This window comes from Actinomadura kijaniata (genome assembly GCF_014138665.1).
Taxonomy (GTDB): domain Bacteria; phylum Actinomycetota; class Actinomycetes; order Streptosporangiales; family Streptosporangiaceae; genus Spirillospora; species Spirillospora kijaniata.
This window is the reverse complement of sequence record NZ_JACJIA010000017.1, coordinates 57391-156885: the sequence shown is the minus strand read 5'-3', so window position 1 is coordinate 156885 and position 99495 is coordinate 57391. Positions and strand designations below refer to the sequence as shown.

Below are 99495 nucleotides of genomic sequence, written 5' to 3'. Positions count from 1 at the left end.
TGCATGGGAGACTGTGTGGGAGAGTAGGACGCCGCCGGACTCATATTAGGAAAGGCCCCGCCGTTACCGGCGGGGCCTTTTCTCATTTCTGGGGTTGCTCGGTGGCCGCTGACATTGGGATCTCACCGAGATTCCATGGTCATCGGGAGGGAGATCAGGAGTCGCCCGGGATCACCAGGCCGGACTGGTAGGCCAGGACGACGAGCTGGGCGCGGTCGCGGGCGTGGAGTTTGGTCATGGCCCGGTGGATGTGGGTCTTCGCGGTCAGCGGGCTGATCACCATGCGGTCGGCGATCTGTTCGTTGGACAGGCCCTGGGCGACCAGGGCGACGGCCTCGCGTTCGCGGTTGGTCAGTTCCTTCAGCGCCGTGTCGGCGCCGGGGTGGGGTGTCCGGGTGATGTACCGATCGATCAGCTTGCGGGTGATGGACGGCGCGAGCAGGGCGTCGCCGCGTGCGGCGACGCGCACGGAGTGCAGGAAGTCCTCCGGCTCGATGTCCTTGACGAGGAATCCGGCCGCGCCGGCGCGCAACGCGTTGAAGACGTGTTCGTCGAAGCCGTAGTTGGTCAGGATGACGACGTGCGTCCGGGCGAGGGTCGGGTCGGCGGCGATGCGGCGGGTCGTCTCGATGCCGTCCATGACCGGCATCTGCACGTCGATGAGCGCGATGTCGGGCAGGTGTTCCCTGGCCAGCGCCAGACCCTCGTGGCCGTCGGCGGCCTCGGCCACCACCTCGATGTCGTCCTCCAGGTCGAGGAGCGCGCGGAACCCGCGGCGGATCAGTGGCTGGTCGTCGACCAGCAGGACGCGGATCATGATGTTCCGTTCACGGGGAGTTCGGCCTGGACGGTGAAGCCGCCCTCGCTGCGCGGTTCGGCGAGCAGGCGGCCGCCGAGGGCGGTGACGCGTTCGCGCATTCCCAGGAGCCCGACGCCGGGTGTCGGGGCGGCGTCGGGGGTGGCTTCGCCGTCGTCGTCGATGCGGACGGTGAGGGTGTCCGGGAGGTAGTCGATCCGGATCGACGCGGCGGTGGCGGCCGCGTGGCGGGCCACGTTGGTCAGGGACTCCTGGATGATCCGGTAGGCGGTCCGCTCCACCGCGGCGGGCACGTCGTGCCGCTGTCCCTCGACCGTCAACGTCGCGTCCAGGCCGATCGAACGGGCCTGTTCCACCAGCTCCGGCACGTGGTCGAGCCCGCGTGGCGGGGTGGTGTGGTCGTCGCGCAGTGTCTCCAGGGTCGCGCGGAGCTCGCGGGTCGCCTCCCGGGCGGCCTCCTGAATCGCCAGCATCGTCTCCGGGACCTGCTCGCCGCGTCTGCGGGCCGTGTGGACGGCGACGCCGGCCTGCACCTTGATGATCGAGATCTGGTGGGTGAGGGAGTCGTGCAGTTCCCGCGCGATGTGCAGCCGTACCTCGCTGGCCCGGCGCCGCGCGGTCTCCTCCCGGGTGCGTTCGGCCTCGTCGGCCCGGCGCTCGGCCTGCCGCAGCGCCTCGCCCGCGGCGGCGGCGGCGACCAGCCAGCCCAGTTCCAGGGCGCCCTGGCTGTGCGCGAACGCCTCGCTCGCGGGCCAGTCGTGCGGGGAGAGCAGCGTCGCCAGTGGAAGGGCCGCCAGCACCATCACGCTGGCCGCCAGCGTGATGGCCCGGTGTCCCTCCCGTACGGCCGCGTACACCGCGAACAGGAACGCGACGGCGGGCACGTCCAGACCGGCCGCCTGGTAGCCCACGGCGCACAGGCCGGTGGCGAACAGGACGGGGGCCGGGGCCCGGCGGCGCGCGACCAGCGCCAGACCGCCGGCCGCCAGCAGCGCGTAGCCGAGCGGGTCGAGACCCGTGGCGGGGTTGCCCTCGGACAACCCGACGACCAGCAGCATCGCCGTCACACCGGCGGCGATCACGCAGTCCCTGACACCGGCCCGCATACCGGACCATCCCGTACCCATGTCGCGAACCCTAACGGGGTGCCGCGGCGGACGACTCCTGCCCGCGATCGAGTGGCGGTCTACTACGCACGCGGTAGGAGTGCGGTGGTCGTGGCAGTGGCGGCGACCGGATGCTCCGGCCGTGGCAGTACGGATTGCCTGCGCCTGTGGAACGACCGGGGGCGGGGTCGGCGGCCATCATCGAGTGACGTTCAGCCGTAGCGAAGGAGCACGTCGTGTCCGTCCGTCATCTGGTCATCGCCGTCACAGCCGCTCTGGTCGGCGGGGTCGGTCTCGCCGCACCGGCGGCCGCGCGGGTCTCGGCCCAGCCGGTCGCCGCCGGTGTCTACGACATGAGCGCCGGGCGGGTGGGAGCCATCGTCGCCGCGCTGGCGGGGTTGCTCGGTCTGGTCATCGGTGTGCGGGCCCTGGTCCGTTCCGCCCGGCGCACCGGTTCCGGGCGGAACGGGGCCGCCGTGGCCGTGGCGGCGGGGGTGTTCGGCATGGCCCTCGGAGGGCTGGTCGCGGCGACCGCCGACGGCGGTCTCGGCACCGGCAACGGGCTGGGCGGGGCCTATGTGGCCCTGCTGGTGGGGCTGGCCGGAACGGTTCTGGGCGGGCTGGCCCTGGCCCGTTCCCGCCGGGTCGGATGAGCCGTGCGGGGCGCGAAAACCCGTCGCCCCTCCGGCCGGGCGCCCGCACAATGAACCATGGTCGAAGACTCGGGACGCGCCGGTCACGGTGACCGCATCGGCGCGCTCGTCGAGCGGGTGGTCGGCGAACGCGGGAAGATGATGGCCCTGGAGGTGTCCGGGCCCGAGGTGGACGAGTTCATCCAGCGGCTCGACCTCGCGCTGGACGTCGCGTTCGGGGGCACCGTCTCCTACGTCGGGGCGCGGATGGTGCTGGGCTCGGCCTGCACGACCGTCGCCAAGGCCGTCGACCAGATCGTCGCCGCGCTGCAACTGCCGTATCCGGCGGCGCGGGGCTGGGGCGATTTCCTGGACGCCCTGGGCGACCGGCCGGTCTCGCGGCGGGAGTGCGTCGTCGTCGCCGACGCCTCCCAGCTGCTCAAGCACGAGGACCACGACTGGTGGCGGGAACTGGTCGGCGCTCTGCACGGCGGGCCCTACTGCCTCGGCGGCGGCTGGAGCACGCTGGTGCTGGCCGACCACGGGTTCGCGTGGCGGAACTGGGCGTTCCGGTCCGTGGTGGAGGTCCCCGGTCTCGGGTCCTGACCTTCACCTGATGGGGCCGTTGGGGAACGGGCCGAACCGTCGTGCAGGGCCTGGTGGAGCTTGCGGCCCACCGGGTCGACCAGGTACATCACCACGTGGAAGCGCGGCACCGAACGGTCCGGGTACCGCTTCACCTGCTGCGTCTCAAGGCGCGCGTGGGTGCTGTCGAAGACCGGGTGGGCCTCCTTGGCCTTCTTCGGGGGCGGTTCAGCAGGCCGCATCCGGTGGCGAGCAGGACCGCGACGAGCGTGGCCGTGCCACGCGTCCCTGGTGGAACGCGCATCTGGACTCCCCGGCTGGTGCGGCCGGGCAGGGGGCGGGTCTCATCGCACACACGAACGCATGCCGGTGCGCTTGCAAATATGCTGTTTGCAAGCGGGACGGACCGTCCGTGGGAGGGAGGTCAGATGGGTTCGGCGGCGACGTGGGCCCAGGACTGGGTGAACCACAGCTCGCCCCCGATGATCCTCGGCTTGGCCCCGGTCTTGGGACCGCCGTCCACCTCGTCCAGGAGCTCGGCGCGGATCTGCTCGGCGGCCAGTTCGTCGCGGATGCCCGCCAGCCAGGGTTCGATCGGGCGCTCCACCGTGAAGACGTCCAGGCGGCGGACGCTCGCGCCGCAGGAGGTGATCAGGTCGGTGAGGGCCGCGATGGACAGCAGACCGGGGTGGTCGGGGTCGCGCAGGCGTTCCAGGCGGTCGCGGTCGGGACCGGTGAGGTTGCCGCGGACCAGGTCGGCGATGATCAGACGGCCGCCGGGGCGGGTCACCCGCAGCAGCTCGCGCAGGACGCGGCGCTGGTCGCCCAGGCTGTAGAGCGAGAAGCGGGTGGTCACCAGCGAGAAGGAGTCGTCGAGGTACGGCAGGCGGGTCGCCTCGGCGCGGACCGTGGCGGCGTCGGGGGTCCCGCGGCGCACGGGGCGGACCGAGTCCGGGTGCGAGACGTACGGGCGGGGATCGATGTCGCCGGAGATGCGGACCGGGCCGGTGCCGAACGTCACCGTCGGCGTGCGGCCGGGATCGCGGCGGAGCTCCGGGGGCGGCAGGGCGTCGACGGAGGCGACCCGGCGGACCTGGGGGGCCAGGGCGGCGGGCATCGGGCCGGTGCCGCGGGCCACGTCCAGGCAGACGTCCTCGGCGGTCGGCTCGACGAAGTCCAGCAGCCGTCGCAGATGAGGGGCGATGGCGCCGCCGGTCCCGGGGGTGGTGGTAGCCGGATGCGGCACTGCTGCTCTCCCTCGGCTCGTCGGCTCCTCGGTGCGGGGAAACACTCGTCGGCGCGCCGTCGGGCCCGTCTGGCCGGGGCGGGACGTCGAGCGGGGGTAAGGGAGCCGGTTTCCTTGGTTATGACTCGCTCGCGGAAGAGAAAGTTCGCGATGGTGCCCGAAAAATCCCTTGGTCTCACATGCTCTGCCCCCACCAGGCGAGCACGACCAGTGTGAAGACGATGATGACGGCCATGCGGGTCGGGGCGGGCAGCCGCAGACGGGTGGCGGCCCAGCGGACGCAGAACGCCGCCAGCAGCGCGACGACGACGAGCAGGATGATGCCTTCCATGGGTCACCTTCGTTCGGGGGGAGGGTGCCGCCTCAACGCCAGGGTAGGCGCCCCGGGTGATCTTCCGCGGACGAGCGGGTAGATCTCCCCTGCGTCGGACGCGCGGGGGGAGCGTGGGATGAGCGTGGAGAGCGTGCCGAAGGCACCGCGGATGCCCAAGGGGAGAGAGCTGGCCGTCGTTCTCGGCGCGCTCATGCTGACGATGCTGCTGGCGGCGCTGGACCAGACGATCGTGTCGACGGCGCTGCCGACGATCGTCAGCGACCTCGGGGGGCTCAACCACCTGTCGTGGGTCGTCACCGCGTACCTGCTGTCCTCCACGGCCTCCACACCGCTGTGGGGGAAGCTGGGGGACCAGTACGGGCGCAAGCCGCTGTTCCAGCTCTCGATCGTGATCTTCCTGGTGGGGTCGGCGCTGTGCGGGCTCGCCGGGGACATGACGCAGCTCATCGCGTTCCGCGCGATCCAGGGGCTGGGCGGCGGCGGGCTGATGGTGCTGGTCGTCGCGATCGTGGGGGACGTCGTCCCGCCCCGGGACCGGGGCCGCTACCAGGGGCTGTTCGGCGCGGTGTTCGGGGTGTCGAGCGTGTGCGGGCCGCTGCTGGGCGGATGGTTCGTCGACAACCTGTCCTGGCACTGGGTCTTCTACATCAACCTGCCGCTGGGCGTGCTGGCGCTGGTGGTGGTCGCGATCGTGCTGCGCGCGCCGTCGGAACGGCACCGCCACTCGATCGACTGGGCGGGCGCGCTGCTGGTGGTCGGCTGGTCGGTGGCGCTGGTGCTGATGACGACCTGGGGCGGCACCGAGTACGCGTGGCTGTCGCCGCAGATCCTCGGGCTGGGGGCGCTGGCGGTCGTGCTGATCGTGGCGTGGGTGGCGGCGGAGGCCCGCGCGGCCGAGCCGATCATGCCGTTGCGGCTGTTCCGCGACCAGGTGTTCGCGCTGTCGTCGTCGATCGGGTTCGTGATCGGCTTCGCGATGTTCGGGGCGATGACGTTCCTGCCGCTGTTCCTCCAGGTCGTGCACGGGGTGACGCCGACGATGTCGGGGGTGCACCTGCTGCCGATGATGGTCGGGATGCTGGTCGCCTCGATCGGGTCGGGGCAGCTGATCAGCCGGACCGGGCGGTACCGGATCTTCCCGATCGTGGGCACGCCGATCGTGGCGGCCGCGCTGTACCTGCTGTCGCGGATGGACGAGCGGTCCACCACGCTGGCGATGAGCCTGAAGTTCGCGCTGCTGGGCTTCGGGATCGGCCTGGTCATGCAGGTGCTGGTGATCGCGGTGCAGAACCGGGCGCGCTACGAGGACCTGGGCGCGGCGACGTCGGGGGTGACGTTCTTCCGGCAGATCGGCGGGTCGTTCGGGGTGGCGGTGTTCGGGTCGGTGTTCGCCAACCGGCTCGCCGAGAACATGACCGACCTGGTCCGCAGGGGCGGGGTCCCGGCGAACTTCGACGCCTCGGCGGTGCAGGCGAACCCCGCGCTGATGGAACGGCTCCCGGCGCGGGCCCGCGCCGACATCCTGCACGCCTACTCGGAGGCCATCCACACGGTGTTCCTGTGGGCGGTGCCGGTCGCGATCGTCGCGGCGGTGCTGACGTGGTTCCTGCGGGAGACGCCGCTGCGGGGCGCGGCGAAGGCCCCCGACCTCGGCGAGGGGATCGGCGGACCCGGCTACCGTTCCTCGCGGCACGAGGTGGAACGCGCGTTGAGCGCGCTGATGCGCAGGGACGCCAAGGCCATGGAGCTGTACTCGCGGCTCGGCGCGCTGGCGGGCGTGAACCTGCCGACCGGCAGCACGTGGGCGCTGTGCCGGATCGCGCGGGACGGGCGCGTGAGCGGGACCGAGCTGGCCGAACGCGCCGGGGTGACGGTCGCGCAGGGCCGCCCCTACGTCGACCGGCTGGTGAACGCCGGGTTCGTGCGGCGGGACGGCGGGGACCTGGTCGTCACCGAGACCGGGGAGGCCACCGCCGAGCTGCTGTTCGAGGCGCGGGCGCGGGCGCTGGCCGAGCACCTGGAGGGGTGGTCGCCCGACGAGCATCCGGAGCTGGCCTCGCTGCTGGCCAGGCTCGCGCACGAGACGCTCGGCGACGACGCCGACGGCCGCGAGGTGCACGCGGCCCCTGTCCCCGACGGGGGCTCGGACCGGGGGGTCGGCGGCGGGCGGCACGCCAAGCACTGAACCCGAGCACTGAACTCGCGCACTGAACTCGCGCACTGAACAGGCGTTTTCGCTGGTGGGGGATGGGCCGCTAGCCTGGCGGGCGATCGAGACCAGGGTCACATGAGGCGTTGCGCCCGGCGCGATGTAATCTCATACTGACTGACCGAATCTCACTCGGTTTCGGGACGGAACCCCTAACCCCTGCTTTTGGAGGCGTAGTGGCCGAGGCGTACATCGTCGGCGCGGTCCGTACCCCCGTCGGTACCAAGAAGGGCGGCCTGAAGGACGTCCACCCCGCCGACCTCGGGGCCCACGTGCTCAAGGAGCTCGTCAACCGCACCGGCGTGGACCCGGCGGCGGTCGAGGACGTCATCATGGGCTGCGTCATGCAGGTCGGCCCGCAGTCGCTGGACATCGCGCGCACCGCGTGGCTGTCGGCGGGGCTGCCCGAGAGCGTGCCCGGCGTGACCATCGACCGCCAGTGCGGCTCCTCCCAGCAGGCGATCCACTTCGCCGCGCAGGCCGTCCTGTCGGGCACCCAGGACCTGGTGGTGGCCGCCGGCGTCGAGCAGATGGCCAAGGTCCCGATGGGCGCCAGCATCGTGCAGGGGCTCGACTTCCCCTACGGCGAGGGCTGGGCCGAGCGGTACGGCACCCAGGAGATCTCCCAGTTCCGCGGCGCCGAGCTGATGGCGCAGAAGTGGGGCTACACCCGCGAGGACCTGGAGAGGTTCGCGCTGGAGAGCCACCGGCGCGCCGCCAAGGCGATCGAGGCCGGGTACTTCGACCGCGAGATCGCCCCCATCGCCGGGGTGTCCAAGGACGAGGGCGCCCGCCCCGACACCACCCTGGAGAAGATGGCCGGGCTCAACGCGCTGCGCCCGGACGGCGTGATCACCGCCGCGGTGGCCTCGCAGATCTCCATCGGCTCCTCCGCGCTGCTGATCGCCTCCGAGGAGGCCGTCAAGCGGCACAACCTCACCCCGCGCGCCCGCGTCCACACCCTGGCGGTGTGCGGCTCGGACCCGGTGTACATGCTGACCGGCCCGATTCCGGCGACCGAGAAGGCGCTGGCCAAGAGCGGCCTGAAGGTCGACGACATCGACGTGTTCGAGGTCAACGAGGCGTTCGCGCCGGTCCCGATGGCGTGGGCGCACGACACCGGCGCCTCGCTGGAGAAGACCAACCCCAACGGCGGCGCGATCGCCCTGGGCCACCCGCTGGGCGCCACCGGCGGCATCCTGATGACCAAGCTGCTGCACGAGCTGGAGCGCACCGGCGCCCGGTACGGGCTGCAGACGATGTGCGAGGGCGGCGGCCAGGCCAACGCCACCATCATCGAGCGCGTCTGACGCCCGACCGGACGGCGTCACCGGCCGGACGGCGTCACCGACCGGCATCATCGGACGGGCGGGCCCCTCGGGGGCCCGCCCGTTCCCTGTTGTGGAGGATCGATGTACGAGGCGATCGTTTACGAGGTGGCCGACCGGGTCGCGCGGGTGACCCTGAACCGGCCCGAGGCGCGCAACTCGCTGAACGACCGGATGGTCGACGAGCTGCTGGACGCGTTCGGGCGGGCCCGCGACGACGACGAGGTGCGCGTCGTCGTGCTGACCGGGGCCGGGGACCGGGCGTTCTGCGCCGGGGCCGACCTCGGCGGGCTGGGGGCACGGCAGTCGGCCGGGGACCCGGTCGCCGACCGCGACGCCATCCGGCAGAACGCCCCGTTCCGGCTGTTCACCGCGTTCCCGTCGCTCGGCAAACCGGTGATCGCGCGGCTGGCGGGGCACGCGGTGGCCGGAGGGCTCGGGCTGGCCGCCGCCTGCGACCTGGTGATCGCGGCCGACGACGTGAAGCTGGCGACGCCCGAGGTGAACGTCGGGCTCTGGCCCATGATGATCATGGCGATCATCAACCGGAACGTCGCGCCCAAGCACGCCTTCAAGCTCTACTACACCGGCGAGCGGATCTCGGCGGCCGAGGGCCGCGAGATCGGGCTGGTCACCGAGGTGGTGCCCCGGGACCGGCTGGACGAGCGGGTCGACGAGCTCGCGCGGACCATCGCGGGCAAGAGCCCGGTGGGGCTGCGGCGGGGCCGCGAGGCGTTCTTCGCGATCGAGGGGCGGCCGCTGGAGGAGCAGGTCGAGCACCTGCTCGGGGAGCTGGTCGCGCTCGCCGCCACCGAGGACGCCAGGGAGGGGATCACCGCGTTCCTGGAGCGGCGCGAACCCGACTTCAAGGGGCGGTGAGGTAAGGAATTGCTACCTTGTAGGGAAGTTACTTGCTGGTTTAGTACGAGGAAATGTATAAGTGTAGTTGGAGGTTCCCTCCGGCTGAACTAGTGGGCATCGGTGGAACGGAGATCGGAAACCGGAGACCTGAGTCCGGAGACCCACGGAGGTGGCGAGGATGCCGCTGACGAGCATCGACCCGTTCGTGCAGGAGTTCGAGCGGCAGTTCGACCGGCTGAGCCGGCAGGCGTGGGGCCGGACCAGCGGTGGCGGCGTCATGCCGATGGACGGGATCCGGCGCAAGGACGACGTGGTGCTGCGGTTCGACCTCCCCGGCATCGACCCCGACAGCATCGAGGTCACCGTGGACCGCGGCGCCCTCGGCGTCAGCGCCCAGCGCGAGGAGGAACGCGGCGGGGACGACCGGCTGTTCGTCCGGGAACGTCCCATGGGCACCTTCACCCGCCGCGTCCACCTGTCGGAGCACCTGGACGCCGAAGCGATCGAGGCCGCCTACAACAACGGCGTGCTGGCCGTCCGCATCCCGGTGCTCGAACGGGCCCGTCCCCGCAAGGTGGAGATCCACCACCAGCCGGAGCAGGCCAAGGCGATCAAGGGATGACCGGCCGGCGGACGGCCGGCCCCTTCCCCGGCGGAAAGGCGCACCGGGGAGGCGGGGTTGACGGAAACGACGCGGCGGGCGTGTACGGCCCGCCGCGTCGCGTTTGTCGGGGCGTGGTTCCGGGGTGCCGTTGGTCGGGACGCGCGGCGGGAACGTGGGAGGGATGGGAGGGGAGGTGAGCGGTATGGGCCGACGGCTGCCCGTCGACGATGAGCACGCGCCGCTCTACACGGTCGGGCAGGTCGCGACGATGCTGGAACTCCAGCAGGCGTTCCTGCGGCGTCTCGACGAGCACCAGGTCGTGCGACCACGGCGCACCCCGGGCGGACAGCGGCGGTACTCCCGCCACGAGATCACCCGGGTGCGGTACGTGGTGGAGCTGGTCGAGGAGGGCATGACGCTGGCGGCGATCCGGCGCGTGCTGCAACTGGAGCGCAAGGTGCGCGAACTGGAGGAGCAGCGCGAACGCGACCGCCGTCGGATCCGCGAGCTGGAAGCCGCGCTTGCCGCGGATCCTGCTCGGGGGGATGGGGGCGCTGTTGGGCGGTCGGCTGGGGGGTGAGGTTGGTGGGTCTGTGTAGACCCCCGATATTGCTAGTGGTCTGTGCGGTTCTGCGGCGAAAGCGGCTGTGTTGGCCTTGGGGGGACCGTCCCCCCAAACCCCCACATCGGGCCCGCGCACGCCGGGAAGACTCCGCCAGGGCTCCGCTTCCCGTCGTGCTGCGAACCCTGGCAAAGGGGCCAGCCCCCTTGGACCCCCGGCAGGGCTCCGCCCCCACACCCCCGGCAGGGCTCCGCCCCACACCCCGGCAGGGGCTCCGCCCCTACAACCCCGACGCCGACGCTGCCCCGGCAACCCCGGCAAGGCTCCGCTCCACACCCCCGGCAGGGGACTCCGTCCCCTACAACCCCTCGTGGGGCTCCGTCCCCTACAACCCCCGGCAGGGGCTTTGCCCCTTGCCTCCTGCTCGGTCGGCTAGGAGATCGTCAGGCTCAGGGTGCGTTGGATGCGTTGGGCGGTCTCCTTCATGCGGTGCACCGAGCTCTCGATCTTGGGGAGTTTGCCCGCTCGGCAGGAGATCGCCAGTGCGCCGATCACGGTGCCGGTCGCGTCGGTCACCGGGACGGCCGCGCAGCCGGTGCCGATCGCGTACTCCTCGTGGTCCAGGGACAGGCCGGACGGGGCGGCCAGGGCACTCATCAGGCGGCGGGGCTCGGTGATGGTGTTCGGTGTGAGGTCGACCAGCGGGTGCCGGGACAGGTAGTCGTGGCGGCGTTCCTCGTCGAGCTGGGCGAGCATGCACTTGCCGATCGCGGTGGCGTGCGCGGCGTCGTCGAACCCGACCCACAGGTCCACGCGCGGGGTGCGCGGGCCGTCGGCGAGGTCGATGATGCGGATCTCGTCGTCCACGAGCATGCCGAAGTAGGACGCCGCGCCCAGCTCGTCGCGCAGCGCGGTGAGGGTCGGGCGGATACGGGCCAGTAGCTGCTGGGTGCGGCTCTGCCCGTGCAGCGACTGGATCCGGTCGCCCAGCACCCACACGCCGTCGGACAGCCGGGACGCGTAGCCCTCGTGGGCGAGGGTGCGTAGCAGATGGTAGGTGGTCGCCAGAGGGAGGCGGGCCTCGCGGGCGAGCTGCTTGGCAGGGGCCCCATTGGGATGCGACGCCACGACCTCCATGAGTCGTAGCGCGCGCTGCACCGAGGCGATGAGGGTCGGTCTCCGTGTCTCACCCATCACGCACAGCGAACCCCTCTGGCCCCGTTGGGTCAAGGCCTTCGGCTACACATGCGACCATTGGATCACTTCTGGGTGGTCCGGGTGGGCGTTTTCCTGAACTCGGAGGGTGACGAGGAGCTGGTGGAACGGTCCTTTTTCCACCGATGGGCCTACTCATAAGTACGACCCGGGAGTAACTTCGCGGAAGAGGCGGAGGCTATCACCGAGGAGGCCGCCATGGGCGAGCCGAACCGTACCAGCGCCGGGACCACCGGGGGAACCCACCGGGACGGCCCGCCGGAGGGCCACGTCGACGAGCGGACCGCCCGCCAGGTCGCCGAGGAGGCCCGCGAGAGCGAGTGGCGGCAGCCCAGCTTCGGCCGGCAGCTGTTCCTGGGCGACCTCCGCCTGGACCTGATCCACCCCCACCCCCGGCCCGACGCCGAGGCCCGCCGCAAGGGGGAGGAGTTCCTGGCGCGGCTGCGCGAGTTCTGCGCGACCAAGGTGGACCCGGCCGTGATCGAACGCCAGGCCCGCATCCCCGACGAGGTGCTCAAGGGGCTGCGGTCGCTCGGCGCGTTCGGCATGAAGATCCCCGAACGGTACGGCGGCCTCGGGCTGAGCCAGCTGTACTACGGCCGCGCCCTGATGGTCGTCGGGTCGGTGAACCCCGCGCTCGGCGCGCTGCTGTCGGCGCACCAGTCGATCGGCGTCCCCCAGCCGGTGAAGCTGTTCGGGACCCACGAGCAGAAGGACACCTGGCTGCCGCGCTGCGCCAACGAGATCAGCGCGTTCCTGCTCACCGAGCCCGACGTCGGTTCCGACCCGGCCCGGCTGCGCGCCACCGCCGTCCCCGACGGCGACCACTACGTCCTCAACGGCGTCAAGCTGTGGACCACCAACGGCGTCGTCGCCGACCTGGTCGTGGTGATGGCGCGGGTGCCGGAGTCCGAGGGCCACCGGGGCGGGATCTCGGCGTTCGTCGTGGACATGGCCAGTGAGGGGATCACGGTCGAGAACCGCAACGCGTTCATGGGCCTGCGCGGCATCGAGAACGGCGTCACCCGCTTCCACGACGTGCGCGTCCCGGCCGCCAACCTGATCGGCCGGGAGGGGCAGGGGCTGAGGGTCGCGCTGACCACCCTCAACACCGGCCGCCTGTCGCTGCCCGCGATCTGCGCCGCCTCCGCCAAGTGGGCCGCCGGGATCGCCCGCGAGTGGTCGCGGGAGCGCGTCCAGTGGGGCCGCCCGGTCGGCCGCCACCAGGCGATCGCCAAGAAGGTCGCGTTCGTCACCGCCACCGCCTACGCGCTGGAGGCCATGCTCGACCTGTCCTCGCAGCTGGCCGACGACGAGCGCAACGACATCCGCATCGAGGCGGCGCTGGCGAAGCTGTGGGCCTCGGAGATGGCCTGCCGCGTCGCCGACGAGCTGGTGCAGCTGCGCGGCGGGCGCGGGTTCGAGACCGCCGAGTCCCTGGCGGCGCGCGGCGAGCGCGGCGTGCCCGCCGAGCAGGTCCTGCGCGACCTGCGCATCAACCGGATCTTCGAGGGCTCCACCGAGATCATGCACCTGCTGATCGCCCGCGAGGCGGTGGACGCGCACCTGTCGGTCGCCGGGGACATCATCGACCCCGAGGCCACGCGCGGCGACAAGGCCCGCGCCGTGGCCCGCGCGGGCGGCTTCTACGCGCGCTGGCTGCCCACCCTGGTCACCGGTCCCGGGCAGCGGCCCGGCGCGTACGGGGAGTTCGGGCCGCTGGCCGGGCACCTGCGCTACGTCGAACGCGCCTCCCGCAAGCTCGCCCGCTCCACCTTCTACGCGGCGGGCCGCTGGCAGGGCGGGCTGGAGTACCGGCAGGGGTTCCTGGGGCGGATGGTCGACATCGGGGCCGAGCTGTACGCGATGAGCGCGGTGTGCGTCCGCGCGGTGGCGGACGCCGAGGAGACCGACGCCGCACCGCTGGCGGGGGACGGCGCCACGCGACCCGGCAGGACGGCGCCGCTGCTGGCCGACGCGTTCTGCAGGCAGTCGCGCGTGCGGGTGGAGGAACTGTTCGACGCGCTGTGGCGCAACACCGACGAGATGGACTCCAGGCTGGCCGAACGCGTTCTGGAGGGCGACTTCGCCTGGGTGGAGGAGGGCGTGCTCGACCCTTCCGTCCCCGGACCGTGGATCGCGCCGTCCACGCCCGGTCCCAGCGAACGCGACGACGTTCACCGCACCGTCTGGTGACGGAGTGTCAGTATTTGAAAACCCTCCGCCTGTGATTTGCGGCCCGCGTCGATAAGTTGCAGATACGTTGCGAACACCCGGTGGAGTACCGGGTCCGCCGAAGGCGGGCAGCGGCGACGACGGGCGGGGGTGCGCATGCTGAGCGTGGTCATGGACGACTCGCGCGATCCGGCGTGGAACCTCGCGCTGGACGAGGCGCTGCTGCGGTCCTGGACCCCGACGGCCCGGTCGCGCGGGACCGAGCCGTCGTGGCCGCGTCAGCCCGCGCCGCCGGCCGGAGCGGGCTGGAGCCGGCCGCGCCGGGGGCCGGGCGGGGTCCCTCCCTGCTCGCCCCCGGTGCTGCGGGTCTGGCAGAACGCGCTCAGCGTCGTGGTGGGCCGCTTCCAGGAGGTCTCCGACGCCGTCGACCTGACCGCCTGCTCCCGTGACAGGGTGCGGCTGGTGCGCCGGGCCAGCGGCGGCGGCGCGGTCTGCCTCGACTCCGGCGCGCTGGTGTTCACGCTGGTGCGGGGCGCGCCGCGCGGACCGGTCCGGGACGCGGCCGCCCGTCGCACCGGGCCCCACGGGGTCCCGGCCGCCCGTTGCGGGGCGTCCGACGCGCGTTCCGGGGCGCGGCCCGGCCTCGACGTGCTCGTGGCCACCGCCGTCCAGGGACTCGGCCTCCCGGCCGCCGCGCTCGGGAACGGCACCATCCGCGCCGCCCGGCTGCGCACCCGCTGGGCCGAGCTGACCCATGTGGCCGTGCACGTCACGCAGGTGCGGCCGTTCGGCCGCTGCTACCTGGCGCCGGGCACGCCGGACGCGGCCCCGCCCACCCTGGCCGAGCTGGGCCTGGAGGTGTCGCTGGACGCGGTGCGCGCCGCCGTGCTCACCACGATCGTGGACGTGTACGGGATCGCCGCCGCCCGCCGCCCCGACCGCCGCGAGCGGGAGACCGCCGGTCACCTGCACGCCGTCCGCTACGGCGACGTCACCTGGAACCTCACCGGCCGAGGACCGCGGCACCGGTCCGAACGCGTCGAGGCCGCGTCGGCCCGGGTCCCGACCGCACGCTGGAGGTAGGCTGGCCGCCGGGTGAACGTCCGAGTGATGCCGGTGGAGCGCTCCGTGGACTTCTTTCGGCACTTTTGCCCTGTTCAGATGCCGTTCGGCTGTGAAAGGCGTAGCAACGGACGCCGTGAGCGGTCACGGCGGCTACACTGATCTGAACTTTCGCGCCTGAGATCGGCCGTGTCACTCGCGGTGACACCGATCCGGCGGACGACGAGCTGAACGCCAGCTTGCGAACACGCACCAGCGAGCGGGAAGTATGCATTCACCAGGTCAGAAGAGAAGCGTTGCCGGCACCCTGCTGAAACTGCTGGGCAGCAGGCCCCAAGCACGTCCGGCCGTCCCCACCGCGGGGGACGGCGAGGTGGTCCAGCCCGCGGCCGGTGAGGGCGCCCTGGAGAACCACCTGGGCGGCGACGAGGCCCGCAACTACCGCAAGTACGAATACGACATGGTCGCCCCGCACGTCGGCCGCGCGCTCCTGGAGATCGGGTCGGGTCTCGGCCACTTCTCCGAGCAGTTCGCCGGGCGCCTCGACTACCTGGTGGTCAGCGACAACGACCCCTACTGCGTGGGCGAGCTGCGCAAGCGCTACGAGGGCAACGACGCCGTCGAGGTCATCGACCTGGAGCTGCCCGCCGAGATCCAGATCCGCCAGAAGGTGGACACGATCGTCATGATGAACGTCCTGGAGCACATCAAGGACGACGTCCAGGCGCTCCGGGACCTGGCCTCGGTGACCCTGCCCGGCGGCCGCATCGTCATCTGGGTGCCCGGCTACATGCAGCTGTACGGGGACTTCGACCGCAAGGTCGGGCACGTCACCCGGTACACGCCCGCCACCCTGGAGAAGTCGGTCCGCGAGGCCGGGCTGGTCCCCGAGGTGCTCAAGCCGATCAACCTGCTGGGCGGCGTCGCCTGGTGGTTCGCGGTCCGCCGGGGCGGCGCGGGCTACCCCGACCCCCGCCTGGTCAAGATCTACGACCGGACCGTCATCCCGGTGACCCGGGCGATCGAGCGGCTCGTGCGGCCGCCGTTCGGGCAGACGGTCTTCTGCGTGGCGCGCGTCCCCGAGGACGCCAAGGACGGCGCGGAGTAGAACGCGCCCCCACGAACGCGAGGGACCCCCGCCGGCGCGCGCCGACGGGGGTCCCGTCGTTTCCGGGCCCCGGTGCATACTGTGACCAGGCGTTCTTCCCGATGCCCCCGGACGCGCGGCGCACGCCGGCCGGGCCCCGGCCCCTAGGTATCCGGGGGTATGCCCATGCGCCGTCCCCGGCGCCCCGGACCCCTCTATCGGTAAGCCGGTTCGGCATGTCTCCGGATGCCCTTCGCGGCCGCGGTCCCGGAGACTGGAGACGCCGATCGGGACACGGCCCCGCCTCTCGGAGCGGAGAAGTACCGCGTACTTCCACGGGACCGTGTCCGGAGAGGCAGCCACCGAAGTTCCCGTGTGGTCCGACGATCCGGTGACGAGGGCCAGGGAGGGGAGGCCCTCGTCACCGGGTCCGGACCGGGCCCGCGGGCCGGCTCAGCTCACCGGCTCCCGGAACAGCCCGAGGCGGTGCGCGGTGGCGGCGGCCTCGCCCCGGGAGGTGACGCCGAGCTTGCCCAGGATGTTGGACACGTGGACGCTGGCGGTCTTGGCGGAGATGAACAGCGCCTTGGCGATGTCGCGGTTGCTCTGCCCGTCGGCGACCAGCCGCAGCACCTCCAGCTCGCGCGGGGTGAGACCGAGCGACGCGCCGTTGGCGTCCCCGGGCCGGGCCGGGCCGCCCAGCCGGGCGCGGCGCGTCAGGTCCGCCACGCGTTCCAGCAGCAGCCGCGCGCCCAGCTCGCGGGCCAGGTCGTCGGCCTCCCGCAGCCGGACCCCGGCGGCGTCCCGGTCGCCGTCGTGGATCGCGGCCAGCGCCGCCCACAGCAGCGCCACCGCGAGGTTGTACCGCTGCCCGATGTCCCGCCACGCGGCGCCCGCCAGGTCCCAGGCGGAACGCTCCAGCACGCCGTCGGCGGCGGTCGCCGCGGCCGAGTACGTCAGCCGCCACGCCTCCTGCAACGGGCCCTGCACCGACAGCGCGGCGACGCGTTCGGCCAGCAGCGGCAGCGCCGGCCGGTCGTCGAGCACGGCGGGCGCGGGCGGGGCCGTCCCGCGCAGCCCGGTGCCGCGCAGCTCGGCGCAGGCCATCGTGGCGAGGGTGAGCACCGGCCAGGCGTACCGGGCGTCGTCGGGCAGCTCCGGGCATTCCAGGACCAGCCCCGCCGCCGCGACCGCGTCGGCGAACCGGCCCTGCTCGATCCGCAGCGCCGCCTCCAGCCGCAGCGCCGCGAACAGGTCCTGGGTCTTGCGCCAGGTCACCTCCCGGGCCGACCGCAGCCACGACTCGGCCTCGGCCAGGTCGCCGTGGCCCACCGCGACCTCGCCGCTCAGCACGAACAGCGAGGTGCGGATGCTCATCGGCGGCGCCTGCTCCATCGCCTTGCTCAGCACGGCGCGCGCCTCGTCCCAGCGGCCCAGCGACACCAGCGGCTCGGCCTGGTTGGAGGCCAGGATCGACCCGCGGGTGCGGCCCACGCCGTTCTCGAACGCCTGCTCCAGGCCCGCGCGCGCCACCGCGATGGCCAGCTCGTGCTGCCCGGCCCCCTCGTAGAAGTGCGAGCGGGTGACGGCGACCTGGAGCTGGAGCTCCTGGTTGCCGGACTCCTCGGCGATGTCGCGGGTCCGCCCCAGCCACACGCCGCCCTCGCCGGCCATGCCGCCGGTGGAGTAGTCGAAGGAGTAGTTGAAGTCCACGCAGGCCAGCGCGTGCAGGGCGTGCGCCTCGACGATCCGGTCGTCCAGCGCGCGGGAGATCCGCAGCGACTCGCGCGCCGCCTCGCGGGCCTCCTCGGTGCCGTGGATGAGCCGCCCGAACCGGGCCAGCGTGATCAGCGCGTCGGCGCGGGCCCGGGTCGGCGGCTCGGCGGGCAGCAGCGCCACCGCCGTGCGCAGGTCCTCGATGAAGCCGGGCCGGGCCAGGTCGAAGGACATGCGGCCGCGGTGCGCCAGCAGGTCGGCGCGGACCGCCGCGTTCTCCGGGCCGGTGCCGACCTCGCGCAGCGCGGCGGTGACCAGCTTGATGCCCTGCTCGAACTCCCCGGACAGCTCGGCGGTGCGCACCGCCTCGCGCAGCACCTCGACATGGTCGGCGCCGATGCGCTCGGCGGCGTCCGGCACCCGGTCCCAGAGCTGGAGGACGCGCTGCTTCATCGCCAGGCTCTCGGCGTGCGCGGCGGCCTTCCTGGTGTCGGCGGCGGCCTTCCAGGCGCTCACCAGCGCCCAGGTCGCGTCGTGGGCGGCGTTCCAGTGGTGGCTGAGCTCGATCCACAGGCGGCCGGGCGGGACCAGGCCGGCGTCGTTCTCCAGGGCCTGCGCGTAGCGGGTGTGCAGGCGGGTGTGCTCGCCGGGCAGCAGGTCGTCGTGGAGCGCCTCGCGGATCAGCGCGTGCCGGAACGCGTATCCGTCACCGTCCACGACCAGCACGTTCGCGGCGACGGCGGGCCGCAGCACGCGGGTGAGGGTCGCGTCGTCCAGGCCGGTGACCGCCGACAGCAGCCGGTGCTCGATGCGGGTGCCGCCGCCGGACGCGTCGCGCAGCGCGTCCTGGGTCTCCTCCGGCAGCCGCTGCACCCCGGCCAGCAGCAGGTCGCGCAGCGACTCGGGAAGCTCGCAGGCGAGGGTGCCGTCGGAGTCCAGCAGCGCCTCCACGAACAGCGGGTTGCCCTCGCTGCGGGCGTAGACGCGGTCGAGCAGGTCGTGGTCGGGCTCGTGGCCGAGGATGCCCGCGCACAGCGCGGCGACGTCGTGCCGGGCCAGCCGGGAGACGTCCATGCGCCGGACGCGTTCCACCCGGCCCAGCTCGGCCAGCATCGGGCGCAGCGGGTGGGAGCGGTGCAGCTCGTCGGCGCGGTACGTCACGACGATCAGCAGCGGGGCCGTGCCGACGTTGCGGATCAGGAACGACAGCAGGTCGCGGGTGGAGCGGTCCGCCCAGTGCGCGTCCTCGATCACCAGCGCCATCGGGCCGGACTCGGCGAGCCGCTCCAGCAGCGTCAGCACCAGCTCGAACATGCGGGCGCGCTCCTCGGCGGAGGCCGCCTGCGTGTCCGGGTCGCCGAACTCCGGAAGCAGCCGCGCCAGCCCGCCGGTGTCGCCGCGCGGCAGCAGCGCCGCGACCCCGTCCAGGCCGATGTCGCGGACCAGCCCGCGCAGCACGGTCGTGAACGGCGCGAACGGCAGACCGTCCGAGCCCAGCTCCAGGCATCCGCCGACCAGCATCCGCCCGTTCCGGTCGCACTCGACGACCGACCGGAACTCCCGGATCAGCCGGGTCTTGCCCAACCCGGCCTCCCCGCCGACGAGCACGGCCCCCGGCGCGGCGTCGAGCGCCCGCGTCAGCTCCGCCAGCTCGATCGCCCGCCCCACCAGAACAGGACCCATCCCATGCGCGCTCACGCCTCTCAGGATGCCAGGCGAACCGGACGAATCACTCGATATTCCAATCCGTGGACAGCCAGCCCTGCCCTCGGTGCTCATCCAGCTCTGCCGTGGTCTTCGGCGGCGACGCCACGACCGGGCGGACCCCGTCGCGATCCCGGGCGAACGGGACGACGCGGACGACGTCGCCGACGGTCCGGGTGGGGGAGGTGACGCCGCGTTCGCGGAAATGAGGGTGGGCCAGCATCTCCGCGCGGGTCAGGACGGGGGCCACCGGCGCCCCGGCGGCGGTCAGGCGCTCCAGCGCCTCGTCCCGGGTGAGGCGGGCGACCGCCGCGGCGACGGCCTTGTCCAGCTCGGCGACGCGGGCCAGGCGTTCGGGGAACGGCACGTCGGCGTGCTCGGCCAGGCCGAGGGCTTGGCAGGTCGCGGACCAGAGGCGCTGCTCCGACACCACGCCGAGGGTGACGCGTTCGCCGTCGGCGGTCGCGTAGACGCCGTAGCCGGGGACCGGGCCCGTGCCGTCGGCGGGACGGGAGGACTCCGGGACGGTGGCGACCCAGTGGGCCACCACGTCGGCCATGGCCAGGTCCAGACGGCTGCCGACCCCGGTCGCGCGGGCCCGCAGCACCCCCGCGGTGATCGCGAACGCCGCCATCGTCGCCGCCGCCATGTCCGCCACCGGCAGCTCGTCGGCGGTGGGCGGGGGAGCGTCGGGCCCGAGGGCGGCGGCGTAGGCGCGGTAGTTGACGTCGTGCCCGGGAACGTCCCGGAGCGGCCCGTCGGCCCCGTAGCCCGACAGGGAGCAGTAGACGATCGCGGGGTTGAGCGCCCGGACGGCGTCGGGGCCCACCCCGAGCCGGTCGGCGACACCGGGCCGGAAGCCCTCCACGAACACCTCCGCCCCGGCGGCCAGCCCCAGGCAGCGTTCCCGCCCGGCGGCGGACTTCAGATCGAGCGCGACGCTGCGTTTGCCCTGGTTGAGCAGGTCGAAATGGGAACGGAACACCCGCATGGGCTCCCCGCCGGGCGGCTCCACCTTGACCACGTCCGCCCCCTGTTGCGCCAGCAACTGGGTGGCGTACGGCCCCGGCCGCCACATCGTGAGATCCAGAACCCGCAACCCGTCCAGCAGCCCCATCACATCTCCTCCCGCACCCGCCCAAGGTGCCGCCTCCGCAAAGCATCAGTCAAGCGAGCGATTGGTTGGTCCGCGCGAGGGCAAGGGTCGCCCGGAACGGGGCTAGCCGCTGAGCAGGCCGCCGATCCATATCGTGATCGCGATCGCGCCGACCACGACGAAGACGGTCATGAACGGCAGACCGGTGACGCCGGAGATCACCAGCGCGACCCCGGCGACGATGATCACCGGGACCAGGACGGCGATCGCGAGGGCGAAGGCGCCGATCACGCCGAGAACGATCAGGATGACTTCCAGGATCTCCATCGGCGGCGCCTCCGTCGTGGTCCGGGGCCGACGCGTTGACCCCATGGTGGGCCGAGAACGGCGGACCGGGAAGCCGTCGCCCCTCGTGCGCGCGACCGCGGGCGGCCGGTGGGGTCGTTGACGGGGTGTCCAATGCGGGGGACGCTGGCGGGGGCGGGTGGTCGATGGTCCGGAGGGGGTCCGCGATGCGGTTTTCCATCTTCTACGAGCACCAGTTGCCCCGGCCCTGGGACGAGGGGGCGGAGGCGCGGCTCTACCGGGACGCCCTGGAGCAGGTCGAGCTGGCCGACCGGCTCGGGTTCGACCACGTGTGGGAGGTCGAGCACCACTTCCTGGAGGAGTACTCGCACTCCTCGGCCCCGGAGGTGTTCCTGGCCGCGGCGTCGCAGCGGACGCGGCGGATCCGGCTGGGGCACGGCATCGTGCAGCTCCCGCCGAACGTCAACCACCCCGCCCGGGTCGCCGAGCGCGTCGCCACGCTCGACCTGGTGTCGGGCGGGCGCGTCGACTTCGGGACCGGGGAGTCCAGCTCCAGCGCCGAGCTCGGCGGGTTCGGGGTGCGGCGGGCCGACAAGCGCGAGCAGTGGACGGACGCGATCGACGCGATCACCCGCATGTTCGTGGAGGAGCCGTTCGCCGGGTGGCGGTCGCGGTGGCTCCGGATGCCGCCGCGCAACGTCGTCCCGAAGCCCGTGCAGAAGCCGCACCCGCCGCTGTGGGTGGCGTGCTCGCGGCGGGAGACGATCGAGTTCGCGGCGCGCAACGGGATCGGGGCGCTGTCGTTCTCGTTCGTCGAGCCCGAGGACGCGGGCCGCTGGGTGGACGCCTACTACCGGATCATCGAGTCGGAGGAGTGCGTCCCGGCCGGGTTCGCGGTGAACCCCAATGTCGCCGTCGTGCTGCCGATGATGCTCCACGAGGACGAGGCCACCGCCATCGAGCGGGGCATCGACGGCGCGCACTTCTTCGGGTTCGCGCTGGCCCACTACTACGGCACCACGCCGCATGACCCGGGGCGCACCGACATCTGGGACGCGTTCCAGCGGCGGCGCGCCGCCCAGGGGTTCGACCGCGACCAGATCATCGCCAACGCCGAGGCGCTGCGGGTGAACGTCGGCTCGCTGCGCGGCGCGGTCGGCACCCCCGACCAGGTCGCCGACCTGATCCGCCGGTACCAGGCGGTGGGGGTGGACCAGGTCTCGTTCGTGCTCCAGTCCGGGCCGAACCGGCACGAGCACATCATGGAGGCCCTGGAGCTGTTCGGGAAGCAGGTGCTGCCGCGCTTCACCGAGGGGCGGGAGGAGCGGGAGGCGGCCAAGGCGGAACGGCTCGCGCCCGCGATCGAACGCGCCCTGGCCCGCCGCGACCCGCCCCGCACCCTGCCGCCCGGCTACCGCATCGACGAGGAGGCCGAGATCCTGCGGGCGCGGCGGGCCGCGCGGCGGCCCGCCGACCTGCGCTCGACGCTGTCGGCGGCGCGGTCCGGCGGGCGGCGGCGCGTCCAGCGGGGGTTCTACCGGCTGGTCCACGGAGCGCCGGACGAGCGGATCGAGCGGCGGTTCGGCACGCGGGCGCAGCGCGTCTTCTTCGCCGGGATGGCGCGGGCCTTCGACCCGGCGATGGCGGGCGGGTTCCAGGGGGAGCTGATGTTCCGGCTGACCCGCCGGGACGGCACGGCGACGGAGTGGACGATCCGGGTGGCCGGCGGGAGGGCGCGGTCCCGGCCGGGCCCGGCGCGGGAGCCCGCGCTCACGGTGACCGCCGCGACCGCCGACTTCCTGCGGGTCCTGGCGGGCGACGCGAACCCGGCGACGCTGCTGATGGACGGCCGCCTGAAGCTGCGGGGCGACGTCGAGCTGGCCCCGCGCCTCAGCGAGATGTTCGGCGGGCCGTCACCGTACTGAGGAGGGGGCGCCCGCCTTCACCCCCGAGGAACGCGGGCGCCCGTTCTGTGTGACGACGCGTTCCGGGCTCTGGTTCGAAGGATCTTCGGAGCGATACGGTTCGCGGCGATGTTCACCCCTACCGAACCCCCGGTCTTCACCCGCCTCAAGGCGGCCGAACGCGTCCTCATCGCGGGCGCGGGCGGCGGCTTCGACGTGTACGCGGGCCTCCCCCTGGCACTGGCGCTGTGGGCGCAGGGCAGGACGGCCCACCTGGCGAACTTCTCGTTCGGCTTCATCGAGTCCCTGCCGTCGAGGACATGGCGAGCCTGGCGGCGGTGCACGGCCTGGACGTTCCCGAGAAGCTGGTGCTCAGCCTGGGCTTCGGCGTGGACTCCTACCACGGGATCAGCCACGTCCACGTGCTGGAGAACCTGGCGGCGCTGGACCGGGAGGGGGCGTACCTGGGGGCGTTCTCGATCCCCCGCGACAGCCGGGAGGCGGCGCTGTACCAGGACGCCGTGGCCTACGCCGCCGAGGCGACCCCGGACCGCCCGAGCATCGTGCACGGCTCGATCGCCGCGGCGCTGCGCGGCGAGTTCGGCGACGTCCGCCTCACCGACCGCACCCGCGGCGGCGAGCTGTTCGTCAACCCGCTGATGGCGATGTACTTCGCGGTGGACCTGGACGCCCTGGCGAACCGCCTGCTGTACCGCGACGCGATCGAGGAGACCTACCTGACCCGGCAGATCGCCTCGATCATCGAGGACTACCGCGCGTCCCACCCGAAGACCCGGCCGCCCCGCCAGTACCCGCACTGACCGGCCGGGCCCGGGGCTCATCGCTCGTGGGCGAGGTTCCGCAGGGTCTCCACCAGGCCGTTCCAGCCCTCCTCCATGTCCGGGGAGCGGACGTGCGGCGAGCGGAACCAGTCGGTGTACACGCACGTCTCCTCCAGGTCCCAGCGGAGGCGGTACAGGCACAGCGCGGCCGGGTCCGGGGCCCGCCCGGAGATCTCGGCGTAGCGGGCCAGGTCGTCGGGGCCCCGCACGACCGACCACAGGTCGCGTTCGGGCGGGGCCAGCCCGGCGGTGTCCCAGTCGACCAGCGCGTAGCCGCCGTCGTGGGAGAGCAGGTTGCCCGGGTGGGGCTCGCCGTGGGTGACGACGGGCGCGCCGTCCAGCTCGGTGACCAGGGCGTCGAACTCGGCGAGGCGCTGCCGCAGCACGGGCGCGTACTCGCGCAGCAGGTTCCGCGCGGGGTCGGAGAACGGCCCCTCCGCCCATTGCAGGCTCCCGGCCAGGGCCTTCTCCAGCAGGCCGCGCAGCCCCAGCTCCGGGCGCAGGACCGGGGCGGCGGCCGGGGGCCGCTGCCGGTGCAGCACCGCCAGCAGGTCGAGGACGTCGGCGCGCTCCCGCGGCGTCCACTCCCGGCCGAACTCCCCGCAGACGCCGTCCAGGAACGGGAACACGCTCACCGCGTACCGCGGCCCCAGCGGCCGGACGGTCTGCCCGGCGGGGGTCGGCAGCGGCGCGACCACGAAGTCGAGGCCGTCGCGTTCCCGCAGCTCGTAGGCGGTGTCCATGGCGGCGCGCAGGCCGTCCAGCGTGTCGCCCTTGGTCACCAGGTCCGCGACGGTCACGAACCACCTCCGGTCGGCCTCGGCGACCCAGTGGTGGTCGCCGAACCCGACCGCGGCGTACGTCAACGAGACGTCGCCGAGCCCCCACTCGCCCAGCGTCCGCAGCAGTTCTTCCTCGCGCAGGTCCTCGGGTCGCTCCAGCATGTCTCCACGTTAGGCGAGCATGATCAATGGGTGTCGGAGACCCGCGCGCCCGATCCGGCATCCACGACGCCAGGGAGGACATCCATGCCGTTCCCCGCCGCCGCGCTCGGCTGCGCGCTGCTGACCGCCGTCCCGCCGGGCCCGGCGTCGCTCGGGCCGCTGGTCGGGCTGTCCGCCGAACGCCTCGCCGTCGCCGACCGGGTGGCCGCCGCCAAGTTCGGCACCGGCCGGCCGATCGACGACCCGGTCCGGGAGCGGCAGATCCTCGACGAGGTCGCCGGGCGCTCGGCGCGGGCGGGCGTCGATCCGGTACGGGCCGTCGCGATCTTCCGCGACCAGATCGAGGCGGGCAAGCTCGTCCAGCGCGCCCTGTTCCGCCGCTGGACCGCGCACCCGGACCGGGCCCCGAAGACCCGTCCCGACCTCGACACCGAGGTCCGCCCCGCGCTGGACCGCCTCACCGTCGAGATCCTCGACGCCGTCAGGACGTCCGGGAAGGCCAGCGCGGGCCCGTCCTGCCGGCCCCGCCTGGCGGCGGAGGTCACGCGCGCCGGACGCGCCCTGGACGCCCCGCACCGCGCCGCCCTGGTCCGCGCGGTCGCGTCGGTCTGCGTGCCGCGGTAGCGGCCGGGCTACCCCCTGCGGCCGTTCAGCAGGTCCTCAAGGACCAGGCCCGCGCCGATGCCGAGCATCCACACGTCCTTGGCGACGGGCAGGCCCTGCTCGGTCGGGCGCAGGCCGCCCTCCTCGCGCATCCCCGGGATGCGCAGGTACATGCCGACCAGGCCGCCGGAGAACGCCGCCAGCGCCGCGCCCGCCACGAACGACGGGACCACCGGCAGCAGCAGCGCCGCCCCGACGGCGATCTCGGCCCGCGACAGCGTCCGGACGAACTCCTCCGGGTCGCGCGACCCCAGGAACGGGTACGCGGTCGAGGCCATCCCGTGCAGCGCGGCGGCGGTGTCCTTGTCGGCGTTCCGCTTGCTGAGGCCCGAGTTCAGGATGAACGCCCCGGTGGCGAGGCGCGGTGGAAGCTGGTGGAGACGTGGACGGAATCTCATGATCACCTCGTGGTGGGAACCTGCCGTGCCCTCCCTTCCTTCCGCACCCGCGCCGCGACTATGCCTCCGCCGGAAGGCCGCTCGCGGTTGGCGCCCCACGGATGGGTAAAGACCCGGCATGGCCTGCCGAATCAGCGAGATCGTCCTTGACTGCGCGGACCCGGAGCGGCTGGCGGCGTTCTGGTGCGAGGTCCTGGGCTACGCGGTGCTCCGACGCGACGGCGACGACATCGAGATCGGACCGCCGGAGGGCTCCGGCGGGCTCCGGCCGGTGCTGGTGCTCAACCGTTCCGACGACCCCCGCCCCGGCAAGCCGCGCCTGCACTTCGACGTCAACGCCACCGACCGCGACCAGGAGGCCGAGCTCGACCGGCTGCTGGGTATCGGGGCGCGGCCCGCCGACGTCGGCCAGACCGGCGAGGAGGACTGGCACGTCCTCGCCGATCCGGAGGGCAACGAGTTCTGCCTGCTCCGCCGCCGCGTCAGCGAGGTCCGATGACCGCCATGCGCGGCTTGAAGTCCTTGGGCACGTCCGACCCGTCGAGCACCTGGACGCGCGTCGCGTCCAGCCGCAGCGGGGTGAACGCCGGGTCCCGCGGCCCCGACAGCCCGAACCCGGCCAGGTCGTACCCGAGCGGCGGCGGCGCGGTCGTGATCAGGTCCCACACGTGCTGCCTGGCCCCCTGGTCCTCCACCCACGACGCCACGGCCTCGCCGAGCACGGTGTCGTGCGAGGGCGTCCAGTAGGAGAACGCCACGTGCGGGTTCGCCGCCAGGTGCCGGGTCTTGACCGGCGTCCGCCCCGTGAAGACCCAGCCGACCGGCCGCCCGTCGACGACCTCCCAGACCGGGTGCAGGATCCGGGACCGGGGCCGCCCCTCGGGGGAGACCGTCGTCACCGTGCACCACACGATCTCCCGGGTGAAGCGCAGGAACGGTTCCTCCAGGTCGGCGAAGCGCTCCGCCATGCCACCTCCTCAGGGCCCGCCTCCACCCTCGCCGACGGGCCCGCCGGGGACAAGCGGCACCGGCGCGGCGCGCGGCCGGACGGGGTCAGAACGCGCCCAGGAAGCCCGGGTCGCGTTCCCCCAGCGTCGCGCAGCAGTGCCCGCTGAGGCTCAGGAGCTCGCGCATCGGGACCGGGCGGCGGGTCGTCTTCGGAAGGTTCTGTTGGGCCTCAGCCGACCAGAGAAACGGATAGACCGTAATCCCCTCCGTCGGGGGCAGCGCGGCGATCTCCTCGCGCCAGTCCGGCCATCGGAGCGTTCCGTAGAAGTCGTCCAGCGGGCCCTCCAGCAGCCACGCCAGCCAGTCGCCGTGCCCCACGTCCAGGGGCTCCCAGCGCAGCGCGTCCGGCGCGAAGTAGATCACCTCGCCGGGCTGTCCGGGGCGGCCCGCCGCGGCCGGGTCGATGCCGTTCAACGCGAACACCCCGCCCAGCACGTCGTGCGCGACGACCAGGCCCTCCGCCGGGTCGCGGCCCTCGTCGAACGCGTTGACCCGGCCCAGGCCCGGAAGCCCCGGCCCGCCGCCGCCGTAGACCCGCACCCAGCCGTCGTCCAGCAGCAGGCCGCCGCAGTTGAGGATCAGCGCCCCCAGCCACGACCGGGCCGTGACCTGGAGCTGGAGCAGGCAGGTGCGCGCGCCCTCCGGGTCGGGCTCCAGGACCCGGAGCGGAACGGCGGCCGCGGCGAGGCGGTCCGACAGCGCGGGCCAGGCCGGATCGGGGACGTCGGTCAGTTCGGGGAGAGGGCGCATTGACTGAGAATTTCACGAACCGGTGCGACGACGTTGATATCCCACACGGGGTTGTGACCGAAACGGGATTGGGCCGGTTTTGTTCCCAGCCGATCGTGGGTGATGCTGGGGACGTGTCAACGGAGACTCTCACCAGCGCGCCCGCCAGCGGGGCCGAGCTGCGCGCTTTCCTGCACGGGTTGCCTGGTGTCGACCAGGTCGGGGCGGACGAGCGCGCCGCCCGGCTGGCGACCCGTTCCATCAAGAACGACGCCAAGGCCCAGGCGATCGACATGGCCATCACCATGGTGGACCTCACCACCCTGGAGGGGGCCGACACGCCGGGCAAGGTCCGGGCGCTGTGCGCCAAGGCCGCCCGGCCGGACCCGTCCGACCCCGACGTCCCGCGGGTCGCGGCCGTCTGCGTGTACCCCGACATGGTGGAGCACGCGGTCGGCGCCCTGGAGGGGACCGGCATCGGCGTCGCGAGCGTGGCCACGGCGTTCCCGTCCGGACGGGCGCCGCTGGAGGCCAAGCTGGTCGACACCCGCGCCGCCGTCGCGGCCGGGGCCACCGAGATCGACATGGTGATCGACCGGGGCGCGTTCCTGGCCGGCGACTACCTCAAGGTGCACGAGGAGATCGTCGCGACCAAACAGGCCTGCGGCGACGCCCATCTGAAGGTCATCTTCGAGACCGGCGAGCTGGTCACCTACGACAACGTGCGCCGCGCGTCCTGGCTGGCCATGCGCGCCGGGGCCGACTTCATCAAGACCTCCACCGGCAAGGTCTCGCCCGCCGCGACGCTGCCCGTCACCATGATCATGCTGGAGGCGGTGCGCGACTTCCGCGCCGCGACCGGACGCATGGTCGGCGTCAAGCCCGCCGGCGGCATCCGCACCACCAAGGACGCCATCAAGTACCTGGTGCTGGTGAACGAGACCGCCGGTCCCGACTGGCTGACCCCGAAGTGGTTCCGCCTGGGCGCGTCCAGCCTGCTCAACGACCTGCTGATGCAGCGCCGCAAGCTGACCACCGGCGTCTACTCCGGTCCCGACTACTTCACGCTGGACTGACCATGAACTTCGAGTACGCGCCGGCGCCCGAGTCGCGGGACGTCGTCGACATCAGGCCGTCGTACGGGCTGTTCGTCGACGGTGAGTTCACCGACGGCCACGGCGAGCCGTTCAAGAGCATCAACCCGGCGAACGAGGACGTCCTCGCCGAGATCGCGAGCGCCGACCAGGCCGACGTGGACCGCGCCGTCAAGGCCGCCCGCCGGGCCTACGACAAGGTGTGGGGCCCGATGCCGGGCCGGGAACGCGCCAAGTACCTGTTCCGCATCGCCCGCCTGGTCCAGGAGCGGTCGCGCGAGCTGGCCGTCCTGGAGTCGATCGACAACGGCAAGCCCATCCGCGAGTCCCGCGACGTGGACCTGCCGCTGGTCGCCGCCCACTTCTTCTACTACGCCGGCTGGGCCGACAAGCTCGGCCACGCGGGCCTCGGCGCCGACCCCCGGCCGCTGGGCGTCGCGGGCCAGGTCATCCCCTGGAACTTCCCGCTGCTCATGCTCGCCTGGAAGATCGCCCCGGCGCTGGCGTGCGGCAACACCGTCGTGCTCAAGCCCGCCGAGACGACGCCGCTGACCGCGCTGGCGTTCGCGGAGATCTGCCGGCAGGCGGACCTGCCGCCGGGCGTCGTCAACATCATCACCGGCGCGGGCGACACCGGCCGGGCGCTGGTCGAGCACGCCGGGATCGACAAGGTCGCCTTCACCGGCTCCACCGAGGTCGGCAAGCAGATCGCGCGCTCGGTCGCGGGCACCCGCAGGAGGCTGACGCTGGAGCTGGGCGGCAAGGCCGCCAACGTCATCTTCGACGACGCCCCCCTCGACCAGGCCGTCGAGGGCATCGTCAACGGCATCTTCTTCAACCAGGGCCACGTGTGCTGCGCCGGGTCCCGCCTGCTGGTGCAGGAGTCGGTGGCCGACGAGCTGCTGGAGCGCCTCAAGCTCCGCATGCGGACGCTGCGCGTGGGCGACCCGCTCGACAAGAACACCGACGTCGGCGCCATCAACTCCGCCGCCCAGCTGGAGAAGATCCGCGAGCTGGCCGGCGCCGGGGAGCGGGAGGGCGCGACCCGGTGGGCCCCGGACTGCGCGCTGCCGCAGCGCGGGTTCTGGTTCGCGCCGACGGTGTTCACGGGCGTCGCCCAGTCGCACCGCATCGCCCGCGAGGAGATCTTCGGGCCGGTGCTGTCGGTGCTGACGTTCCGCACGCCCGCCGAGGCCGTCGAGAAGGCCAACAACACCCCCTACGGCCTGTCCGCCGGGGTCTGGACGGAGAAGGGCTCGCGCATCCTGTGGATGGCCGAACGCCTCCGCGCCGGGGTGGTGTGGGCCAACACGTTCAACAAGTTCGATCCGGCGTCGCCGTTCGGCGGCTACAAGGAGTCCGGCTTCGGCCGCGAGGGCGGACGGCACGGGCTGGAGGCGTACCTCAATGCTTGAGCGTGCCCGCGAGGGCTGGACTGAGGAGTGCAGGGAGCTTGCGACCGGAACGACGAGGGAAGCCCTCGCGTATGAGGGCGCGCGAAGCGCCGAGCGGAGGCGAGGCAGGTGAGCACTGATCGTCTCGCGGTGCGCAAGACCTACAAGCTGTTCATCGGGGGAGCGTTCCCCCGCTCGGAGTCCGGCAGGTCGTACGTGGTGAACGACGCCAGGGGCAGGTTCCTCGCCAACGCCTCGCGGGCCTCCCGCAAGGACGTGCGCGACGCGGTCGGCGCGGCGCGCAAGGCGTTCGGCGGATGGTCGTCGCGCACCCCCTACAACCGGGGGCAGATCCTCTACCGGATCGCCGAGATGCTGGAGGGCCGCCGCGCGCAGTTCACCGACGAGCTGCGCGCCGCCGGGCTCGCCAAGAACGCGGCGACGGCCGAGGTGGACGCGGCGGTCGACCGCTGGGTCTGGTACGCGGGCTGGGCCGACAAGCTCGGCGCGGTCGCGGGCTCAGCCAACCCGGTCGCCGGGCCGTTCTTCAACTTCTCCACCCCGGAGCCGACCGGCGTCGTCGGGATCGTCGCGCCGGACTCGCCGCTGCTCGGCCTGGTGTCGGTCGTCGCGCCCGCGATCGTGTCGGGCAACACCGCGGTCGTCGTCGCGTCCGAGCCGTCGCCGCTGCCCGCCATCACGTTCGCGGAGGTGCTGGCGACGTCCGACCTGCCCGGCGGTGTCGTGAACCTGCTCACGGGCCGCCGCGCGGAGCTCGCGCCGTGGCTCGCCTCGCACATGGACGTCAACGCCATCGACCTCGCCGGAGCCGAGGAATCGCAGGTCAAGGCGCTTGAGGAGGCCGCGGCCGACAACCTCAAGCGGGTGCTTCGGCCGGTGCCGGGCGACTGGTCGGACGAGCCCGGAACGGAGCGGATGACCGCGTTCCTGGAGACGAAGACGGTGTGGCATCCGGTGGGCGTCTAGTGCCGCAAACGGTGAAGTGTGTGTAGAGCTGCGACAAGTGTGGAATAGATCTCCCCGTAACTGATCATCACGGGGGGTAGATCAGTGCCTACCACTACGACACCGCGCGCTACCAACAGCCGTACCTCGGCGAGCCGCGCGAAGAGCAGCACCGGGAAGACCACGACGGCGGCGAAGAAGCCCGCCGCCAAGCGGACCAGCGCCGCCGCCAGGACGACGGCGGCGCGGTCCGGGGTCACCGCCAGCGCGACCGGACGGACGTCCGCCAAGAAGGCGACCACGTCCCGGTCGGGTGCGGCGGGAACGAAGACGGCCGCCGCGAAGAGGACCTCCGCGGCCAAGTCCACCGCGGCGAAGGGCGGCTCCACCGCCTCCGCCGCGAAGAAGACCACGACCGGAGCCCGCGGCTCGGCGGGCGCGGCCACCAAGGTGACCGCCGCGGCCAAGCAGGCCAAGACCGCCGCGACGCAGATGAAGTCGGTGGCGAACAAGGCCGGCACCGCGGTCAAGGGCATGACGGCCATGACCAAGGCGATGACCACCGCCACCAAGGCGATGGCCGACGCGGCGAAGGCGATGGACGCCGCCGCGAAGGTCATCAGCAAGAACGCCGAGACCGCCAAGAAGTCGACCTCCACCGCGAAGAAGACCACCGCCGGGAAGACCTCGGCGGCCAGGTCCACCACGGGGAGGACGACGGCCAAGGCGAGCACGGGCAAGGCGAGCACCGCCAAGGCGGGCACGTCCAAGGCGGGCGCGTCCAAGAAGAGCGGCACCACCGGGTCGTCGACCACGCGGAAGACCACCGCGCGGAAGACGACGACGGCCCGCAAGCCCGCCGCGAAGAAGGCCTCGGCGGCGGCGAGCGGGGGCCGTTCCACGGTGACCGCCCGCACCGGCGCCCGGAAGGCCGGCACGGCCAGGAAGGGGAGCACGGGCCGGACGGCCGCCGGGAAGACGACGGCCGCCCGGAAGACGACGTCCGCGAAGGGCACGACGGCGCGCAGGTCCGCCGCCAGGTCCAAGGCCGCGCCGAGCGGCTCGGACAGCGGGATGATCAACCACTCGTCGACCGGTGACGGCGGCTTCCTGAACGGCGTCACCGGGAGCCGGACCTGACCGAGGACCGCGACGACGCGAGGCTCCTCGGTCGGATGCCCGTCGCGGGGGTCCGGGGGAACGTCCCTCCGGATGCGACACTGACCGACGACCCAACCGGCGTCGGAGCCCCCAGCCGCGAGCGGGGACGGGGCTCCGGCCGGACACGAGGAGCGGAGGACCCATGGAGGACAAGGAGATCCTGGCCAGGATCGGCGACCTGGTGGAGGAGGAGCAGCGGTTGCGCGACCGCCTCCAGCAGGGGGAGCTGTCGGCCGAGGAGGAGCAGCAGCGACTCCGGACCGTGGAGGTCGCCCTCGACCAGTGCTGGGACCTGCTGCGGCAGCGCCGGGCCCGCCGCGAGAGCGGCCAGGACCCCGACGACGCCCAGGTGCGGCCCGGCGGAGAGGTCGAGGGGTACCTGCAGTGAGCGTTCTCCGGTCGGCGTGACCGCGCCTTCGCCGGCGTCGACGAGGTCAGTCCCCAGCGGCTCCGGGGACTGGCCTCGCCGACGTTCCGCCGTCTCCGGCTACATGCGCTCGGGGACGGGCACGCCCAGCAGGTCCAGGCCGGTGCTCAGCGTGCGCAGCGTCACCGCGCACAGCGCCAGCCGGGACGCCCTGGTCGCCTCGTCCGGAGCCTTCAGCACCGGGCAGCTCTCGAAGAACGTGGTGAACGCGTCGGCGACCGAGTACACGTAGCCGGCCAGCTTGTGCGGCTCGGCGGCGTCCCCGGCCTGCTGGAGGGCCGCGCCGAAGCCCAGCAGCCGCAGCGCCAGCGCCCGTTCGGCCGCGTGGCCGATCACGATCGGGCCGGTGGCGTCCTGCGGCTCGACCCCGCCCCTGCGGAAGATCGAGCGGATCCGGGCCGCCGCGTACTGGAGGTAGGGGCCGGTGTTGCCCTTGAACGCGATCATCCGGTCGAAGTCGAAGATGTACTCGCTGTCCAGCGCCACCGACAGGTCGGCGTACTTGACCGCGCCGATCCCGACCTTCTCCACGATGTCGGCGCGCTCGGCGGCGGGCAGCGGCTCGTCGCGTTCGATCTTGTCGAACTCGGTCCCGGCGCGCTCGACGGCCTCGTCCAGCAGCTCGGCGAGCTTGACGGTGCCGCCCGCGCGGGTCCGCAGGAGTTTGCCGTCGGTGCCCAGCACGTTGCCGATCTGGGCGTGCTCCAGCCTCATGTCGCCGGTCCACCCGGCCATCCCGGCCACCGCGAACACCATCTGGAAGTGCAGCGCCTGCGCCGCGCCCACCACGTAGACCACGCGGTCGGCGTGCTCGGCGTCGTGCCGGAACCGGATGGTCGCCAGGTCGGTGGTGGAGTAGTTGTAGCCGCCGTCGCTCTTGCGGATGATCACCGGCAGGGGCTCGCCCTCGCGTCCCTTGAAGCCGGGCGGGAACACCACCAGGGCGCCCTCGCTGACCTGGGCGATGCCCTTGTCCTCAAGCTCCTTGACGGTCGGGGCGAGCAGGTCGTTGTAGAAGCTCTCGCCCTTGATGTCGTCGTCGGTGAGGGTGACGCCGAGCTTGCCGTAGACGACGTTGAAGTACCGCCTGGACACGTCGACCAGGACGTTCCACAGCCGCAGGGTCTCGGGGTCGCCCGCCTGGAGCAGCACGACCCGCTTGCGGGACCGCTCGGCGAACTCCTCGTCGCCGTCGAACTTGACCCGCGCCGCCTGGTAGAAGGCGGTCAGGTCCGACACCGAGGAGTCGTTGGAGGCGGCCTTGTCCTCGCCCAGGTCGAGCAGGTGCTCGATGAGCATGCCGAACGGGGTGCCCCAGTCGCCGACGTGGTTGTCGCGGACGACGTCGTGGCCCAGGAACTCCAGGATCCGGGCGATGGCGTCGCCGACGATCGTGGTCCGCAGGTGGCCGACGTGCATCTCCTTGGCCACGTTGGGCGAGGAGTACTCGACGATGACCTTCTGCGGCCGCTCGGCGCGGGGCACGTCCAGGTGCTCGTCGGCCAGCGCCCGCTGGGCCTGCGCGGCGATCCACTCGTCGGAGAAGGTGAAGTTGAGGAAGCCCGGTCCGCTGACCTGGACGTCGCTCACCAGGTCGGAGACGTCGAGCCGGTCCAGGATCTCCTGGGCGACGGCCCGCGGGTTCTGCTTCCCGCCTCGCTCCCCCTCCAGTCGCTTGGCCAGCGGCAGGGCCACGTTGGACTGGAGGTCGGCGAACTGCGACGGCCGGATGACCGGGTCGGCGTCCGCGTACGAGGGGCCGAAGGCGGCGCTGAGCGCGGCCTGGACCCGTGCGGCGAGAACGAGCTGCGGATCGGACATGCTCCAAGGTTATCGGCGCGGGGGCGCTGAACCGGTAATGATTTGCCCCTCCCCACGCGTCCCGGAGGCACCGCCCGCCGCAGGGCGCGCTCACCGGACGCTGAGCGGCCGGGACGGCTCCTGGCCGCGTTCCGCGCCGGGGACGGGCGCGTCCGTCCGGACCAGCGCGGTCGCCAGCAGGGCCGTCACGTACAGGACGGCGGAGGCGGCGCCGAGGGCCGATGCGCCCGCGCCCGCGACCACCAGGCCGCCCAGCGCGCCGCCCGCCGACATCCCCAGGTAGATCGCCGAGCTGTTGAGGCTGAGCAGCAGCGTGCCCGCCTCCGGCGCGGCGCGCATCAGCCGGTGCTGCTGCGCCGGGGCGACCGTCGCCCCGGCGACGCCGAGGACGAACACCAGCGCGGCGGCCGGGACCGCCGCCCCGGCCACCGGCAGCAGCAGCGCCCCGGCCGTCAGCGCCGTGAGCGCCGCCGCCAGCACGGCGCGCCCGCCGCGCGCGTCGACGGCGCGGCCCGCGACCGCGACGCCGACCACGCTCGCCAGCCCCGACACCGCCATCACGACCGTCAGCCCGCGCCCGGTCACGTCCGCGGCCTCGGCCAGCAGCGGCGCGATGTAGGTGATCGTCGTGAACGCCCCGGCCATCGCCAGCGCGGTGGTGGCCAGCAGCGCGGCGAGGCGGGGCCGGGCCGCCAGCGCGAGCCGTTCCCGCAGCGTCAGCGTCGCCGGGATCCGGACGGGCGGCAGCAGCACCGCCACGCCCGCCGCCGCGGCCAGCCCCACGCCGGTGACCAGCCAGAACACCCCGCTCGCTCCGACGGCCTGCGCCAGCAGTGTCCCGACCGGGACGCCGACCAGCCCGGCGGCGCTGAGCCCGCCCATGACCAGCGCCAGCGCCCGGCCCATCCGGTCGGGTGGGCTGAGGGTGACGGCCGTCGCGGAGGCGGTCGGCAGGAACAGGGCCGCGCCCAGCGCGGCCACCACGCGGGAGGCCATCATCAGCGGGTAGTCCGCCGCGATCGCCGACAGGGCGTTCCCGGCGCTGAAGACCACCAGCGTCCCGGCCAGCACGACCCGGCGGTCCCAGCGCGCGGTCGCCGTCGCCAGCACGGGCGCGGCCAGCGCGTAGACCAGCGTGAACACGGTGACGAGCTGCCCGGCGGCGGCGAGCGGGACGTCCAGGCGCGCCGCCAGCTCCGGCAGGATCGGCGCGATCACGAACCCGTCGACGCCGATGGCGAACGCGCCCGCGGCGAGCACGAGCAGTCGGGGGGAGGGCATGCGGAGACTCCTTCGAAATTTCGAGAAGTTTGGAAATAAGAGTCCAGCACACCGCTCGCCGTATTTCAACGATTCTCGAAACACGGGTAGGTTGGGGCCATGCGCGAGCTGCACCATCCCGCCGCCGACGAGATCGACCTGAGCGCCGTGCTGTTCGCCCTGGCCGACCCCGTCCGCCGCGGGCTGGTCGCCGGGCTCGCCGACGGCGCCGAGGCCGGGACGGGCGACTGCGCCGGGGACCTGCCCCCCTCCACCGCCTCCCACCACTTCAAGACCCTGCGGGAGGCCGGGGTCACCCGCACCCGCGTCGCGGGCACCCGCCGCCTGGTCTCCCTGCGCCGCGACGACCTGGAGGCCCGCTTCCCCGGCCTGCTCGACGCGATCCTGCGCGCCGACCGTGAGCCCCAGGTCAGGCGCGGATGAGCCGCGACAGGAACCCCGTCCGCCCACCGCCCTCGACGACCCGGCGCCTCCGGTGCCGCTTCATGGCTTCCAGGGGCGCCGCGCGGGTCCTGGGCGTTCATTGAGCGGAGCCAGGAGAGCCCGTCCGGCCGCCCCCTGCCATCGGCGTTTGCGACCCCGGGGACGGGCAGCACCCCGGCATGGGGACGGGACGGAACGCGTCGGGACGGCGTGTGATCGCGATGTGCGTGCTCGTGGCGGCGACGTAGGGCACTGAAGGGGGAATGTCCGGTTCTGTGGGTATGAAAGTGAACAGAACGGGAACCGGATCCGGGTGTTCACGATGAAACAGCAACCACTGCGTGTGCCGCCGATCAGCCGTGCCACGGCGCGGCGGGCGGGATGGGCGGCCGCGGTGCTCGGCCTCGGCACGGTCGTCATGCTCGTGCTGCTGGTCGGGGGGACGCTCGGCTGGATCGAGGGCGCGAACGGGTTCGTGCACGCCCTGCTGGCGATCGCGATCGTGCCGGGGGCGCTGCTGACATTCTTCGGCGCGTGGGTGGCGACGCACGCCCGCCATCGCCACCCCGCGCGCCGGGACCGCCCCTTCAGCGGCCCGTGATGTGCTTTCTGACCCCGTAGGGATCCATCCGGGCGGGGTCGCTCTTCTCCGGGTCGCCGGGGCTTTCCTTGACGAGGATGACGACGGCGTCGGAGCTGTAGGGCCACACGCGCATGACGGGCCGGTTGCCGGACGGCTTCCACGCCAGGGACGGCAACCGCATCGACTCCCCGCCGCCGGGCCTCCTCTCGCCGATCGCGTAGTGGGCCTTCAGCCCCTTGCCGTGCACGAGCCGCAGGACCGACCGCAGATCACGGCCCTCCAGCGGCTGCATCCAGGGAACGATGTAGCGGCTCGACTGGGAGAAGGTGGTGTCGGCGTACGGCTCACCGGGCCGGGCCCGGCGGCCGAGCTGGATGAGCAGGCGGTCGCCGGGAAGGGCGTTGCTGATGCGCACCCGCATCGGGCAGGCGTTCCCGCCCTTCGGGCACGGGGTGACGGAGATGTCGATCTGCCGGTCCGCGGGAGCGTTCGGGGCCCCGCCACCGCCCTTCGCGAAGACGCGGCGCTCGCTGCCCGGCGAGACCGGCGTGATGAACAGCCGCACGTCCAGCTTGAACTTCGCGAACGCCTCCCGGAATCTCCGCTGGTCGGCGAACGCGTCCTTGACGCTGACCTCGTAGACGCCGTCCTGTCGCTCGATGGCGACGGCCGCGTTGGCGTAGCTGCGCACGGTGTCGTCGCCGACCACGTTCAGCGCGACGGGTCCGATCACCACCGCCGCCGTCGCCAGGGCGGCCCCCAGCACCAGCCGGAAGCGCGGCCTGCGGCGGGGAGCGTCCGCCGCGGACTCCTCCGCCAGGATCGCGCGCAGCAGCTCCCGGTCGCCCTTCACCGTGACCTGCTCGTCGCGCACGGGTGCGAGCCCGGCCACCACGTCGTCGACGCTCACGTCAAAGCCCCTTTCTCCGCGACGAGCCGGGCGGCCCGCGCGTCCTCCACCCCGGCGGCCCGCAGCGCGCGGGCGAACCGCTTGCGGGCCCGGTGCAGCCGGATGCTCACCGCGTTCCGCGAGCACCCGAGCACCCTGGCGATCTCCGGGACCGCCAGCCCCTCCCACGCGACCAGCGACAGCAGCTCCCGGTCGGCCTCGGGCAGCCCGCGGAACACCTCCCCGACCACCGGCACGTCCGGCTCGTTCACCGGCACGGCGGCGAGCTCGGCCCGCAGCGCGGCGGTCCGCAGCGCGTGCCGCTGCTCTCCGCGCCGGTGGTTGGCCAGCGTCCGGCGCGCCGCCCCGTACAGCCACAGCCGCGCGTCGTCGCCCTCCGGCAGCTCGTCGGCCCGCCGCCACGCGACGGCGAACGTCTCGGCGACGACGTCGGCCGCGTCGTCCGCCGACGCGCAGCGCCGCAGCGCGTACCCGAGCAGCGGCCGGAAGTTCCGCTCGTACAGCTCGGCGAACTCGTCCTCATCCACATCGGCACCCCACGTCGTGGATCCTCTCGAACGGTGTCATGTCACCCGTCCATGTCCACGACGCCGAAGATCTTTCACTCCCGCCGGCGGGAGAGGGACCAGCGGTCCAGGCGCAGCGCCGCCACCAGCAGCAGGCCCGCCAGGACCGCGATGCCCAGCGCCACCAGGGCGTTGTGCGGGTTGTCGGGGTACAGGGCGAAGAACTCGCGCAGCCCCGGCACCGCCAGCACGACCAGGAACACCGCGCCCATCGCGACGACCAGGCCGAGCCGCCACCAGTTCCACGGGCGGGCGATCAGCAGCAGCACCCACAGCGCCAGCGGGAACAGCGACAGCGCCGCCGTCGAGGAGTCCTCGGCGAACCGGGTCCGCGGGTTCTCCGTCGCCAGCAGGTAGCCCGCGAACGTCGCCACCCCGCACGCCAGGCCCGCCGGGACCGCGAAGCGCAGCACGCGCGGCACGAAGCCGGGCCGGGCGCGTTCCAGGTTCGGGGCCAGCGCCAGGAAGAACGCCGGGACGCCGATGGTCAGCGTGCTGATCAGCGTCAGGTGCCGGGGCAGGAACGGGAACCGCACGTGCACCAGCCCGACCAGCACCGCCAGGATGATCGAGTAGACGGTCTTGGTGAGGAACAGGTTGGCGACGCGCTCGATGTTGCCGAGCACGCGGCGGCCCTCGCCGACCACGTGGGGGAGCGTGGCGAAGCTGTTGTCCAGCAGCACGATCTGCGCGACGGCGCGGGTCGCGCCGCTGCCCGAGCCCATCGCCACGCCCAGGTCGGCGTCCTTGAGGGCGAGGACGTCGTTGACGCCGTCGCCGGTCATCGCGACCGTGTGCCCCCTGCCCTGCAACGCCCTGACCATCTGCCGCTTCTGCCGCGGGCTGACCCGCCCGAACACCGAGTTGCCCTCCAGCGCCCTCCCCATCTCGCGCGGGCCGGACGGCAGGGTGCGGGCGTCCACCGGGTGGTCGGCCCCGGGCAGGTCCAGCGCCCGGGCGATCGCGCCGACCGAGGCGGGGTCGTCGCCGGAGATGACCTTGACGGCGACGCCCTGCTCGGCGAAGTACGCCAGGGTCGCCGGGGCCTCGGCCCGCAGCCGCTGCCGCAGCGCCACCAGCGCGGCGGGCTCGGCGCCCGCGGTCGCCCCCGGCGCGTCCGGCTCCGCGAGCGCCCCCGCCGGGACCCGCGCCAGCGCCAGCACCCGCAGCCCGTTCGCGCCCAGCTCCCTGGCCCGCTCCCGGAACGGGTCGCCGGGCCCCAGCAGCACGTCCGCCGCCCCGAGCACCCACGCGCCCTCGCCCGCGAACTCCATCCCGCTCCACTTGCGCGCCGACGAGAACGGCGCCGTGCCCACGACCTTCCAGCCGGGGTCGGGCGCGTCCAGGCCCTGCCGGACGGCCAGCATCGTCGCGTTCGGGTCCGGGTCCCCGGCGGCCAGCGCGGCGAGCGCCTCGCGGGCGGGCAGCGCGTCGTCCAGCACCACGACCCGGTCGAGGTCCATGCCGGGCTCGGTGAGCGTGCCGGTCTTGTCCACGCACAACACGTCCACCCGCGCCAGGCCCTCGATGGCGGGCAGCTCGTTGACCAGGGCCCCGCGCCGCCCCAGCCGCACGACGCCCACGGCGAACGCGATGCTGGTCATCAGCACCAGCCCCTCGGGGACCATCGTGACGACCCCGGCGACCGCGCCGACCACCGCGTCCGACACGTCCCGGGCCGCCGTGAACTGGCTGACGAACAGCAGGACCGAGGTCGGGACGATCAGCCAGGTGACGTACTTGAGGAACCGGTCGATGCCCTCCATCAGCTCCGACCGCGACAGCGTGAACCGGCTGGCCTCCTCCACCAGCCGAGCGGCGTACGCCTCGCGCCCCACCCTCTCGGCCGTGAACGTCCCGCCGCCCGCCACCACGAAGCTGCCCGACCGCAGCGGGTCGCCGGGGCCCTTGTGCACCGGGTCGGCCTCGCCGGTCAGCAGCGACTCGTCCACCTCCAGGCCCCGGGAGTCCGCCACCGGCCCGTCCACCGGGATCCTGTCACCGGTGCCGAGGACGATCAGGTCGCCGAGCACGACCGCCCGCCGGGAAATCTCTTGGACCGTTCCACTGCGCCGTACGCGCACCGGGGTCTCGCCGACCACCGCGAGCCGGTCCAGGGTGCGCTTGGCGCGCAGCTCCTGGACCACGCCGATCGCCGAGTTGGCGACGATGATCCCGCCGAACAGGCCGTCCGGCCACTCCCCGAAGATCATTACCAGCACGAACAGCGTGCCGATGAGCGCGTTGAAGCGGGTGAGGATGTTCGCCCGCAGGATCTCGCCCACCGAACGGCTGGACCGCCGTGGCACGTCGTTGGTACGGCCCGCCGCCACCCGCGCGCGGACCTGCGCCGCGGTCAGACCGCGCGCCCCCGTTGCGTCGTCTGTCTGCGTCACGTTGCCCCCGAACGTCGATCTTCCCCGGGGACGGAGGGGGCAATCCCTGCTCAGCCCGGCGGGGGCTCCACGGGCTCGGGTTCGGCGGGCCTCTCCTCGGCGACGGGTTCGGCGGGCTTCTCGACGGCCTTCACCGGAGCCTTCTCCAGAGCCTTCACCGGGGCCCTCTCCGCGACCTTCTCCGGGGCCTCGCCCTCCGGGCCCTCGACCGGCCTCTCGGCCCGCTTGTCGTTCGGCCTGTCGTTCTGCCGGTCCTTGTCGTCGCCGCCGTGCGTCCACCGCCCGAACCGGGACGTCCGCGTCGCCGCGATCTGCTCCCTGATCCGCTCCACGATCCGCCCGGCGGCCAGCTCGTGGGCCAGCACGCACGCCGACGTGATCGCCCGTGCCCGCGCCGCGCCGTGCGCGATGACGACGGTGCCGTTCAGCCCCAGCAGGACGCCGCCGCCGTAGGTGTCGGAGTCCAGCCGCTCGCGCAGCTCCACCAGGCGGCGGCGTTGCAGGAACGCCCCCACCTTGGCGGTCCGGCTCCCGGTCACCGCCTGCTTCATCTCGTGGAAGGCCGTCCGCACGGTGCCCTCCATGGTCTTGAGCGCCACGTTCCCGGTGAACCCGTCGGTGACGATCACGTCCACGATGCCGCGCAGCAGGTCGTGGCCCTCCACGTTCCCGGCGAACTCCACCGCGTGGTTCCCCGAGGCCAGCAGCTCGTGGGCGCGTTTGGCCAGCTTGTTGCCCTTGCTGCTCTCGGCGCCGATGTTCAGCAGCCCCACCGACGGCCGCTCCAGCCCCAGCCGGATCTGCGCGTACGCGGTGCCGAGCGCCGCGAACTGCACCAGCGTCTCGGGCTTGACGTCGGCCGTCGCGCCCGCGTCCAGCAGCACCGTCGGCCGGGGGACGGTCGGCAGCGTCACCGCGATCGCCGGGCGCATCACGCCCTGCTGGCCCCGCAGCCGCAGCCGCGCGGTCGCCACCACCCCGGCGGTACTGCCCGCCGACACCAGCGCCGACGCCCGCCCCTGCTTGATCAGGTGGCAGGCGATCGCGATCGACGACTTGGGCTTGCGCCACGAGGCCAGCGCGCCCTCGCCCATGTCCAGGGCCTCGTCGGCGTGCACGATCGGGATCTCGCCCGCCACGCCGAGCCCGTCCAGCGCGCGGCGGATCCGGGGGGCCTGCCCGACCAGCACCAGCGGCACGCCGTGCTCCCGCACCGCCGTCACCGCCCCCGCGATGATCTCCTCGGGGGCGTGGTCGCCGCCCATGGTGTCCACCGCGATCGGCGCGGGGCTCATGGCGACTCCAACTGGGGTGGTGAGGGCGGGGCGCGGCACAGGACGGCTGCTCACCGCATGGTAGGACCTCCCCGGCCATGCCCTGGCAACGGGCGGCCAACCACCCCCGGGGCCGCTACTCCTTCACCTTGCAGTCGGGGCCGAGACAGGAGGCGTTCTCCACGACGGGACGGCCGTCCACGAGGATCGTGTAGTAGTGGTCCCGCGTGGCCTCCTCGCCGGTGGCGATGACCTGCACGCGCTTGTTCCCGGCGGCCTTGCCGGTGCAGGCGACGCGCATCTTCTCCTTGGTCCAGCCCGGCATGTCCTGGCACGTCAGGCCGGTGTTCAGGGCGACGCCCCGGGCCTGTAGCTCGGCGGTGGCGGCCTTCGGGACCGCGCCGCGCAGCTTCGCCTGCGTGGGGTGGCGCAGCTCCTTCACGTCGATGAGGGTGACGTAGACGACGGCGGCGCCCACACCGACCACCGCCAGCGCGAGCAGGCCGAAGAGCACGGGCTTCCGAGGGACGGACTTCAGAGGGATGGACTTCACGACGGTAGCGTTGCCGCCGCGCGGTGCCGCCACGCCCGGACGGGAGGGTGTTTTCCGTTGCCCGGACGGGTTCCTTGCGAGATCAAGAACGTTGGCCGCAGCCCAGCCCGAGACAGTCCTGCCGCAGCACCTCGCGACCCCCCACGGTGACCGTGTACCGCTCGCGCGGCCGGTCGCTCTCGGCGTCCTCGACGACCCCCTCGACCCGCACCGGCTCCCCGGAACGCGTCGTGGCCGTGCAGGAGATCCGCACCGTCCCCGGCGGCCCCTCGCGCAGCCACGCGCAGCCGGGACGGCCGGTCAGCGCGATGCCGCGCTCGCCCATCTCGTTGACCACGCCGTCGGTGACGGCGTTGCGGTAGGCCCCCTCGGAGATCCGGGCCATGAGGTCGCACCCGCTCACCAGCACGACCAGCGCCGCCATCAACACCCCGAGCCGGACCATGCCCTGCCTCCCGCCCACCTCCGGCGCGCTCACGCCGCCTCCTGGAGCACGCGGGCCACCGCGTCGGCGACCGCGTCGGGGCGGTCGAGCTGCACCATGTGCAGCGTGTCCGGCAGGATCACATGCTCGCCCCGCGGGCTCATCGCCGCCAGCCGGGCGTGGTCCTCGACCCACTTCTGCGCGTCCTCGGGGTCGGAGGCGTCGCCGAGCGCGGTCAGCACGACCAGCGGGATCGGCGGGAACGGCAGCCGTCCGCGCAGCGCCTCCAGGTCGGCGGCCATCTCCCGGTAGGCGAGCTCCTCGGCCAGGACCGTGCCGAGGACCGTGCCGCGCCCGTACACCGACCGCACGACCTCGCCGTCCACCGGCTCGTCGCGGCGGCTGGTGAAGCGCATGACGATCCGGCGGCCCAGCGGCCCGAGCAGCCGCGCGGCCCGGGTGACGTTCAGAAGGTGGCCCGCCGCGCGCGTCGCGCCCGTCGCCGCCGCCGCGATGCGGAACGACGGGCACGCCAGCCGCCGTTCGTAGCTGGGATCGACCAGCACCATCCCGGCGACCAGCTCCGGATGGACGCGGGCCAGCGCCTCGACGTGGAACCCGGCCATCGAGTGCGCCAGCAGCACCACCGGCGGGCCCGCCCACCGCGCCAGGTCGGCCAGCAGGCGGATCTCGCGGCGCAGGCTCGGCGGGGCCTTCCCGGCGGGGCTCAGCCCGAGGCCCGGCCGGTCGAAAGCGATCACGCGGTGGCCGGCGTTCAGCAGCTCCACCGACGGCTGCCAGTCGAACCAGGCGCTGCCCAGCCCCGAGGTCAGCAGCAGCGGCGGCGCGGCGTCGGGCCGCCCCGTCTCCACCACGTGCACCTGCTCGTCCCCGGCGTCCACGATCGTCACGACGCCTCCCGGGCGGTCCGCGGCGGACGCGACCGGGCCTCCCGGCGGCGCCGGTCGGCCCACAGCGCCCACGCGACCGTCACCAGCCCCAGCACCAGCACGCTGATCTGCACCCGCTGGATGATGCCGAGCCACCGGCCCAGCAGCATCGCCAGCACCGTGCTCAGCGCGAACACCGTCTCGGCCAGCGCCAGCCTCCACCCCCAGCGCGCCAGCGGCGGCCACCAGCCGTACCGGCGCGCGGCGATCGACAGCGTCAGCAGCGCCGCCACCCCGCACGCGATCACCAGGCTGCTGGTCACCGCGTGGAACTGGTGCGAGAACGACACCTCGCCGCTGCGCTCGCGCAGCGCGCACCAGGTCTGGAGGCTCGGCGCGCAGTCCAGCGGGAAGATCGCGTCGCCGATCGCGCACAGCCCGAACAGCGCCAGGAACACCCAGCCGGTCACCGCCCAGCGCCGCCGCCGCAGCGTCAGCAGCGCGGTCACCGCCACGGTGATCGACAGCAGGCCGGTGACGAAGTCGCCGCCGCTGTAGACCAGGTGGGACGGCTGGTTCTCGGCCGACAGTTCGGACACGTAGCCGTTGATGACGTCCAGGTCGGGGCTGAGGAGATGCTCCAGCAGGAAGGTGCTGTAGCTGACCGCGGCCACCACCGCGGCGGCCACGGCGACCAGCGGCGCCCGTCCCGGTCCCGAGTCCTCCTCGACCGAACCCACGGAGCCCCCTCTCGCCGCCCGTCGCCCGCCTTTAACGCCTGCTCTACGCCCGTTCCTCTACCTGTCCGACGAGTCGGGCCGCGTTTGCGTCCCGTGACCCTCCACACAGTCTCGCACTGCGATCAGTATCGGCGTACCAGCATAAGGACCGGGTGAGGCCCGCGACCTTCACGACCTGTAATCGTTCTACAAGGGGCGAGCCGCCCGATCCGGAGCTGTAGGGATATGCCCTTACTATCGCTTACCTGCTTCTTTGTAGCCTGTAGAGGGTAACTATTCGGTATTTACCGTCTCCAACCGCTTCAATGGGGGTGGCCCGGGCCAGATTGATCACAGTCCGTGACGGCGCGTCCCCTGGCGCGTCCCCCGCTGACCTTCAAGGAGTACCAACACGTGACACTGGTGAACGACGCGGCTCCCGAAGTGCGATCCACCGGTCGCAAGTTCCGCGCCTTCACGGCGAAGCACCTGGACGAGCTCACCGCTCGCGCCGGTCTCTCGCCCGAGGAGCAGTTGGCCACCCGGGCGGTGGCGACCGTGCTGCCCTTCCGGACCAACGCCTACGTCCTTGAGGAACTCATCGACTGGACCGCGGCGCCCGACGACCCGATCTACCGCCTGGTCTTCCCGCAGCCGGACATGCTGCCGGCCGAGGACGTCGCCGTGCTGTCGGACCTGCTGCGCCGCGAGGCCCCCAAGGCCGAGGTCGAGGCGGCCGCGAACCGGGTGCGGATGAAGCTCAACCCCCACCCCGCCGGCCAGATGGAGCTCAACATCCCGAGCTTCGGCGACGGCAAGGTCCCCGGCCTGCAGCACAAGTACGACGAGACCGTCCTGTACTTCCCCAAGCAGGGGCAGACCTGTCACGCGTACTGCACCTACTGCTTCCGCTGGGCGCAGTTCATCGGCGAACCGGACCTGAAGATGGCCGGCGACGACTCCCACCAGTTGCGCGACTACGTCGCCGCCCACCCGGAGGTCACCTCCGTCCTGATCACCGGCGGCGACGCCATGATCATGGGTGAGTCGGTGCTGCGCCGCTACCTGGAGCCGCTGCTGGAGCTGGAGCAGCTGGAGTCGATCCGCATCGGCACCAAGTCGCTGGCCTACTGGCCGCAGAAGTTCGTGACCGACCCGGACGCCGACGACATGCTGCGCCTGTTCGAGCAGATCGTGGAGTCGGGCAAGAACCTGGCGTTCATGGCCCACTTCTCGCATCCGCGCGAGCTGGAGCCGCTGGTGCTCACCGAGGCGGTCCGCCGCATCCGCGACACCGGCGCGGTCATCCGCACCCAGGCCCCGCTGATCCGGTCGATCAACGACGACCCGAAGATCTGGGAGACCATGTGGCGGACCCAGACCCGCATGGGCATGGTTCCGTACTACATGTTCGTGGAGCGTGACACAGGCCCGCAGGACTACTTCGCGGTCCCGCTGGCCGAGGCCTACGAGATCTTCCGGAACGCCTACAAGAACGTCTCCGGCCTGTCCCGCACGGTCCGCGGCCCGTCCATGTCGGCCACCCCCGGCAAGGTCTGCGTCGACGGCGTGCTGGACCTGTTCGGGGAGAGGGTGTTCCAGCTCCACTTCATCCAGTGCCGCGACGCCGAGCTGGTCAACAAGCCGTTCTTCGCCAAGTACGACCCCGCGGCGATCTGGCTGGACGACCTGAAGCCGGCGTTCGCCGACAGGTTCCCCTGGCAGTAGCGGCCCTCCGGCCCGGGCCGACGGGCGGCGGGGCGGTCATCCGCTCCGCCGCACCAGACACAGCGCCGCCACCACCGACGCCGCCCCGCAGGCCGCCATCACCAGGCCGGGGTCCAGCACGTCGGCCAGCCCGCCCGCCGCGGCCATCGCCGCCCCCTGCCCGCTCATGACCCCGATGGCCGCCAGTCCGAGCGCCTGCCCGCGCACCTCCTCGGGCACCCGGTCGACGAACGGCCGCTGCAACGCCAGCTCGTAGCTCAGCCCGAACGTCGCGACCGCCCCCAGCGCGCACGCCGCCACCAGCCCCGGCCGCAGCGCGAACGCCAGCAGCGGCACTCCCAGCAGCAACGCCAGCGGCAGCGCCAGCCGCTCCCGCCACGCGGGCGCGACGAACCGCCCGACCACCAGGTGCCCGGCGAACATGCCCCCGGACATCGCCGCCATGACCGCCCCCGCCGCGTCCGGCCGCCCGAGCCCGGCCGCGTACGGGACCAGCACGCCCTCAGCGCCGACGGCCAGCGAGATCGGCAGCCACTGGGCCAGCAGCAGGCGCCGCGTCCCGCGGTCGGCCAGCAGCATCCGGTTGGTCCGCAGCGTCTCCCGCACGGCGCCCGTCCCGGCACGCCGCGCCGGACGGTCGGCCATGCCGAACCACGCGAGCGCGGCCGCCGCCAGCGCGCTCCCCGCCACCAGCCACAAAGCGCCCTGCGGACGCATGACGGCCAGCAGCAGACCGCTCACGCCGTTGCCCGCGATCTGCGCGACGGCCGAGGTCATGAGGAACAGCGACCGGCCCAGCACGTACGCGTCGCCGGGCAGCAGACCGGGCAGCAGCGCGTTCGCCGACGCCGTCGCCACCGGCGCGAACAGCCCGATCCCGAACAGCAGCACGATCACCAGGGGGACCGGCGGGTCCACGGCCGCCAGCACCCCGGTCACCCCGGACCGCAGCAGGTGGAACCCGGTCATCAGCGTCCGCGCCGGCACCCGGTCGGCGAGCGCCAGCAGCAGCGTCCCGCCCGCCACATAGGGCAGGAACCCGGCCCCGAACGTCACCGCCGTCGCGAACGCCGACCCGGTCCGTTCGAACACCAGCACCGACAGCGCCAGGATCCGCATGGTGTCGCCCACCACGAGCAACGTCTGAAGGGTGAACAGCACGCGGAACCCGCCCACGCCGAAGACGTCGGCGTACCGGACCCGCGAGGGGACATCGGTGACCATGCGCACGACCCTGGGAGAAGCGCCGCCGTCCCGCTAACGTTTCGTCATGACACGAAAGGTCCAGGAGGTCAGGGTCGGCCCGCACGACATCGCGGCGAGCCGGTTCGCGATCGCGCCGCTCCACGAGCTGGTCGCCCTGCTCGGCCTGCTCGCCAACCCCGCCCTGGCCGGGCCGATGACCCCGTGGATCACCCGCGTCACCCCCGCCTACCGGCGGATCGCCCGCGACCCGGCCGTCCGCGCCGTGGCCGGCATCTGGCGGCGCGGCGCCTACAACGCCGACTTCCACACTCCGCCGCCCACCCGCCCGAACATCACGGTCGCCGAGCAACTGGCGGCGGTCCGCGCGACCCCGCCGGACCTGGCCCGCCGCGAGCTGGCCCGCAGCCTGGACGGTCGCACGCTCCCGGATCCCGAGGCCCGGGCCGTCCTGGAGTCCCCCGACGTGGTCGCGCACTTCGCCACGGCCCTCGACCTGGCCTGGCGCACCCTCCTGGAACCCGACTGGCCGGTCCTGCGCGCGATCCTCGACCAGGACCTGCTGTACCGCGCGGGCCGCCTGGCGGCCTACGGCTGGGCCGAGGCCCTGGACGACCTGTCGCCCCGCGTCCGCTGGCGCGCCGCCGACTCGGTGATCGAGGTCCACGGCTTCGCGGACGGCCGCGTCGACCTGGACGGCCGGGGCCTGCTGTTCGTGCCGACGGCGTTCTTCGACCTGGCGGCCCAGCTCGAACCGGCCTGGCCGCGGTCGCTCTTCTACCGGGCCCGGGGCGTCGCCACCCTCTGGGAGAGCAGGCCCGGCCCGCCCCCCGAGGCCCTGGCGAACCTGCTGGGACGCTCCCGCGCCGCGATCCTCGCGGCCCTGACCGACCCGGCGACGACGACCTGGCTGTCAGCCCGCCTCGACATGACCCTGGGAGCGGCGGGCGACCACCTGCGGACCCTGCGCGAAGCGGGCCTGGTCACCCGCTCCCGCACCGGCCGCTCGGTCCTCTACACCCGCACGGCCCTCGGCCACGCCCTCACCACCCACCACGACCCCTCTCACGACGGCGGAACGTAGCCGTACCGCTCCTGGTCCGAGGGGCGTGGGGACTCGGGTCCGTCGCCCCGTCAAGGTCTCGTCATGACACGAAAGGTCCAGGAGAGCCGCTCCGGCCCGCGCGACATCGCGCGGGCCGGAGCGTCATGATCAGGCGAAGAGCTCGTCCTCGGTGGTCGCGGTGATGGCGCGGGTGCTCCAGGCGAGAAGCTGCTCGTTGTCGGTGCAGGAGAGAACGCGCTGCCGCCCCACGTCGGAGAGCGGCACTCCGCGCGTCTCCAGGATGTGCAGGATCACCTCGGCCTTGCCCTCCGCCTTGCCCTCCGCCTTGCCCTGGGCCTTCCAGTCGGCGAAGACGCCGTACGCCTCGAAGTCGTAGTTCTGCGCTTCCATCAGGTCGCTCCACTTCTCCTTGGCCTTGGGGTGGACGAGTCCGGCGGTGATCATCGCTGCGTGTCCGGCGGCGACGGCGGGATCGATCTCGCTCAGAGCCCTCTCCAGCGTTTCCAGTATGTCAGCCACATGGAGTGACCGACCGTGCACGATGGTGGAGAAGGTCGAGAAGTCCAGATTGGTTTTCATCTGCTGTAGATCTCTGGTCAGGGGAACGTTGTCAGGCCCCAGGACGACGAGGTTGGTGCGCACCTCGGAGGGGAGTCCGGGGACCTTGATGACGAAGGTCCGGCGGGCCCACTCGGCGACGCGCACCCGGTTGGTGACCACCAGCACGGCGGCCGGGCGACGGTACTTCGCGTGCAGGTAGGTGATCTGGTAGGGCCAGTCCTCCTCCTTGTCCGGATCGATCTCGCTCTGTGCCTCGACGGCCAGGGTGCACCTGATCCCGTCGATCACGGCCTCGAGTGTGGAGTCGATGCGGCTTTCCAGCGGGAGGGACGTGGCGTCGTTGGATGTCTCCTTGAGGAGGGTGACCTCTTGGACGGCGACTCCGACCACGCAGCGCAGGGCGGCGGTGGTCAGGGACCGGTCGTCGCGGAAGATCTGGTGGAGGATCTCATGGGGGGCTTTCACCATGAGAGGGAGATTACTTTTGGTGCTGACTTGATCGCGCTGCGTTTGTGAAAGTTTGTTCGAGTGGGTTCATGTGGGGGGAACGTAGCCGTACCGCTCCTGGTCCGAGGGGCGTGGGGGTTCCGGGCCGTCGGTGCTCAGGCGCAGCATTCGCGATACCCGCACCGTGCGGAAGTGGCGCCCCGCCACCGGGAAGTCCGGGCCCGGCATCTCCCGTACGTGGTCCGCCGCCCGCCGCCAGGACGCCTGCTCCTCCTCCGTCCCGGGGGAGCCCTGGAACTCGCGCAGCCTCGGCAGCAGCTCGCTGAAGTAGGCCGCCAGCCAGTCGCGCGCGTGGAGCGGGCCGTGGCCGCCGCCGAACGGTTCCCACGAACGCCCGCCGTCCCTGATCTCCACGATCGTGTACTCCGGCGGCAGCAGCACCACCGCCGGGTGCGACCGGACCGCGTGCCGGGCCTCCAGCGCGATCTGCGGCGGGACGCCGCCCGCCGGCGGCAGGTAGGTGACCAGGTTCAGGCGGAGCTGGGCCTCCCACTGGCCCGTCGGGGCCAACGGGTCGATCAGGTGGCCCTCCAGCAGGTGCCGCTCCTTGGGCGGCTCCACGTCGCTGGCGCGCGGCGGCTCCATCCCCGACTTGTTGATCAGGGTGAACCTCTCGATGCGGATCACCCGGTACCGCCGGTCGCCGATCTCCCACTCGTCCTTGGGGACCTGCTCGCCGTCCTGGGGGTCCAGCCGGTCGGCGACCCGGAGCATCGCGCGGACCAGGGCCGGATCGTGCTCCCGGTCGGAGCCGCGGCGCAGGTGGGCGGCCAGGCCGTAGCGGGCGCTGGCCGGCTCGCACGCCCCGGTGTGGATGATGCGCCACTCGGCGCCGCGCTGCACGGCCAGCGCGAAGTCGGGCGATCCGGCGGGGCAGATCTTGCCGTACTCGCGGATGCGTTCGCCGAGCTCCCGGTCGCGGACGACGGCGTCGGGATCGAGGTCGTCGTAGGCGACCACGTTGATCGCGTCGTAGAAGGGCATCAGGGGGAACGCCATGACGCCATCCTCGCCGAGGCCCCGCGCCCCCGCCGGGCGTTCCGGTCGGCTCGCGAGTACGAGCCGACCGGAAACGGCCCTGATCAGGAGCCGTAAACCGGGACGAGGGTCGCGCGGGCCAGGGTGTGCGCGGTGATGTTGAAGCCCACCACGGCGGGCATCGTGTCGGAGTCCAGCCCGAGCGACTCCACGTCCAGCGCGTGCACGGCGAACACGTAGCGGTGCGGGTCGCCGGGTGGCGGGGCCGCGCCGCCGAACGCCTTGATCCCGTAGTCCGACCGCGCGTGGACGCCGATCTTGGCGTCCTCGGCGCCGGCGCCGGTCGGCAGCTCGGTGACGTCGGCCGGGACGTCGAACAGCACCCAGTGCCAGAACCCGCTGCCGGTCGGGGCGTCCGGGTCGTAGCAGGTCACCGCGAAGCTCCGGGTCTCGGCCGGGAACCCGGACCAGGCCAGGTGCGGGGAGAGGTTCCCGCCGCTGAAGCCCCAGTCGTCGAACACGTGCCGCTCCGGCAGGCGCTCGCCGTCGGCGACGTCGTCGCTGGTCAGCGTGAACGACGGCACCTCGGGCAGGTACTCGTACGGGATCGGCGGCTTGCCGGGCATGACGGCCTCCTCGTCGAACGTTCGGTGTCACACCCATACCTATCAGGGGGTCAGGTCTTCACCGCCCCCATGGTGAACCCCGTCACGAAGCGGTCCAGGAAAAGGTTGAACAGGAACGCGATCGGCATCGCCGTGACGACGGCGGCGGCCTGGAGGGACTGCCAGAAGAACACGTCGCCCCGGATCAGCTGGGTCGGCACGCCCGTGCTGACGACCATCTTCGGGCTCGACGACACGAACGCCAGCGCGTACACGAACTCGCTGGCGGTGAGGGTGAAGGTGAACACCACCACCGCGACGATCCCCGGGAAGACCAGCGGCAGGACGGCGCGGGCGAACGCCCCCAGCCGGCTGTGGCCGTCCACCATCGCCTGCTCCTCGACGTCCTTGGGGACCGCCTTCAGGAAGCCGATCAGGAGCCACACCGAGACCGGAACGGTGATCGTCGGATAGACCACGATCATCGACCAGAGGGTGTCCTCCAGGCCCAGGGACACCACCACGCGGGTCAGGGACAGGAACAGCAGCGACGGCGGCACCAGGTACACCAGGAAGATCGCGATGCCCATCGGGGTGCCCCACGGCCGGTTCAGGCGCGCCAGGGAGTAGGCGGCGGGCAGCGACATCAGCAGGGTGAGCGCCACGACGGCCGCGCCGACCAGCAGGGTGTTGGCCACGAACGTCAGGAACGGCGTGTCGGTGAGCAGGAACCGCACGTGGTCGGGCGTCGCGGGCTCGTTGAACGCGAACGGGTTGCTCTCGGGGTTGTACAGGTCGCGGTTCTGCTTGAACGCGCTGACCAGGCTCCACAGGAACGGCAGCGCGCAGACCAGGGCCGCGAGGACCGCCGCCCCGTACACCCCGACGCGCGCCGCGACGTGCCGCCGCGCGTACCGCCGCCGCAGCGCCTCGGTCTCGCTCATTGCGCCTCCAACCGCCGGACGGCGCGGAGGATCGCGATCGCCCCGGCCAGCAGGATCGGGAACAGGAACAGCGCGATCGCCGCGCCCTGGCCCACGTCGCCGCCCTCGATCCCCCGGAAGTAGGCCCAGGAGGCGAGCACGTCGGTGGCGTGGGTGGGGCCGCCGCGGGTCAGCACGTAGGACACGGTCATGTCGGTGAACGTCATGATCGCCCCGAACAGCGCCGCCACCGCGATCACCGGCAGGGTCAGCGGGATCGTCACCTCCAGCATCCGCCGCCAGAACCCGGCCCCGTCGATCCGCGCCGCCTCGTCCAGGTCGCGGGGGATCGCCACCAGCCCGGCCATGACGATCACGGCGGCGAGCGGGGTGAGCCGCCAGGTCTGGACCAGGACGACCGACAGCATCGCGGTGCCGGGGTCGCCGAGCCACACCACGTTGCCCTCGATGAGGCCGAGGCGGCGCAGCACCCAGTCGACGGGGGAGTAGATCGAGTCCAGGAACCACAGCCAGGAGATCGTGGACAGCGCGACCGGGGTCGTCCAGGGCAGCAGCACGAGGAAGCGCACCAGCCACTTGCCCCGGAAGTCGGCGACCAGGATGTTGGCCAGGATCTTGCCGAAGACCACGATGAGGACCATGGAGGCGACGGTGAACAGGAGGGTGTTGCCGAGCGAGCGCCAGAACACCCCGTCGTCGAAGATCGCCGTGAAGTTGCGCAGGCCCACGAAGTCGTAGGACGGGTCGCCGGTCGTCACGTCCGAGAACGCGAACGCCACCGCCAGCAGGAACGGCACCCCCACCAGCGCGACGATGTAGACCACCGACGGCAGCAGCATCGCCCACGCCAGGAAGCCCTCGCGGTCGGCGAGGCCCGCGCGGGGCGCCCCCTCGCGCCGCCGCGCCGTCATGGCTTCCCGATCGGGACGGCCGGGGCCCGCGTCCCCGCCTCGGCGTCGAAGAACCGCAGCCGGTCGGCCGCGACCGCGAACCCGTGCGCCTCCCCGGCCCGGATCGGCGTGGTGATCGTGGCGGGCAGCCGCGCGATGACCCGGGTGTCCTCGCCGAGGCCGGTGACGGTCCCGTACACGTGCCGGTCGCCCGACAGGTACTCCATCCGCTCCACGCGCAGGTCCATGGTGACGCGCACGTCGTGGGGGACGTTCTCGACCGGCAGCAGGTGCTCGGGCCGGAACCCGACCAGCCGGTCGTCCCGCCGGACCAGGTTCATCGGCGGCGACCCGATGAACGTCGCCACGAACGTGTCGGCCGGGTCGTCGTACACCTCCACCGGCGTGCCGACCTGCCGCACCCGGCCCTTCTCCAGCACGGCGATCCGGTCGCCGAGCCCCATGGCCTCGGCCTGGTCGTGCGTCACGTAGATCGTGGTGGTGCCGACCTGCTCCTGGAAGCGTTTCAGCTCGTCGCGCGCGGTCGCGCGCATCTTGGCGTCCAGGTTCGACAGCGGCTCGTCCAGCAGGAACACCGCCGGGTCCCGCACCAGCGCCCGCGCGAGCGCCACCCGCTGGCGCTCCCCGCCCGAGAGCTGCCGGGGCTTGCGGTCCAGCAGCGGCCCGATCCCCAGCAGCTCGGCCGCCCATCGGGTCTTGCTCTCCCGCGTCTCCCTGGGGACCTTCTCCGCCCGCAGCGGGAACACGATGTTGTCCCGGACGGTCTTGTTCGGGTACAGCGCGTAGGACTGGAACACCATCGCGATCTGCCGGACGCGCGGCGGCAGCCCGTTGACGACCTGCCCGTCGATCAGCACCTCGCCCTCGGTGGGGTGCTCCAGCCCCGCGATCGTGCGCAGCAGCGTCGTCTTCCCGCAGCCCGACGGGCCGAGCAGCACCAGGTACTCGCCGGGCTCGGCGGCCAGGTTCACCCCGTCCAGCGCGCGCACGACGTCGCCGCCGCCCCGGCGGGTCCGCCGCAGGTGCCCGTCGAACGTCTTCACCAGCTTCCTGACCTCGACGGTCTTCATGGCCTCAGCCCCCGACCAGCTTGCGGTCCCGCCAGTTCTTGAAGATCGCGTTCATCTGCCGCTCGGCGTCGGCGACCGCCTGCCTGGCGCTGACCTGGCCGCGCGCCGCCCGCCCGAACATCGTCGGCAGCACGTTCGTCGAGAAGATCTCCCCGATGGCCGGGTTCGACGGGCCCGGGTACCCGATGTTGGCGCTCCACGACGCGGCGTTCTTCAGCAGCGCCAGCTTGTTCGGCGGTTTCGCGCCGAACGGGTCGTTGTCCAGCCACCCGTTGAGCTGGGGGACCAGCGACGGCCACCCCGGGAGGTCGTACAGCTCCGACTGGTAGGTCACCGACGGGAAGTTCGCCGTGTAGTGCAGCAGGAACTCCTTGGCGGCGTCCGGGTTGGCCGCGTGCTTCGGCACGATCCACTGCTGGATGACGTGCTGGGCCGCCAGCGCCGCCTTCGGGCCGCGCAGCGCCGGGACGAAGAAGACGTCGTCGCCGATCTTCGGGTTGGTGCCCATCGCGGTGCGCCACGCCGAGATCGAGTTGAGGATGTAGGAGGACTTCCCGGCGATGAGCGCCTGGTTGTTGGAGGCCGGGACCCAGGAGAACACCTCGCTGGTCTCGGCCTGCTTCCACAGCCGGGTCATGTACTCCACGGCCGCGACCGCCTCCGGCGAGTTGATCACGACCTTCTCGGCGGCGTCCTGCTCGGAGGCCCCGAACGACCACAGCAGCGCCCGCGCCGCCATGTTGGAGTCGGTCTCGGGCGACAGGCCGATCCCGCACGGCACCCCGGTCCGCCGCTTGATCTCCGTCGCGCCGGTCAGCAGTTCCTCCCACGAGCTCGGCCCGTTGGGCAGCCCCGCCTGCTGCCACATCGACCGGCGGTAGTTGCCGGGGTCGGGCGACCAGCCGGGGCAGAAGCAGTAGAACCGCCGGGTGTTGGGGTTGTAGCTGGACCTGCGGCACAGCTCGATCTGCTGGCCCCAGCGCCGCGACGCCTCCTGGACGACGTCGTTCATGTCCAGCACGGCGGGCTCGTACTGCGAGAACGGCGCGATGTGCTGGATCAGGTCGTGCCCCTGCCGGGCCTGGATCTCCGAGGCGGCGCGGCGCGGCACGTCCACGGTGTTGATGTGGTCGACGCGGACGTTCACCCCGACCCGTTTGCCCCAGTCGGCGGCGAACCTGTCGAACCACTTGTCGTGCCGGGGCACGAAGTGGCTCCACATCAGGATCGTCAGCGAGCCGCCCAGCTTCCGCGACGGGGCGGTGAAGACCTCCTTGGGCGCGTCGCCCTGCCCGCGGGCCTGCGGCCCGCTGGTCTCGCTCGCGCAGCCCGCCAGTCCCGCGGTTCCCAGCGCGACCGCCGTGGAGGCCAGGAAGCCGCGTCTGCTCAGCCGGTCCGTCATCAGGGTCGCCCCCTCACCGCCGAAGGATCTGTTTCGACGGTAGGTCGGCGAGCGCGCCACATCCAGAGGCGAACGGGTGACTCTCTGTCACTATGGCCCCTTGTGCCGCAGGGGCGCCAGGAGTCACCCGATGGCCGTGACTTGCCAGAAGGCGCCGTGTCCCGAGCGGGAGACGGCGCCCTGCGTTCTCACCGGACGGTGACCGCCCGGTGCCTCGACGTCACTTTCCGGTGGCGTCGGTGTAGGCCTTGAGGACCTCGGTGGGGTCCCCGTCCATCTTGATCCGGCCGTCGTCCAGCCAGATGACCCGGTTGCAGGTCTCCTCGATGACGTCGAGGTTGTGCGCGACCAGGAACACCGCGCCCGCGTCCTTGCGCAGCTCGTTGATCTTGGCGCGGCTGCGCCGCTTGAACTTGGCGTCGCCGGTGGCCAGCGCCTCGTCGATCAGCAGCACGTCGTGGGTGCGGGCCGCCGCGATCGCGAACCGCAGCCGCGCGCCCATGCCGGACGAGTAGGTGCTCATCGGGTAGTCGATGAACCCCGGCTTCAGGTCCGCGAACTTCACGATCTCTTCGTACTTGGCCTTGGTCTCCTCCGGCGACAGGCCCATCGCCAGGCAGCCGAGGATGATGTTGCGCGAGCCGGTCAGGTCCCGCATCAGCGCCGCGTTGACGCCCAGCAGCGACGGTTGACCGTCGGTGTAGACCGCGCCCTTGGCGGCCGGCAGCAGCCCCGCGATCGCCTTCAGCAGGGTCGACTTGCCCGAGCCGTTGGTGCCGATCACGCCGATGGCGTCGCCCCGGTAGGCGACGAAGGACACGCCCTTGACGGCGTGCACCTCCTTCATCTGCGGCCGGTTCTGCCGCTTGACGATGCGCATCAGCGCCGACACGGCGTTGCCCTTGTTCCCGCCGCCGCTGTAGACGCGGTAGACGATGTGCAGGCCGTCCACGACCACGATCGGCTCGCGGTCGGGGTCGATGACCACCTCGGGCTGCGCGGTCGCCAACGGGACCTTCTCCTTGAGCGCCTTAGCCACGGCCATACCTCTCCTCGGCGCGGTAGAAGTACCAGAAGCCGCCGACGAACGCGACCAGCGCCCACACCACCGCGTAGACCCACAGCATCGTCGGCTGGGCGGCGCCCGCCTTGGCCAGGGTGGCGCGGTAGCTCTCGTGCATGATCGAGTCACGGACCAGCTCGATGAACACGGCCCCGGGGTTGGCCTCCAGGATGTGTCCCAGCCAGCCGTGGCCGCGCTCCTCCAGCGCCTTCACCTTGTCGGCGACCAGGAAGAACACGCCCGACACGTAGAGCCAGGTCCGGGTGATGAACGGCAGCAGCTGCTGGATGTCGCGCGTGAACGCCCCCACCCGCGCGATCGCCAGGCTGATGCCGACGTTGAACAGCAGTTGCAGCGCCAGCGCGGGGAACAGCAGCAGCCAGTGCCAGGTCGGCATCTCCCCGGTCGCCACGACCACCACGGCCAGCACGATCATGGAGATCAGCAGCTGCTGCAACTCCATGATCACGTAGGCGAAGGGCAGCGCGGCGCGCGGGAAGTGCAGCGCCCTGATCAGCGACAGGTTGTTGGAGACCGACTTCGCCCCCGCCGTCAGCGACCGCTGGGAGAAGGTGAAGACGAACACCCCGGTGATCAGGAACGCCGTGTAGTTCTCGATCCCCTTGCTCTGGCTCAGCAGCAGACCGAAGATCAGGAAGTAGACACCCGCGTTGAGCAGCGGGGTCAGGACCTGCCAGACCTGACCCAGGCGCGACCCGCTGTAGGTCGCCGCGGTCTTCGCCGAGGCGAAGTTCCAGATGAACGTCCTGCGCTGCCACAGCTCCTGGACGTACGCGCGCAGCCGGGGGCGTGCCGCGCTCCTCGTCAGCCCATGACGCGCGGCGAACTCGGCCAGCGACACACTGCCCATCCCGTTGCTGCGAGGAGGCTCCGTGATCGTGCCGGCCGGGTCGCCACCCGCGGAGCTGAGCCGTTCCGGGTGACTCATGCCGGGAAGCCTATTGCAGTCCGCCTGATGTGAGGGACGTTCGCCCGCATGTGACCCCTGATTCGAGATCATCGGAATCATGTCCTTGTCCCTGGGGATACCCCCGACATGCATGCCAACCACCGTCGGCGGCCGCTGCCCGCGCGTGTCGTGGCCGACGCCGTGAGCGCCTGGATCACCCCGCCCCCCTCCCGGCCGGTCGCCCCCGCGGCCGAGCCCGCCCCCGGAAGGACGCTGCTGCGCCGGCTGGGCCGCCTCGACCGGTGGGCGTTCGACCGGGTCGCCGCCGCGCACCTGCCGGGCCTGGAGTACGTGCTGCCCCGGGTGTCGCGGGCGGCCGACCACGGGGTGCTGTGGTTCACCTCCGCCGGGGTGATGGCGCTCACCCGCCGCGCCAGCCTGCGCCGCGCCGCGCTGCGCGGCTCGATCGCCATCGCGGTCGCCAGCCCGGTCGTCAACACCGTCGGCAAGCAGGCCTTCCGCCGCAAGCGTCCGGTCGTGGACCTGGTGCCGCCGATCCGGATCCGCTGGAAGCTGCCGACCTCGCACGCGTTCCCCTCCGGGCACTCGGCGTCGGCCGCCGCGTTCGCCATGGGGGTGGCGATGGAGGCGCCCCGCGCGGTGGCCGTCCCGGTGGCCGCGACCGCCGCCGCCGTCGCGTTCGCCCGCATCTACACCGGCGCGCACTACCCCGGCGACGTGCTGGCCGGGCTCGGCATCGGCGCGCTCACCGCCGTCGGCACCCGCCTGGTGTGGCCCGCCCGCCCGCCGGTCGCGCACGTCACCCGCACCGTCACCGAGGACGTCGCGATCAACGGCGACGGCGCGGGCGTGGTCGCCGTCGTCAACACCGCCTCCGGCGAGAACGCCGGCGACCGCCCCTCGCTGCTGCCCGGCCCCGCCGAGGCGGCCGTCCACCTGCTGGGCCGCGACCTGCCCGCCGCCGAGATCGTCCGCTACGACCCGGGCGACGACCTCGCCAAGGTGATGGAGGAGGCGGCGGCCCGCGCCGAGGTGCTGGCCGTGGTCGGCGGCGACGGCACCGTCAACGCGGGCGCGCAGGCGGCGCTGCGCCACGACGTCCCGCTGCTGCCGATCCCCGGCGGGACGTTCGACCACTTCGCCCGCGCCCTCGGCATGGAGACCGCCGCCGACGCGGTCGCCGCCTACCGCGGCGGCTGCCTGGGCCGCGTCGATGTGGCGTTCGTCACCCCGGCGGGCACGCGCCCGGGGGATCCCGCCGAGATCGACTCGGTCTTCCTCAACACCGCCAGCTTCGGCGCCTACACCGAGCTCGTGGACCGCCGCGAGCGCCTGGAGGGCCGCCTCGGCAAGTGGCCCGCCCTCGCCGTCGCGGCCTGGCGCACCTTCCGCCACTCCGAACCGGCGGAGATGGACGTGAACGGGCGGCGGCGGCACGTGTGGCTGGCGTTCGTGGGCAACTGCGGCTACGGCTCCCGCGGCCCCGCCCCCACCTGGCGCGAGCACCTGGACGACGGGCGGCTCGACATCCGCATGGTCACCGCCGGGCGCCGGGTGCCCCGCGTCCGGGCGCTGGCGGCGGTGCTGGTCGGGCACCTCCACCTGACCCCCGGCTACAAGCACTGGGAGGACGGCGTCCTGGAGCTGGTCGCCGCGGACGGCGGGCTGCGGCTGGCCCGCGACGGCGAGGTCGACTCCACGGCCCCGGCGGTGCGCTTCGGGAAGCGGCCGGGGGCGCTGAAGGTGTTCTGCCCCCGGAACCCGCCGCGTTAGGCCGGGTCAGGCGGGCTCCAGCGCCAGCGGGCAGCGCCGCAGCCCGGTCACGACCGGGGAGCCGTTGTGGACGGGCTCGCCCGCCGGGCGGATCCGTCCCACGCGGGGGAGCAGCTCCTCCAGCAGGATCCGGATCTCCATGCGGGCGAGCGCCGCCCCCAGGCAGAAGTGCGGCCCGAACCCGAACGCCAGCCCCGGCGCGGCGGGCGCGCGGGCCGCGTCGAACCGCCCGGCGTCCGCGCCGAACGCCTCGGGGTCGCGGTTGGCGGCCCCGTAGAGCAGCATGACGCGCTCGCCCTCGGCGATCCTCGTCCCGCCCAGCTCCCCGTCCCGCGCGGCCGTCCGCAGGAAGTACACGACCGGCGAGGTCCACCGCAGGATCTCCTCCACGGCCGGGCCGAGGTCCGCGCCCGCCCGCAGCGCGTCCCACTGCCCGGGGTGGTCGGCGAACGCCCGCAGCCCGCCCGACAGGGCGTGCCGCGTGGTCTCGTTGCCCGCCACCAGCAGCTGGATCAGGAACATGACCAGCTCCAGGTCGCTGAGCCGGTCCCCGTCCACCTCCGCCAGCGCCAGCCGCGAGACCACGTCGTCGCGCGGCGCGGCCCGCCGCTCGTGCGCGGTGCGGACCAGGTACGTCCCGCACTCGACCCGCAGCGCGTCGCGCTCCCGCTCGTCCAGCTCCGGCGCGGCCCCCGGCACGATCGCCTCCGACCAGCGGAAGAAGCGCGGCCAGTCGTCCTCGGGGATCCCCAGCAGCAGGCAGATCACCTGGAGGGGCAGGGGCACCGCGAGCCGCTCGACGGCGTCGAACGCGCCGCCCGGGGAGGCGAGCAGGGGAGCGAGCAGGGCCCGCACGCGGTCCCGGACCTCCCCCTCGATCCGCCGCATCGCCGAGGGCCGGAACGCGGGCGCGACCAGCCCCCGGTACCGCGTGTGGTCCGGCGGGTCGGTGTGCATGATCGTCGGCGGCGCGTCGTAGGAGCGCCCGATCTCGTCGATCAGGATCCCGTCCCCGGACCGGTAGGCGGCCGGGTCGGCGGCGGCCTCGTGGACGAGCGCGTACGGCGCGACCACCCACAGCGGCAGCTCCGGATGCCGCAGCGGAGCCCGGGCGGACAGGAGGCGCGCGTACAGGCCGGCCGGATGCCCGTCCCGGAAGGACCCGTCGGGGAAGCCCTCGGGGACGTTCACTGGAGGATGCCCTCGGGGCGGGGTATCCCGGCGGCGTCGCAGAGCGCGTAGTAGGCGTTCAGGGTGGACTCGCCGTCGGTGACGCCGCTGATCGACCCGTCGGGGGCGAACTCGATGAACGCGCCCTCGATGACGAAGAGGATGTCGCTGTCCTCAAGGATCGTCAGCGTGTGGATGCTGCCGGGCGGTTCGTAGATGAACGTCCCGCCCACATAGTCGATCCCGTACTCGGCGTACTGCCAGCGGCCCGAGAACGTGTAGGCGTGCACCCCTCCCGTGTGCTTGTGCTTGGGGAGCTGGAAGCCCGCCCGGAACCGGTTGCGGACCACCCACGTGTCGGCGGAGACCCGGAGGACCTGCAACCCCACCGGCCCGGCGTCGACCCAGGGAAGGTCGTCGGAGTGGACATGGCCGACCAGCGGCCCCAGCGTCTCGGTCATGAGCAAACGCTAGGTTGGCGAAACCGGACTCCGCAAGCCCCCGCCGCCACCGACCGGGTTGACCCGGAACCGACCGGGTACGGGTCGTGGGTACGCCATCACGGACCCGCGCGCCACCATCGAGGGGGACGGCATGACCATGGGGATCGATCCCAGCGCCCTTGGCGAGGACGACCTCTTCCGCGAGCTCGGCCATCTGTACGACACCCGCCTGGAGGCCCTGCGCCACGCCTCCGACCAGGCCTACGCCGAGCACACCCGCCGCACGGCCCAGCTGGAGGCCGAGTACCTGCGCCGCTACCCCGGCCGCGAGGTCGACCCCGAGCGTCTCCGCGAGGGCGCCCGCGCCCGCTGACGCCCGCGCTCCCGCCCGGCTCCACACCGGTCCCGCGCGAACGCCGGGACGGCCGGCGCGCCGTCCCGGTTGCGTAGGCGCGCGCGTTCCCCAACCCTGGGAACCATGGCGACGCGCGAGTACGAGATCGGACCGGAGCACGGACGGCTGACTCTTCGGACGGGACGCAGCGGGCTGGGCCGCCGCGCGGGCCACGACCTGACGCTGGAGGCGACCCGCTGGCGCGCCACGGTCACCGACGACGGGCAGGCCCCGGCCGTCGAGGTCGTCGTGGAGGTCGGCGGGATCGAGGTCCGCGAGGGGACCGGCGGGGTGCTGCCGCTGTCCGACCAGGACCGCGCGGAGATCACGCGGAACCTGCGCAAGGTCCTCCAGGCGGACCGGCACCCGACGGTCGTCTACCGGACCACCGGTGTCGCCGAGCACGAGCTGACCGGCGGGCTGACGGTCCTCGGCCGCACCGAGCCGCTGACCGTGACCGCCGAGCTCACCGGGGACCGGGTGACCGGGGCGGCGACGGTGCGGCAGACCCGGTGGGGGATCAAGCCGTTCTCGGCGTTCTTCGGCGCGCTGAGGCTGGCCGACGACGTGCGGGTGGAGTTCGACCTGACGCTGCCGGAGAAGCCGGGATCCTGAGCGGCCCCCGCGGGGTCAGCGCCCGCGGACGACCCGCTTCTCGTCCCACACCGGCTCGGCCGACTCGTACACCGCCCCGTCCGACCCGAACACCAGGAACCGGTCGAACGACCGCGCGAACCACCGGTCGTGCGTGACCGCCAGCACCGTGCCCTGGTAGGACTCCAGGCCCTCCTGCAACGCCTCGGCGCTGGCCAGGTCCAGGTTGTCGGTCGGCTCGTCCAGTAGCAGCAGCGTCGCCCCGCCCAGCTCCAGCAGCAGGATCTGCAACCGCGCCTGCTGCCCGCCCGACAGCGTCTCGAACGGCTGCTCGGCGCTCAGTTGCAGCTCGTAGCGGGCCAGGGCGTTCATGGCGTCGTTGCGCAGCCGCGCGTGCTCGGTCATGACGATCTCGCAGGGCGTGCGCCCCGCCAGGTCGGGCCGCGCGTGCGTCTGCGCGAACAGCCCCGGCACGACCCGCGCCCCCAGCCGCGCCACGCCCGAGTGCGCGACCGGCTCGACGGGGGAGGCCCCGCGCGGCGGCCTCTCGGCCAGTCCCGCCAGCAGCCGCAGGAAGTGCGACTTGCCCGAGCCGTTGGAGCCCAGCACGGCGACCCGCTCGCCGTACCAGATCTCGGTGCCGAACGGCCGCATCAGCCCGGTCAGCTCCAGGCCCTCGCAGATCACGGCGCGTTTGCCGGTGCGCCCGCCGCGCAGCCGCATCTTGAGGCTCTGGTCGCGCGGCGGCACCTCCGGCGGCCCGGCCTCCTCGAACTTGCGCAGCCGCGTCTGGGCGGCCTGGTAGCGCGAGGCGAGGCCGTCGTTGTAGGACGCCTTGTTCTTCAGCGTCAGGACGAGCTGCCTGAGCTTGGCGCGCTCCTCGTCCCAGCGCCGCCGCAGCTCCTCCAGGCGCTCGTTGCGGTCGCGGCGGGCCTGCGCGTAGGAGGCGAACCCGTCGCCGTGCACCCAGACCCGCCCGGCCTCCACGGTGATGATCCGGTCGGCGGCCCGGTCCAGCAGCGCGCGGTCGTGGGAGACCAGCAGCACGGTCTTGGGCGTCTCGCGCAGGCGCTCCTCCAGCCACTCCTTGCCGGGGACGTCCAGGTAGTTGTCGGGCTCGTCGAGCAGCAGCACCTCGTCGGGGCCGCGCAGCAGCGCCTCCAGGACCAGGCGCTTCTGCTCGCCGCCCGACAGCGTCCGCACCTCGCGCCACCGGCACCGCTCGTAGGGGACGCCGAGCGCGGCCACGCAGCACGCGTCCCACAGCACCTCGGCCTCGTAGCCCCCGGCGTCGCCCCACCCGGCCAGCGCGGTGGCGTAACGCATCTGGGTGGGCTCGTCGTCGCGCTCCATCATGGCCAGCTCGGCGGCCTCCAGCGCGGCGGCGGCCTCGCGCACCCGCGGGGGAGCGGTGGTCAGCAGCAGGTCGTGCACGCTGGACGCGTCGCGCACGTTCCCCACGAACTGCCGCATCACCCCGAGCCCGCCGCTGTGCGCGACGGTGCCCTCCTGCGGCGCCAGGTCCCCGGAGACCAACCGCAGCAGCGTGGTCTTGCCCGCGCCGTTCGGCCCGACCAGCGCGGCCGTCACGCCGTCGCCGACCCGGAACGACACGTCGTCCAGCAGGATCCGCCCGTCCGGCAGCGTGTGGCCGACATGCCCCACCTCGACGTGGCCCACGGGTCCCCTCCTCCGGTCCGACCTCCAAGTCTCGGCGGGCCCGGGACGCCGGACAACCGAATTTCGCCGGACGGCCACCGGGATGGGCTAGGGTGCGGATGATCATCGACCGATCCGTCCCCCTGGAGCAGTGATGACCGAGCATGCCCTGAACCGCCGCGATTTCGGGAAGTTCGCCGGGATGGCCGGGGCCGGAGCCGTGCTCTCCGCCTGCTCCGCCGAGCAGCGGGCCGCCTCCGCCGGCGCCGCCGCCGCGGCCCCCGCCTGGAAGGTCACCGGCAGGGCCCTGGCGGGGCTGGGGGGCTTCGACGCCACGATGAAGAGGTTCATGACCGAGCGCGGCGTCAGCGCGGGCCAGCTCGCCGTCGTCCGCAAGGGCAGGCTGCTGCTGGCGCGCGGCTACTCCTACAGCCCCGACGCCGCGTTCGCCGTCCAGCCGACCTCGCTGTTCCGGATCGCCAGCGTCTCCAAGCCGATCACCGCGACCGCCGTGCTGCGCCTGGTCCAGGACGGGAAGCTGAGGCTCACCGACCGCGTGGCGAAGCTGCTCGGGCTGTCCACCGCCGCCGACCCGCGCCTGGCGAACGTCACCGTGCTGCACCTGCTCCAGCACCTTGGTGGCTGGGACAAGAGCCTGACGCCCGACGTGACGTGGCGCGATCTGGAGATCGCCAAGGCCCTCAACGTGCCGTTGCCGATCAAGCACGCGCACATCATGCGCTACGCCTCGGCCCGCAAGCTGAACCACGCGCCCGGCACGAAGCCCGTCTACTGCAACTACGGCTTCCTGCTGCTCGGCCGGATCATCGAGAAGGTCACCGGCCAGTCGTACGCGACCTACGTGCAGCGAACGGTGCTGGCCCCGCGCGGCATCACCCGCATGAGGCTCGGCCGCTCCCTCACCCGCGCGCCCGGCGAGGTCACCTACGACTCCATCCACACCACCCCGACGGTCCTCGACGGCTCGGGCCGGAAGGTCCCCTTCCCCTACGGCGGGTTCAGCCTGGAGACCCACGACTCCCAGGGCGGCTGGCTGTCCACGGCCGTGGACCTGGTGCGGTTCGCCGGGATCTACGACGGCGGCACGAGCGTGCTGAACGCGGCCTCGGTCGGCCGGGCGTTCGCCAAGCCCGCCACCGGCGTCAACGCCGACGGCTACTACTTCGGCGCGGGCTGGATGGTCCGCCCGGTCAAGGGCGGCCTCAACACCTGGCACGACGGCAGCCAGCCGGGCACCAGCACCCTGCTGGTCCGCCGTTTCGACGGTCTGACCTGGGCGGTGCTGTTCAACCGGCGCCAAGAGGGCAACGCCCCGAGCTTCGGCGCCATCGACGGCCTGCTGCACCAGACCGCCAACGCCGTGAAGAGCTGGCCCACCGGGAACCTTTACCCCACCTACTTCTGACCGCCGGTCAGGCGTCGCCGACCTGGCCCGGACGCGGGTCGGCGTCCAGCCGTTCGACCAGCCCGTCCAGCAGCGCGCGCAGCAGCTCGGTCAGCCGCGCGCGCTCCTCGGCGGACAGGTGGTCCAGCAGGGAGTCCTCGTGGGCGAGCAGCTCGTCCACGGACTCCTCGATCAGCCGGTGCCCGGCGCCGGTCAGCCGGACCGCCGCGGTGCGCCCGCGCGGCCCGCGTTCGGTGGCCACCAGCCCGGCGTCCTCGGCGCGCGCGACGCGCTGGGAGACGGCCCCGGCCGTCACCATGCCCGCCCGGCGCAGCTCGCCCGGCGTCATCGCGTAGGGCGGGCCGGCGCGGCGCAGCGTGGACAGCAGGTCCAGGGTGGCCGTGTCGATCCCGAGCCGCGCGAGCGTGCGCCTTCGCTCGTCGCCCAGCAGCTTCGCCGAGCGCCACACCCGCGTGATGATCCCGATCGACTGCACCGGCGTGCCCGGCCGCTCCCGCGCCCAGGCGCGCTGGATCTCGTCGACGGCGTCGGGTTTGCGTTCCTCGTTCACCCGGCCTAGCGTACAGAGAAGTTTAGACCTAAACATCAAGGAGGGGACATGACCCGCACGGCCGTGGTGACCGGAGGCGGCACGGGGATCGGACGGGCGGTCGCGGCGCTCCTCGCGGACGCCGGGCTCGACGTGGTGATCACCGGGCGGCGCGAGGGCGTGCTGGCGGAGACCGCCGCCGCCCTCGGCGTCCGCGCGGTCGCCTTCGACGCCACCGACCCGGCCCGGATCGAGGCGGCCCTGCCCGCCCTGCCCGGACGCGTGGACGTCCTGGTCAACAACGCCGGCGGCAACACCGACCGGAGCCGCCCCGCCCCGGACGGCCTGGCCGGGGTCCGGGACGCCTGGCTGGCCAACCTGGAGGCCAACCTGCTCAGCGCCGTCCTGGTCACCACCGCGCTCACCCCGCGCCTGGCCGACGGCGCCCGCGTGATCACCGTGGGCTCGATCGCGGGCGCCCGCGGCCCCGGGGCCTACGGCGCGGCCAAGGCGGGCGTCGTCGCCTGGACCGCCGGGCTGGCGGCCGAGCTGGGCGCCCGGGGCGTGACCGCCAACGTGGTCGCCCCCGGCCTCATCGAGGACACCGAGTTCTTCGGCGACACCCTCACCGAGGAGCGCCGCCGCTGGAACATCGACCAGACCGCCAACGGCCGCGCCGGGACGCCCGCCGAGGTCGCCGCGCTGGTCGCGTTCCTGGCCTCCCCGGAGGCGGGCCACATCACCGGCCAGACGCTCCACATCAACGGCGGCGCCCACCTGGGGCGCTAGCGGGCGGGGCCGGAAGCGGCCCGGACTGGCCCCGGCCACGCGGGCCGTCACGGGGAGTAGGCGCGTGAAGTCGGGACCAGCGCGTTCGCGGACGATAACAACACCGGCACCGAACAGGTATTGCGTTATAGCCGGGTCGGCTCAGTTAGTACCCTCGTCAGCGTGAGTCGTGAAGGTGTGACGCCGCAGAGCGAAGATTTCTCAGCCTGGTACAACGAGCTGGTCGTCCAGGCCAAGCTGGTCGACCGCGGCCCGGTCCGCGGGACCATGGTCATCCGACCGTACGGGTACCGGGTCTGGGAGCTGCTCCAGGCCGACCTCGACCGGCGGATCAAGGACGCGGGCCATGACAACGCCTGCTTCCCGATGTTCATCCCCGAGTCCTACCTCAGGCGCGAGGCCGAGCACGTCGAGGGCTTCTCGCCGGAGCTGGCCGTGGTGACCGTGGCGGGCGGCAAGGAGCTGGAGGAGCCCCTGGTCGTGCGGCCGACGTCGGAGACGGTCATCGGCGAGTACATGGCCAAGTGGATCGAGTCGCACCGCGACCTGCCGCTGCTGCTCAACCAGTGGGCCAACGTGGTCCGCTGGGAGATGCGGCCCCGCATGTTCCTGCGCACCACCGAGTTCCTGTGGCAGGAGGGGCACACCGCGCACATCGACGAGGACGACGCGATGCGCGAGACCCTGTGGGCGCTGGACGCCTACGCGGGGGTGGCCCGCGAGCTGGCCGCGATGCCGGTCGTGCACGGGGAGAAGACCCCCGGCGAGCGGTTCGCCGGCGCGGTCCGCACCTACACCATCGAGGGCATGATGCGCGACGGCCGCGCCCTGCAGGCCGGGACGTCGCACTACCTGGGCACCAACTTCGCCAAGGCGTTCGAGATCCAGTACCAGGACGAGGACGGCAGGCTCCAGCTCGCCCACACCACGTCCTGGGGCATGAGCACCCGCATGATCGGCGGCGTGATCATGACGCACGGCGACGACAAGGGCCTGGTGCTGCCGCCGCGGCTGGCCCCCCACCAGGTCGTGATCGTCCCGATCGGCCGCAAGGAGCAGGGCGAGCAGGCCGCCGCCGAGGCCCGCAAGCTGGGCGCGGCGATCAAGGCCATGGGCATCCGCGTCCACGTGGACGACAAGCGCCCCAACCTGACCCCCGGCTACAAGTTCAACGAGTGGGAGATGCGGGGCGTGCCGGTCCGCATCGAACTCGGCATGCGCGACGTCGAGAACGGCGTGGCCACCCTGGCCCGCCGCCTGCCCACGGTCGAGGGCCAGGGCAAGGAGCAGATCCCGCTGGAGAAGGTGCCGGAGCTGCTGCCGGGCATCCTGGCCGACTTCCAGTCGTTCCTGCTGGCCCGCGCCGAGGCGTTCCGCGAGGACAACACCGCCGAGACCGACTCCTGGGACGCGTTCGCCGGGCAGGTGTCGGGCGGCTGGGCGAAGGCGTTCCACTGCGGGCGCGCCGAGTGCGAGGACGAGATCAAGGCCGACACCGCCGCCACGCCCCGGGTCATCCCGGCCGAGGCCCCCGAGGAGAGCGGCGTGTGCGTCAAGTGCGGCCGGCCCTCCGCCTACGGCAAGCGCGTGATCTTCGGTAAGTCCTACTAGGAGCCGACCCGAAAGCCCGCGGGACCTCCCGGTCCCGCGGGCTTTCACGCGTCAGCGGACGTCCGCGCCCCCGCGGCTCAGCGGATGCTGGACGGCCTCGGCCTCGTCGGCCCGCTCGTCCTCGCGCTCGGCCTCCCGCTCGGTCTCCCGGCCCTCGCGCCCGTCGCCGTCGTCGTCGGGGTGGCCCGCGCGGTCGACGGCCCGGCGGGTCAGCAGCGGCTGCACGAACCAGGCCCAGGACGCCAGCAGCCCCACGACCGCCGCCGTCGCGACCGTCGCCCAGCCGTCGGTGAGCGTCTGCACGATCAGCGTGGTCGCCGCCGTGATCGAGATCGCCAGGGCCAGCGCCGCCGCGATCCCGAACCGGTTGGCACGGCGGATCAGCAGCGGTTTCTGCCCGGCCTGGAACAGGATGCGGTGCTGGATCGCCGGGGCGATGAAGCAGATCGACGCGACCGCGGCCCCGAACAGGGCGATGTAGAACAGCACCCGCCCGGTGTCGTCCACGGTGTGGAAGCGCGTGGCGAACGGCAGCGTCAGCAGGAAGGCGAACAGGACCTGCACGCCCGTCACCGCCACCCGGAATCCCTGCAACAGCTCCATGAGCTGCCGGTCGCGACGTTCCTGCTCGGTCTCATTGCGGCGGTTTTTGGGCGTGGCCATAACCGCCGAATACCCCGCAAAAAGCGCGATAATCAGCTCAGGGACGGCGGGAGGACCCGCAGGGCCAGCATCGACACGTCGTCGCGCAGGTCCCCGTCGCAGTAGTCCAGCAGCGCCCGCTCCACCGCGTCGATCATCGCCTCGACCGGCTCGGTGGCGTGCGCGGCCAGGATCTCCATCAGCCGTTCCTGCCCGAACTCCTGCCGCACCGGGTCGCACGCCTCCAGCACCCCGTCGGAGTGCAGGAACAGCGTGTCGCCCGGCCCGAGGTCCACGGTGTCCAGCCCGGCGTCGAAGTCCTCGAACAGGCCCAGCGGCACGCCGCCGCGCGAGGTGGTCCGGATCACCCCGTCGGCGCGGACCACGATCGCCGGGGGGTGCCCGGCGATGCCCAGCGCCGCGGTGACGCCCTCGCCCTTGGGCCGCACCGTCGCCAGCACGGCGGTGACGAACCGGTCCTCCTCCAGCAGGGAGTCGTTGACCAGCGCCAGCACCTCCTCGGGCGTCGGCTTCCAGCGCGACACCAGCCGCACCCCGTGCCGGGCGGTGGCGGTGACCGCCGCCGCGTCCTCGCCCTTGCCGCACACGTCGCCGAGCACCAGGCCCCAGCCGTCCATCGTGCGGAACACGTCGTAGAAGTCGCCGCCGACCTCGCCGCCGTGCGTGGCGGCCATGTACTTGCCCGCCAGCGCCACGCCGGGGATCGCCGGCAGCGTCTTGGGCAGCAGGCTGGCCTGCAACGAGTCGGCGACCTCGGCGCGCCGCCGGTACAGCCGGGCGGCGCGGATCACCAGCGCCAGCTGGCGTCCCAGGCGCTGCACCACGGCCAGGTCCATCAGGTCGAACGGGCCGTGCTCGCCGCTGCCGGTCAGCGTGATCGTGCCGAGGCAGCGCTCGCCGTCCTCGATCGGCACGCACAGCAGCGACGTCGCGCCGATGCGGGCGCAGACGGGCTGGCCGTCGGAGCACACGCCGAGCTGGTTCAGGTCCTCCACGTGCGGGTGGACCGCGCTCTGCCGGGTCCGCCAGACGGTGTACGGGAGGGTGTCCTCGCCGGGCTCCAGCGCCTCCAGGGCGCGGGCGGACTCGTGGACGCGCTCGTCGTCGTCGGCCGGGCCCATCACCACGACGCGGCGCAGCTTCTCCACGCCGGTGGAGCGGCGTTCGGCGGGCAGCGCGCCGACCGCGCCGACGTGGCCGTTCTCGGTGAGGTCGATGATCGCCCAGTCGGCGAGCTCGGCGGCCAGCAGCCGGGCGCAGCGGCGGATCGCGACGGTCTCGTTGAAGACCGGCTCGTCCAGCAGCAGTTCGCCCGCCGTGGCCAGCACGTCCATCCGGTGCACGATCGTCGCGACGGCCTCGTCGTCCACCGGCGCGGTCTCGGCGGCCTGGACGGGCGTGCGGTCGTCGTCGACGGGGGTGGTGGTCGGCCCGGCCGCGACGATCACCATGGGGTCGGGCTCGCCGCGGATCCACACCCGCACCATCGTGACGACCGCGTCGACCGGGTGCTCGCGGCCCAGGAACCGCACCGCGACCCGCTGCCGCCGCCCGGTCCGCACCGCCGCCGCCAGGTGGGAGCGCAGCGCGGCCCGCGTCGCCAGGTCGCAGAAGGCCGCGAACTGCTTGCCCGACACATAGCCCGAGGAGGTGCCCAGCAGCGCCGCCGCCTGCCGGTTGACCCGCCGCACGCCGGCGTCGCGGTCCAGCAGGAACATCGGCACCGGAGCGTCCTGGAACACCGTGCGCAGCACCCGGCGCTCGCTCTCGGCCACCGCCGAGCCGCCCGCCGTGTCCACCTGGTCGGTGCCGAGGGTGTGCAGCGCCGCCACCGCCAGCTCCAGCTCCATCAGGGCGGCGTCGAGGGTGGCCCGCAGGTCCGGCCGCGGGAGGTTGGCGGCCTGGCGCAGCTCGGCGATCCGGCTCTCCAGATCGGTGATCTCGCGCAGGACGGTCTCAGGTTCGAGCTGTTCCGGCATGAAGCTCTCCCTGGTCTCGTCGGTCGGCACGGGGTGTGCCCTGCGTCCGTCCACCGCGCCTGGCGACCGGGCGTCGGTGCACGGTGCGCAGCCTATTCCCGAAGCGTCGGGGTGGCCTAGTTCGTCCCGGTGAACGCACTGGTCACGATTCAGGATCGGCCTCAGAGGAGGCCCTGATCACTGACGATGCGCTGGGCCAGTGCGGTCAGTTTCACATGGCGGGTCTGTGAGATGCGGCGCATCTCCGCGAACGCCTGGTCGGCGTCGCAGCCCAGCGCGTGCATCAGGATGCCCTTGGCCTGGTCCACGACCGCACGGGACTCCACCGCCTCCTGGAGCTGGACGGCGGTGCGGTGCACCTGGCCGTACTGGAGCGAGTTGGACACCGCGGCGCTGCCCTGCGCCAGCAGCAGCGACGCCAGGGCCTGCTGGCCGGGCGCCAGGCACTTGGGCGTCACCCCGTACAGCGTCAGCGTCACCAGCACCGGGCGGTTGACGTGCGGGGTGGTGGAGAAGCACCGCACGCCGCGCCGCAGCATGTCGGGCATGACCTCCGGCCAGCGCGTCTCGGCGAGGATGTCGTCGCTGGCGACCGGGCGGCGGCCGGTCACCACGTCGAAGATCGGCCCGGTGCCGCGAACCAGCTGCCGGTCCACGATGTCGGCCAGGTCGGGATGGCTGGCGGCCGAGGCGAGCGGCTCGGGGCGTTCGGCGGGGTCGTCGGCGCGCGGCAGCGCCCAGCGCACGGCGGAGGCGCCCGCGCAGCCCGGAACGGCCCGGGTCGCCAGCTCGGCGGTCCGGTGCAACGTTCCCACGTCGGAGGACTCGCCGACCATTCCCAGTCGCGCGATCTCCACGGCGAGCTGGTCGGTCAGGACGGCGTCGGTGGTCGGCACACCATCGACGTTAGCCGGTGAAAGGGGTGCCGCGTACCGCCACCCCCGCTCACAGGCCCGGCGGGGCCTTGCTGATCTCCGACAGCGGCCCCGGCCCGTCCAGCCCGGCCAGCATCAGGTCACCGACCGTCACGATCCCGATCGGCCGGTGGCGCCCGTCCACCACCGGCAGCCGCCGCACCGCGTGCTCGCGCATCAGCCGCACGGCGGTGTCGGTGTCGTCGTCGGGCCCCAGCACGGCCAGCTCGGCGGTGCACACCTCGGCGAGCGAGGTGAACACGGTGTTGCGGCGCTCGGCGACCGCCCGCACCACGATGTCGCGGTCGGTGACCATGCCGCACAGCCGTTCGCCGTCGGTGACCAGGACGTCCCCTATCCCCTTGTCCCGCATGACCCGGGCGGCCTCGTAGAGCGTCGCGTGCAGGGGCAGGGCCTGGGGTTCAGAGGTCATGACGTCGCCGACTCTCCGTACCATGTCCGCTCCCGTTTGACCGTGCCCGAACGCGCTGGTTCCGCCCGTCTACCCGGCGTGCGGGCCCCTATTCAGCGATGGGCGGGTCAGAACGCGAAGACGGTGCCGGTGTAGGCCCGCAGGGCGCACTGGTTGGGGTACTCCCTCCGGAACATGACCGGCCTGCCGCGCCACGTCCCCTCGGCCTCGGCGACCACCGGCGCGTACTCCAGCGTGCAGACCGTGGGGGAGGGCTCCGTCCGCTCGAACCTCCCGCCCGAGCGGGCCAGCTCGGCGCAGGCCCGGGCGGCGGCGGGGTGCCCGCCGCGCGGCGGCTCGCAGAACAGCACGACGCTGCGGGCGGCGGAGGTGTCGGACCCCGGGAAGGTCAGCGTGAGCCGGACCACGGTGGGGCCGGGGGCGGCGGCGACGGCGGGAACGGCGGGGGCGAGCGCGAACGCGGCCCCGGCGAGAACGGAGGCGACCAGATGCGGCATGCGACTCAACGTAGCGAATCGACTACACCGTGTTCCAGCTTACCAAGACGGGCGATCCCGCGATCACGGGGCAACCGCGGGATCGGTCTCACGGACGCCCGGAAGGAGCGGGACCGGGCGTCCGGGCTCAGGCGGCCAGCTCGTGGGCCACGCGGGGGCGGTGGTCGGCCAGGGCCTCGCGCAGCTGCTTGCGGCCCCGGTGCAGCCGGGACATCACCGTGCCGATGGGGGTGCCCATCATCTCGGCGATCTCCTTGTAGGCGTAGCCCTCGACGTCGGCCAGGTAGACCGCGTCGCGGAAGTCCGCGGGCAGGGCGTTCAGCGCGGCCACGATCCGCTGGTCCGGGATGCGGTCCAGGGCCTCGGACTCGGCGGACCGGAACCCGGCCGAGTGCGCCTCGGCCTGCGCGATCTGCCACTCCTCCAGCTCCTCCGAGCCCGCGCGCTGCGGCTCGCGCTGCTTCTTGCGGTAGCCGTTGATGAAGTTGTTGGTCAGGATGCGGTGCAGCCAGGCCTTGAGGTTGGTGCCCTCCTGGAACTGGTGGAAGTTGGAGTACGCCTTGATCAGCGTCTCCTGCACCAGGTCCTCGGCGTCGGCGCTGTTGCGGGTCATCCGCACCGCGCTGGCGTACAGCGGGTCCACGAACGGCAGGACGTCGCGCTCGTAGCGGTCGTTCTCGGCGGCCGGTCGGGCCTTGGGCATGGTGACAGCGGTCATCGTCGTCGCTCCCCGTGGTCGTCGTGATCATCGCGCGCGTCGGGGCGCGCGCGGACCGGGCGGACGTGCCGCCCCCCGTGCAGGGGTACGTTCCACCGTTCCCGACGGGTTCGGGGCCGTCGCATGACGCGGACGGACACGATTTCTCGTCGTGTTCCGCGTCGCGACCGGGCGTCCCGGGCCGGGGGGTTGTGCTCGGCCTCGCGTGGAGGGTGGGCCGAGGGTGAGCGCGGGACCGGCCGCCGCCAGGGCGACCCCGGATGTCCGGGACGTCGCGGGCCAGGCTCGGTCGGGCGCTTCCACGCAGTGGTGGCGTTCCCGATAGGTAAGACGATTGGAACGCGCTAAAGGGTTGCGTGACGTCCGTCACAGACCGGCGAGCCCCGCTTTGGTCCCGCCGCGTCAACCGGTATCGCGGCGGATGCAACCACGCACGTCAGGACGCTCGAAGACCGGGGTGGAACCGGAGGAGGGAGCGCGATGTCGGAGGGCGTGGTGGTCGTGGGGGCCGGGCTGGCCGGGCTGGCCTGCGCGGTGCGGCTGCATGACAACGGGGTGCCGGTACGGGTGCTGGAAGCCTCCGACGGGGTCGGCGGCCGGGTGCGCACCGACGTCGTGGAGGGCTTCCGGCTCGACCGGGGGTTCCAGGTCTTCAACACCGCCTACCCCGAGGCCCGGCGCGTCCTGGACCTTCCGGCCCTGGACCTCCGGCCGTTCGCGTCCGGTCTGCTGGTGTTCCACGGGGGCCGCCGCGAACGCGTGATGCTGCCCTGGAGGCATCCCGAGCATGCGCTGAGCGGCGCGTTCGCCGACGTGGGGACCGTCCTGGACAAGGTGGCGCTGGCGGCGATGACCGCCCGCGACCTCGCCGCCTCCGGCTCCTGGCTGCGCGACTGCCCCGACCGGACCACCCGCGACGAACTGCGCCTGCGGGGCCTGTCCGACATGATGGTCGAACGGCTGATGCGCCCGTTCCTGGCCGGTGTCCTGCTGGAACGCGACCTGGAGACGTCCAGCCGGTTCTTCCACCTGGTCTGGCGGTCGTTCGCCCGCGGCACCATCGCCGTCCCGGCGCTGGGGATGGGCCGCATCCCCGAGCAGCTCGCCGAGCGGCTGCCCGCGGGGGCGGTCCGCCTGAACACGGCCGTCCGGGAGATCACCGACGACGGCGTGCGGACCGAGGACGGCGCCACCGTCCGGGCCGACGCCGTGGTGGTCGCCACCGACCCGGGCCGGGCGGCCGAGCTGCTGCCCGAGGTGGAGGCGCCGGCCATGCGCGCGGTCACCACCTTCTACCATGTGGCCCCCACCTCGCCGCTGCGCGAGCCGATCCAGGTCGTCGACGCCGACGGCGTCATCACCGACACGCTCGTCCTCACCGACGCGGCCCCGCGGTACTCGCCCGACGACCGCGCCCTCGTCTCGACGTCGGTGCTCGGCGTCGACGCGGACGAGGCACGGGTGCGGGACCGTCTCACCGAGATCTACGGCGACACCTCCGGGTGGCGGCTCCTCGCCACCTACCGGGTGCGGGACGCGCTCCCCGCGATGCCGCCGCCGCTGCCGATGCGGCGGCCGGTGCGGCTGGGACCCGGCCGGTACGTCTGCGGCGACCACCGGGACACCGGCTCCATCCAGGGCGCCCTGGTGTCGGGACGCCGCGCCGCCCAGGCCGTTCTGGCCGACACCACACGGCTGGGAGCAGCCGTACAGCACGCGCGGTGACAGAGGGTGAAAGGGGTATCACCTGGTCATGGACAGCAGTGATGAGGACGATTTCGCCGCGGGGGACGAGGTCACCTGGCGCAGCCACGGCTCGACCGTCGAGGGGACCGTGGAAAAGAAGATCACCGACCGGCGGACCGAGGCCGGCCGGACCGTCGCGGCCTCCGAACGGGAGCCGCAGTACCTGGTGCGCAGCGCGGACAGCGGCAGGACGGCCGTCCACAAGGGCACGGCGCTGCGCCGGAAGGATCCGGAATGACCGACGACCGGGACACCGTGGCGGAACGGTTCGGCGAGGCCGTCAACATGACCGCCGGGGAGCTGGAGGACTGGCTGGACACCGACGAGTCCAGGTCCGTCGGCCAGAAGGACGGCGGCGGGGAGTCGACCGGCCACGCGTCCGGCCGCAGGATCGTCGGGCTGCTGCGCACCAAGCGGTCCGAGCTGTCCGACGAGGACTACGAGCACATGGGCAAGGTGGTCGGCTACATCAGCCGCCACCTGGCGCAGCGCCCCTCCGGCGACGTCCGCGACACCCGCTGGCGCCACTCCCTGATGAACTGGGGCCACGACCCCCTGAAGTAGTGCGCGAAAACCGGAACCGGATCGCTGACCGCACCCCGCACGCGAGCGCGTCCGGAGGCTGAGGCGGGGGCCGAAGCCGAAGGCGAGGCCCCCCCCGCGGAAGATCGCGAAGCGATGCAGCGCTCGCCGCTTTTCGGTCGGTTCCCGAGCCCCCGGCGAGGGGTTCGGGCCGAAAGGCCATTCAACACAGCAGCCGAAGGCCCGGCCGGTGGAGGCGGCCGGGCCTTCGGGGTCGGGATCGATCAGTCGAGCAGGTACCTGATCGATCTGGTCATCAGCGCGCGCTGGTCGGCGTGCGTCGCGGCCTGCTCGATGCCGAAGCCGAGCATGACCGAGTCGCGCGTGGCCACCGCCGCGGCCGTGCGGTACTGGGCCTGGGAGCGGACGAACTCCACGCCGTTGCCGGGGCTGCCGGTCGGCGCGCCCTGGATCTGCCAGGGACCGAGACCGGTCTCGAAGCCCTCGGCGTCCAGGGTGCCGCCGGTGGTGACCCTGGTGTCGTCGATCGTCAGGCCCGAGCCGCCGGAGCCGGGGTCGCTGACGTAGGTGAACGACACCTCGACCTTCTTGCCCGCGTAGGCCGACAGGTCGAACGCGACCGGTGTCCAGCCGGTGGAGACCCCGGTGATCGAGTTCCACGCGCCGGTGGTGCCGGTGTTACGGCACGGGTTGCCCTGGGTCAGGTAGTGCAGCAGGAACGGGTGCGTCTGGGTGAAGTAGCCCGCCTCGCACTCGGCCGGCACGTTGGTGGAGGTGCGGCCGTTCTTGTCGGGCAGCGTCGTCCAGTCGTCGGCGCCGGCGGTGTGGGCCTCCAGCAGGACGTGGTCGAAGCCGCTCTCCGTGCTGTAGTTGATCCTCGCCTGGAGGGTGGGGGCCTGCGCCGCCGTCACGTTGGTCAGGTCGATCGTGCGGGTGAGCCTCCGGTACAGGTTGTCGCGGTGCGGCCCGGAGACGAACCAGCTGCCCTCGATCGGCTCGAACTGGCCCGCCGCGTCCTGGTAGGTGCCCGCCGACCAGCTCCTGAACTGCGGGAACCGGTCGGGCGGGAGCTGGTCGGACGTCACCAGCATGCCGCCCGCCTCGTTGATCTTGTTGGTGGCGGTCCCGGCCAGCGCCGCGTTCGTGCCGCTGTACGGGCGCCCGCTCCCGTTGAACCGGGTCGGCGCGCCGACCGACTGCCGTTCGTAGGACCCCAGCCAGTACTGGAGGAAGTCGTCCGACAGCAGCTCGCAGTCGTCGCGGAAGCTGGCGGTGATCACACACGGCCGTTCGGGGTGTCCCTTGGCGCCGTAGTAGATGCCGCCGCCGTTGGCGAACGCGAGCGGGCCGTTGTACCCGGTGGTCTCACCGGTGTAGAGCAGCTTGCCGCCCTCGTTCAGGTAGGACCGCACCGACAGGAGCAGGTCCTTGGCGCGGTCGGCGACCTGGGAGTCGGGGAAGTTGCCCGCGTAGGTGCGCACGGGGTCGTCGGCGGCGTCCTGGGTCAGCCGGTTGTCGCCCAGGTACCACACGACGCCCTTGAAGTGCTTGAGCACGCCGAGGTCGTGCGGGGCGCCGTCCTTGTCGACGTCCCAGACCGTGGCCCGGTGCCCGGCTTCGCGGACCAGCTTGACGTACTGGTCGGCGTAGCGCGGGCCGCTGGTGCCGGGCGGATAGGTCGGGTTGACGCCCTTGTAGTCCTCGTCGGCGATGACCAGCACGTCGGCCTTGTTCGCGGACCGCACCGTGTAGGTGAAGTGCTCGCTGTCGACGCGCTTGCCCTTCTTGAAGCCGCTGAACCACGCCTCGACCCGGTCGCCGGGTCTCTGGCCGCGGACCTTGCCGCGGAACTCGGCGAAGTAGGTGTCGTTGTCCCTGCCGTAGCGCTCGCCGCCGCGCCACTCGCGGACGATGTCGCGCCGGACCTTCCCGCCGTTGATCCGGTAGTTGAGGTGCTTGGCGGCGAGGGAGCGACGGATCCAGGCGGCGACCTCCTGGGTCCCGCCCATCGACACGCCGAACTTGTCGACCTTGAAGTCCGGCACGGACCGGCCGACCGGCGAGACCGGGTGGTCGGGCGTGTGCGCCGACTTGCCGACCGAGATCGCGTAGTTCAGGTTCTTGCCGAACTCGAAGTTGATCAGCTTCTCGTCGTCGGGGAAGCCGAAGATGCTGCCCGGGTCGGTGGCGCAGCGCTCGGGCGTCCACTCGTCGTCGGGGTCGTACCCCGCGGCGGTCGCGCAGGTCGCCATCTCGGGGGTCTGCGCCAGCGCGTGGTGGTGGTTCTCGGCCTCGCCGTCGGTGTCGCCGTTGGTGGTGTAGAGCTGCGCCCCGAGCTGCGGGACGTAGCCGGGCACGGCGGGACGGTCGATGTCACCGACGATCGCCTCGTGGACCAGGTCGTCGGGGCTGGGCGTGAGGGCCTGCCAGCCGACGCCGTACAGCAGCAGCTGCGCCGCCGAGTGCCAGTTGATGAGGTACTTCGGCTTGATCCGCTTGTACAGGTTGATCTGCGCGCGGGTCTCCGGCTCGGAGGCCGGGCCGGGGCCGCGGTAGGTCTGGCTGGTGGGCTGGGGGCTGGAGCCCTCGTTGTCGTAGCCCCACTTGTAGGGGAAGTTGCGGTTGAGGTCGACGCCGTCGGCGGAGGTGATCTGGCCGTCGCCGTTGTTGTCGCGGACGTTCTTGCGCCACAGGCGGAAGCCGGGCTGGAACGTCAGGTCGTAGCCGTCGGGGTTGACCACCGGCAGGAACCACAGGTCCGTGGTGTCCACGATCTTCGTCAGGTCGGCGTTTTTGCCGTACCCGTTGACGTAGTGGTGCAGCAGCCGGCGCACCATCTCCGGCGTGATCCACTCGCGGGCGTGCTGGGTGGCCTGGTAGACCACGGCGGGCCGCCGCCCGTCCTTCAGCTTGGACACGTCCTTGCTGACCCGGATCGCGGTGATCGGCTGGCCCTGCACGGAGGTGCCGATCGTCACCGCCCGGGCGATGTTCGGGTGGTCGGCGGCGACCTTGAGGATCTCCTCGCGGATGTTGCCGGGGCCGCTGTAGGGGCGGAAGACCTTCGGCGCGGCCTTGGCCCGCACCTGGGACTCCTTCTGGGCGGTGAGCCGCAGGCCCTTCCCGGCCAGCTCCTTCGCCTGGGCGCTGTTGAGGATCACCTGGACACGGGTGGTGCCCTTCTTGGATCCCTTGGTGGTCTTGAGATCTTCGTGGTCGATACCGGCGGACCGGAGCTGTTTGAGCTCCGCCGCGCCGAGGTCGCCGGAGTAGACCCGCGGGCCTGCCTCCGGTGCGGGGGTCGGTGGAGCGGCGTTCGCGGGGATCGCCTGCGACATTCCGATCAGGAGCGTCGCGGCGGCCAGCACGCTCGCCGTCCGGCGGCCGTGCTGCGGCCGTCGGAGGAACCTGCGTGTCATCGCGCCTCCAGGGCGTGGATCACTACGGGGGCTGCGTGATCGTCTGCCTGGGGATAAGAGGGTGTCAATGCGGCATTAGTACCTGTTGCCGCTTGTGGTCATAGTCGTGGGGATGTGTAACAAAAGTCGGCTCGACGGCGCTGGGCATGGGCGGTTCGCTCGGCGACGCCGGTCCGCTGCTGATTCAGGCCACTTCGTCAGACCGCCAGCGTTTTCGCCTCACGCGAGGTAACGTCCTCTTTACTGCGGGTTGTCGGGGGCATTACTTCGCAACCGCCCAGGGGAGGGGGCCGCGTGATCATCGCTGGTGGTGAGCCGAGGGCATCGGCGCAGCACACGGGGGAGCGGCGTACCGGAACGGGGCCGCGCGACCGGATGCGCGAGGGCCGCGACGGCGAGGCGAGCGACGACGGGGCGTGCGCGCCGCGCCTGCTGGAACAGCATCTGCTCGGCGTGGCCCGGATGGGTGTGATCGCCCTCGACGGGCACGGCCGCATCACCCACTGGAACCACGCCGCGTCCGACCTGTTCGGGCTGGACCGCGAGCGGGCCGTCGGCCGTTCGCTGACCACGCTGCTGCGCGTCCCGCAGGAGCACCGCGCCGCGTTCGAGCCCGGCGGGTTCGGGCACGTGTGGTGCGGCGGCTGCTTCGTGCCGCGCGTCGACGACGGCGAGCTCGCCGAGGTCGCCTGGTGGGTGTACCCCATCGACCGCGACATCGACCGCGAGATCGACGGGGACGGGGGTCCCGGCCGTTCACCGTCGGCGATCCGCGTCCTGGCCGTGGCCGCCGACCTGCGGCGGCTCCGCGACGAGGGGCCCGGCCTCGGCATGGGCGACGTGCTGATGGTGTCCCCGGCGGACGGGCCGCTGCCCGCCGTCACCGGGCTGCGGCTGCTGCGCGTCGAGCCCACCCTGGTCCCGATCACCGAACGCGACGCGTCCCGGCTGGGGCGGCGGCTGGCCGAGCTGCTGCCGCTGATGGGTCCCGCCGCCACCGAGCACGTCACCGCGCGGGTGCTGGCCATGGGCTACCCCGCCGTCAACCTCAGCGTCACCGTGCGGCTGCCGGTCGTCCCCTACTGGGGCGGCATGCCGCGCGCCCTGCGGCTGCGGCCCCGGGCCGCCGTGCCGAACGGTCCCCGACACGACGCCGGACACGTTCCGGCGACACTCCGACCGCGCCCACGAGAGGGATTGGAGACGATGGCCGTGCGGGAGCGGTTCACCTTCCTGGGCGAGGCCGGAGAGCAGATCGGCAGCTCGCTGGACCATCTGCAGGCGGCGCGGAAACTGGCGGAGGTCATGGTGCCGCGGCTCGCCGACTACGCCGTGGTCGAGCTGCTGGAGCGGGTCGCCTCCGCCGAGATCGACCATCCGTCCGGGCCGGTCGCCGAGGACGCCCCGCTGCGCCGGATCGCGGTCGTCCACGACGACGAGCCGGGCCGCTGGGCCGACACCCTGCCCGAGGGGGAGATCACCCGGATCCCGTCCGACACCCCGTGCCTGCGGGTGCTGGAGACCGGCCTCGGCGTCCACATCCCGCGCGTCACCCCGGAACGGGCCGCGGAGATCTGCGCGTCCTACACCGACCGCGACCTGCGACCGTTGATCACCGGCCGGGCGCTGCTGATCCTGCCGCTGGTCGCGCGCGGCCAGGTCCTCGGGCTGTGCAAGCTGATGCGCCGCCCCGGGCGGCCCGGCTACGACGAGCTCGACCTGACCATGATCGAGGAGCTGGTGCGCCGCGCCGCGCTGTGCGTGGACAACGGGCGGCTGTACCGGCGCGAGGCGCAGGCCGTGCAGCGCCTCCAGCGCAGCATGCTGCCCGACGACCCGCCGGAGGTCCCCGGCGCGCGGGTGTGCTTCCGGTACCGGCCCGCCGGGCAGGCCGCGCAGGTCGGCGGCGACTGGTTCGACGCGATCCCGCTGCCGGGCTGCCGCCTCGGCATCGTCGTCGGCGACGTGATGGGCCACGGCCTCACCTCCGCCGCGATCATGGGGCAGCTGCGTACCGCCGTGCGGACCCTCGCCGCCCAGGACCTGCGCCCCGACCAGCTGCTGCACCAGCTCGACGCGCTGACCCGGCGGCTCGGCGAGGACTACCTGGCCACCTGCCTGTACGCGGTGTACGACCCGGTCGCGCGGACCTGCCAGCTCGCCAACGCCGGGCACCTGCCGCCGGTGCTGGTGTCGGCGGGCGGGGACAGCCGGGTGCTGCCGGTGCCGTCCGGCGTCCCGATCGGGGTGGGCGGGGAGCCGTTCGAGACCGTCGAGGTCCCCGTCGAGGACGGCGCGCAGCTCGTGCTGTGCACCGACGGGCTCGTGGAGCGCCGCGACCGCGACATCGACCAGGGCATGGAGGCGCTGCGCGGGCAGCTGGCCGGGGCCGCGCCGTCGCTGGAACGCACCTGCGACGCGGTGCTGGAGACGCTCGGCCCGGCCGTTCCGGTGGACGACATCGCGCTGGTCGCGGTGGGGTGCGACGGCGTTCCGCCGGAGGACGTCGCCGTCTGGCCGGACCTGCCCGCCAAGCCCAGCATGGTGCGGCAGGCCCGCGCCCAGGCCGCCGGGCAACTGGCGCGCTGGGGGCTGTCCGACCTGTCCGACACGGTGGAGCTGCTGGTCAGCGAGCTGGTCACGAACGCGCTGGTGCACGGCGCGGGCCAGATCGGGATGCGGCTGATCCGCGGCGGGGCGCTGCTGTGCGAGGTGTCCGACGACGGGCACGAGCTGCCGCACCTGTGCCGGGCCGGCAACACCGACGAGTCGGGACGCGGCCTGCAACTGGTGAGCGTGCTGGCCACCCGGTGGGGGACGCACCGCACGGACCGGGGGAAGGTCGTGTGGTTCGAACACGCCCTGCCGAGGGAGCCGTCCAGGTGTCAATGACGGCGTTGGTAGGAAATTGTCCCCTTTGCGACAGATCATTTTCGGTGTCCCCTTCCGGTCTGATCGTTAGTGTCAGACGGGTTCCGACGAGCCCTGCCGGGCGGGGGATGCGAGTTTGGGTGACACTCTGACGCTGCCGGTTCCCGAGGCGCTGTACGGCACGTACGCCGTGGCGTTCGCCGACCCTCCGGCCGACCCGAGGGAGGAGGCCCGCCAGCGGGTGACGCGACGGATCGCGCCGCCGCTGCGGGACCTGGTCCTCGGCATGCTCGCCAGTCCGATGCTGACGCTGGACCTGCGCCCGGCCGGGGAGTTCCCGCCGCTGCCCACGGACCTGCTGGCGCTGTACGGCGCGTCGCCGGTGGACCTGGCCGCCGTGACCGGCGCCACGCACGTGCTGGCGGTCCGCGCCGCCTACCGTCCGGGCTGGCCGCCCGCCCACGAGTGGGCCGCACGGGCGGTCGCGTTCGCGGTGGCCGAGGGCGCGCCGGTCATCGACGTGTTCACGCCGCAGATCCTGACCCCCGACCGCCTGGCGGACTCACTTCCCGGTCCCGACGGTGAGATCCGGCTGACCGACTGGATGCTGCTGCCGCACACGGCGGGGCCGCAGGGGTTCTGGTTCACGACCAAGGGGCTGGCCAGGTTCGGGCTGCCCGAACTCCAGACCGAACACGTGCCGCCCGCGCTGGTCGAGCCGTGGGGCAGGCTGCTGAACGGGCTGGCGCGGCGCGTCCTCGACCTGTGGCTGGACGAGCTGCCCGCGGGCGAGCAGATCCCCTTGATGATCGACCTGCCCGAGCTGGTCTCGGTGGGGCTCCAGGACGTGGCGGCGGCGCAGGGCGTCACGGAGCCGATGCGCCGGGAGGTGACGGTACGCCTGCGACTGGACGCGGTCGGCGGGGAACAGGTGCTCACCGTCCTGACGGCGGAGGACGGCCCGACCCGGCTGGAGACGCTGTGCGCGGCGCTGTTCGGGACGCCCGGGGTGCGCTGACCTGCTCTCCTTGCCGACCCCCGGCACCGCGACGCAGGATCGGGGTGTGAGATTCGGTCCCCGCGACAGCCCCCGCCCCGCCGAGGAACCCGACGACGAGCCCTCGGCCGAGTCCCCGGTCGTCCCTCCGGAGCCCGGGGACGTCCACGTGGCGGGTCGCACCCCGCGCCGCCCGAGAGGCCGCCCCCGGCCGACGGCCCCGGACCCGGTGGGGGGAGCGGCGGACTGGACCCACGTTCCGCCCCCGGAGGCGGCCGCGCGGACACCGGGCGCATGGTGGTCGGATCCGACCCCGGCTCCGGATCCGGCCCCGGACGCGCCGGTGGTGGAACAGGCGGCGGCCCCGAACGTCGAGCCGCAGGGGATCCCCCCGGCCCAGCCGTTCACCCAGCCGTCTCCCGAGGAGAGGACCGAACGCCCGCAGGGGATGCCCCGCCCACCGGAGATAGGCCGCCCCCACGTTCCGGAACGAGCGGAGGAACCGGAACGAACCCAGGTTTTCAAGCGCCCGCCCAACATCGGCCGCCCTCACACCGCACAGCGCCCCGAAGGCGCAGCGAACGAGGAGGAATGGCGCACGCCGTCAACCACGGACCTTCCTGAGCCCGGCGAGAGCCCCTCACGGGATGGAGAGCCCCCGGGCCCTGCTGAACGGTCTGCCGCGCCGGAGGGGCGACTGCCGTCGGCTGATCCTCTGGGGGGCGCGGAGAGGAGCCCGTCGCGGGAGGGGGAGCCCCCGGGTCCTGCTGACCGGTCTGCTGCGCCGGAGGGGCGCCCGCCGCTGTTCGATGGGCCACTCACCACGGCGGTGTCGCGGCCCCGGGACGGGGGCGAGAACCCGTCGCAGGGTGTGGAGCCTCCCGGCCCTGCCGACCCATCCACCGCGCCAGGTGAGGCGGAGCGCCCGCGCGGGGCGGAGGACGAGCAGGCGGTGGCGTCGAGCGCAGAGGCGCCCCCACCGTCGGCCACAGAACGCCCCGGCTTCGGTACCCCGCTCCCCGGAACGGCCACCGATGCGGAGTGGCGTACGCCGCCGGGGGCGGATCGTCCTGATTCCGGTGCCGCATCCTCTGGGGCGGCCGCCCAGGAGTCGGAGGGTGCGCGTGATGTGGATGGCGGTGTGGCGGCGTCGGGTGAGGTGGAGTGGCGTACGCCGGGGGTGGAACGTCCCGGTTTCGGTGCCGCATCTTCTGGGGCGGCCGTTCGGGAGCCGGAGGGTGCGCGTGCGCAAACGGCGGGGAAGGGCTCCGTCGGGGATGAACGGCGTGTGATGGGGAATTCGGAGTCCCTGGTCGATGAGGGCCGGGCTCTGGACGCCCCTCGTGAAGGGGACGGGGGCGGAGCGCCGCTCACCACGGGGCCCGCGCAGGCGTCGGAACGGAAGGATGAACGGTCCGAAGGGAGGCGGGCGGGGGTGCCCACGCGAGGGCTGGCCAAGGAGCCGCCGTCGGAGGCCGGAGACGCCGAACGCCGCAGGGCGCAGGTGGACGCGTTCGTGGCCGAGTTCGTCGGGAGCGCGACGTGGAAGGCGACGCTCGCCGTGCTGGAGGCGGCGTTCCCCGGGCTGGGGATGGCGTCCACGTTCTCCCGGCGCACCGAGGAGGTGTGGCGGGCGATCGGCGGGCTCGACCGGGGGAGCGCGCACAGGCTCGGGCTCCCGGTGTGGGCCGACGGGGCGGGCATGGTGTTCGACCTCAGCGCCCACCGCCGTCCGGGCGTCGCGGGACGGACCGCCCGGCCGCGCGCCTCGCGGCCCTACGCGGGCGCGTACGTGATCGACACGCTGGACCCGCTGCGGTACCACCGGGCGGTCGGCGGGCCGCAGGGCCCGCAGGACGGGCCCCGGCCGCAGGTGCAGGCGCTGGAGGAGGACGACACCGGCGTGGTGATCGTCGCCGATCTCACGACGGCGGGCGTGCGGGTGCTCGACTCGGTGGCGCTGTGGCGGTTCGCGGGGCGCATCGTGACGGCGACGCTGCACGACCCGCGACGGCCCGACACGCGCGTGCGGACGCGCCGGGCGCTGCGGGCGTTGCGTCGCGTGGTGTTCGTCGACCCCCGGCTGGGCCTCGGCGTGTGCCTGCAGATCGACGTCGCGCGCACGCCCCGCTGCCTGCTGGCGTTCGCCGTCGACCGAACGGAACAGGGAGCCCCCCGCTTCGTCCGCGCCTGACGCGTGTTCCACACTGGGCCCCGGCCACGCACGCGAGCGGCCAGGCGAGTGCCGTGGGCCAGGGCTTTGGAGCGCGGCACGGCCTAACGCCGGTGCCGCCGGTGGTAGTTCACGGTGACGGCGGCGAGCAGCGGTGCCCACGCCACCAGCGGCAGGTACACGAACCCCACCAGCAGGTGGCCGGTCTCCGTCATCGCCGCGTTCGGCACCGCCCACCAGAACAGGAACGGCGTCCACAGCGCCGCCAGCACCACCGCGCCCGTCCCCGCGATGGCGGTCGTGACGCGGGGGCTGAACAGGCGCCAGTCGCGTACCAGGACCAACGTCAGGAGCGCCGCCGCCTCCGTCAGCACGCTCAGCAGCACCAGCCAGGCGGGCCCCTCCCACCCGTCGCCCCGGATCCTCCGGAACCCGGCCTCGGTGTACCCGAGCGGCAATCCGCAGGCCACCCCGATCCGCCACAGTGCGGCGGGGAGGGTCGTCAACGTCACCGCGTGCGCGGCCAGCACCGCCCAGCGCGGAGCGGCGGGCACGGGGCGCGGAGCGGTCGGGGCGTTAGGGGCGGTCGGGGCGGCTGGAGCAACGGGAATCGCCATGCCCATGATCTTGTCGGCCGCTGGGCTCCCGTCCCTCCCGCTCCGGGGTTGATCGCCTCCCCCGCGTGGGGGAACTCGGCTGGGGCCGGGTGCAACGGGAACAGGTGTTGGGGACGTGTAGACCCCGTGGGGCTTGTGATCTACGTGGAAGGCGCAGCGAAAGCGGCTGTGTCCCGTGGGATCGCTGGACGCGGATCGGTCAGCTCCGCCGCCTTCCGAGTTGCCGGGGAGGTGGGGTTGGTGCGGGGAAATCGGGGGTTCGGGTTGGGGTTGTTGGGTCTGTGTAGACCCCCGATATTGCTAGTGGTCTGTGGGGAGGGCTTAGCGAAAGCGGCTGTGTTGGCCTTGGGGGGACCGTCCCCCCAAACCCCCACATCGGGCCCGCGCACGCCGAAAGACTTCGCTGGCGCTTCGCTTTCGGCGTGCTGCGAACCCTGGCAAGGGGGCCCGCCCCCTTGGACCCCCGGCGAGGGACTCCGTCCCCCACACCCCCTGGCAGGGCTCCGCCCCACACCCCGGCAGGGGCTCCGCCCCCACACCCCCTCGTGGGGCTCCGCCCCACACCCCGGCAGGACTCCACCCCTACAACCCCGACGCGGGCGCTGCCTCGGCGACCCCAGCAGGGCTCTGCCTCACACCCGGCAGGGGACTCCGTCCCCTGCAACCCCTCGTGGGGCTCCGCCCCTACAGCCCCGGTGTGGACGCTGCCCCGGCGACCCCGGCAGGGCTCTGCCTCACACCCCGGTAGGGGACTTCGTCCCCTGCGACCCCTTCTTGGGGCTTCGTCCCTTGCCCCCGGGGACGGTGTTCGTTCGGTTGTTGGTGGGTTGGGGCTTTGGCGCGCGGACTGGGCCTCTGGAGTCGCGCTTCCTGACAGCCCATGGACGACCTAGGCGTCCGTGCGGAGCCAGGTCAGGTCGCACTGCACGTCCTCGGGCAGCTCTCGCAGGTGGGCCGCCAGCTCCCAGGGCTCGCCCGGGGCCTCGTCGGACTCCGTCAGTAGCCCGCACAGCAGGGCGTTCGGGGTTCGTACCACCGTGAACGGGCCCAGCCGCGCCACGCCTCCGCCCCGTAGGCTCGCCATCTCGTTCAGCAGGGCCGCCAGTGCCGACGGGTCCTGCGGGTCGTACAGCCCCCGCACGTACGCGAACAGCTCCTCGCCCAGTGCGTCCGGTCGTCGGCCCGACAGGTGGTAGGCGGTGCCCCAGTACCCTCCGTTCGCGGCCTGTGCGGTGCGGTGGTCGCGGATCCGGACGCGCAGCCCGTATTCGGAGACGCAGCGTTCGAACGCCTCCGTCAGCAGGGCCTCCGCCTCGCCCTCCTCGCTGAGCAGCAGGCCCGGGGCGACGCCCTCCTGCCGGGCGAGCCGGTCCAGCATCTCCTGCTGGAGTTCGGCGACGCTGTTCTCCAGCACGTCCAGGGAACGTGCCAGAGCGCGCTGCGCGTCGTGGTCGAAGTCCAGCGCGGTCAGTTCCCCCGCGAGCCCGCCGATCTCCTGCTCCAGGCGTTCGACGCGGTCGCCGAGCGAATCCACCCGGTCCAGGACCTGCCGGGTCTCGTCCGGGAGGGCGTCCTCGGCCGGGGGCTCGGCGGGCTGCTCGCCGGGTCCGGTGACCTCCGCCCGCAGCGCCTCGTGCCGGCCGGCGAGCTCGGCGACCTGCGTGCGCAGCTCGCGCAACTCCGCCTGCGCGCGCGGGAGCCGCTTGTCGAAGGCCAGGAACAGCTCGCGTCCGGCTACCGCCAGGCACACAAGGACCAGGGCGATGGTCGTCGTCATGGGACTCCTCGGGGGGTGGCCGCCTGCCACCTCCGACCCTAACCATCGCCGGGGCGATTGACCGAGACGGCGGCGGATGTCGTCCGAAAAGCCCTGACTTGTCGAGTCAGCCGAACAGGCCGCCCAGCAGTCCGCCCAGCGCCTCGGCGACTCCGCCCGCGACCTCGCCCGCCACGTCGGCGGCGGCGCCGGAGGCGGCCTCGCCGAACCCGTTGGCGGCGGCGTCGGCCATCCAGCCCCCGGCGTTCTCGGCGACGTAGCCCCCGACCTGCTCGCCCACGTACCCGCGGACCTGGTCGCCCGCGAAGCCCATGGCGGCGTTGGCGGCCTGCCCGACGAACTGCTCGCCCGCCTGCGCCACCGGGTTCACCCCGAACGCGCCCGCGGCGGCCGCGCCCGCGACCCCGGCCGCGGCGACGCCGCCGACGGCGGCCGCCGCGCCCCAGGCCGCGCCGTGCCCGGGATGGTGCGGCGCGTGGTGGTGCGGCGCGGGGTAGCCGGGCTGCGGGTAGCCCGGCGCCGGGTGGCTGTGCGGCGCGGGGTAGCCGTGTCCGGGCGGCGGGTAGGACGCGGGCTGCCCGTGCTGCGGCGGGGGCGGCGTGGGGTGCCCGTGCTGGGGGTGCCCGGGCGGCGGCGGGTAGGACGGGGGCGGCGCGGTCTGGCCGCCGTGCGCGGCGGGCGCGTACGGCACGGGCGTGCCGGGCGGCATGGGGGCGTGCTGGCCGGGTGCGGGCGCGGGCGGCGGGAACTGCCCCTGCCCGCCCGGCGCGGGCTGCTGGTGCTGGCCGGGCGGCGGCGGGTACGCGCCGTGCCCGCCGGGCGGCGGCAGCGGCGTCTGCGCGCCGGGCGGCGGCAGCGGGGCCTGCGCCCCGAACGCGGGCGTCCCGTGCGCCGGCCCCCCGGAGGAGCCGTGCGGCAGCAGCACCGCCTGCTCCAGCCACTGGCTGATCTTGGCGTTCCAGTCGGTCTCGGCGGCCTCCGGATGCGGCACCGTGAACGCCCCGAACGCGTCCTCGTCCCCGGTCCGCCCCTCGGCGCGCAGCTTGAAGCCCATCATCCGGGGGCTCGCCACGAAGGTGAGGCCGACCTGCGCCAGCCGGCCCTGGAACTGTGGCGGCGGGGAAAGGTGGATCTCCTGGTGGAACGGCAGCTGCTGCGGCAGCCCGCGCAGCTTGGACTGCTGGAACGTCACGTTCTTGATCTTGAAGCCGAGGCGGGCGATGGCGGCCAGCACCCACTGCTGCGACTGGAGCGGCTCCACCGAGATCGGGTCGACGTCGCCGGGGTCCGGCTCGCCCTTGACGTCCACCTCGGTGCACAGCCCGATCGTGAAGCCGGGCAGCTCCCGGCCCAGCACGGTCGTGAACGGCAGCTCGTACGGCAGCGGGATCGAGAACGCCAGGTCGCGCGACTGACCCGCCTCCAGGCGGAACGCTCGGGTCAGCGCCCCCCGGTACACCTCCGGGCCGGCGGTCTCGCCGCCGTGGCCGTTCTGCATCCGCGGCATCAGCGCGAGCGTGACGTGCCGGATGTCCACGGTCCGCGTTCCGCCGCGCAGGTGGACCTTTCCGGCCACGACTCCGCCGGGCCGGCAGTGCGGTTCGTTCAGGACGGTCTCGACGGAGGGGGCGCCCCCTCCGCCGTACCCGCCTGCCATCTGCCCATAGGACACCGGCCGTACCCCTTCCGCTCTCCGCGACCGCGGGGAGACCCCCGCTGCACAGTCAGACGCACACCACCATGCCATCCGTTCAACCGCAACGGGACATCCGTGGAGAAAATCCCGCGCCCTTCCGGGGCGTGCCGCCGAACGCTCGTTCGGCGGCACGCCCCGGAAGGGCGTCGTGGGTCAGCGGGTCACTGGGCCGGTTCGGTGGCGGTCACCGTCACCGGGGCGTAGCCCAGCTTCTCCAGCGGTTCGCGGATCTGGGCGGCGTCGCCCACCGCGACCACCGTCAGGGCCTCGGGGTCCACGTGCCGGCGGTAGGCGCGCGCGACCGTTTCCGGCGTCGCCGCCCGCACCGCGGCCAGGTGCCGGCTCGGGTAGTCGGTGCCCAGCCCGTTCGCGGCGGCGTCGGCCAGCTCGGCCGCGACCGAACGCGAGGTCTCGTACTCGGCGGGGGCCCGGTCCGCCAGCGCCCGCACCGACGAGGCGCACTCGTCCTCGGCGATGCCGTCGGCGACCACGCTGCGCAGGCCGTGCAGCGCGTCGGCCACCGCGTCGCCGGTGACCTCCGTGTGCACCGACCCCTGCGTGATCATCAGGCCGCAGTGCCGCAGCCGCAGCAGCCCGGTCCGCACGCCGTAGGTGTAGCCCTTCTCCTCGCGCAGCACCGCGTTGAGGCGCGAGTTGAGGCCGCCGCCCAGCACGTGCGAGGCGACCGACAGCAGCGGCCAGTCGCCGTGCGAGCGGTCCGGCACGCCGTGCGCGATGCTCAGGTACGTCTGCACCGAGCCGGGCCGGTCCACCACGACGATCCGCGGGCCGTTCACCGGCATCACGCGGTCGGCGGGGGGCAGCGCCGGGCCGGAGCCCGTCCACCCCGACAGCGCCGAGGCCAGCGCGCTGTCGACGGGCGTGCCGGTCAGGTCGCCCGCCGCCACGGCGAACGCCTCGGCCGGGTCGACCGAGGCGTAGAACGCGCGCACGTCCGCGCCGGTGATCGCGGTGACGGACGCGGGGGAGCCGCCGGTCGGGCGGTGGGCCCGCGCCCCCTCCGGGAAGATCACCGCGCGCAGCTCGCGCATGGCGCGGGTGCCGGGGTCGGCGTCCTCCTGGGCGATCTCCTCCAGGCGTTCGCGGACCAGGCGGGCCACGTCGGCGTCGGCGAGCGCGGCCTCGCGGACCACGGTGGACAGCAGCTCCAGCGCCGGGGCCAGCCGCGTCACCGGGACGTCCAGCGCGATGCGCAGCGCGGTCAGGTCCGCCGAGGCGTACAGGCTCGCGCCGAGGCGTTCGAACGCCGCCGTCAGGGCCGTCCCGCCGCCCGCCTCGGTGCCCTCCAGCAGGCCGCGCGCGGTCAGCGTCGCCAGGCCCTCCTTGCCGCGGGCGTCGCGGCCCGCGCCCGCGTCGAGGACCAGCCGGACCGACGCCAGGCGGCGTCCGGGCAGGTCGCAGCGGAGCGTCGCGGGGCCGCCCGGGACCAGCCCGGACGTCGCGGGCGGGAACGACCAGGCCGGGACCGGGCCGGGGACCGGACGCGGCGGCATCGTGATCTGGTTGGTCATCGGGCACCCCCGTAGGTCAGCGCGGTGCGGGCGCCCGGAGCCAGGAACCGGCCCGCCATGTCCTTGATCTGGTCGGCGGTGACCGAGGCGGCCCGGCTCGGCGCGGTGAACACGCGCGCCGGGTCGCCGAACTGCGTGGCGTTCTGCGACAGGGCGTTGGCCAGCCCGGTGACCGTCTCGGTCTGCTCCAGGAAGCCCCGCTCGGCCTGCGCGGTGGCGCGGGCGGTCTCGTCGGCGTCGGGGCCGTCGGCGGCGAACCGCGCCAGCTCCTCGTCCAGCACCGCCGCGATCTTCTCGGGGTCCGGGCCGATCGCGTCGACGATCGCCAGCGACGGGCCGCCGGCCAGCCGCGTCACGCCCGCCCACACCTCGGTGGCGATCTGGTCGCGGCGCACCATCCGGTCGTACAGCCGCGAGCCCGAGCCGCCGCCCAGGATCTCCACGGCCAGCTCGGCCGCCTCGATGTCGGAGCCGCCGTCGGAGGGCAGCGGGAACATCGCGAAGTAGGCGGGCGAGGGGACGTCCTCGGCCACGTCCTCGTTGCGGACCTCCGACAGCGGGCCGAGGTCCCCCTCGCGCGCGGGCGGCGGGGTGGGGCCGGTCGGCAGCCCGCCGAAGTACCGCTCGACGGCCGCGATGGTCTGCTCGGGGTCGACGTCGCCGACGACCGACAGGACCGCGTTGCCCGGCGCGTACCAGGTGGCGAAGAAGTCGGCGCAGTCCTCCAGCGTGGTCGCGTCCAGGTCCTCCATCGACCCGATGGGGGTGTGCGCGTACGGGTGGCCCGCCGGGAACGTCAGGCGGCACAGGCGCTCGAACGCGGTACCGTAGGGCTGGTTGTCGTAGCGCTGGCGGCGCTCGTTCTTCACGACGTCGCGCTGGTTGTCCAGGTTGGCCTGGGTGAGCGCGGCGGGCAGGGTGCCCATCCGGTCGGCCTCCAGCCAGAGCGCGAGCTCCAGGTGGCTGACCGGGACGGTCTCGTAGTAGTTGGTGCGTTCGAAGGAGGTGCTGGCGTTGAACGTCGCGCCCGCGCTCTCCAGCAGGGCCGCGTGCTCGCCCTCGGCGACGTTCGCCGAGCCCTGGAACATCAGGTGCTCGAAAAGGTGCGCCAGTCCGGTACGTCCGGCCCGCTCATGCCGCGAGCCCACGCCGTACCAGATGTTCACGGCGGCCAGCGGCACGACGTGGTCTTCGCAGACCACCACGCGCAGCCCATTGCCGAGCGTGTGCTCATGCAGCGGCTGTTCTGCCACGGAGCGCTCCCGTCCGGTGGGTGGTTCGGTTGACGGACAGCACCGCTCGCGGTGGCGAAACGCCCAGCGGCGGGCTTGATCTCTCTGACCACCGTAGTTTACGAACCCGGCCGCCCGTCCCGCGGCTCCGAAAGCCGTGCGGGGGGCGGGTTCGCGGAGAGCTCAGCGCGGGGCCCGGACGGGGCCCGGGGCGGGGCTCAGGACGGGGACTGGGAGGCGGCCTCCTCGTGGGCCGCGACCGCGTCGTCCATCGTCGAGTGCAGCACGAAGATCTTGGTCAGCTGGGTGACGTGGAAGACCCGGCGGACGCGCTCGTTGACCCCCACGAACGACATGGAGCCGTCGCGGGCGCGCAGGCGGTGGTAGATGCCGACCAGGACGCCGAGGCCCGTGGAGTCGAGGAAGGTGACCTCGCCGAGATCGATGACCAGGTGCAGGGAGCCGTTCTCGATGATGTCCAGCAGCAGCTCCCGCAGGCGGGGGCTGGTGAACACGTCGATCTCGCCAGTGATCTTGACAACGGTCAGGCCCTTGACGTCCCGGTGTTCGACGGCGAATTCCACTGCTGCTCCCGGTCGGTGGTCGTGGTGGAATTTCCCCTATACCCCCCCAAAGAGGGCTTACCCCTCCGAGCCGAACAGCGCCCACACCACCTTGCCCGTCGGCAGCGCCCGCCAGCCCCAGCGGGTGCTGAACGAGTCCACCAGGTGCAGGCCGCGCCCCGTCTCGGCGATGTAGTCGGGTTCCTTGCGGCGGGGGCCCAGCGGGCTGGCGTCCATGATCCCGCACAGCAGCCAGCGGCCCTCGTGGATCAGGCGCAGATGGATCGGCGGCGGGGTCGAGGCGAGCGGGTCGCCGTAGACGCGGTCGCCGTAGTCGTCCAGGCAGTGCGCGTCCCGGGGGCTCCAGCGCGGGGTCGTGGCGGGCGGCGGGCCGCCACTGTGCCGCAGGGCGTTGGTGACCAGCTCGGAGACCACCAGGCCGACCTCGTCGCCGAGCGCCGCCAGGTTCCAGTCGGTCAGCCGCGACAGCGCGAAGTGGCGGGCGGCGGTGACGGACTCGGGGTCGGGGCGGACGGTGAACGAGGCGGCCGGACCGCCCGTCGCCACCAGAGCGTTCAGGGCGTGGTCCAGCCGGGGCGGCAGGCGGTCCGACTCGGGAACGGGCGTGGAAGGCACGATCGGGTCCTGTGTCTCGGCCGGCCGCGTGCAGGGACGCACGATCCAACGCGTGTCGTCGTGCGCGTGGCGTGACGTCATTCCCGGGCCCCCGCAGAGTGATCTGGTCGTGCAGCCGTGGCTCTGAAGTCTCGTGCGTTATCCTGCGCATCGTAGCGTGCGAATGCAAGACCCAATGCACGTGCATCTGATTATCCACAGTGTGGTCGCCGGTCGTACCGCGGGCCCACTCCCGGTGAACGGAGGCGAGCACCCCCGGTGACAAGGGGGCCGTTGACACACTAGGTTCGCTGTCCGCACGAGGCCGGGAGGTGAGGCGTGACTTCAGGGACGCCGGGAAGCGGTTCGACGGTTCGCCGCATCCTGCTCGGATCACAGTTGCGCCGCCTGCGGGAGGCCAAGGGTGTGACCCGGCAGGACGCGGGCTACGTCATCCGCGCGTCCGAGTCGAAGATCAGCCGCCTGGAACTGGGGCGCGTCTCGTTCAAGGAGCGCGACGTCGATGATCTGCTGACCCTCTACGGCGTCACCGACGTCGAGGAGCGCGCCGCCCTCCTGGAGCTCGCCCGCGAGGCCAACACGCCCGGCTGGTGGCACCGCTACAGCGACGTGCTGCCCTCCTGGTTCCAGACCTATGTGGGCCTGGAGGAGTCGGCCGCGCTGATCCGCACCTACGAACTCCAGTTCGTTCCCGGCCTGTTGCAGTCCCGTGAGTACGCCCGCGCCGTGTTCCGGCTCGGCAACGCGGGCGCGCCCGACCACGAGATCGACCAGCGCCTGGAGCTGCGCATGCAGCGGCAGGAGCGGTTGACCGGGCCCGGCGCGCCGCGGTTGTGGGCGGTGCTGGACGAGGGGGCGCTGCGGCGGTCGATCGGCGGACCCGAGGTGATGCGGGGCCAGTTCGAGCACCTGATCAAGATGGCGCGGCTCCCGAACGTGACCATCCAGGTCATGCCGTTCCGCTTCGGCGGGCACTCGGCCGAGGGCGGCGCGTTCACGATCCTGCGCTTCCCGGAACAGGACCTGCCCGACGTGGTCTACGTCGAGAACCTCACCGGCGCGATGTACCTCGACAAACGCGACGACGTCGACACCTACCTGCAGGCCATGGAGCGCCTGTGCGTCGACAGCGAGACTCCCGAACGCACCGTCGAGTTCCTCGGTGAACTGCTCAGGAAGACATGATGCTCAAGACCGACTTCACGGCGTACAACGGGATTCCGGCGACCCGGCTGCACGGTGCCCGGTGGCTGAAGTCCAACCGCAGCAACTCCCAGGGCAACTGCGTCGAGATCGCCGAACTCCCCGGCGGCCGCGTCGCGATGCGCAACTCCCGTTTCCCCGAGGGCCCCGCCCTCATCTACACCCGCCACGAGATCGAGGCCCTGATCCTGGGGGCGAAGGAGGGCGACTTCGACCACCTGATAGCGGCCGACAACTGAGCCGCGCGCCCCGGCGGGCGCGGCGTCGCTCCGCGACCCGCCCGCTGAGGCACGTCCGCGGCATCACCCCGCCGGGGCTCAGCCGCAGTTGCCCCAGGCCGAGGTGCGGCCGTTGCCGCCGAAGCGGACGCAGACCTTGCGGGCCGACACGTACACCGGACCCGCGTACCACTCGAACGAGCCGCTGTCGGTGACCTGGCCGCCGCCCCGCTTCTGGATCCACACCGACACGGGGGTCCGCCTGCCCGCGTCGCGCGTCTTCATCGTGACGGCGCAGTTGGAGCCCTTGGCGTTGTTGTACAGCAGGTACGCGGTGCCGCCCGACACGGACATCGAGCGCAGCACCCCGTAGCCACCGCCGCACGCCTGCTGCGGCGTGTACTTGTTCGGCCGCTGCTCGGCGGGCGGCCTGGGGGACCCCGAAGGCCGGGAACCCCCGCCGCCGGGCTTCTTCCCGGGCTTCCCCGACTCCTCACTCTTCGGCTTCTTCGATCCGTCCCCGGTGTCCCTGCCGTCGACCTTGCCGCGCGACTTGGACGGCTGCGGGCCGCCGCCCGGCAGCGTGCCGCCGCCGGGGGTCTCGCCGTTCTGGTCGGCGGCGGTGGTCCGCTGCTGGTCGGGGGTGTCGTCGGAGCGGCCGGTCGCCGCCCACACCGAGCCGCCGACCAGCACCGCCGTGACGGCGACGGCGGCCGCGACGGGCACGAGCCGGCCGCGCCGCCGGGGCGGGGCGACCGGCACCGGTCCCGGGGGCTGCGGGGCGGTCGTGCCGTGCACGGCCTCGGGAGCGGCGAACGCGCCGACCGGTGCGGGCCCGACCGGTGCGGGCCCGATCGGCGTGGGCGCGTCCAGCGGGGTGGCCTCGGAGGCGGACATGCCCGGGAACGGGCCGGGGAACGGCGGCGGAGGCCCCGGCAGCGGGCCCGGGCCGTCGGCCGGGGACGTGCCGGTGGCGGCGTTGACCAGCATCTCCTGCGCCCCGCGGGCGCTGGGCCGCTGGGCGGGCTCCTTGGCCAGGCACGCCAGCACGACCTCGCGCAGCGGGCTGGGCAGGTCGCCGAGGTTCGGCTCGCCGGCGAGGATGCGGTGCATGACGGCGGCCATGTCGTCGTTGCCGAACGCGGGCCACCCGTTCGCCGCGAACACCATCGTGGTGCCCCAGGCGAACATGTCGGCGGCCGGGCCGACCTCGCCGCCGGTGAAGTGCTCGGGCGACATGTAGGCGGGGGTGCCGACGTTCTGGGTCTCGCCGACGGCGTTCAGCGCCCGCGCCACCCCGAAGTCGATCACGCGGGGGCCGTCCGGGCCCATCATCACGTTGTGCGGCTTGAAGTCGCGGTGCACGATCCCGGCCTGGTGGATCGCGATCAGCGCGGTCAGCGTGCTGATCGCCAGGCGCTCCAGGGCCCCGGCGGTGCGCGGCCCCTCGGTCTGCACCAGCCGGAACAGCGACTGTCCCGGCACGTACTCGCCGACGATGTAGGGCTGGTCGCCCTCGACGTCGGCGTCCAGCACCTGCGCGGTGCAGAACCGGGCGACCCGCTTGGCGACCTCCAGCTCCCGGACGAACCGGGCGCGCGCCGCGTCGTCCCCGGTCAGCCCGGCGTGCAGCAGCTTGATCGCGACATACTCGACCCGTACGGGCCCGCCGCCGGTCCCGCCGGCCCCGGCCGCGCGCCGTCCCAGGAAGACCGATCCCTGGCCGCCCTCGCCGAGCCGTCCCAGGACCTCGTACGCGCCCAGCCGCGTCGGATCGCCCGACCGCAGGGGGTGAGCGTCCGGCATCGTCCTGTCGGTCACACCGGTGCCTTCCCGTCGCTTACACCTCTGAGGTTTTCCAGACTATTGGTCGGGGAAGGGTAGTTCCTTCAGGGGGCGACCGTGGTGACACGGGGCCGCGACGGCCGACGGGCGGGTGCGGAACCGCGGTTCCGCACCCGCCCGTCGTCACGCCGGTGCCGTGTCATGCGTTACCGCCGTCCGGAGGCCGGGTCATGGGGCCACCGGTGGCGTGGTCGGGATGTCAGGCCGGGTCGGGGGTCCGCCGCGCGGGGCGGTGCTCCGCCCGGCCGTCGGCACCCGGCGGACCCTCCGGGGCGTGGTGGCGTTCCAGGCGGGCCGCCACGGCCAGGGCGCGCAGCGAACGGGTCCGCACGAGTCCTTGCCCGGTGTGCGGGCGGGGACGGGGGATGCTGCTCGGCATCGGTACCTCCTGGGATCGGTGGTGGACATGCTTCCCACTGAGGCGCGGGTTGCACATTTCGTTGCAACTGCAAGAGTCCTCGCGTTATTCCGAGCGAACGTTCTTTTTCTCGGTCAACTTGGATGAACCGCCCAGCGCTCTCCGATTCCAGGGCCGTCATCGCTACCTAGGTTGTATTTCTACATAGCTTGCTCTAGCGTCTAGGTAGCTCAGGAACCCCCGGCCCCGAGGAGGCGGCATGCTGCACATCGATCCCGAGTTCTCCACGCTCGGGCTGGTCCTCGCCGTCCCCCTGCTGGCCCAGGCCACGGTCGGTGACGCGCTGCTCGGCCGGCGGTCCTACGCGCGGCTGCGGCGGGACCGGGACCGCGACCCGCGCGCCCTGGTGCGCCTCTACCGCCTCTGGATCGCCACCTCCTGGGGCCTGGCCGCGCTCGGCGCGCTCACCGTCGTGGTCTCGCCCGGCGTCGCGGCCGGCGACATCGGGCTGACGTGGCCCGGCGACCCGGCGCGGATCGCCGGAATGCTCGTCGGCCTCGCGATCGTCCTGCCGCTGACGGTGCTGGTCGGCCGCCGGATGGCCGCCAGGGGCAAGGCCGTGCCCGGCGCCGAGGGGGTCACGGAGCTGCTGCCCCGCGACGCCCGCGAACGCCGCCTCGGCCTCGCCATGTCCGTCACCGCCGGGATCTGCGAGGAGTTCGTCTACCGGGGCGTGCTGATCGCGTTGTTCGTCGGCGTGCTGGGCGTGCCCGTCCAGGTCGCCGCCGGGATCGCGCTCGCCCTGTTCGCGGTCGCCCACGCCTACCAGGGGTGGCGCAACATGCTGCTGACCCTGCTGCCCGGCTATGCGCTGACCGCCATGTACCTGAGCACCGGCAGCCTGCTGCTGCCGGTCCTGGTGCACATCCTGATCGACGTGCGCGGCCTGGTCCTGACCCCCGCGCCCGCCGCCGGGCCCCGGCCGGTCGCGCAGAACGGCTAGGGTCTCCCGCATGGCTGCCGACCGCCGTTCAAGCTGGCTCAAGGGCGTGCTCGACCTGCTGGTCCTCGCCAGCCTCACCGAGGGCGAGAACTACGGGTACGAGATCGCCAAGTCCCTCGCCGGGGCCGGGCTGGGGGAGATCAAGGGCGGTACCCTCTACCCGGTGCTGAACCGGCTGGAGGAGGCGGGCCTGGTCGCCGCCGAGTTCCGCGCCGCCGACCGCGGCCCCGGCCGCCGCTACTACAGCCTGACCCAGCGGGGCCGCGACACCCTCGCCGAGCAGGGCTCCCTGTGGCTCGCCTTCGACGGGTCGGTCCGTTCCGTCCTGGCGAAGGGAGGCGTCCGGTGACCACCGACGAGTACTTCGAGGTCCTGACCGCGCGGCTGCGCGAGCGCGGCGTCCCCGCCGACCGCGCCGCCGCCACCGCCGAGGAGCTGGCCGGGCACGTCGCCGAGTCCGGGGCCGACCCGCGCGAGGAGCTCGGGGACGCCGCCGACCTCGCCGCCCGGCTCGCCCCCGACGCCCACCCCGGCCCCGGGCCGGAGAGCGACCCGACCGCCGAGACCTGGGTGTGGACCGCCGACGCGTTCCAGGACGTGGCCCTGCTCAACCGCTACGGCGGCCAGGGCTGGGAGGTCGAGCGGATCGACGGCCTGGGGCGCTTCGTCAGCCACCGCGACGCCGAGAGCCCGCTGCGCTGGGAGTATCGTCGCGAGACCGTCCTGCCCGGCCGCGCCGGGGCCCTGGCCGAACGCCTGGCCCCCGACGGCTGGGAGCTGTGCGGCGTCTGGACGTACTTCGCCTACTTCAAGCGCCCCCTGGCCGCGTCCGAGGGGCCGCTCGGCGCGCTGGCGGACGTCCCGGAGACACCGGCGCGCCGCTGGTTCTGGAGCAGGCGCTTCTTCGCCCTCGTGGCGGTCTACCTGCTCGTGATCGTGGCGCTCGTCCTCACCAGCGACCTGACGGCGGGGTTCGGCGTGGGAATGGCCGTCGGCGCGACCCTGGCGGCGCTCATCCTCGCGTTCCTGTACCTCCGCGCCCGCCGCTGACCCGGACGCGGTCAGTGGTCGCGCAGGCGGTCGTGGATCGCGCGGGCCAGCGGCGCGCTCCGCGGCAGCCGGGCGTCGAAGGCGACCAGGTACCGGCCGGACCGCATGACCACCCTGCGGTCCGGCTCGTCGGTCTCCACGACCTCGTCGCCGACCGCCGGGGCCTGCTCGCCCTCCGGAAGGAAGTCGTCGGCCTCCCCGGCCGACCGGGCGACCCACAGCACGGTCACCTGGATCGGCAGCGGATCGGCGGCGGTGCGCACCGAGCACCGGACGCGCCGCAGCGTCTCCCCGCCCAGCCGCACGTCCAGGCCCGGTCCGGCCCGCCGGTGGCCGGGCGCGAGCCCGCACGCGTCCGGCCAGGCCCCCGGCGGGACGCCGCCCAGCTCCGGCGGCCCCCTCCCCGGCGGGACGGCCGCGACGGCGGAGGTCATCAGGCCCTTCTCACCGGCCTCGCCGTCCCGGTAGAACTCGGTGACGAGGACCCGGCCGCCCGTCACCCACACCGCCTCGACCTGCGAGTCCGTCAGCGAGCCCGGCCCCATGGTGAACGGCATCGGCGTCGCGGTCACCGCGCCGTCCCGCGGATCGATCACGTCGAGCGCGGCGGGCAGCAGCGGGGCCGCCAGGGTCCTGCGCAGCCCGTAGAACTCGCCGCCCGCCACGGTCAGCGCGTAGTACGGGCTGTTCGTGGGCCGCGTCCGCCGCTCCCCGGTCCGCAGGTCGACGGTGTGCAGGTGCCTGAAGTCGGCCAGCACGGCGTGGCCGTCGCCCACCGCCATCTCGCACCGGTCCTCGCAGAACCGGGACCTGCCGGCGCGCAGCAGCTCCCGGCCGTCGGCGGTGACCAGCAGGCGCTCGTCGCCGACGCCGAGCAGGGTGAGGCCGCGCCGCACGGGGGAGGACAGCAGCGTGTTGGCGTTCGAGGGGATCGCGCGGCGCCAGCGTTCCCGCCCGGTCACCGGGTCGATCGCCAGGAACCGGACGCTCTTCCGGCAGACGGCCGTGACCAGCGTCAGGACGTCGTCGCCCGCCGCGTAGGTGGAGCGGCAGTCCGGCGTTCCCACCGGACCGCTCGTCCAGCGGACCCGGCCGGTGCGCGCGTCCACCCCCCGCACCCGGCCGTCCAACGCGACGGGGACGACCCCGCCCATGCCCGCCCGCGGGCTGTCGAACGCCAGCGGCAGCGGCACCCCCCGGACGGCCCGCGCCCACAGCAGCCCGCCGGTCGTCGCGTCCAGCGCCGTCCACCGGTCGGGGACGGTGACGCCGGTGCGCGGGACGCCCGTCATCACCAGCGCGACACCGCCGGTCACCGCGTAGGCGGCCAGGGCGCGGCCCGGTTCGCGGTAGTGCCAGCGTTCGGAGCCGGTCCCGGCGTCGTGCGCGACCAGCCCCCGGGGCGTGGCGACGAAAAGCTGCCCGTCCACGACGCTGTGC

At 73.1% G+C, this 99495-nt stretch carries 92 protein-coding genes and 1 pseudogene (1 of these 93 only partly in view); 39 read left to right on the top strand and 54 right to left on the bottom strand.

Annotation, left to right across the window (positions count from 1 at the left end):
* Nucleotides 1-154: 154 nt before the first annotated feature.
* Together HNR61_RS41530 and HNR61_RS41525 are read right to left on the bottom strand one after the other, a co-directional pair.
* Nucleotides 155-817 carry a response regulator gene (locus tag HNR61_RS41530; protein WP_182848627.1) on the bottom strand — a complete coding sequence of 221 codons (663 nt, stop codon included), beginning with the start codon at nt 815-817 and terminating at the stop codon, nt 155-157.
* Nucleotides 814-1944 (bottom strand): sensor histidine kinase, encoded by a 1131-nt coding sequence (locus HNR61_RS41525; protein WP_182848626.1) that lies wholly within the window; start codon nt 1942-1944, stop codon nt 814-816. Before HNR61_RS41525 ends, HNR61_RS41530 begins: the two co-directional genes overlap by 4 nt.
* A 215-nt stretch (nt 1945-2159) precedes the next feature.
* Between HNR61_RS41525 and HNR61_RS41520 the strand changes: the two genes are divergently transcribed.
* Entirely contained in the window at nt 2160-2576 is a 417-nt protein-coding gene (locus HNR61_RS41520; protein WP_182848625.1) for a DUF6223 family protein, read from the top strand.
* Between the two features lie 57 nt (nt 2577-2633).
* On the top strand, nt 2634-3161 hold the full coding sequence (locus HNR61_RS41515) for a hypothetical protein (RefSeq protein WP_182848624.1): 528 nt from the start codon (nt 2634-2636) through the stop codon (nt 3159-3161).
* A 403-nt stretch (nt 3162-3564) separates the two neighbouring features.
* Here the strand turns inward: HNR61_RS41515 and HNR61_RS41510 are convergent, their stop codons facing one another.
* Nucleotides 3565-4386, bottom strand: coding sequence for a class I SAM-dependent methyltransferase (locus tag HNR61_RS41510; RefSeq protein WP_182848623.1), 822 nt, complete (start codon nt 4384-4386; stop codon nt 3565-3567).
* Nucleotides 4387-4561: 175 nt separating this feature from the next.
* Complete coding sequence (locus HNR61_RS41505; protein WP_169814131.1) at nt 4562-4717, bottom strand: hypothetical protein; 156 nt, start codon at nt 4715-4717, stop codon at nt 4562-4564.
* Nucleotides 4718-4835: 118 nt separating this feature from the next.
* Between HNR61_RS41505 and HNR61_RS41500 the strand changes: the two genes are divergently transcribed.
* The 5 genes from HNR61_RS41500 to HNR61_RS41480 all read left to right on the top strand — a co-directional run bounded on the left by HNR61_RS41500 (nt 4836) and on the right by HNR61_RS41480 (nt 10302).
* The gene (locus HNR61_RS41500) at nt 4836-6905 is read left to right on the top strand and encodes an MFS transporter (RefSeq protein WP_246444872.1); all 2070 of its coding nucleotides are present in this window, start codon (nt 4836-4838) and stop codon (nt 6903-6905) included.
* Between the two features lie 200 nt (nt 6906-7105).
* Nucleotides 7106-8239 (top strand): acetyl-CoA C-acetyltransferase, encoded by a 1134-nt coding sequence (locus HNR61_RS41495; RefSeq protein ID WP_182848622.1) that lies wholly within the window; start codon nt 7106-7108, stop codon nt 8237-8239.
* Between the two features lie 102 nt (nt 8240-8341).
* Entirely contained in the window at nt 8342-9136 is a 795-nt protein-coding gene (locus HNR61_RS41490; RefSeq protein WP_182848621.1) for an enoyl-CoA hydratase/isomerase family protein, read from the top strand.
* A gap of 160 nt (nt 9137-9296) precedes the next feature.
* On the top strand, nt 9297-9740 hold the full coding sequence (locus tag HNR61_RS41485; protein WP_182848620.1) for an Hsp20/alpha crystallin family protein: 444 nt from the start codon (nt 9297-9299) through the stop codon (nt 9738-9740).
* A gap of 184 nt (nt 9741-9924) precedes the next feature.
* Entirely contained in the window at nt 9925-10302 is a 378-nt protein-coding gene (locus HNR61_RS41480; RefSeq protein WP_182848619.1) for a helix-turn-helix domain-containing protein, read from the top strand.
* Between the two features lie 414 nt (nt 10303-10716).
* Here the strand turns inward: HNR61_RS41480 and HNR61_RS41475 are convergent, their stop codons facing one another.
* Complete coding sequence (locus tag HNR61_RS41475; RefSeq protein WP_182848618.1) at nt 10717-11478, bottom strand: IclR family transcriptional regulator; 762 nt, start codon at nt 11476-11478, stop codon at nt 10717-10719.
* Nucleotides 11479-11697: 219 nt separating this feature from the next.
* Here HNR61_RS41475 and HNR61_RS41470 point away from each other — a divergent pair, with 219 nt between their 5' ends.
* From HNR61_RS41470 to HNR61_RS41460, 3 genes are all read left to right on the top strand, one after another.
* Complete coding sequence (locus tag HNR61_RS41470; RefSeq protein ID WP_182848617.1) at nt 11698-13695, top strand: acyl-CoA dehydrogenase family protein; 1998 nt, start codon at nt 11698-11700, stop codon at nt 13693-13695.
* 135 nt (nt 13696-13830) lie between these two features.
* A complete protein-coding gene (locus HNR61_RS41465; RefSeq protein ID WP_182848616.1) occupies nt 13831-14757 on the top strand; it encodes a lipoate--protein ligase family protein in 927 nt (308 codons plus the stop codon).
* 352 nt (nt 14758-15109) lie between these two features.
* Nucleotides 15110-15844 (top strand): class I SAM-dependent methyltransferase, encoded by a 735-nt coding sequence (locus HNR61_RS41460; protein ID WP_312898347.1) that lies wholly within the window; start codon nt 15110-15112, stop codon nt 15842-15844.
* Nucleotides 15845-16276: 432 nt separating this feature from the next.
* Here the strand turns inward: HNR61_RS41460 and HNR61_RS49670 are convergent, their stop codons facing one another.
* The 3 genes from HNR61_RS49670 to HNR61_RS41445 all read right to left on the bottom strand — a co-directional run bounded on the left by HNR61_RS49670 (nt 16277) and on the right by HNR61_RS41445 (nt 20666).
* Nucleotides 16277-19237, bottom strand: a complete 2961-nt coding sequence (locus tag HNR61_RS49670; RefSeq protein WP_312898346.1) for a helix-turn-helix transcriptional regulator — start codon at nt 19235-19237, stop codon at nt 16277-16279.
* 31 nt (nt 19238-19268) lie between these two features.
* A complete protein-coding gene (locus tag HNR61_RS41450) occupies nt 19269-20360 on the bottom strand; it encodes a CaiB/BaiF CoA transferase family protein (RefSeq protein WP_182848614.1) in 1092 nt (363 codons plus the stop codon).
* A 102-nt stretch (nt 20361-20462) separates the two neighbouring features.
* Nucleotides 20463-20666, bottom strand: coding sequence for a hypothetical protein (locus tag HNR61_RS41445; protein WP_182848613.1), 204 nt, complete (start codon nt 20664-20666; stop codon nt 20463-20465).
* 185 nt (nt 20667-20851) lie between these two features.
* Here HNR61_RS41445 and HNR61_RS41440 point away from each other — a divergent pair, with 185 nt between their 5' ends.
* Together HNR61_RS41440 and HNR61_RS41435 are read left to right on the top strand one after the other, a co-directional pair.
* Complete coding sequence (locus HNR61_RS41440) at nt 20852-22570, top strand: LLM class flavin-dependent oxidoreductase (protein ID WP_182848612.1); 1719 nt, start codon at nt 20852-20854, stop codon at nt 22568-22570.
* Between the two features lie 299 nt (nt 22571-22869).
* The gene (locus HNR61_RS41435) at nt 22870-23370 is read left to right on the top strand and encodes a hypothetical protein (protein ID WP_220510417.1); all 501 of its coding nucleotides are present in this window, start codon (nt 22870-22872) and stop codon (nt 23368-23370) included.
* A gap of 17 nt (nt 23371-23387) precedes the next feature.
* On the opposite strand, the gene HNR61_RS41430 is transcribed toward HNR61_RS41435, so the two are convergent.
* Entirely contained in the window at nt 23388-24335 is a 948-nt protein-coding gene (locus HNR61_RS41430; protein WP_182848611.1) for a phosphotransferase enzyme family protein, read from the bottom strand.
* A gap of 84 nt (nt 24336-24419) precedes the next feature.
* Here HNR61_RS41430 and HNR61_RS41425 point away from each other — a divergent pair, with 84 nt between their 5' ends.
* On the top strand, nt 24420-24959 hold the full coding sequence (locus HNR61_RS41425) for a chorismate mutase (protein ID WP_182848610.1): 540 nt from the start codon (nt 24420-24422) through the stop codon (nt 24957-24959).
* Between the two features lie 8 nt (nt 24960-24967).
* Here the strand turns inward: HNR61_RS41425 and HNR61_RS41420 are convergent, their stop codons facing one another.
* Nucleotides 24968-25396: a hypothetical protein gene (locus tag HNR61_RS41420; protein WP_182848609.1), complete on the bottom strand. Its 429-nt coding sequence runs from the start codon at nt 25394-25396 to the stop codon at nt 24968-24970.
* A gap of 118 nt (nt 25397-25514) precedes the next feature.
* Between HNR61_RS41420 and HNR61_RS41415 the strand changes: the two genes are divergently transcribed.
* On the top strand, nt 25515-25895 hold the full coding sequence (locus HNR61_RS41415; RefSeq protein WP_182848608.1) for a VOC family protein: 381 nt from the start codon (nt 25515-25517) through the stop codon (nt 25893-25895).
* Here HNR61_RS41415 and HNR61_RS41410 read toward each other — a convergent pair.
* Nucleotides 25879-26364: a pyridoxamine 5'-phosphate oxidase family protein gene (locus HNR61_RS41410; protein ID WP_182848607.1), complete on the bottom strand. Its 486-nt coding sequence runs from the start codon at nt 26362-26364 to the stop codon at nt 25879-25881. The genes HNR61_RS41415 and HNR61_RS41410 overlap by 17 nt on opposite strands.
* Before the next feature lie 85 nt (nt 26365-26449).
* Nucleotides 26450-27154, bottom strand: coding sequence for a DUF2625 family protein (locus tag HNR61_RS41405; RefSeq protein WP_182848606.1), 705 nt, complete (start codon nt 27152-27154; stop codon nt 26450-26452).
* Between the two features lie 113 nt (nt 27155-27267).
* On the opposite strand from HNR61_RS41405, the gene deoC reads away from it, so the two are divergent.
* The 3 genes from deoC to HNR61_RS41390 all read left to right on the top strand — a co-directional run bounded on the left by deoC (nt 27268) and on the right by HNR61_RS41390 (nt 30608).
* Nucleotides 27268-28209: a deoxyribose-phosphate aldolase gene (deoC, locus tag HNR61_RS41400; protein WP_182848605.1), complete on the top strand. Its 942-nt coding sequence runs from the start codon at nt 27268-27270 to the stop codon at nt 28207-28209.
* Between the two features lie 2 nt (nt 28210-28211).
* Nucleotides 28212-29642, top strand: a complete 1431-nt coding sequence (locus HNR61_RS41395; protein WP_182848604.1) for an aldehyde dehydrogenase family protein — start codon at nt 28212-28214, stop codon at nt 29640-29642.
* A 108-nt stretch (nt 29643-29750) separates the two neighbouring features.
* Nucleotides 29751-30608 (top strand): aldehyde dehydrogenase family protein, encoded by an 858-nt coding sequence (locus tag HNR61_RS41390; protein WP_312898345.1) that lies wholly within the window; start codon nt 29751-29753, stop codon nt 30606-30608.
* On the opposite strand, the gene HNR61_RS41385 is transcribed toward HNR61_RS41390, so the two are convergent.
* A complete protein-coding gene (locus HNR61_RS41385) occupies nt 30605-31711 on the bottom strand; it encodes a hypothetical protein (RefSeq protein WP_182848603.1) in 1107 nt (368 codons plus the stop codon). The genes HNR61_RS41390 and HNR61_RS41385 overlap by 4 nt on opposite strands.
* 179 nt (nt 31712-31890) lie before the next feature.
* Between HNR61_RS41385 and HNR61_RS41380 the strand changes: the two genes are divergently transcribed.
* Complete coding sequence (locus HNR61_RS41380) at nt 31891-32136, top strand: DUF2630 family protein (RefSeq protein ID WP_182848602.1); 246 nt, start codon at nt 31891-31893, stop codon at nt 32134-32136.
* Nucleotides 32137-32235: 99 nt separating this feature from the next.
* On the opposite strand, the gene argS is transcribed toward HNR61_RS41380, so the two are convergent.
* On the bottom strand, nt 32236-33996 hold the full coding sequence (argS, locus tag HNR61_RS41375) for an arginine--tRNA ligase (RefSeq protein WP_182848601.1): 1761 nt from the start codon (nt 33994-33996) through the stop codon (nt 32236-32238).
* Nucleotides 33997-34086: 90 nt separating this feature from the next.
* On the bottom strand, nt 34087-35277 hold the full coding sequence (locus tag HNR61_RS41370) for an MFS transporter (protein ID WP_182848600.1): 1191 nt from the start codon (nt 35275-35277) through the stop codon (nt 34087-34089).
* Nucleotides 35278-35376: 99 nt separating this feature from the next.
* Here HNR61_RS41370 and HNR61_RS41365 point away from each other — a divergent pair, with 99 nt between their 5' ends.
* Nucleotides 35377-35700 carry an ArsR/SmtB family transcription factor gene (locus HNR61_RS41365; RefSeq protein ID WP_182848599.1) on the top strand — a complete coding sequence of 108 codons (324 nt, stop codon included), beginning with the start codon at nt 35377-35379 and terminating at the stop codon, nt 35698-35700.
* Between the two features lie 322 nt (nt 35701-36022).
* Nucleotides 36023-36301 carry a hypothetical protein gene (locus HNR61_RS41360; protein WP_182848598.1) on the top strand — a complete coding sequence of 93 codons (279 nt, stop codon included), beginning with the start codon at nt 36023-36025 and terminating at the stop codon, nt 36299-36301.
* Here the strand turns inward: HNR61_RS41360 and HNR61_RS41355 are convergent.
* The 8 genes and pseudogenes from HNR61_RS41355 to HNR61_RS41320 all read right to left on the bottom strand — a co-directional run bounded on the left by HNR61_RS41355 (nt 36288) and on the right by HNR61_RS41320 (nt 44036).
* A complete protein-coding gene (locus HNR61_RS41355; protein WP_182848597.1) occupies nt 36288-37193 on the bottom strand; it encodes a hypothetical protein in 906 nt (301 codons plus the stop codon). The genes HNR61_RS41360 and HNR61_RS41355 overlap by 14 nt on opposite strands.
* Complete coding sequence (locus HNR61_RS41350; RefSeq protein ID WP_182848596.1) at nt 37190-37720, bottom strand: RNA polymerase sigma factor; 531 nt, start codon at nt 37718-37720, stop codon at nt 37190-37192. The genes HNR61_RS41355 and HNR61_RS41350 overlap by 4 nt, the downstream gene beginning before the upstream one ends.
* Before the next feature lie 74 nt (nt 37721-37794).
* Nucleotides 37795-40155 (bottom strand): HAD-IC family P-type ATPase, encoded by a 2361-nt coding sequence (locus HNR61_RS41345; protein WP_182848595.1) that lies wholly within the window; start codon nt 40153-40155, stop codon nt 37795-37797.
* Nucleotides 40156-40424: 269 nt separating this feature from the next.
* Nucleotides 40425-41450: pseudogene (gene plsX, locus HNR61_RS41340) on the bottom strand (phosphate acyltransferase PlsX); the annotation flags it as partial.
* Between the two features lie 115 nt (nt 41451-41565).
* Nucleotides 41566-41982, bottom strand: coding sequence for a hypothetical protein (locus HNR61_RS41335; RefSeq protein ID WP_182848594.1), 417 nt, complete (start codon nt 41980-41982; stop codon nt 41566-41568).
* An 82-nt stretch (nt 41983-42064) separates the two neighbouring features.
* Nucleotides 42065-42460 carry a hypothetical protein gene (locus HNR61_RS41330; protein WP_312898344.1) on the bottom strand — a complete coding sequence of 132 codons (396 nt, stop codon included), beginning with the start codon at nt 42458-42460 and terminating at the stop codon, nt 42065-42067.
* The gene (locus HNR61_RS41325; protein ID WP_312898343.1) at nt 42457-43317 is read right to left on the bottom strand and encodes an alpha/beta fold hydrolase; all 861 of its coding nucleotides are present in this window, start codon (nt 43315-43317) and stop codon (nt 42457-42459) included. The genes HNR61_RS41330 and HNR61_RS41325 overlap by 4 nt, the downstream gene beginning before the upstream one ends.
* Nucleotides 43314-44036, bottom strand: a complete 723-nt coding sequence (locus HNR61_RS41320) for a DUF998 domain-containing protein (protein ID WP_182848593.1) — start codon at nt 44034-44036, stop codon at nt 43314-43316. Before HNR61_RS41320 ends, HNR61_RS41325 begins: the two co-directional genes overlap by 4 nt.
* Before the next feature lie 393 nt (nt 44037-44429).
* Here HNR61_RS41320 and HNR61_RS41315 point away from each other — a divergent pair, with 393 nt between their 5' ends.
* Complete coding sequence (locus tag HNR61_RS41315) at nt 44430-45743, top strand: KamA family radical SAM protein (RefSeq protein WP_182848592.1); 1314 nt, start codon at nt 44430-44432, stop codon at nt 45741-45743.
* A 36-nt stretch (nt 45744-45779) separates the two neighbouring features.
* Here HNR61_RS41315 and HNR61_RS41310 read toward each other — a convergent pair whose 3' ends face one another.
* Complete coding sequence (locus HNR61_RS41310) at nt 45780-46967, bottom strand: MFS transporter (RefSeq protein ID WP_182848591.1); 1188 nt, start codon at nt 46965-46967, stop codon at nt 45780-45782.
* 46 nt (nt 46968-47013) lie between these two features.
* Between HNR61_RS41310 and HNR61_RS41305 the strand changes: the two genes are divergently transcribed.
* On the top strand, nt 47014-48030 hold the full coding sequence (locus HNR61_RS41305) for an ArsR/SmtB family transcription factor (RefSeq protein ID WP_182848590.1): 1017 nt from the start codon (nt 47014-47016) through the stop codon (nt 48028-48030).
* A 129-nt stretch (nt 48031-48159) separates the two neighbouring features.
* Here the strand turns inward: HNR61_RS41305 and HNR61_RS41300 are convergent, their stop codons facing one another.
* The 9 genes from HNR61_RS41300 to HNR61_RS41260 all read right to left on the bottom strand — a co-directional run bounded on the left by HNR61_RS41300 (nt 48160) and on the right by HNR61_RS41260 (nt 57002).
* Nucleotides 48160-49041: a hypothetical protein gene (locus HNR61_RS41300; protein ID WP_182848589.1), complete on the bottom strand. Its 882-nt coding sequence runs from the start codon at nt 49039-49041 to the stop codon at nt 48160-48162.
* A gap of 66 nt (nt 49042-49107) precedes the next feature.
* Nucleotides 49108-50079, bottom strand: coding sequence for a DUF5954 family protein (locus HNR61_RS41295; protein ID WP_182848588.1), 972 nt, complete (start codon nt 50077-50079; stop codon nt 49108-49110).
* An 83-nt stretch (nt 50080-50162) separates the two neighbouring features.
* Nucleotides 50163-50684 (bottom strand): YbhB/YbcL family Raf kinase inhibitor-like protein, encoded by a 522-nt coding sequence (locus HNR61_RS41290; RefSeq protein WP_182848587.1) that lies wholly within the window; start codon nt 50682-50684, stop codon nt 50163-50165.
* A 50-nt stretch (nt 50685-50734) separates the two neighbouring features.
* Nucleotides 50735-51607, bottom strand: a complete 873-nt coding sequence (locus HNR61_RS41285) for a carbohydrate ABC transporter permease (protein WP_182848586.1) — start codon at nt 51605-51607, stop codon at nt 50735-50737.
* Nucleotides 51604-52518, bottom strand: coding sequence for a carbohydrate ABC transporter permease (locus HNR61_RS41280; protein WP_220510415.1), 915 nt, complete (start codon nt 52516-52518; stop codon nt 51604-51606). The genes HNR61_RS41285 and HNR61_RS41280 overlap by 4 nt, the downstream gene beginning before the upstream one ends.
* Complete coding sequence (locus HNR61_RS41275; protein ID WP_182848585.1) at nt 52515-53588, bottom strand: ABC transporter ATP-binding protein; 1074 nt, start codon at nt 53586-53588, stop codon at nt 52515-52517. The genes HNR61_RS41280 and HNR61_RS41275 overlap by 4 nt, the downstream gene beginning before the upstream one ends.
* A gap of 4 nt (nt 53589-53592) precedes the next feature.
* Nucleotides 53593-54990, bottom strand: coding sequence for an ABC transporter substrate-binding protein (locus HNR61_RS41270; protein ID WP_182848584.1), 1398 nt, complete (start codon nt 54988-54990; stop codon nt 53593-53595).
* A gap of 220 nt (nt 54991-55210) precedes the next feature.
* Nucleotides 55211-56035 carry an ABC transporter ATP-binding protein gene (locus tag HNR61_RS41265; protein WP_182848583.1) on the bottom strand — a complete coding sequence of 275 codons (825 nt, stop codon included), beginning with the start codon at nt 56033-56035 and terminating at the stop codon, nt 55211-55213.
* Nucleotides 56022-57002, bottom strand: a complete 981-nt coding sequence (locus tag HNR61_RS41260; RefSeq protein ID WP_182848582.1) for an ABC transporter permease — start codon at nt 57000-57002, stop codon at nt 56022-56024. The genes HNR61_RS41265 and HNR61_RS41260 overlap by 14 nt, the downstream gene beginning before the upstream one ends.
* 108 nt (nt 57003-57110) lie before the next feature.
* Between HNR61_RS41260 and HNR61_RS41255 the strand changes: the two genes are divergently transcribed.
* Entirely contained in the window at nt 57111-58757 is a 1647-nt protein-coding gene (locus HNR61_RS41255) for a bifunctional phosphatase PAP2/diacylglycerol kinase family protein (protein WP_182848581.1), read from the top strand.
* A gap of 6 nt (nt 58758-58763) precedes the next feature.
* Here HNR61_RS41255 and HNR61_RS50295 read toward each other — a convergent pair whose 3' ends face one another.
* On the bottom strand, nt 58764-59948 hold the full coding sequence (locus HNR61_RS50295) for a cytochrome P450 (protein WP_182848580.1): 1185 nt from the start codon (nt 59946-59948) through the stop codon (nt 58764-58766).
* A complete protein-coding gene (locus tag HNR61_RS41245; RefSeq protein ID WP_182848579.1) occupies nt 59945-60388 on the bottom strand; it encodes a 2,4'-dihydroxyacetophenone dioxygenase family protein in 444 nt (147 codons plus the stop codon). The genes HNR61_RS50295 and HNR61_RS41245 overlap by 4 nt, the downstream gene beginning before the upstream one ends.
* A gap of 133 nt (nt 60389-60521) precedes the next feature.
* Here HNR61_RS41245 and HNR61_RS41240 point away from each other — a divergent pair, with 133 nt between their 5' ends.
* Nucleotides 60522-60743: a DUF6158 family protein gene (locus HNR61_RS41240; RefSeq protein WP_067822485.1), complete on the top strand. Its 222-nt coding sequence runs from the start codon at nt 60522-60524 to the stop codon at nt 60741-60743.
* Between the two features lie 105 nt (nt 60744-60848).
* Nucleotides 60849-61379: a YceI family protein gene (locus tag HNR61_RS41235; protein ID WP_182848578.1), complete on the top strand. Its 531-nt coding sequence runs from the start codon at nt 60849-60851 to the stop codon at nt 61377-61379.
* Nucleotides 61380-61394: 15 nt separating this feature from the next.
* Here the strand turns inward: HNR61_RS41235 and HNR61_RS41230 are convergent, their stop codons facing one another.
* A complete protein-coding gene (locus tag HNR61_RS41230; RefSeq protein ID WP_182848577.1) occupies nt 61395-63038 on the bottom strand; it encodes an ABC-F family ATP-binding cassette domain-containing protein in 1644 nt (547 codons plus the stop codon).
* Between the two features lie 133 nt (nt 63039-63171).
* Between HNR61_RS41230 and HNR61_RS41225 the strand changes: the two genes are divergently transcribed.
* Nucleotides 63172-64443: a serine hydrolase domain-containing protein gene (locus HNR61_RS41225; RefSeq protein WP_182848576.1), complete on the top strand. Its 1272-nt coding sequence runs from the start codon at nt 63172-63174 to the stop codon at nt 64441-64443.
* Between the two features lie 7 nt (nt 64444-64450).
* Here the strand turns inward: HNR61_RS41225 and HNR61_RS41220 are convergent, their stop codons facing one another.
* Entirely contained in the window at nt 64451-64993 is a 543-nt protein-coding gene (locus HNR61_RS41220) for a MarR family winged helix-turn-helix transcriptional regulator (RefSeq protein WP_312898342.1), read from the bottom strand.
* Between the two features lie 48 nt (nt 64994-65041).
* Here HNR61_RS41220 and HNR61_RS41215 point away from each other — a divergent pair, with 48 nt between their 5' ends.
* Both HNR61_RS41215 and proS read left to right on the top strand, forming a co-directional pair.
* Nucleotides 65042-65761: an SDR family NAD(P)-dependent oxidoreductase gene (locus HNR61_RS41215; protein WP_182848575.1), complete on the top strand. Its 720-nt coding sequence runs from the start codon at nt 65042-65044 to the stop codon at nt 65759-65761.
* 162 nt (nt 65762-65923) lie between these two features.
* The gene (proS, locus tag HNR61_RS41210; RefSeq protein WP_312898341.1) at nt 65924-67372 is read left to right on the top strand and encodes a proline--tRNA ligase; all 1449 of its coding nucleotides are present in this window, start codon (nt 65924-65926) and stop codon (nt 67370-67372) included.
* Between the two features lie 51 nt (nt 67373-67423).
* Here the strand turns inward: proS and HNR61_RS41205 are convergent, their stop codons facing one another.
* From HNR61_RS41205 to HNR61_RS41180, 6 genes are all read right to left on the bottom strand, one after another.
* On the bottom strand, nt 67424-68035 hold the full coding sequence (locus tag HNR61_RS41205; protein ID WP_182848574.1) for a DUF6328 family protein: 612 nt from the start codon (nt 68033-68035) through the stop codon (nt 67424-67426).
* A gap of 32 nt (nt 68036-68067) precedes the next feature.
* Entirely contained in the window at nt 68068-70014 is a 1947-nt protein-coding gene (locus HNR61_RS41200) for a SpoIIE family protein phosphatase (protein WP_182848573.1), read from the bottom strand.
* A 161-nt stretch (nt 70015-70175) separates the two neighbouring features.
* Nucleotides 70176-70910 carry an ANTAR domain-containing response regulator gene (locus tag HNR61_RS41195; protein WP_312898340.1) on the bottom strand — a complete coding sequence of 245 codons (735 nt, stop codon included), beginning with the start codon at nt 70908-70910 and terminating at the stop codon, nt 70176-70178.
* A gap of 49 nt (nt 70911-70959) precedes the next feature.
* Nucleotides 70960-71361 carry a CBS domain-containing protein gene (locus HNR61_RS41190; RefSeq protein ID WP_246444871.1) on the bottom strand — a complete coding sequence of 134 codons (402 nt, stop codon included), beginning with the start codon at nt 71359-71361 and terminating at the stop codon, nt 70960-70962.
* A gap of 107 nt (nt 71362-71468) precedes the next feature.
* Nucleotides 71469-71858, bottom strand: coding sequence for an SSI family serine proteinase inhibitor (locus HNR61_RS41185; protein WP_182848571.1), 390 nt, complete (start codon nt 71856-71858; stop codon nt 71469-71471).
* A gap of 127 nt (nt 71859-71985) precedes the next feature.
* Nucleotides 71986-72576 (bottom strand): sigma-70 family RNA polymerase sigma factor, encoded by a 591-nt coding sequence (locus HNR61_RS41180; protein ID WP_182848570.1) that lies wholly within the window; start codon nt 72574-72576, stop codon nt 71986-71988.
* 480 nt (nt 72577-73056) lie between these two features.
* Between HNR61_RS41180 and HNR61_RS41175 the strand changes: the two genes are divergently transcribed.
* The 3 genes from HNR61_RS41175 to HNR61_RS41165 are packed head-to-tail and all read left to right on the top strand — an operon-like array spanning nt 73057 to nt 74886.
* On the top strand, nt 73057-74301 hold the full coding sequence (locus HNR61_RS41175; RefSeq protein WP_182848569.1) for an NAD(P)/FAD-dependent oxidoreductase: 1245 nt from the start codon (nt 73057-73059) through the stop codon (nt 74299-74301).
* A gap of 28 nt (nt 74302-74329) precedes the next feature.
* Nucleotides 74330-74560, top strand: a complete 231-nt coding sequence (locus tag HNR61_RS41170; protein ID WP_182848568.1) for a hypervirulence associated TUDOR domain-containing protein — start codon at nt 74330-74332, stop codon at nt 74558-74560.
* Complete coding sequence (locus tag HNR61_RS41165; RefSeq protein WP_182848567.1) at nt 74557-74886, top strand: DUF3140 domain-containing protein; 330 nt, start codon at nt 74557-74559, stop codon at nt 74884-74886. Before HNR61_RS41170 ends, HNR61_RS41165 begins: the two co-directional genes overlap by 4 nt.
* Before the next feature lie 242 nt (nt 74887-75128).
* Here the strand turns inward: HNR61_RS41165 and HNR61_RS41160 are convergent, their stop codons facing one another.
* Nucleotides 75129-78284, bottom strand: a complete 3156-nt coding sequence (locus HNR61_RS41160; RefSeq protein ID WP_182848566.1) for a M14 family metallopeptidase — start codon at nt 78282-78284, stop codon at nt 75129-75131.
* A 294-nt stretch (nt 78285-78578) separates the two neighbouring features.
* Here HNR61_RS41160 and HNR61_RS41155 point away from each other — a divergent pair, with 294 nt between their 5' ends.
* From HNR61_RS41155 to HNR61_RS41145, 3 genes are all read left to right on the top strand, one after another.
* A complete protein-coding gene (locus tag HNR61_RS41155) occupies nt 78579-81176 on the top strand; it encodes an ATP-binding SpoIIE family protein phosphatase (RefSeq protein ID WP_182848565.1) in 2598 nt (865 codons plus the stop codon).
* Between the two features lie 115 nt (nt 81177-81291).
* The gene (locus HNR61_RS41150; RefSeq protein WP_246444870.1) at nt 81292-82173 is read left to right on the top strand and encodes a hypothetical protein; all 882 of its coding nucleotides are present in this window, start codon (nt 81292-81294) and stop codon (nt 82171-82173) included.
* 1414 nt (nt 82174-83587) lie between these two features.
* On the top strand, nt 83588-84346 hold the full coding sequence (locus HNR61_RS41145) for a hypothetical protein (protein WP_182848564.1): 759 nt from the start codon (nt 83588-83590) through the stop codon (nt 84344-84346).
* Nucleotides 84347-84429: 83 nt separating this feature from the next.
* On the opposite strand, the gene HNR61_RS41140 is transcribed toward HNR61_RS41145, so the two are convergent.
* The 7 genes from HNR61_RS41140 to HNR61_RS41110 all read right to left on the bottom strand — a co-directional run bounded on the left by HNR61_RS41140 (nt 84430) and on the right by HNR61_RS41110 (nt 92378).
* Nucleotides 84430-84942 carry a hypothetical protein gene (locus HNR61_RS41140; RefSeq protein WP_246444869.1) on the bottom strand — a complete coding sequence of 171 codons (513 nt, stop codon included), beginning with the start codon at nt 84940-84942 and terminating at the stop codon, nt 84430-84432.
* Nucleotides 84943-85831: 889 nt separating this feature from the next.
* On the bottom strand, nt 85832-86719 hold the full coding sequence (locus HNR61_RS41135; RefSeq protein WP_182848563.1) for a hypothetical protein: 888 nt from the start codon (nt 86717-86719) through the stop codon (nt 85832-85834).
* A 106-nt stretch (nt 86720-86825) separates the two neighbouring features.
* On the bottom strand, nt 86826-88376 hold the full coding sequence (locus HNR61_RS41130) for a sporulation protein (protein WP_182848562.1): 1551 nt from the start codon (nt 88374-88376) through the stop codon (nt 86826-86828).
* A 200-nt stretch (nt 88377-88576) separates the two neighbouring features.
* Nucleotides 88577-89947, bottom strand: a complete 1371-nt coding sequence (locus tag HNR61_RS41125) for a M16 family metallopeptidase (RefSeq protein ID WP_182848561.1) — start codon at nt 89945-89947, stop codon at nt 88577-88579.
* The gene (locus HNR61_RS41120) at nt 89944-91200 is read right to left on the bottom strand and encodes a M16 family metallopeptidase (protein WP_067821048.1); all 1257 of its coding nucleotides are present in this window, start codon (nt 91198-91200) and stop codon (nt 89944-89946) included. Before HNR61_RS41120 ends, HNR61_RS41125 begins: the two co-directional genes overlap by 4 nt.
* Before the next feature lie 197 nt (nt 91201-91397).
* Complete coding sequence (locus tag HNR61_RS41115) at nt 91398-91763, bottom strand: STAS domain-containing protein (RefSeq protein WP_182848560.1); 366 nt, start codon at nt 91761-91763, stop codon at nt 91398-91400.
* Nucleotides 91764-91820: 57 nt separating this feature from the next.
* Nucleotides 91821-92378, bottom strand: coding sequence for an ATP-binding protein (locus HNR61_RS41110; protein ID WP_182848559.1), 558 nt, complete (start codon nt 92376-92378; stop codon nt 91821-91823).
* Between the two features lie 318 nt (nt 92379-92696).
* Between HNR61_RS41110 and HNR61_RS41105 the strand changes: the two genes are divergently transcribed.
* Together HNR61_RS41105 and HNR61_RS41100 are read left to right on the top strand one after the other, a co-directional pair.
* A complete protein-coding gene (locus HNR61_RS41105; RefSeq protein ID WP_182848558.1) occupies nt 92697-93563 on the top strand; it encodes a Sco1979 family transcriptional regulator in 867 nt (288 codons plus the stop codon).
* Complete coding sequence (locus tag HNR61_RS41100) at nt 93563-93820, top strand: DUF397 domain-containing protein (RefSeq protein WP_067821041.1); 258 nt, start codon at nt 93563-93565, stop codon at nt 93818-93820. The genes HNR61_RS41105 and HNR61_RS41100 overlap by 1 nt, the downstream gene beginning before the upstream one ends.
* Before the next feature lie 78 nt (nt 93821-93898).
* Here HNR61_RS41100 and HNR61_RS41095 read toward each other — a convergent pair whose 3' ends face one another.
* Together HNR61_RS41095 and HNR61_RS41090 are read right to left on the bottom strand one after the other, a co-directional pair.
* Nucleotides 93899-95620: a serine/threonine-protein kinase gene (locus HNR61_RS41095; protein ID WP_182848557.1), complete on the bottom strand. Its 1722-nt coding sequence runs from the start codon at nt 95618-95620 to the stop codon at nt 93899-93901.
* A 223-nt stretch (nt 95621-95843) separates the two neighbouring features.
* Nucleotides 95844-96023, bottom strand: coding sequence for a hypothetical protein (locus HNR61_RS41090; RefSeq protein WP_182848556.1), 180 nt, complete (start codon nt 96021-96023; stop codon nt 95844-95846).
* Nucleotides 96024-96261: 238 nt separating this feature from the next.
* On the opposite strand from HNR61_RS41090, the gene HNR61_RS41085 reads away from it, so the two are divergent.
* From HNR61_RS41085 to HNR61_RS41075, 3 genes are read left to right on the top strand one after another with little or no spacing between them, the layout of a single operon-like run.
* A complete protein-coding gene (locus tag HNR61_RS41085; protein WP_182848555.1) occupies nt 96262-97005 on the top strand; it encodes a CPBP family intramembrane glutamic endopeptidase in 744 nt (247 codons plus the stop codon).
* Nucleotides 97006-97015: 10 nt separating this feature from the next.
* Nucleotides 97016-97354 carry a PadR family transcriptional regulator gene (locus tag HNR61_RS41080; RefSeq protein WP_067821029.1) on the top strand — a complete coding sequence of 113 codons (339 nt, stop codon included), beginning with the start codon at nt 97016-97018 and terminating at the stop codon, nt 97352-97354.
* Nucleotides 97351-98055, top strand: coding sequence for a hypothetical protein (locus tag HNR61_RS41075; protein WP_182848554.1), 705 nt, complete (start codon nt 97351-97353; stop codon nt 98053-98055). The genes HNR61_RS41080 and HNR61_RS41075 overlap by 4 nt, the downstream gene beginning before the upstream one ends.
* Before the next feature lie 11 nt (nt 98056-98066).
* Here HNR61_RS41075 and HNR61_RS41070 read toward each other — a convergent pair whose 3' ends face one another.
* Nucleotides 98067-99495 carry the 3' portion of a PQQ-like beta-propeller repeat protein gene (locus HNR61_RS41070; RefSeq protein ID WP_182848553.1) on the bottom strand. It continues 227 nt past the right edge of the window, so only the last 1429 of its 1656 coding nucleotides appear in the window; the start codon falls outside the window, past its right edge — the gene reads right to left on this strand; its stop codon occupies nt 98067-98069.

Bases quoted from the DNA above. Each gene is read 5' to 3' on its own strand.
- HNR61_RS41530 (WP_182848627.1), bottom strand. From the start codon at position 817: ATGATCCGCGTCCTGCTGGTCGACGACCAGCCACTGATCCGCCGCGGG.
- HNR61_RS41525 (WP_182848626.1), bottom strand. From the start codon at position 1,944: ATGGGTACGGGATGGTCCGGTATGCGGGCCGGTGTCAGGGACTGCGTG.
- HNR61_RS41515 (WP_182848624.1), top strand. From the start codon at position 2,634: ATGGTCGAAGACTCGGGACGCGCCGGTCACGGTGACCGCATCGGCGCG.
- HNR61_RS41505 (WP_169814131.1), bottom strand. From the start codon at position 4,717: ATGGAAGGCATCATCCTGCTCGTCGTCGTCGCGCTGCTGGCGGCGTTC.
- HNR61_RS41500 (WP_246444872.1), top strand. From the start codon at position 4,836: ATGAGCGTGGAGAGCGTGCCGAAGGCACCGCGGATGCCCAAGGGGAGA.
- HNR61_RS41490 (WP_182848621.1), top strand. From the start codon at position 8,342: ATGTACGAGGCGATCGTTTACGAGGTGGCCGACCGGGTCGCGCGGGTG.
- HNR61_RS41485 (WP_182848620.1), top strand. From the start codon at position 9,297: ATGCCGCTGACGAGCATCGACCCGTTCGTGCAGGAGTTCGAGCGGCAG.
- HNR61_RS41480 (WP_182848619.1), top strand. From the start codon at position 9,925: ATGGGCCGACGGCTGCCCGTCGACGATGAGCACGCGCCGCTCTACACG.
- HNR61_RS41475 (WP_182848618.1), bottom strand. From the start codon at position 11,478: ATGGGTGAGACACGGAGACCGACCCTCATCGCCTCGGTGCAGCGCGCG.
- HNR61_RS41470 (WP_182848617.1), top strand. From the start codon at position 11,698: ATGGGCGAGCCGAACCGTACCAGCGCCGGGACCACCGGGGGAACCCAC.
- HNR61_RS41465 (WP_182848616.1), top strand. From the start codon at position 13,831: ATGCTGAGCGTGGTCATGGACGACTCGCGCGATCCGGCGTGGAACCTC.
- HNR61_RS41450 (WP_182848614.1), bottom strand. From the start codon at position 20,360: ATGGGGCTGCTGGACGGGTTGCGGGTTCTGGATCTCACGATGTGGCGG.
- HNR61_RS41445 (WP_182848613.1), bottom strand. From the start codon at position 20,666: ATGGAGATCCTGGAAGTCATCCTGATCGTTCTCGGCGTGATCGGCGCC.
- HNR61_RS41440 (WP_182848612.1), top strand. From the start codon at position 20,852: ATGCGGTTTTCCATCTTCTACGAGCACCAGTTGCCCCGGCCCTGGGAC.
- HNR61_RS41435 (WP_220510417.1), top strand. From the start codon at position 22,870: ATGGCGAGCCTGGCGGCGGTGCACGGCCTGGACGTTCCCGAGAAGCTG.
- HNR61_RS41430 (WP_182848611.1), bottom strand. From the start codon at position 24,335: ATGCTGGAGCGACCCGAGGACCTGCGCGAGGAAGAACTGCTGCGGACG.
- HNR61_RS41425 (WP_182848610.1), top strand. From the start codon at position 24,420: ATGCCGTTCCCCGCCGCCGCGCTCGGCTGCGCGCTGCTGACCGCCGTC.
- HNR61_RS41420 (WP_182848609.1), bottom strand. From the start codon at position 25,396: ATGAGATTCCGTCCACGTCTCCACCAGCTTCCACCGCGCCTCGCCACC.
- HNR61_RS41415 (WP_182848608.1), top strand. From the start codon at position 25,515: ATGGCCTGCCGAATCAGCGAGATCGTCCTTGACTGCGCGGACCCGGAG.
- HNR61_RS41410 (WP_182848607.1), bottom strand. From the start codon at position 26,364: ATGGCGGAGCGCTTCGCCGACCTGGAGGAACCGTTCCTGCGCTTCACC.
- HNR61_RS41405 (WP_182848606.1), bottom strand. From the start codon at position 27,154: ATGCGCCCTCTCCCCGAACTGACCGACGTCCCCGATCCGGCCTGGCCC.
- HNR61_RS41395 (WP_182848604.1), top strand. From the start codon at position 28,212: ATGAACTTCGAGTACGCGCCGGCGCCCGAGTCGCGGGACGTCGTCGAC.
- HNR61_RS41380 (WP_182848602.1), top strand. From the start codon at position 31,891: ATGGAGGACAAGGAGATCCTGGCCAGGATCGGCGACCTGGTGGAGGAG.
- argS (WP_182848601.1), bottom strand. From the start codon at position 33,996: ATGTCCGATCCGCAGCTCGTTCTCGCCGCACGGGTCCAGGCCGCGCTC.
- HNR61_RS41370 (WP_182848600.1), bottom strand. From the start codon at position 35,277: ATGCCCTCCCCCCGACTGCTCGTGCTCGCCGCGGGCGCGTTCGCCATC.
- HNR61_RS41365 (WP_182848599.1), top strand. From the start codon at position 35,377: ATGCGCGAGCTGCACCATCCCGCCGCCGACGAGATCGACCTGAGCGCC.
- HNR61_RS41360 (WP_182848598.1), top strand. From the start codon at position 36,023: ATGAAACAGCAACCACTGCGTGTGCCGCCGATCAGCCGTGCCACGGCG.
- HNR61_RS41310 (WP_182848591.1), bottom strand. From the start codon at position 46,967: ATGGTCACCGATGTCCCCTCGCGGGTCCGGTACGCCGACGTCTTCGGC.
- HNR61_RS41305 (WP_182848590.1), top strand. From the start codon at position 47,014: ATGACACGAAAGGTCCAGGAGGTCAGGGTCGGCCCGCACGACATCGCG.
- HNR61_RS41300 (WP_182848589.1), bottom strand. From the start codon at position 49,041: ATGGTGAAAGCCCCCCATGAGATCCTCCACCAGATCTTCCGCGACGAC.
- HNR61_RS41295 (WP_182848588.1), bottom strand. From the start codon at position 50,079: ATGGCGTTCCCCCTGATGCCCTTCTACGACGCGATCAACGTGGTCGCC.
- HNR61_RS41290 (WP_182848587.1), bottom strand. From the start codon at position 50,684: ATGCCCGGCAAGCCGCCGATCCCGTACGAGTACCTGCCCGAGGTGCCG.
- HNR61_RS41285 (WP_182848586.1), bottom strand. From the start codon at position 51,607: ATGAGCGAGACCGAGGCGCTGCGGCGGCGGTACGCGCGGCGGCACGTC.
- HNR61_RS41280 (WP_220510415.1), bottom strand. From the start codon at position 52,518: ATGACGGCGCGGCGGCGCGAGGGGGCGCCCCGCGCGGGCCTCGCCGAC.
- HNR61_RS41275 (WP_182848585.1), bottom strand. From the start codon at position 53,588: ATGAAGACCGTCGAGGTCAGGAAGCTGGTGAAGACGTTCGACGGGCAC.
- HNR61_RS41270 (WP_182848584.1), bottom strand. From the start codon at position 54,990: ATGACGGACCGGCTGAGCAGACGCGGCTTCCTGGCCTCCACGGCGGTC.
- HNR61_RS41265 (WP_182848583.1), bottom strand. From the start codon at position 56,035: ATGGCCGTGGCTAAGGCGCTCAAGGAGAAGGTCCCGTTGGCGACCGCG.
- HNR61_RS41260 (WP_182848582.1), bottom strand. From the start codon at position 57,002: ATGAGTCACCCGGAACGGCTCAGCTCCGCGGGTGGCGACCCGGCCGGC.
- HNR61_RS41255 (WP_182848581.1), top strand. From the start codon at position 57,111: ATGCATGCCAACCACCGTCGGCGGCCGCTGCCCGCGCGTGTCGTGGCC.
- HNR61_RS41245 (WP_182848579.1), bottom strand. From the start codon at position 60,388: ATGACCGAGACGCTGGGGCCGCTGGTCGGCCATGTCCACTCCGACGAC.
- HNR61_RS41240 (WP_067822485.1), top strand. From the start codon at position 60,522: ATGACCATGGGGATCGATCCCAGCGCCCTTGGCGAGGACGACCTCTTC.
- HNR61_RS41235 (WP_182848578.1), top strand. From the start codon at position 60,849: ATGGCGACGCGCGAGTACGAGATCGGACCGGAGCACGGACGGCTGACT.
- HNR61_RS41225 (WP_182848576.1), top strand. From the start codon at position 63,172: ATGACCGAGCATGCCCTGAACCGCCGCGATTTCGGGAAGTTCGCCGGG.
- HNR61_RS41215 (WP_182848575.1), top strand. From the start codon at position 65,042: ATGACCCGCACGGCCGTGGTGACCGGAGGCGGCACGGGGATCGGACGG.
- HNR61_RS41205 (WP_182848574.1), bottom strand. From the start codon at position 68,035: ATGGCCACGCCCAAAAACCGCCGCAATGAGACCGAGCAGGAACGTCGC.
- HNR61_RS41200 (WP_182848573.1), bottom strand. From the start codon at position 70,014: ATGCCGGAACAGCTCGAACCTGAGACCGTCCTGCGCGAGATCACCGAT.
- HNR61_RS41190 (WP_246444871.1), bottom strand. From the start codon at position 71,361: ATGACCTCTGAACCCCAGGCCCTGCCCCTGCACGCGACGCTCTACGAG.
- HNR61_RS41185 (WP_182848571.1), bottom strand. From the start codon at position 71,858: ATGCCGCATCTGGTCGCCTCCGTTCTCGCCGGGGCCGCGTTCGCGCTC.
- HNR61_RS41180 (WP_182848570.1), bottom strand. From the start codon at position 72,576: ATGACCGCTGTCACCATGCCCAAGGCCCGACCGGCCGCCGAGAACGAC.
- HNR61_RS41175 (WP_182848569.1), top strand. From the start codon at position 73,057: ATGTCGGAGGGCGTGGTGGTCGTGGGGGCCGGGCTGGCCGGGCTGGCC.
- HNR61_RS41170 (WP_182848568.1), top strand. From the start codon at position 74,330: ATGGACAGCAGTGATGAGGACGATTTCGCCGCGGGGGACGAGGTCACC.
- HNR61_RS41165 (WP_182848567.1), top strand. From the start codon at position 74,557: ATGACCGACGACCGGGACACCGTGGCGGAACGGTTCGGCGAGGCCGTC.
- HNR61_RS41160 (WP_182848566.1), bottom strand. From the start codon at position 78,284: ATGACACGCAGGTTCCTCCGACGGCCGCAGCACGGCCGCCGGACGGCG.
- HNR61_RS41140 (WP_246444869.1), bottom strand. From the start codon at position 84,942: ATGGCGATTCCCGTTGCTCCAGCCGCCCCGACCGCCCCTAACGCCCCG.
- HNR61_RS41135 (WP_182848563.1), bottom strand. From the start codon at position 86,719: ATGACGACGACCATCGCCCTGGTCCTTGTGTGCCTGGCGGTAGCCGGA.
- HNR61_RS41130 (WP_182848562.1), bottom strand. From the start codon at position 88,376: ATGGCAGGCGGGTACGGCGGAGGGGGCGCCCCCTCCGTCGAGACCGTC.
- HNR61_RS41125 (WP_182848561.1), bottom strand. From the start codon at position 89,947: ATGACCAACCAGATCACGATGCCGCCGCGTCCGGTCCCCGGCCCGGTC.
- HNR61_RS41100 (WP_067821041.1), top strand. From the start codon at position 93,563: ATGCTCAAGACCGACTTCACGGCGTACAACGGGATTCCGGCGACCCGG.
- HNR61_RS41090 (WP_182848556.1), bottom strand. From the start codon at position 96,023: ATGCCGAGCAGCATCCCCCGTCCCCGCCCGCACACCGGGCAAGGACTC.
- HNR61_RS41085 (WP_182848555.1), top strand. From the start codon at position 96,262: ATGCTGCACATCGATCCCGAGTTCTCCACGCTCGGGCTGGTCCTCGCC.
- HNR61_RS41080 (WP_067821029.1), top strand. From the start codon at position 97,016: ATGGCTGCCGACCGCCGTTCAAGCTGGCTCAAGGGCGTGCTCGACCTG.